Origin of the sequence: Rhodococcus sp. KBW08 (genome assembly GCF_003852455.1) — a bacterium.
Classification (GTDB): domain Bacteria; phylum Actinomycetota; class Actinomycetes; order Mycobacteriales; family Mycobacteriaceae; genus Rhodococcus_F; species Rhodococcus_F baikonurensis.
On record NZ_QAJJ01000025.1, the window covers coordinates 1 to 113,350 of the forward strand.

Consider the following 113,350-nt stretch of genomic DNA (forward strand, 5'->3'; position numbering starts at 1 on the left):
AGGTGTGGGGAACCGATCCCGATACGTGGATGGCGTCGCCGTATGCGCCGATGGGCGTAGCGAGGCCGGTCGAGGGTGGGTACATCCTCAACGGCCGCTGGTCGTTCTCCTCGGGTACCGATCACTGTGACTGGATCATGATCGGCGCGATGGTCGGTGACGAATCCGGTAAGCCGTTGATGCCGCCGAAGCACCTGCACGTACTGCTGCCGCGCTCCGATTACGACATCGACCAGGACAGCTGGAATGTCGTGGGCCTGCGCGGAACCGGGTCGAAGGACCTGATCGTCAAGGACGCATTCCTGCCCACCTACCGCACGATCGACGCCGGAAAGGTGTACGACGGGACGGCGTGGAAGGAAGCGGGCCGTACGGAGACGCTGTACAAGTTCCCGTTCTCGTGCATTTTCCCGCTGGGAATCACCTCGTCGTTGATCGGTATCGCGGAGGGTGCGTTGGCGTGCAACATGGCTGCGCAGCGTGAGCGGGTGACGGTCAGTGGTGTTCCGATCAAGGAAGATCCGTACGTGCTGTTCGCGATCGGTGAGGCTGCGGCCGAGATCGCTGCTTCTCGGGCTGCGATCTTGGAGACGGTGGATCGTTTCTGGGACATGACGGAGAAGGGGCAGGAAGTTTCGTTCGAGCTGCGTGCGGTCGGTCGGCGTACGCAGACTGCTGCGGCGTGGCGGGCGGTGCGGGCGGTGGACGAGATCTTTGCTCGTTCCGGTGGTGGCGCGTTGCAGTTGAACACGCCGATGCAGCGGTTCTGGCGTGATGCGCATGCCGGTTTGGCGCATGCGATCCACGTACCCGGTTCCATCTTCCACGCGTCGACGCTCTCGCAGCTCGGTGGCGAACCGCAGGGCATCCACCGCTCGATGATCTAGTCCCACAATCACTCTCGAAGCAAGGACGGTTAGGCATGACTGAAATTCGGGGCCTGGGGTATCTCAGGATCCAAACGCAGGACGTGGCTCGCTGGCGCGAGCTCGTGGTCGACGGACTCGGCCTCGCGGTCGGTAGTGGCCCGGAAGCCGACGGCCTCTACTTGCGCCTGGACGAGCGTCGTGCGCGACTGATCGTCCTGCCCGGCGAGACGGACAAGGCCCTCGCAGTGGGCTGGGAAGTGCGAGATCAGTTCGCGCTCCAGCGTGTTCGTGAAGCAGTGGAGAAGGCCGGAGTCGAGGTCGAGGTCCTCTCCGAGGTCGACGCAAGCTACCGCGATGCCGAGCAGGTCATCGCATTCGACGATCCCAACGGCAACCGCGTCGAGGTCTTCTTCGGGCCGGTGCTTGACCACAGCCCGCTGGTCACCCCGCACGGCGGCCGTTTCGTCACCGGCGATCAGGGCCTCGGCCATGTGGTGCTTCCGGTTACGCGTTTCGACGAGGCGTACACCTTCTACACCGAGGTGCTCGGATTCCTCCCGCGCGGTTCCATCCGTCTCGGCGGAATCGATGCGCCGCCGCCGGCTCGCCGCGTTCGCTTCATGGGTGTCAACCAGCGCCACCACAGCCTGGCGCTGTGCCCGGCGCCGCCGGTGGACGAGCCCGGTCTCGTGCACCTGATGATGGAAGCAGAGACTCTCGACGCCGTCGGTCAGGCTCTCGATCGTGTTGCCAAGCTCGGCTTCTCGATCTCCTCGACGTTGGGTCGCCACACGAACGACAAGATGGTGTCGTTCTACGTGCGTGCACCGGGTGGCTGGGATCTCGAGTTCGGTTGCGAAGGCATGCTTGTCGACGAAACCTTCTACACCGCTGAGGAAATCACGGCGGACAGCTACTGGGGCCACGACTGGTCCGACAGTGAACCGCTGGCCGCGTTCACTCCCAAGAGCTAGTTCTGACGCAACGAAAAAGCTCGGTCCCGNNCGGGACCGAGCTTTTTCGTGTGCTCGATCAGGAAGCTGCTGCTGCCAAACCGGTTTCGAGGTCGGCGAGGATGTCGTCGATTCCTTCGATACCGACCGCGAGGCGGACGAGCCCCGGGGTGACGCCCGAAGCGAGTTGCTCCTCGGGGGTGAGCTGCGAGTGCGTCGTCGAGGCGGGGTGGATGACGAGTGAGCGAACGTCGCCGATGTTGGCGACGTGGCTGTGCAGCGTCAGTGCGTTGACGAACTTCTTGCCTGCGTCGACTCCGCCGGCGAGCTCGAACGCGACAATGGCGCCGGTTCCCTTGGGCGCCAGCTGCTTTCCGCGCTCGTGCCAGGGTGAGGATTCCAGTCCGGCGTACGCGACCGACGTGACTTCGGCGCGGCCCTCGAGGAACTTCGCGACCTTCTGGGCGTTGGACACGTGGCGCTCGATGCGCAGGCTCAAGGTCTCGATGCCCTGCGAGATGAGGAAGGCGTTGAACGGTGCGATGGCCGAGCCGAGATCGCGCAGAAGCTGAACGCGCGCCTTGAGGGCGTAGGCGGGTGCACCGAGATCGGCGAAGGTGACGCCGTGGTAGCTGGGGTCCGGGGTGGTGAAGTTGGTGTGGCGTCCCTGGGTCCAGTCGAAGGTGCCACCGTCGACGATGACGCCGGCGATCGCGGTGCCGTGTCCGCCAAGGTATTTGGTGGCGGAGTGGACGACGATGTCAGCGCCGTGCTTCAGCGGCTGAATGAGGTAAGGAGTTGCCACCGTGTTGTCCACGATCAGGGGGATGCCGTGCTCATGGGCGACTGCGCTGATGCCGGGGATGTCGAACACGTCGTTCTTGGGGTTGGAGATGGTCTCGCCGTAGAACGCCTTGGTGTTCGGACGGATTGCCTCACGCCAGTGATCGAGGTTGTCCGGGTCTTCGACGAAGTCGACGGTGATACCCAGCTTGGGCAGCGTGTAGTGGAAGAGGTTGTACGTGCCGCCGTACAGGCGAGGACTGGAGACGATGTGGTCACCGGCTTCGGCGATGTTGAGGATCGCGAAGGTCTCGGCGGCCTGGCCGGACGCAACCAGCAGAGCCGCGACTCCGCCTTCGAGTGCGGCGATCCGCTGCTCGACGGCGTCCTGAGTCGGGTTCATGATGCGGGTGTAGATGTTGCCCGGCTCGGCGAGGCCGAAGAGTGCTGCCGCATGGTCGGTGTTGTCGAAGACGTAGCTGGTGGTCTGGTAGATCGGAAGTGCCCGAGCGTTGGTGGCGCTGTCCGGGCCCTGTCCGGCGTGGACCTGCTTGGTTTCGAACGACCAATCGGCGGTCGGATCGGTGTCGACGGGGGTGTTCTCGCTCATGAATTCATACTCCGTGGTGAAGGTGGGTTGATGCGGGTCAGGCGGTTTCGACGACTGTATGCACTGGGACGGGATTGCGGGTGAGATCGAGTACGGGGCAGTGGGCGTCGACCGTCTCCTGCAGCTCCAGGTAGCGTTCGCGGGTTTCCGGGCCGGTCAGGGTCACGACCACGCGTACCTCGGAGAATCCCGGACGGACGGCGTCGTCGAAGCCGAAGAATCCACGAACGTCGAGGTCACCTTCGGCTCTGGCCGAGATGTCGTCGAGAGCGATACCGAGCTTGTCGGCCCAGACGCGGTAGGTGACGACCTGGCACGACAGAAGCGAAGCAAGGTAGTACTCGACAGGATTGGCTGCGGTGTTCTCGCCGCCGAGGGCCGGCGGCTCGTCGACCTCGACGCTGTACTTACCGAGAGAAATGGTGCTGGCAACGGCGTCGTGCGCCTGGGCGGAAGCCTTGAAGACGACGTGCGCTTTGCTCGCGTCCTTGTCGATGGCGTCGGCGTTGGCTGCTACGACGGAACTCAGGTGTGAGATGGAAGCGGTGGTCATGACAGAAATGTCCCCTGATCTGGGTGTACATACGAGTATCGACGTGAGCGGCGCTCACGTCGTAGGTCCGATCAGTAGATCGGACACCCGGATGTACAGACATGCGCAAAGTCGACATGGCGCCGCCGCGTCAGCAGCGTGCCCGTCTCGTATGCGCCGATTCCCGTCACAGGAGAGACTGTAACCGGTTCATACCCTTTCCGACCAGACGTATAGGAAATCTGTCTCGGATCGTGGTCGCTCATGCGGGCGGCAGTCCGCTCCATCGGGGTGTCCGACGACTGGCAAAGGCGTCGAGCCCTTCGGCGATGTCCGGGGAGCGCAACACTGCATCCTTGGCGTCGTCGGTGACCTCCCATCCGACGGCGTCGGCGTCGGCGTCGGCGTAGAGCGCGTCGATCGCCTTCAGGCTCAAGCTCACAGAGGTGGGGGAGGACTCGCAGATCTCCGCTGCCATCACCAGTGCCTCGTCGAGTGCTTTGCCCTCGGCAGTGACTGCATTGACGACGCCGAGGTCCTTGGCCCGTTCGGGATCCAGTGTGCGGCCGGTGATCAAGAGTTCGCGGGCGACGTTGATCGGAAGCGCGCGAGGCGCCCGAAAGAGTGCACCGGACGTCGCAACCAGGCCGCGTTTGGTTTCGGGAAGGCCGAATTGTGCTGTGGCGGAGGCGACGATCAGATCGCAGGCCAATGCGATTTCGAAACCGCCACCCAGCGCGTATCCCTCGACTGCAGCGATCAGGGGCTTGTTCCGCCGGCGCCGAATGACGCCGTACTCGCCGCCGCGGGGCATGCGAAGATCGGCCCGCTCTCGGATATCGGTTCCGGCGCAAAAGATGCTGGGGGTTCCGGTGATGATGCCGACCCACAGATCGGGGTCGTCGTCGAGAAGGTTCAGCGCGGCTTCGATTCCCTCGGCAGTTTCACGATTGATCGCATTGCGACGTTCTTCGCGTTCGATTCTGACGATGAGAACGCGGTCGTGGCGGTCTGTGGAAACAGTCGACATAATTGGACTGTAGTCCATCAAACGAAGGGGTGGTGCTTCAACTGGCGAGACCGACATTGGACACATTCCGGACTGTGGCGAAGACTGTGTCCTGAGGCGGAGAAAGGCAGGTCGACGTGATTTCCAAACGAGAACAGAACAAGCGCGATACCAACGACAGGTTGCTCTCGGCTGCTCGAATTCTGTTCTCGGCGCAGGGTTTCGCCAGCACGACCGTCGACGACATCGCCGAGCGAGCCGAGGTGTCGCGAGCCACCTTCTTCAATTACTTCCAGGGCAAGGACTCGGTTCTCGAGGCGCTGCACAGTGATCACCTCGATCAGCTTGCGGCACTGGTGGATCAGCTCATGGAATCGCCGATGCCGACCTCTGATCGGATCTCCAGGATTTTTCAGGACTTTGCGCAACAGGCGATCATGCATCCGCGCTATCTGCGCATGGTGACTGCAGAACTGGAGCGCGACTTCGCCTCCTCCGGAGCGGGGGCGGCCCACGATCATCGGTTCCACGTGGAACTCCTGCGGATCGTCACTGCCGGTATCGAAGCCGGCGAAGTGAGATCGGACTACCCGCCGCTGTTTCTCGCGCAGATGATCGGTGGTACCTACGGGGCGTTGGTCCGCTTCTGGCGGCAAGACGCCGATTACGACGTGGTCGGCGAATTCGATCGCGGAGCCAGGTACGTCGCGGAAGGCATCGCTGCCCGCTGAGCCGACTCAGGGTGTGGGCACGACCAGGGGCAGCATCTGCTGGACGCTCTCCGAAAGATAGTTCGCAGCAGTCTGATCACCGGACAGATGGCGGAGCAGACTCTGCTGGAACAGGCCGTCGAAGATCGCGTACATCGCCGGCGAGGTGACCGATGCTTCGACGTCGAGAAGCTCGGCGTAGCGAGACACGATGCGCCAGATCATGTTTTCGAGACTCTCGTCGATCGCGGCCACGTCCGTTCGGAACGACTCCTCGAACATCGACTGCGCGCGCAGGTCGTACCAGAGGCGGTGCATCGTCGGTTCTTCGATCATGGTCTCCGCGAGCAGTGCGCCGAAACCGGCTTTCAGTTCCTCAGGCGTCTGAGCGGTGGCGACGATGCCGTCGTAGCGGGTGACGCAGCGCGCCTTGTAGTGGCGCACGCAGTGGGTGATCAGGTCGACTTTGTCGCTGAAGTAGTAGTGCAGAACGCCGTGTGAGAACTCCGAATTCTGGGCGATTTCGCGCAGGCTCGTGCGCGCGTAGCCCAGTTCGGCCAGCGTTTGCAGTGCCGCCTCGGCCAGTTGATCGCGTCGCTCGGAGAACTTGTCGACCTGGCGACGTGACACCTTGTCGGCGTTGGACCGCTTCTCCGAAGAGGCAGGAACCGCCTTTTTTCCTGCCCCACTTGGCTTCTCGACTGTCGTGGTCACGATGGCACGTCCTGTTCCCTGCGGTTTCCACAGCGGCACGATCGCCGCGTTCGACCCAGTGTAACCCCTGGTCTTTGACGAGCGTGTAACGAAATCTTGACAGTCGTCAAGATTTCTCTTGACACTCGTCCAAAGTTGAATACTCTGTGACTCACACCACTTGGCAGCGTCGCTGTGAACGGTGGCATCGCGAGAGTCGTTTCAGTCATGGAGGCAGTCGAAAATGAGTGTGTTTGATCTCGAGGGACGAAAAGCACTGGTCACAGGTGGTGCCAAGGGGCTCGGAGCCGGTATGGCTGAGGCGTTGGCAAAGGCGGGAGCGTCAGTGATGATCGGCGACGTTCTCGAAGACGAGGGCCGCGCCACCGCGGAGGCTGTCGGTTCCGGCGGAGTGAAGACCGGCTTCGTGAAGCTGGACGTCACCGACGACGCGAACTGGGCAGAGGCGGTTGCTGCCACCGCGGAGACTCTCGGTGGCTTCGACATCCTCGTCAACAACGCCGGCATCGAGATTTCCTCGCTGGTGGTCGACCTCGATCCAGGCGACATTCGGCGCATGTGTGAGGTCAACATCCTCGGAACGGCGCTCGGAACCAAACACGGACTGCGTAGCATGCGTCCGGGCGGAGTAGCCGGCACCGGCGGTTCCGTCATCAATATCTCCTCGGTCGCCGCAACCATTCCCTTTCCCGGCATCAGCGGGTACTCCGCGACAAAGTCCGCGGTCGATCGCTTCACCAGGGTTGCCGCCGCAGAGTCGGGCAAGCTCGGCTACGGAGTCCGCGTCAACTGCATCTACCCGGGCCTCGTAGCCACCGAGATGGGGCTCGGACTCGCGGCGGACATGGAGAAGCTCGGCCTCTGGCCCAGTGCCGAAGCAGCAGTCGGTGACGTCATCGGTCTCACCCCGCTCGGCCGTCTCGGTGAAGTGAACGACATGGCGGACGCCGTGGTGTTCTTGTCTTCCGACGCCGCACGATTCATCACCGGTATCGGCCTCCCGGTCGACGGTGGAATGGGCATGTAACTCGCCCCCGATTCGTAACTATCCCCTTCTCTCGTCTTCGAAAGGTTCCACGAACATGTCCGAAAAGAAGCCAGTCATCGTCTACGGCGTCTCTGGGTACACCGGTCGCCTGGTGTGTGAATACCTGCGCGAGTTCAACATCCCGTTCATCGCTGCCGGCCGAGACGCCGCTCGCATTCAAGAGGTACTCGACAAGATCCCCGGTTTGGACACCGTCGATCACGAGGTCGTCGAGGTCGAGCACACTGTCGAGGCGCTCACCGAATTGTTCACCGGTGCACAGGTTGTCAGCAACATGGTCGGGCCGTTCATCAAGCTTGGCGGCACCGTCGTGGAGGCCGCGTTGAATGCCGGTTGCCACTACATGGACACCACTGGTGAGCAGGACTGGGTACTCGACGTCCAGGAGAAGTTCAGCGACAAGTACCAGGAGAAGGGCCTGCTTCTCTCGCCCGGCATCGCGCAGATGTACACCACCGGTGAGATCGCGGCCAACATCGCACTGGAAACGCCGGGCCTCGATACGCTCGACATTCTGGTGCTGTGGAAGGGATTCCCCACTTACGCCTCCACTCAGACGATCTTCACCATCCTCAAGGCGAACTGGTACTACCTCGAGCAGAACAAGTACGTGCAGTGGGCGCCCGGTCAGACTTTCGACGTCGTCGTTCCCGGCCAGCACGAAACCGCGCTGGCATTGCCGTGGGGCGGAACGTGTCACCCGGTGTGGTTCAAGAACGATCCGCGAGTTTCCAATGTCAAGGCTGCGGGCGGTGTCTTCGACCGCACCGTGATGGAAGGTGTTGTCGCGACACAGAAGATCGTGGAGGAGCAGATCAAGACCCTGCCTGCCGACGAGCAGGAAGCCGCCCTGGCCGAGATCGCCGGTTCGGTGCAGGCTGGGATGCCGCCTCGTGAGAATCCGCGTATCAACACCTCATTGGACTCCGTCTACGCGTCGGGCCCGCTCGGTCGCTCGCACGTCGTGATCCACGGCAACTGCAACTACAAGCAGACGGGCCTACTGCATGCATATGCAGCACATTCGCTGCTTCAGCAGGCGCCCAAGCGGACCGGGCTTGCCTCGGCGTGCCAGGCGTTCGGCCATCGCGAACTGCTCGGCGCGCTACGTAGTTTCGGGCTGGCGCTGGAACCGGAAGTAACCATCAACGCCTAGCTCGTCATCCTCGTCATCATGTTCACGGCTCCCGGCGTGCATCGCGCCGGGAGCCCCGCCCTGGAGGCTCCCCATGCGTTTGACCGACTATCTCGACAAGGGAGCCTCTCTGGGTTCCACCGCACCGTGTTTGACGATGGGGGAGCGCACTCTCTCCTACGGCGAGGTGCAACAGTTCAGCCGACGCTTCGCAGCGTCGCTCGCGGCTTCGGGCATCGGGCCGGGCGAGAAGGTCGCGATTCTGTCCGGCAATGACCCGATCTCGTTCTCCTGCGTGTTCGGTATCAGCAGGGCCGGCGCGGTCTGGTGCCCGATCAACCCTCGTAACGAAGCCGCGGAAAATCGGGATCTGTTGGATCTGTTCGACTGTCGTGCGCTGTTCTTCCAGAAGTCGTACGCGTCGCTGGTCGACCAGATCAAGGACGCGCTTCCCCAGTTGGTGACGCTCGTCTGCGTCGACGGCGAATGGGAATCGGCTCAGTCTCTCGAAAGCTGGCTCGGGGAACAAGAACTCGATGTCGTTGCACCCGACGACGTCACTATGCTGGTCGGCACCGGTGGTACGACGGGTCGGCCGAAGGGCGTGATGCTGACCGGGCACAACATCGAGACGATGACGGCCATCACCTTGATGAGCTATCCGTTCGAGGGACGACCGGTGTATCTGGCGTTGGCGCCGTTGACTCACGCCGCCGGTGTTCTGTGCTTCCCGATCATGGCCCTCGGCGGCGAAGTGGTGATCATGCCGAAGCCCGATCTCGGGTACTTCCTCGCGCACGTTCAGAAGCACAAGGTGACTCACACCTTCCTGCCGCCGACGCTCATCTACATGTTGCTCGAGCACGAGAGTCTTGCGGCCACGGATCTCAGCTCGTTGCAGTGCTTCTGGTACGGCGCGGCACCGATCTCCCCGACCAGGCTCGAGGAGGCGATCGACAAGATCGGCCCCGTCATGGCTCAGCTGTTCGGGCAAAGTGAAGCCCCCATGATGATCTCGACGATGTCACCGAAGGAACACTTCGGCCCGGACGGCACTGTCGCAACGTCGCGACTTTCCTCGGCCGGTCGACCGTCGCCGTTGGTGACCGTGGGGATCATGGACGACAAAGGCGCACTGCTCGACCGCGGGGAGCGTGGTGAGGTGGTGATCCGCAGTTCGTTGGTGATGGCGGGCTATTACAAGAACCCCGACGCGACCGCGGAAGCGTCGGCTCACGGCTGGCATCACACCGGCGACATCGGATACCTGGACGAGGACAATTTCCTGTTCATCGTCGATCGTGCAAAAGACATGATCATCACGGGCGGTTTCAACGTCTACTCGGTCGAGGTGGAGCAGGCGCTCATGGCGTATCCGGGGATCCAGGACTGCGGAGTGATCGGGTTGCCGGACGACAAGTGGGGCGAACGTGTTGTGGCAGTGGTGCAGCCACACCTCGGCGCCGCTATCGACGGCGCCGAGGTGATGGCTTTCGTGAAAGCTCGCATCGGAAGTGTGAAGACTCCGAAGCAAGTCATCGTCTGGGACGATCTACCTCGCTCCAAGGTCGGTAAAGTTCTCAAGAACGAGATCAAGAGTGAGCTGACTGGCTGAATGCCCCCGGAAAGCCTATGTTTCACCGCGCGGAGTGCCTGTCGAAACCGACAGGCACTCCGCCTTCTTGTCACCCCGGCCGGTCGATTGCTCACGAATCGAGTACCGATCATCGGGAATCGTGTCTGTGAAGTTCGAATCGCGACCCGCATCGTCTCTGTGTCAGCCATCACAATGATGTGTTCGAATGAGTACGAGGTGAATCATGCGTCACGAAAGAACAGTCACCGAGCAACTTCCCCTTCCGGCCAGGACCGTCCGGAAGGTCATGCTCCGCTTCATGCCGGTCATCGGATTGGCATACATCGTCCTGTATCTCGACCGATTGAACATCGGCGTTGCAGCATTGACGATGAACAAAGAACTCGGAATATCGGCCTCGATGTTCGGGTTTGCGGCCGGAATCTATTTCTGGAGTTACACGATCTGCGAACCCCCGAGCAACTACATCCTCACAAAGGTCGGTGCGCGGCGCTGGATCACACGAATCATGATCACGTGGGGCGTGGTCACCATCGGAACCGCGTTCGTTCAGGGTGCCAGCGGATTGGTGGCAGCACGATTCCTGTTGGGTATTGCCGAAGCCGGCTTTTCGCCCGGCATGCTGTTCTTCGTCTCGAAGTGGTTCCCGAATCGGGATCGAGGCAAAGCAATGGCGTGGATCGTGACCTTCATCTGTATCTCCGGCCTGGGTACTCCGATCACCACGCACCTGATGGCTATCGACGGCTTTCTCGGGCTTTCCGGATGGCGATGGGTATTCATTCTCACCGGCGTCCCCGCCGTGGTCATGGCGTTTGTGATCTACAAGGTTCTGCGGGACAAGCCTTCCGAGGCGGAGTTCCTCTCCGAGGAAGAACGCGGTTGGCTCACCGATACGCTCGAGTCGGAGGCGCAAGAGCGCGAAGCGGTCGTCGGTAAGCACAGCTTCCTCCAGGGACTCGTGCACCCACGAGTGCTGGTGTTGATCGCCGTGTTCATTTGTTTCACCTTCAGCCTCAACGGTTTCCAGATTTGGATGCCGCAGATTTACGCGCAATTCGGGATGAGCACCAATCAGATCGGATGGGTTGCCGCACTACCTGCACTGATTGCGATCGGACCGATGATCTGGTGGACGCGCCATTCGGACCGCGCCGGAGAGCGCCCCGTGCACTTCGCCATCGCCGCATCGGTCGCAGCACTCGGTTTTGCTATTGCTGCGCTGTTCTTCACCACACCTGTTGTCGCCATCTTCGGATTCTGCATCGCCGGGATCGGTCTCTACAGTTCGATGAGCATCTTCATCACCATGCCTTCGAGCTTCCTTACCGGCGCTGCCTTGGCGGCAGGTTTCGGTGTCATCAACGGAATGGGTAACCTCGGAGGCTATTTCGGTCCACAGGTCACCGGCTGGATCAAGGACGCGACCAACAGTTTCACACCGGCAATCGGGGTGTACTCCGCGGTGCTGGCGACGGCAGCATTGATCGTGCTGCTGCTCAAGGTGATCACCAGAAAGGCCGACAAGGCCAACGCCCAACTGACTCTGGATTACCGGGCGGAGCGCGACGCCGGAACCTTGGTTGCACCTGAGCAGGTTTGAGCCGAGTCTCGGCCCGGAAGATTCCCGATCAACGGGAATTCTTCATTCTTCAGGCGAGCATGCGCAGGACATCATCACTTATCAGGATCACAGTCGTCGACCGTAGTTTCGTCGGCAACGAACAAACGAGGACTTCGTGAGTAGATACTTCGGGCCTTTGCGCCAATTGGGTTTTGTGGTCAACGACATCGACAGCGCGCTGAAGCATTGGATCGACGTTGTCGGCGTAGGCCCCTTCTTCTTCGTGGAGGACCAACCGTTGAACGACTTCGTCTTCCGTGGCAAGTCGAGTGCGCCTCGATTCAGTGTGGCGCTCGCGCACAGCGGAAGCGCGCAGATCGAGCTGATTCAACAACACAACGATGAGCCGTCGGCATTTCGCGAGTTCGCAGATCGCGGGCTCGAAGGACTTCAACATGTTGCCTACTGGACAGCGGATTTCGATCGATATATGGAGGAATCCAAGAACCGAGGGCTCGTCGAATTGCAGAGTGGTAGGTCCGGTAGTGGCGCTCCGGACGAGCGATTCGTGTACTACGAGGACGGCCCGTATCCGGGAACAGTCATCGAAATCTCGGAGGTCAGTGGAAGGAAGGGTGATCTGTTTCGCGCAGTCGAGGCTGCATCGAAGGAGTGGGACGGGTCGAATCCCATTCGCGACATGAGGAAGGTGCTGTAGTCGTGAGTAGGAAGGTAGCGATCGTCACTGGTGGCGCATCGGGGATTGGCCTGGCAACGTGCAAACGATTCGCCGACTTGGGTTGGAATGTCATCTCTGCCGACCTGTCGCATACATCCGGAGACACTGCGCCAGAACCAGATACACGGACAGTCGGCGTTCGAGTGGATGTCACCGATGAGGGGGATATCCGACGGCTTCGCGACGTCGCCGAGAAGCTGTTCGGTCGTGTCGACACGGTTGTGACCTCGGCGGGAACCGCGGACAACGCGCCGATCCGGCACACCACACCCGATCGATTCAGGCGAACCCTCGAGCTGAACCTCGTTTCCACGTTTGCGGTGGTCAGGGAGTTCGTGGATCTGCTCGCCGGAGATGGCGGCGGATCGGTGGTGACAATTGCCTCGGTTTCCGGCCTACGCGGCAGCGTAGACCGCGCTGCGTATTCCGCCTCGAAAGGTGGCGTGGTCGCGTTGACCACACAACTCGCGATCGAGCTCGCCGGCGAGGGGATCCGAGTCAACTGCGTCGCGCCCGGATCGACCCTGACCCCGCTCGCCAGTCGGGCCCAGAGCCCTGAAATGCAGAGCGCCATCTTGCAGTCGATCCCGTTGAGCCGTTACGCGGAGCCGGCTGAGATTGCCGAAGTCGTGACCTTTGTCGCTGGTCCCGGCGCCGGTTTCGTGACGGGTCAGACGTGGACGGTCGACGGAGGTCAGTCGATGACAGCCGGTTGGAATCTTGCGAAGGAGCGACATGACTCTTGACACAACGTCCAATACAACGGAGAAACCGGTGATCATCGGAGTGCACGTCAACGAGAACACCATGCGCGCACCCAACCCCCACATTCCGTGGACGCCCAGCGAAATAGCCGACACCGCCCGCGCTTGTGAGGATGCGGGGGCGTCGTTGATGCATTTTCACGGTCGAGCCGTGGACGGCGGCGTGGATCACTCGGCGGCGACCTACGGAGAGATCGTCGAGCGGGTTCGGGCGGTATCGAATCTGCTGCTTGCGCCGTCGATGGCCAATGTTCCCGGCTACACGATAGATGAGCGGCTGTCGAATCTTGCCCCGAACCAAAGTGATCCGAAACGACGTTCCGACTTCTTGGTCGTCGATATGGGTTGTGCGGCGATGGACTTGATCGATGCGACGACAGGCTTGTTCGCAACCGATTCCAGGGTCTTCGTCAACGACACTCGAACACAGATCGAGTTACTTTCGCGCGCTGGTGAATTGGGAATGACGCCATACCAGACGTCATTCAACGTGAGTTGGACGCGCGCGATCTTCGCCCACGCAAGGGTGCGGAATCCGTCGTCACCATTGGTGATCGCTTTCATTCTCGGTGGTGACGAGTTTCCGGCTGCACATCCGGCGACAGCGGCAGGGCTACGTGCGCAACTGGACCTCCTGCCGGCTGATCTTCCAGTGGAGTGGATCGTCTCGGCCTACCGAGGCAATGTTCTTGCAGCAGCTGAAGAGTCGATCAAGCGCGGGGGCCACGTTGCAATCGGAGCCGGTGACTACCACTACGAAGAACTGGGATATCCCTCCACACCTGATCTGGTCACCGAAGTTGTTTCGATCGCTCGGCGGTACGGGCGTGAACCCGCAAGTCCTGATCAGGCACGTCGAATTCTAGGGGTGGATGGCCATGCGAGTAGTTGAAACCGAAGGTGCCGAACCTACTTTGGTTCATTCCTCTAACGGAAAGAGAGTGTGGATCATGGATTCGATTGCGTTTGCTTCTTCGGCTCAGGCCGGTGATGTGATCGTGACCGGATCACACGGAGGGACGAGTGCTGGAGAGTACGCCGTCGGGTTCGGGGTTCGTGTTGTGGTGTGCAATGACGCCGGCATAGGGAAGAACAAGGCCGGAATCGCAGGCTTGGCTGCGATCGATGCCCAGAAGATCGTCGGCATTGCAGTCGGACACGAGAGTTCGCGTATCGGAGATGGCAACGACGTGTGGGAGTGCGGCATCGTGACGTATGCCAATCCGACTGCGGTCGCAGCGGGTGTGCGTGTGGGCAGCCGCGTTTCCGAAGAAGTGCTGGCACTGATAGAGAGGAGCGTCGACTGATGTTTCGGAACATTGTCGGTGTGGAGAACGGTAGACAGATTGTCGTCATGGACAGTATGTCGCAGATCGAACGGTCGGACCGCGACCGCATCGTCGTTGCGGCATCCAACGGCGGTCAAGAGTCAGGGCGGATGGCGATTGGGACGGGCTGTGCGTTGGCTGTGCTGAACGATGCCGGAATCGGCAAGGATAACGCAGGGATCATCGGAATCGTCCGCATGGGAGATGCGGGACTTGCCGGCGTAGCGGTCAGTCACGACTCTGCCGAAATCAGCAATGGAATGGATATGTGGCACAACGGAACTGTCTCCTACGTCAACGAACCCGCGGCGTCGGCTGGGATACGGGTCGGTGACAATGTTCGCACGTGTGTGAGTGCGTTCGCGGTTTGCTTCCCTGTCGGTCCAATGTCGGCGTCCGAGAGTTCGTCATGATCGGCCATGTGGTCAATCGGCCCGAGGATGTAGTCCGCGAAGCGCTCGAAGGACTTCAGATCCTGCACCCGGAAATGCTCTCCTACCACCGAGATCCGTCGTTTGTGACTCGCGCGGTTGTCGCCCGAGACAAAGTTGTGTTGGTCTCGGGTGGCGGGGCCGGGCATGAGCCGCTACACGCGGAGTTCGTCGGATCCGGCATGTTGGACGCCGCAGTTCCTGGGTCGGTCTTCGCCAGTCCCACAGCCTTTCAGATCCGCGCTGCGGTCAATGCTGTCGAGACCGGACGGGGTGCCCTTCTCATCGTGAAGAACTACACCGGAGACAAACTGAATTTCTCGATCGCGGCCGAGTTACTCGGAACTGAGCGGCAAGTGGAGATCGTGATGGTCGACGACGATCTCGCGACGACGACTGCAGACGAGGGTGGACCTGGACGTCGTGGTACCGCTGCGGTAATTGCCGTGGAGAAGATTTGTGGGGCGGCCGCGGAACGGCACTGGGCGCTTTCCGAGATCGCTGACTTGGGGCGCCGGGTGGTGGCGGCGTCGGCGACGTTGGGTGCAGCTTTCCGCTCGTGCACGGCTCCCGGACAGGATCGTCCGTCCTTCGAACTGGCGCCGGGGGAGATGGAGTTCGGCATCGGAATCCATGGCGAGCGTGGACGTGAGACGCGTCCGACGGTTCCTGCAGCCGAACTCGTGGCGCAGTTGTCGGAGCCGATCCTCGATGCTGTCGGGGTGGAGCGCGGGGACGGTGTGATAGCGATAGTGAATGGGCTAGGGGCAACCCATGGACTCGAATTATCGATTGCCACTGCAGAATTGAAGTCTTTCCTCGGGGATGCCGGTATCGGTTTGGATCGGGTGATTGCAGGTTCTTTCGTCACTGCATTGGATATGCACGGGCTCTCTATCACCCTTCTCCGTTCGACCGAGGAGTTTCTGGATCTCTGGGATGCAACGGTACGCACTCCCGCACTCGCTTGGTAACTCGAATATGCACTACTGAAAAGAGTTTCATGATGACAACGTTGAGCGTCGGGGACACTCGGGCGTGGATCGATCGATTTGCCGACGCTGCCGAAGATCAATTCGATTCCCTCACAGATTTGGACCGGCTTGTCGGAGACGGCGATTTCGGAATGAATCTGCGGACGGGCCTGCGAAGTGCGGTGCAACGACTTCGTTCCGACCCGCCGACCAGTCCTGGTGAAGTGTTCGCCCGTACGTCGGATGCGTTTCTCGGCATCGGTGGGACAAGCGGACCACTTCTCGGTCTGTGGTTCGGCCGGATCGGAGCAGTCTCTGGAGTTGAAGTGACCGCAACAGACTTGGCTTCTGCCCTAGGTACGGCGACAGCTGCGGTGCAGCGTCTCGGCAATGCCCAGGTGGGTCACAAGACCATGGTCGACGCCATGGTCCCCGCAACCAGCGCATTGACCGAGGCGGCAGTCAGCGGGGCAACCTTGTCTGCTGCCTTGAGCTCTGCGGCCACGGCTGCGAGGCTCGGCGCCGAATCGACTCGCGCGATGCTCGCCCGCCGCGGACGCGCGACCTACGTGGGAGAACACGCCAGGGGCGTCGAGGACCCCGGGGCATCGGCGATTGCCATGTTCTTCGCCGCATCCAGCTACAAGAGCGTTCCGGCATGAGCGATCTGCGAGACAAGGTCATCGTCACAGTTGCCCCGACGGGTGGCTTCCTCACTGTTGCCGACAATCCGTTCATTCCGACTCAGCCTGAGCAGATTGCGGCGGATGTGGCACGCTGCCACAGCGCTGGAGCCAGCGTGGCAGCACTTCATGCTCGACGACCGGACGATCAAGCGACCTGTGATGCCGCAATCTATCGGCGGATGAATACGCTTGTCCGCCAAAGCTGCGACATCGTGATCAACAACTCGACCGGCGGCGGAGTCAACGGTGACATGGTGAGTGTTCGCAGTGACGGAACGCGCGTCGTGGACTGGGACGCGAGGCTGCAGGGCCTGCATGGCGGAGCAGACACATGCACGCTCGATGCCATCACGGCCTATGTGACATCACCGGTCGGTGAGGTACTGATGGACACGCCGCCCAGTCGTGCCGCCGAACTGGCAGCGTCAATGCGCGAACTAGGAATCAAACCTGAATGGGAGGCCTTCAGCCCGTCACATCTGCTCCAGGAGATACGTACGTTGACCGAAGAGCAGCCTGGCCCGCACCTCGTCAATCTTGTACTGGGACTTGATCGAACTTTTCAGAATGCGATGCCGTACTCCCCGCAGATCTTGCAGCAGATGGTGGAACACCTACCGGAGAAATCGGTCTTCTCCGTGAGCATCAGCGGGCCAGATCAACTGCGTGGTCTGACTCATGCACTCGTGCTCGGTGGGCACGTGCGTGTGGGAATCGAAGACTATCCGTTTCTCGCGAATGGGGAGCCGGCCGAGAACGTTCGTTTGGTGGAGAACATCGTCGACATCGTCCAGCGACTCGGAATGCAGCCTGCAACACCTGGGGAGGCAAGGGCAATCCTTGGTTTGGAGGGTTCGGATGAGTAGAACACCGACGAGTAGAACACTTCGCTCGCAGGATTGGTTCGGAGGCAATGATCTCAATGCATTCATCCACCGCTCGTGGATGAAGAACCAGGGTATCCCTGATCGGATGTTCGACGGCCGACCGGTTATCGGTATCTGCAACACGTATTCCGAGCTCACGCCGTGCAACGCTCACTTCAGAGATCTGGCCGAGCAGGTGCGACTGGGTGTCATCGAAGCGGGCGGATTTCCAGTTGAGTTTCCGGTGATGTCATTGGGTGAGACGATCATCCGCCCCACCACGATGCTCTATCGGAACCTCGTCAGCATGGACGTGGAGGAGTCGATTCGAGCCAATCCGATCGACGGCGTCGTACTGCTCTGCGGCTGCGACAAAACCACCCCGGCGCTGGTAATGGGCGCAGCCAGTTGTGACCTTCCCACCATTGTCGTATCCGGTGGGCCCATGTTGAACGGCCGCCATCAAGGTAAAACTGTCGGATCTGGAACCTCGGTGTTCGAGATGAGTGAAGCAGTGCGAGCGGGGTGCATGAGCGAATGTGAGTTCAGAGCAGCGGAATCGGCGATGTCTCGATCGCCTGGTCACTGCAACACTATGGGCACCGCGTCGACGATGGCTTCGATTGTCGAGACTTTGGGCCTCACGCTGCCCGGTAATGCTGCGATCCCGGCAGTGGATTCACGGCGGCGTGTACTTGCACGCGACAGCGGCGTGAGAATCGTGGAGATGGTTGTCGAGAACCTGACGATGTCTTCGGTCGTCGACCGAAATTCATTCGAGAATGCGATCAAGGTGAACACGGCGATCGGTGGGTCCACCAACGCTGTGGTGCATCTGCTTGCCATCGCCGGAAGACTGGAAATTCCTCTCGAGCTCAGCGATTTCGGCGAGCAGAGTCGTGACGTTCCTCTGCTGGTCAACCTCATGCCCTCGGGCACCTACTTGATGGAAGATTTCTTCTACGCCGGCGGGCTGCCTGCGGTGATCGCCGAGCTCGGAGACATCCTCCATCTGACCGCCGCCACAGTTACCGGAAAGACGCTCGGTGAAAACAACTCCGGTGAAGCAATCTGGGACCGCGACGTAATTCGTAGCACGACGGCACCATTGCTGGAGCAAGCCGGCATAGCGGTGCTGACTGGCAACCTCGCGCCGAACGGTGCAGTGATCAAGCCATCTGCGGCGTCGCCGGACTTGCTCAACCACGTGGGTCGTGCCGTCGTGTTTCACGGAATGGATGACTTCACGGCGCGCGTCGACTCGCCGGATCTAGACATCGAGGCCGGGGACGTCATCGTCCTCACCGGTGCGGGGCCGAAGGGGTTTCCGGGGATGCCAGAGGTAGGTAATCTACCGCTTCCGCGGAAGTTGCTCGAGCAGGGTGTGCGAGACATGGTGAGGATCTCCGATGCGCGAATGAGTGGAACCGCCTTCGGCACAGTCGTTTTGCACGTTGCACCCGAGGCGGAAGCAGGTGGACCGCTGGGTGCGGTCAAGGATGGTGATTTGATCGAATTGGATGTCGCTCGTGGGGTTTTGCGTGTACTCGTCGACGACGACGAGCTGGCCAGGCGTCTCGAGGCGTTGCCGCCGCGCTTACAAAAGTGCACGAGTGGGTATCAACGACTGTTCGTAGATCATGTGATGCAGGCTGACCGAGGGGTCGATTTCGATTTCCTGGTAGGCAAGCGTGGAACGGAGGTACACGGTGACAATCACTGAGCGCGTGAGCCGAGTCGTGGTCGTGACCGGTGCAGGGTCAGGACTCGGCCGCGCAATGGCCATCGGTCTACTCGACGCCGGACACCATGTTGTACTGGCCGGTCGAAACAGAGCGAGTTTGGATGCGACGGGGGCGAGTCACGAGCGCTCAGTGGTAATTCCCGCTGATGTGTCTTCGCCCGATTCGGTTCACCGGTTGTTCGCGTCTGTGTCTGAGCGTTTCGGCAGACTCGATGTGCTTGTCAACAACGCAGGGACATTCGGGCCATCGGGGAGTGTGGACGAGATCGATCCTGAAGCCTGGAACGCGACGGTCGCAGCCAATCTCACCGGTGTATTCCTTTGTGCGCGTGAAGCGATTCGGATCATGAAAACGCAGGATCCGAGAGGAGGCCGGATCATCAACAACGGTTCGCTCTCTGCTCACACACCACGGCCCGACAGCGCCGCCTACACGGCGAGCAAACACGGTGTGTCAGGCTTGACGAAGTCGATCTCTCTCGACGGCCGAGAGTTCGACATCTGCTGCAGCCAAATCGACATCGGTAATGCGGCAACTGATATGACAGCCGGAATCGGCCACTCCGCCAGACAATCCGACGGCACCACCAAGCCGGAGCCGACGTTCGATCCACGTCATGTGGCGGACACCGTTGTACAACTGATCGATCTACCACTCGACGTGAATGTCCCGACTCTGACGATCATGGCCAACCGTATGCCGTACGTCGGGCGTGGTTGACGGCGTCAACGTCGTTGTAGGACAGGGCGGACGACGGACTGGGCGCTCGAGAGATCGCGTGAGATGGCGATTGCCGTCGTCCGCACCGCCGCGTCGATACGGGTCAGATTGATTCGGCCGGCCATGCCGGAAATGGAGATAGCGCCGAGGACGTCTTCGTCGGGGCCGAATATTGGTGCTGCGGCGCCGACGATCCGGGGAAATGCTTCCTGGCGGTCGAAGGCGACACCACGCTTGCGAACACGGTCCAGCTCTCGGCGGAAGAGTTCGGGATCGGTGATGGTGTTCTCGGTGTGTGCCTCGAGTAGAGTGGGCATCGCGAAGTCCGAAGAGTCTGTGAAGGCCAATACTGCTTTGCCGGAACAACTTGCGTGTGCAGGCCATCGACCGCCGATCTGTTGAGGAAGGCGTGGTCCGTCGTCTCCGCGGAAGACATCCAGGTAAACCACGTCGAAACCGTCCAACACCGCGAGGCCCACATTGTGTCCGGTTGCTTCACGCAGTGCCGAGAGGTGTCGGCGCGCTGCTTCGCGGAGGTTTCGCTGCCGTGGAACGGATTCACCGATCTCAAACAAGAGCAGGCCGAGGCGGTAGTTGGTTCCTTGCCGTTCGAGCAACCCGACTCGGACGAGATCGTCGACCATTCGGTACACCGTTGTTTTCGCCATGCCGGTTCGGCGAACCAGCGCTGCTGCGCTGAGAACGCCTGAGCTGTCACGAAAAGTCTTCAGGATCTCGGTGGAACGACCAATTGCCGAAATCTCGCCGTCGGCCCGATGAATGGGACTCACCGAACTATTCTGTCTGCCTGATGCGCGATTGTCGAGGGGCAATCGCGCATCAGATCACGCAGGTCTTCCGGCGACGGGATCACCGGATACCGTCACGACTCGCACACCACGTCCTCTTCCGGCAGTGTGCCGTCGAGCAGGTACGAGTTGACGGCGGCGTTTGCGCAAGCATTCGCGTAACCGGGGAACACCGCATGAGTACGGCCTGGAACTGTCACGAGCCGTGAGCCTTTCATCGCTTCATGCATGCCGAGTCCTTCGTCGTACGTCGTGCGGGTGTCACCGGTTGCCTGAATCTGCAATGTCGGAACGTTGTTGTCGATGTCGATCCGCGTCGGGGCCTCACTGCGCCAGAATGCACACGGCATGATCGTGTTGTGAGTGCCGGCAAAGATCGGCTGATCAGTGCGGTGCTCCTCCAACTTGTCGCGGTACCACTGGGGATCGCTCGGCATCGACACGTCTCCGCAGACAATGGCGATTGTTCCGGCATAGTCAGGGCCGGTTCCCAACTCGGTCTGGAACCACGCCTGCATCAGTCCCGTCAGCTGGGGATGGATGTTCTCGACGGTCTTGCCGGCGGCGAGATCGCGCAACTGAACCAATACCTGTGCGAATGCCTCGCTCTCCATCTCGGTGTCGCCGGTTCCGTTGACGTACATCAGGAATGGAAGGACGTGATCATCGACGACGTAGTCACCGATACGAATCGGAGTGGTGGCAGCGTCCGAGATCAGCTTCTCGATGAGGGCTCGAACCTCGGCGGGCGTCGATCCGAGTGCATAGGTGGAGTTGTGTTCTGCTGCCCACCGCGAGAAACCGTCGATAGCCTTCTCGTTGGCCGGGCCCATGTCCTGGAACATTTCGTATCCGTATTTCTTCGGGTCCGGTGCACTGTCGAGAACCACACGGTCGATCCGGTCGGGGAACATTTGAGCATAGGTTGCACCCAGATATGTGCCGTACGACCACCCGAAGTACGACGCTTTCTCCTGGTCGAGGGCATCGCGAATCACGTCGAGATCGCGGGCGATGTTCTGAGTATTGATGTGCGGCAGATAGTCCGGGTACTTGTCCCAGCATTTGTCGGCGGCCTCGCGTGCGAGCGCAACACTTTCGTTCCATCCCTCATCCGTGGTACCGGGTGAACGCATCCATGTCATCTGCTCGACGCCGCAGTCGATCGGCGTGCTCTTGCCGAGTCCTCGGGTGTCCATACCGATGACGTCGTATGCCGCTGCGACTTCCGGTGTCATGCCCGCGTTCAGAATCTCGGGCAAGCCCAGACCTCGGCCGCCCGGGCCGCCGGGGTTGGTGAGCAGGATCCCGCGTCGCTGCGCGGGGTCGGTGGAGGCGACCCGCGAGATCGCCACTTCGATCGTCTTGCCGTCAGCGGCGGAATAGTCCAAAGGTACTGTGACCATGGCGCAGTCACTTGCCGTGGATGTCGCGGTATCGGCGGCGCACGGCCCCCATTCGACAGTCTGATCGTAGAACGCGCTGAGATCGGGTTGTGGAGCTGTCTGCGGGGCAGCAGGTTCCGAGCACGCCGCCAATGCGGGCACAGCGAGTGCGGCCGCAGCGACGGTGGAAGCCAGCCATTTTCGTGGTCGAGGCATGCGTGATCTGGGCATGATGGATCCAGTCATTGTCGTGTCCTTGCGTCGAGCCCTCTTCGGGCAGCATTGATCGCCCCACTTCTGATGTGGGGATTCGGTGTCGGGGTTCAGGGTCGGGATTGGCGGGCGGCGAACTCCGCAGCCACAGCCTTCGCGAATCTTTCCTGGGTGACGGTTCGTCGATCCGCTTGGTGTTCGCGCAGTACCGCTACCAGTCGAGTTGGGGAAGCGTTCTCCGGTGCAGCTTGTTCGGGTAGCACGCTCTCGGTGAAGTCGCAGAACTGAATGGCAAGGGCCGCAATTGTATCCGCGTCCGCCGGTGCGTCGGCGAGGGCATACATGCGGGCTATCAGTTCGATGGCCTGCTCGCGGTTCGGCTCAGCCAATACCCGGCGATGTGCGGACAGGAGTGAATCGCAGACCTCGGGATCACCCCCGGAGACCGTGAGTGCGAGGATCAGAAGTTCGCGCTCGTTGTCGATCCACGCTGTCGGCGCACCGGCAACGACATACTGTGCGAGCACTTCCGAAAACGCATCGGGTAGTTCAGGGTCGGCGTTGCGGCGCAGCGACTCGATGTGAGCACGCTGAACAGCGATCTGTTCGGCCTTTGTTGCCAAGTCCTTGTCGAGGGCATCGAGTGCGGACCGGGTGTCGTGAGCGTCGCCGTCGAGGAGCTCGGCGATCTTGGCGACAGGAATCCCCAGATCGCGCAGGCGGCGGATGCGGCTCAGTCGTGCCAGGTCCACCGCGCGGTACATGCGGTAGCCGTTCGGTTGGCGTTGTGGTTCTTCGAGAAGGCCGTTCGAGTGGTAGTAGCGCACGGATCTGACGGTGGTGCCGGCCAATTTGGCCAGCTCGCCGATGGTCATCATCGCCTTGCCCTCCCGTGATCGAATCGGATTCCGTCTGTGGAAACCATTCTCCAACCCTGACGCGGCGTCAGGGTCAAGGTGCGACCGGGGAACGTGACCGTTGACACATTAAGGATGAAACCTTAACGTGGGTACCGTCCGTTACGACATTGTCGATTCCGAGGAAGTGCCCTGATGGCTACCCTTTTTCCTGCGGCAACAATCTTTCCGATTCCCACCGATCCGCTTGCTGCCTACGGTCCACTCGTTGCTCGCCGGAATCCTGAGTCGGTAGTTACGGCGCCGTACGAACACTTTGCAGTCAAGGCGGTCGCGCCGACGATCGGAGCGGAAATCTCCGGTATACGACTCGGTGGGGGCCTGTCCGATGCCGTGATTGCGGAGCTCCGCCGAGCTCTCCTCGAATGGAAAGTCCTCTTCTTTCGGAATCAGGACCTCGACCGAGCGGAACATCGAGCATTTGCCGAGCGTTGGGGCGATCTGGAACAGCATCCGTTCTTCAAGTACACGCAGCCCGGGCAGACGGACGTCGATGTCACGACGCTGGCCAAGGATGGGATGGTCGGCGGCGTCGAGAACAACTGGCACAACGACGTGACGTGGCACGAGTTTCCATCGTTTGCTGCCGTGCTTCGTGCAGTCGAGGTGCCAGAGGTGGGTGGTGACACATTGTGGGCTGACACCGCTGCTGCCTACGATCTGCTTCCGGAAGACGTCAAGAGGCGAATCGATCCTCTTGTTGCTGAACATGATTGGATCAATTCTTTCGGGAGGTCGATGCCGGCCGATGCCGTCGAGATGCTGCGTCCGAAGTTCCCCGCGGTGCACCATCCGGTGGTTCGGGTCATTCCGGAAAGCGGCAGGCGGGTGTTGTTCGTCAACATGACCTTCACGCAGAAAATCTTGGGGGTATCCGAAGAGGAGTCGAACGAGCTTCTCGCGATGCTCTACCGGCACGTCAACCGTCCGGAGTTTCAGGTCCGTCTCAAGTGGGAGCCGAATACCGTTGCCTTCTGGGACAACCGAACGTGCCAGCACTATGCAGCCAGCGACTACTTCCCGGCGAGACGTGTGATGGACCGAATCTCGATTGTGGGAGATCGACCAGTGGGCATTGTGGGTTGATTCGGCACTCACTGCTTCGGTTGCCTACTACAAGTCGTAGTTATGTACCTCACATAGCTTTTCGACGCCTTGTCGATATGATTTCGACAAGGCGTCGATAAAAGTCGGCGTGACTCGCATCGACGACTTTGGAGCTTCCCGAATGTTCCTCGCCCTGCGTGAACTGTGGTTTGCGCGAAATCGATTCCTCTTGATGGGTGCCGTGGTTGCCCTCATCGCGATCCTGATGGTGATCCTGTCCGGGCTCTCGTCCGGCCTGGTCAACGATGGTGTGTCCGCGTTGCAGCGGACACCGATCCAGGCATTCGCCTTCGCTCCGGACACGAAGGCAGACTCTGCCTTTTCACGGTCGGTCGTCACCGAAGAGCAGGCGCAGGCATGGCGCGCGCAACCGGATGTCCAAGACGCCGAACTGTTCGGAAACATGATCGTCAATGCAAAAACTCGCAGTGGCACTCCCGTCGATCTCACTCTTTTCGGCATCGAACCGGGCTCGTTCCTCGAACCCGCCCCTGCCGAGGGGAGGGCTTTGCTCGCTGACACCGACATCATCGTCAGCTCCACCTTCCGTGACGACGGTGTCTCGATCGGTGACACCGTCGTACTCGACCGACTCGGCACCGAGCTGACAGTGGTCGGATTCACCGAAGACAAACGCACTTTCGGACACGTCGACGTCGCCTACCTGCCCTTGCATACCTGGCAGGAGGTACACGCCGGCGCCAAGATCGGCGAAACTGTCAACGCCAGTGCGTATTCCGAGGCAAGTGTTGTGGCAATCCGAGGCAAGGGCGATGCGTTGCCGGACCTCGCATCGGGAGATGCGGCGGCGGGAACGTCTGCCAAGACGCTCGAGGACTCTTTCGACTCGTCACCGGGTTTCTCCGCGGAAATGATGACGATGTCGATGATCAAGGCGTTTCTGTACGCGATCTCCGCGCTGGTTGTCGGCGCATTCTTCAGTATCTGGACTGTTCAGCGCGGTCGTGAACTCGCTGTGTTGCGTGCGATGGGTGCTTCCACCGGTTTCCTGCTCCGCGACGGACTGGCGCAGGCATTGGTGGTGCTGCTCGGCTCCATCGGTGTTGGCGTCGTACTCGGGTTGGGCCTCGGCTCTGGACTCGAAGGTGGAGGAATGCCGTTCGCTCTCGAGTCCGGTCCGATCGTCAACGGCGCGGCGCTCTTGGCGGTACTCGGGCTGATGGGCGCAGCCGTTGCCATCGTCCGCATCACCCGTGTCAACCCGCTCACCGCGTTGGGAGAAAACCGATGACCACAGTCGAAAAGACCACTACCGGATTGACATTGGACGCGGTCTGTCTTCGATTCGGTGACGGTGACTCCACGGTGCTCGCCCTCGACGACGTGAATCTCGACGTCCGGCGTGGGGAACTCGTCGCGATCGTCGGGCCGTCAGGCGCTGGTAAGTCGAGCTTGCTCGCTGTCGCAGGCGGCCTCGCGCGTACCTCGAGTGGGTCGGTCGTCATAGACGGCGCCGACGTCACGGCCATGCCGGCCCGTGCCCTGGCCGAACTCCGGCGAGACAAGATCGGATTCGTCTTTCAATCCGGAAACCTTGTTCCGGCGTTGACGGCGCGTGATCAGCTTCGGCTGGTTGCCAAGATTACGGGGCGGCCCGGACGCGACGCCGATGAACTGCTCGACTCGGTCGGTATGAGTCACCGTGCCGATCGCCGGCCCGGGCAGCTCTCCGGAGGCGAACGTCAACGTGTGGGTATCGCTCGGGCACTGATGAGTAATCCCTCGCTCCTGCTCGTAGACGAGCCGACGGCTGCTCTCGACCGCAAGCGCAGCCACGAAGTGGTTGAACTGCTCTCGCGCGAAACTCATGAAGCAGGCGTCGCTACGATCATGGTGACCCACGATCACGACGTGCTCGGGCACTGCGACCGCATCCTCGAAATGGTTGACGGTCGATTGCGTCAGAGCGAGTAAGCCCGCAAGGGGACTGGAGGAGATTCGGTGCCGAGGATCGATGCCCCCACTGTGGCCGAGCATCGCGCTGCTCAGCGCCGTTCTCTCCTCGACGCTGCACACGCTCTTCTGTCCGAGACCCCGGACCGGCCGCCGGGGCTCGGTGAGGTTGCAGCGAAGGCCGGGCTCGCCAGGTCGAGTGCCTACCACTATTTCCGGTCCCGAGAGGATCTCCTCAGCGCTGTCGTCGAAGACATGTTCCCGCGCTGGAACGACAAGATCGTCGAGGCGATGGCAGGCGCCGACGATCCGGTATGGGCGTACGTCGAAGCAAATCTGCAATTGGTTGCCGACGGGGAGCATGCGATAGTCGGAGCGCTGGCGACGCTGACCCCGCAAACGTTTCGAGATTCGCGGATCATGGAAATGCACGACAGTCTTGTGCTTCCACTGGTCGAGGCACTCCGTCTCCGCGGTGTGTCGGACCCCAAGCTCACCGCGAAGTTGATCAACTCGCTCGTGCATACGGGTACAGAACTGATCGAATCCGGTTGCAGCATGGACGAAGTCAGGTCCGCCGTGCGCGAGGTCCTCGCGTGACGAGCAGGTTCAAGCCGTGATCAGATCCATCCGGAGATACTCGGTGATGCGGAGCATCCTCGGGGGTTGGGACACGTCTGAGGAAAGTGCTTGAAATGCTTCGTCTTTCGCGACGAGGCGCGGGGCGCCGAGGCTCACCTCCGTCTCGTCGACCGACAGTCGAGCGCTCCCCGCTTTCAAGACGTTCTGCACCCAGTCCGAGCCTGATCCGTACACCAGGATGAAGACGTAGCCGCCGTCGACCGGATAGGCGTCGAGAGGCGTCTGATAGGTCGTCCCGGATGTGCGTCCGACGTGTGTCAGTACCGGCCACTTCCCGCTCGAGATCGCTCGCGGGTTGAACACTCGCTTGTTGACGTGTCCCCACCATCTCGGCATCGGCATCGTGATCTCCTTTCGCGAGCGCCTTACGAGCGTAAGGCTGACTTACACCTGTAAGGGTGACTTACATCTGTAAGGTTGTCAACGTATTCGTTCCTCGGAGGGAGTCTGTGTGGCACGGCAACCGCGACAGTCGCTGAACAGAACTCGCGTGATCGAGGGTGCAATCCGCGTTGCCGACGCAGGCGGTGTCGAGGCCGTCACGATGCGACGAGTGGCTCAGGAATTGGGCATCGAAGCAATGTCGCTCTACCACCACGTGCCCAACAAAGATGCGATTCTCGACGGCGTCGTCGATGCGGTCTTCGAGACGATCGATCTACCCGACAGCGAGTGTGCGGATTGGCGAGATGCAATCCGTGGACGCGCCTTCTCCGCTCGCGCAGTCCTGTCGCAGCACCGTTGGGCTCTCGGTCTGCTGGATTCGCGACGCAACCCTGGCTCGGCGACTTTGCGTCATCTCGACGCTGTGCTGGGAGTTCTCCGGAAGGCGGGGTTCACGCTGCCGATGGCCGCCCATGGAGCCTCGCTGATCGACAGCTACATCGGCGGATATGTTCTCCAGGAGGCAAATCTACCGATCAGCGCCCCCGGCGACGTCGAAGAAGTTGCGAGTGGCATCCTCGAGCACCTTCCGGCTGAAGAGTTGCCCTTCCTTCACGAGATGATCGTCGATCACGGTCTGAGTCCGGCTTACGACCACACGAGTGAGTTCGCCTACGGTCTCGATCTCATTCTCGATGCGCTGGAGGCGCGTCGGAGATCGGCGACACCCGTCCTCGAATAGCGATCATTCGTGTTCAGTTGCTCACTCGTACTGGGGTGACGCAAGGTGTGCGCACGCGGATGAGCTGCGGTGTCCCTATTGACAGGTGGCTGTATATACAGGAATATACATTCATCAAAAGTGACCCAGGGCACATTGCATGGATCATGTGATGCACACCGGTCGTGATGGCCGAGTCCTTCGATCGATGGAGTTCTGATGACTGAACGTCTTCCTGCGGAAGACCGGACGGAAGACGACAATGTCGTGCTCGACGGGAAAGGGTTGTCGGTTCACCGGGTGAACGAAATTGCGCGAGAGCCGGCCGTGATTCGACCTGCCGCCGCGGCGCTCGAGCTCACACGGCGGTCATGGGAGACCGCGGTTCGGGTTTCCTCCCGTCAAGCGGTGTACGGGCGCACGACGGGGGTAGGCGGGAATCGTGAAACGGCCGTCTCCGACGGTGTGCAGCAGGATCTGAGGCTTCTGAGAAGTCACGCGACGGGATCGGGCCCCAGGCTCCCGGACCGGGTGGTGCGCGCCGCGATCGTCATCCGCACCAATCAAATTCTCAACGGTGGCTCAGGCATGCATCCCGACATCATCGACGGTCTGGTCGCTGCTGTTGCATCGCAGAACCTGCCGACAGTGCACGCACGCGGTGCGATCGGAACGGGTGACCTGAGTGCGTTCTCCGAAATCGCCATGGGGCTGATCGGTGAGAGCCCGCTTCGCGACGGACGCACCGGAGTCAGTTGGATTCCGCACCACGGTGATGCACTTCCGTTCATTTCCACCAATGCGATGACGGTGGCGATCGCCGGCGACACCAGTATCGACGTCGCGCGGTGGCTTCAGCACTGCTTGGTCGTCAGTGTTCTTTCCGTGCTTGCGTCGCGGAGTTCGGTCGAACCGTTTGCTGCACAAGTACAGTCGGCAAGAATGCACTTCGGTCAAGCGGAGGTCGCCGAGCGGGTTCGCGATCTGCTGGCCCCACACGACATCACACCCGTGAGAGTTCAGGACTCGTTCGGGTTTCGCGCCCTACCGCAAATCTTGGGTGCCACCTGGCAAGCGGTGCATCGACTGCAGAACACGCTGAGTATCGAGATGAATTCGTCTTCCGAGAATCCGCTGGTGTCGGTCGAAGACGACATGGTGATCCACAACGGAAATTTCCATGCGATGCCAATCGCTCTTGCAGTTGACGAGGCGAAGTTGGCGGTCGCCAGTGCTGCCCTGCTCTCGCAATGCCGGCTCGCCAACCTCTCCGACCCTGCAGTCACCGGCCTCCGTGCGTTCCTCGCAGACGGTCCTGAGGGCAGCAGTGGAACCATGCTTCTCGAATACACGACTTCTGCTGCCATTGCCGAGATCCGCTCGTCGGCGGCACCGGGGTCGTTGGGCCACACGGTAATTTCGCGCGGAACCGAGGATCACGCAAGTTTTGCATCCCAAGCTGCAACCCAATTGGCGGACATTCTTGCCCAGTCTCGATTGGTGCTGGCGTGCGAACTGATCTCGGCAGTTCGCGCACTCTCACAACAACAGCGTGAGCTGGATCCGGCGACCGAGCTTGGTGCATACCTCGCGCGTGCGCGTTTGGTGCTGGATGCGAGGACCGAAGACCGGCCACTCAGTGCAGATCTGAGTGCTGCCGTGAACTTTCTTTCTCAACCGCTCGACCAGTAAGCAGGTGGACCGAATCACAAGTAGGTGTGTGCTCGAACGGAACTCGACCATTTCTCCTGGGTGCGTCCGGACTCAGGTCGACACGAAAGTAGTTCGTAGATGATCAAATTCGACAAGGTCACCAAGGCGTATCCAGACGGAACCATTGCCGTCGATGCTCTCGATCTGGAGTGCCCGACGGGAAAGATCACCGCCTTGGTGGGTCCTTCCGGCTGCGGCAAGACGACCTCACTCCGCATGATCAACAGGCTGATCGAACCGACGTCAGGCACGATTTCGCTCGACGGTGAGTCCGCAGCGGGAATGGATCCGGCTCTCCTGCGTCGACGCATCGGGTACGTGATCCAGCACGCGGGTCTCTTTCCCCATCGCACCATCGTCGACAACATTGCGACGATGCCTCGATTGCTCGGCGCGAGTAAAAAGGAATCTCGTGCTCGCGCTATGGAACTGCTCGAAACTGTTGGTCTGACGAGCAACTTCGCCGACCGCTATCCGTGGCAGCTCTCCGGAGGACAGCAGCAACGAGTCGGTGTCGCGCGAGCGTTGGCCGCGGATCCGTCATTCATGCTGATGGACGAACCGTTCAGCGCCGTTGATCCGGTCGTTCGCGGCCAGCTGCAAGACGAGTTTCTCCGCCTGCAGAAGGAAATCGGAAAGACGATCATCATCGTCACTCACGACATCGACGAAGCGCTGAAACTCGGGGATCAAGTGGTGGTACTGCGTACCGGCGGCATTCTTGCGCAGGCGGCGACGCCTCTCGAATTGCTGACTCAACCTGCTGACGAATTCGTTGCCGACTTCGTCGGGCGTGACCGTGGGTACCGATCGTTGGGGTTCACCACATTGGACGGCGAGTTACCGACAGTGTCAGAACCCGTTGCGCATCTGGGCGATTCCGCTGCGGCGGCCCGCGCACTCACCGGCGATACGTGGCTGTTGGTAGTGGATCCCGCGAACAAGCCGCTCGGATGGGTGAAGCCGGACGCGCTCACGGATTGTATCCGCCCGTACGACTTGAATCTCAGTGGAACACTTGCTGATTCCACAGGGACGATGCGCGCTCTGCTGGATGCGGCGCTGTCAGCGCCGAGCAAGCGTGGCGTCGTCGTGGACGACGCCGGACGCCTGGTGGGAACCGTCACCGCGCACGCTGCGGTGGAAGCCATCGAGGCCGCCGATCTGGCTGACGCGGGGAGGGCGCTCCGATGAACTTCGAATGGCTCGGACGTCAGTCCGACCGGATCATGGACCTGGTGGGATGGCATGTTCTGCTGTCGTTGATTCCCTTGGTGATCGGCTTGGTGGTCGCGTTGCCGATCGGCTGGGTCGCCTATCGCAGTCGTCGGTTGCATCCCTACGTGGTGGGCACGGCCGGATTGCTCTACACGATCCCTTCGCTCGCGCTGTTCGTGCTCCTGCCTCCGATTCTGGGTACCAAGATTCTGGACCCGATGAACATCATCGTGGCGCTCACCGTGTACACGGTTGCTCTGCTCGTGCGGGTAGTGGCCGATGCGCTCGATTCGGTTCCGCCGGAGACAGTTCTGGCAGCGACGGCGATGGGTTACCGGCCGTATCAGACGCTGTTGAAAGTGCAGTTGCCAGTGGGAGTTCCGGTGATCTGTGCGGGTTTGCGCGTCGCAGTCGTCTCGAATGTCAGTCTTGTCTCACTCGGCGCACTCCTGGGTATTCCGCAGATAGGTTCGTTGTTCACCCAGGGATTTCAGTTGCGTTTCTACACTCCCATCATCGCAGGTATCGCTCTGTGTCTGGTGCTGGCGTTGATTCTTGATCTCCTCATCATGTTGGCGAATCGGCTGTTGACGCCGTGGACCCCGAAAGTGACCACATCATGATCAACTACCTACTCGACGGATCCCACTGGACCGGGCCGGACGGTATCCCCACCCTTCTCGTTCAGCACTTGATGTACACCTTCGCCGCGCTGGCGGTGGCTGCGGTTATCGCGATCCCGCTCGGTCTCTACATCGGACACACGGGCCGAGGCTCCGTTGTTGTTGCTGGACTGGCCAACTCGCTACGAGCGCTGCCGACCATCGGTCTGCTGATCCTACTGGTTCTCATTATCGCGCCGTCATTCCCGAACAAACTCGCGTATCTGATCCCCAGCCTCATCGTCCTGGTGCTTCTCGCGATCCCTCCCATTCTCACCAACACGTATGCCGGAGTTCGAGCGGTCGATCAGGCTGCAGTCGACGCCGCGCGGGGGATGGGATTTCGGTCGATGCGGATCTTGACCGAGGTCGAGATTCCATGTGCCCTGCCACTCATGTTGTCCGGCATCAGAAGTGCCGTTCTTCAGATCGTCTCCACTGCGACTGTGGCCGCCTACATTTCGTTGGGCGGGCTCGGCCGGTTGCTGATCGACGGAAAAGCTCAGAGCGATTACGGCCAGATGGCGGCCGGAGCCGTACTGGTATCGCTGATTGCGCTGGTTTTCGATCTCGGAATCGGCGCACTGACTGCGCGGGTCGTTTCGCCTGGCATCACCAGGCGCGATCGGAAGAAGAAGTCAGAGAAGCCTGCCGCCACCGAACAACGCACTGCTGTGCCCGAGCCCGCACCGATCTGAGGACATTCGAAATGAAGAAGGTATTGATCGCCGCGTTGGTCGGTGTGACAGCGGTTGCATTGTCCGGCTGCGGAATCGGCAAGGACCCCTTGGCCACGGACGGCGGTGGTAGCGCTGAGGGCGCCATCGTGATCGGTTCCGCCGATTTTCCCGAGAGCCAACTGATTGCGACCATTTACGCCGAAGCGCTTCGTGCCAACGGTATCGACGTCACCGAGAAGTTGAACATCGGTAGCCGAGAACTCTATGTACCGGCATTGCGCGATGGTTCCATCGATCTGATCCCCGAGTATTCCGGCGCCTTGTTGCAATATCTGGACAGCAAGACAACGGCGACGGCTTCAGCTGAAGTATCCGCCGAAATCGATGCGAAATTGCCCAAGGGGCTGGTAGCTCTCGAGCCGTCGCCCGCTGAGGACAAGGATGTACTTGCCGTCAAACAGGAGACGGCAGAAAAGTATTCGCTCGAGACCGTCGAGGATCTGGTGCAGTACGCCGACGAGTTGACGCTCGGCGGACCGCCGGAATGGAAGACGCGCGAAAACGGTGTTGCCGGCTTGAAGACCAAGTACGGCCTCACGTTCCGGGAGTTCCTGGCACTCGATGCAGGTGGCCCCCTCACGCTCAATGCGCTCCTGAGCGGGCAGATACAGGTAGCCGATGTCTTCAGTACCGATCCCGCGATGCGCTCGGAGAACTTGGTTGCGCTCGAGGATACGAAGCATCTCTTCCTCGCCGAGAACATCACGCCGATCATCAACGAGTTGAAGGCTCGCGATGACGTCCGATCCGTGCTCGCGGGGGTTTCGGCGGCACTGACCACTGAAGACCTCATCGAGATGAACCAGCGCGTTGCCGATCTCGATGACATGAGCGACATCGCTCAGGACTGGTTGGAGAAGAATTCCCTGGTGCCATGACCGAAGGCCGGGTGGCGTTCTTGTCGTCGGTCGAACAGACGATATCGACACGCCGCCGCCCGGGGTAATGTCGCGAAGTCAGGCATGCCTCGACCTCGCGGGGAGCCGTTCCCACCAAGGATGCCGACATGCCGAGAAGCCGACCGCGCACACCAGTTGACCGAGTTCGGTACGGCGCAGCCACTACAACCACGGTTGTAGTGGCCGGCGTCTGTCTGTCGTTGTTTCTCGGTGGCTGTGCCTCTGACAGTCTCAACAGGACAGACGCAACGTCGTCAACGGAGTCTGCGTCGAGCACTGTTGTTTCGAGTAGTCCTGGGAAGGCATCGGCCGTGACAGAGGCAAGTTCAGAGAGATTCGGCTCGCTCGCGCTCGGTATGACACAGGCAGAAGCATTGTCGTCGTTGGGGAATCAGGCCGGAACGCCCACGCAGTTTCCGAGTTGCGCTGTCGTTCCGTTCACGACGTCTGGTGGCACTGGGCGGGCACTTCTCACCAGCGCCGGCGTCACCGTCATCGAATCATCGCCGGGAACGCTGACCGACCGCGGCGTCGGTGACGGCTCCACCGTGGCTCAGATCGAATCGGCCTACGGCAACGATCATTCGACAATGACGATTCAGACCGAGTCAGGCGAATCGATCTTCGTCACCACCGGAGATCCGCGGCAAGTCGGTAATGGCAACCCAGGAGGGTTGATCGGCTTTTCGATTCACGACGGCACGGTCGGGCCTCCCGTGATCGGTGGAGTCCCCGGCTTCGAGTACTGCTCGGGCAACTCGTCGACTTCGACTTCACAATTGCCGACGACATCCACATCCGAGGGGTGCGGAACGATCACCTACCCCGTGACAGGCGTTGTCGCCTCCATCGACAATCTGCAAGGTGGCGTCACTTGTGAGGTGGCAATGGGCATTGCCGAAAGGTACCTGAACGACACGTCGCTCAGTCATGCCGGAAATACCTGGTCAGCGGAGTTCGACGGCTGGCTGTGCAGCGTCTTGACTGCAACCGCCAGCGAGCTCGAAGGGCATAGTTTGGAGTGTGCTGACAGATCTCGCGGCATCAGCTTTCAGGCCGTTCCGTAGATCTGCTCAGTGTTGCTGAATGTACTCGGGGCTAGCGCCGAACCGGCACGTGCTTGGTGACAATCCGATGGATCAGGCGAGCAGCGGTCCGTGCAGTGCGATTGTCGACGTCGAGGCTCGGGTTCAGTTCGGCGACATCGAGAACCGCGAGCTTTCCGCTGGACGTGACTCGATCACATACGTATTGGATGGTTTCCAGGCTGACACCGTAGGCCGCGGGTGCGCTGACGCCCGGCGCCACGGCGGCAGGAAGTACGTCGAGGTCGATGGTCAGGTAGACCAGATCGACGTCGTCGAGGAAGTCTGCGAGGAACTGATCCACGACGCCTCGATCGATCACTCCGCATTCTTCGTCGAGCAGATAGCGAACGCCGAGACGGTGGGCCGTGTCGAACAGAGCAGTGGTGTTGCTGGGCTGGCTGATTCCGATCACGCTGTACTGATGCGAGGTACCGGCCGCGGCTTCGTCCTCGGCGATCTGACGAAAGGGCGTGCCGGAGCTGGGGATCGGATCGCCACGTAGATCGAAGTGCGCGTCCAAGTTGAGGATTCCGAGTTTGGCTCCGGCGGTCCGCAACTCTGAGCCCGCGACGCCGAGGTATGTACCGTAGGCGATTTCGTGTCCTCCCCCGAGAACCACGGGGAAGTGTCCCGAATCGAGCGCAGCGCTGACTGCGTTCCCGAGTGCGGCTTGACCGGCCTCGAGTTCTTCACCCGACACGGCAACGGTTCCCGCGTCCTGAATCTGCAGTGGTTCGGCCAGCGCCATGGAAGCCAACCCGGCTCGCAATGCGTCCGGGCCGTCCGCGGCACCGCGACGGCCCTTGTTGCGACGGACTCCTTCGTCGCTGGAGAATCCGATCAGAACACAGTCACCGGGTGCGGTCTCGGCTGAATACGGTTGCACGGCATGATGCCACCGCAGATGCTCGGCAGAGGTACCGTCGGAGCGTCCGGTCCACGGCTTGGGTTCGATGTCGACTGCGATCTGATGTGCCACGACGGCCTCCCGGTGAGTGTATTTCAGTAGCTTGTGGCGAGTGCGCCGTTTTTCCAGACCTCGCGCACCAGAGGCACGCCCGGGCGGTAGGCGAGGTGGAGGTACGACGGTGCATCGAGCGCGATGGCGTCGGCACGTGTTCCGAGAGAAAGGGTTCCGACGTCGGTACGTTGAAGCGCGCGGGCGCCACCGGCAGTGGCTGCCCAGACCGCCTCAGCGGGCGTCATGTGCATGTCTCGCACCGCAATTGCGATGCAGAACGGAAGGCTGGTGGTGTAGCAGGTGCCGGGGTTGCAGTCGGCGCCCAGAGCTACGGTGACTCCGGCGTCCAGAAGTGCGCGGGCGTCGGGGTACTTGTTGCGGGTGGAGAAGTCGGCGCCGGGCAACAGTGTTGCGACGGTGGAACTCTGAGCCAGAGCGTCGATGTCCTCGGCGGTGACGTAGGTGACGTGATCGACGGACGCGGCACCCATCTCGACGGCGAGCTGGACTCCTGGCCCTTCGCCGAGTTGGTTTCCGTGGACGCGGGGGATCAGTCCGGCGGCGACGCCTGCGCTCAGGACTGCATGTGCCTGTTCGCGGTTGAATGCTCCTCGCTCGCAGAAGACATCGATCCACTTCGCGTGTGGCGCACAGGCAGGGATCATCTCGTCGCACGCCATGGCGACGTAATCATCGGCGCGGCCAGCATATTCGGGTGGTGGAACGTGGGCAGCCAGCAGTGTGACCTCGTCGGTGAACTGCCCGGCGATCAGCGCGCTGCGTAATTCGCTCTCGGTGTTCTGCCCGTACCCGGTCTTGCATTCGACGGTTGTGCTGCCCGAACGCAGGGATTCGTCGAGTAGGCGCCGAACATTGGCCTGCAATTGCTCGTCGGTGGCCGAGCGCGTCGCTTCGATGGTGTTGCGAATGCCGCCGGCGGCGTACTTTTCGCCTGCCATCCGAGCTGCGAATTCCTCGGCCCGCTCGCCACCGAACACCAGGTGTGAGTGACTCTCCACGAAGCCGGGAAGCAGGGCCCGACCGCCGATATCCTGACCGATATCGGCAGCCGGGGCGTCGGCGGAATCGCCGACCCAAGCAACAACGCCGTCGTCGAAGACGATTGCCGCGTCGTGTCGTACGCCGAGCTTGCCCTCACCCAGAGTCGGGTCATTGGTGACGAGGGTTCCGATGTTGGTCAGAACTGTGGTTCGAGAACCATTCGTGGTCAATGTAATTCCTAACTCAGGGTGAGGTGGTGGAGCTGTTTCAGTTCTCGGTCATCGGGATACGGACGCCGCGCGTGGCTGCCGTGTCGATGGCGTGGTCGTATCCTGCATCCGCATGCCGGATGACGCCCATACCGGGGTCGTTGGTGAGAACTGCTTCGAGCTTCTTGGCTGCGAGTTCGGTGCCGTCGGCAATGCACACCTGACCCGCGTGGATGGAGCGTCCCATACCGACGCCGCCACCCTGGTGAAGTGAAACCCACGAAGCGCCGGATGCGGTGTTGACCAGGGCGTTGAGCAGCGGCCAGTCGGCAATGGCGTCGGACCCGTCGATCATCGATTCGGTTTCGCGGTACGGCGAGGCGACCGATCCCGAGTCGAGGTGATCGCGGCCGATGGCGATCGGTGCGGACAGTTCGCCCGAGGCGACCATCTCGTTGAACTTGAGGCCGGCGAGGTGACGCTCGCCGTATCCGAGCCAGCAGATGCGGGCCGGAAGGCCTTCGAAGGCAACCTTTTCGCCTGCCATGGTGATCCAGCGGCGCAGGTGCTCGTTCTCGGGGAAGAGTTCGAGGATGGCCTTGTCGGTGGCCTCGATGTCCTTGGGGTCACCGGAGAGCGCTGCCCAGCGGAAGGGGCCGAGTCCTTCTTCGAAGAGCGGGCGGATGTAGGCCGGAACGAATCCGGGGAAGTCGAAAGCGCGGTCGTAGCCGGCCTTGCGGGCTTCGTCACGGATGGAGTTGCCGTAGTCGAACACCTCGGCGCCGGCGTCCATGAATCCGACCATGGCCTTGACGTGCGCGGCCATCGCGTTGCGGGAATCTTCGGTGAACTTCTGCGGATCCTTCTCCGACATGATCTTCATGTCGGGGAAGTCGATACCGATCGGCAGGTAGGCGAGGGGATCGTGCGCCGAGGTCTGGTCGGTGACGATGTCGATGGGGGCCTTCATCTCCAGCAGCGCCGGGAAGATCTCTGCCGCATTGCCTTCGAGGCCGATGGAGAGCGGCTTCTTGGCGTCACGTGCCGCTGTCGCCAGTTCGAGCGCGTGCTCGATGCTGTCGGCCTTGGTGTCGAGGTACTTGTGGGCGATACGACGGTCGATGCGGGTGATGTCGCAGTCGACACAGATCGCGACACCGTCGTTCATCGTGACAGCGAGAGGCTGAGCGCCGCCCATGCCGCCGAGACCTGCAGTGAGGGTGATCGTTCCGGCGAGTGAGCCGTTGTAGCGCTTCTTCGCGATGGCGCCGAAGGTCTCATAGGTGCCCTGCAGGATTCCCTGGGTGCCGATGTAAATCCAGGAGCCTGCGGTCATCTGGCCGTACATGGTCAGACCGAGGTCTTCGAGACGGCGGAACTCCTCCCAGTTGGCCCAGTCACCGACGAGGTTGGAGTTGGCGATCAGGACTCGGGGTGCCCACTCGTTGGTGCGGAAGACACCGACCGGCTTGCCGGACTGGACCAGCATGGTCTCGTCGTTCTTCAGCGTCTTCAGCGTGGCGACCATGGCGTCGAATGCCGCCCAACTACGTGCTGCGCGACCGGTTCCGCCGTAGACGACGAGGCTGTCCGGGTGCTCGGCAACATCGGGGTCGAGGTTGTTCATGAGCATGCGCAGGGCGCCCTCCTGCTGCCAACCGAGCGTCGTGAGCTCGGGGCCGCGGGGAGCACGGACGGGGCGCGGCTCGTGGCCGGGGGTGCTGATTTCCATTGTGTTCTCCTAGCTTGCTGAAGTTCGAAAGATGTTGGGGGATCAGACGCGAGAGTCGGTCATCGCTGTGTGATCGGGGTAGATCATCGACGCAGGCGGATTACTGGTGCGCTTGGCGAGCGGGTAATAGATCAGGCCGGTGAAGACGATGCCGACGAGCCACGAGATGTCGGCGCCGCCGAGCATGTCCGTGACGGGGCCGGTGTACATCTTCTGGGCGAGGAACGGGATCTGGGCGAGAACACCGGCGGCGTAGCAGGCCAGGGCAGTGAAGTTCCAGGCTCCGTACCGACCGTTGACGTCGTAGAGCGCCGGAATGTCGATGCGCTCCTTGGAGATCAAGTAGTAGTCGATCAGATTGATCGCACTCCACGGCGTGAACACCATCAGCAATACCAGGACGAAGTTCTTGAAGTTGTCCAGGAAGTCGGCGCTGGCGGCGATCGCGATCAACACCGAGACGGCGGTGAAACCGAGGATGTAGAGGGTGCGCGCGGTGCTGGAGATTCGCGACTGGCCGTTGAAGGCTGTGACGGTGGTCAGGATCGACATGAATCCGCCGTACGCGTTGAGCACGTTCACCGTCAGCTTGCCGACCAGGATGACGAAGTAGATCAGGAAGGCGATGGCAGCGGGTCCGGCGAGATCTCCCATGAAGCCGACCTGGTTACCCAGGAACGCGTCGCCGGCGCAGGCCGCGACGAGAGCGCCGAAGGTCATGGACCACTGTGATCCGATGACGCTACCGAGGAACGTCGACCAGAACGTGGTGCTCTCGGAGGTGCTGCGCGGCAGGTAACGCGAGTAATCGGCGACGTACGGGCCGAAGGTGAGCTGCCAACCGGCACCCAGCGAGATCGCGAGCAGGAAGGTGACGATGTCGAAGCCCTTGATGCCGACGTATGAGGCGACGTCGTACTCGAGGAACAGTCGAACGGCCAGGTAGGAGAATCCGACGATGCCCACGACGGTGGCGATTCTGCCGACGATGTGGATCAGCTTGTAGCCGGTGACCGCGACGAATGCGGTGAGGAGACCGAAGACGACGATGCCGACGGTGGGGCTGTCGATGTGCAGGATCTTGTTGACGGCTTGGCCGGCCAACACAGTGCCCGTGGCAGCGAAGCCGAGGTACATCAGGATGACCAGAACAAGCGGGACGACGGCTCCCTTGACGCCGAACTGGGCGCGACTCGAGATCATCTGGGGGAGGCCCATGCGCGGACCCTGTGCGGAGTGAAGCGCCATGACAGCGCCACCGAAGATGTTGCCGATCAGAAGTCCGACGATCGCCCAGATGGCGTCCGCGCCGAATACGACGGCGAGAGCACCGTCGACGATTGCAGTGATCTGCATGTTGGCGCCGAACCAGAGAGTGAACTGGCTGCGCGGGGTGCCGTGTCGTTCTGCATCCGGGACGACGTCGATAGTGCGTCGCTCCGGAGTGAGGATGACCTCGGCCGGTCCATCGTGAGTCATAGGCCTGTCTTTCTGCTGCGAGCCCGTCGAGCGACGGAATCGACGTCGGGGTAATGCCCACCTTCTTCGTGCTTGGTGCTTTGCGCCTTGCGCTCTGTGCGCTGGGTCACTGTCACTGCGGATAAATGTATATGCCTGTATATACAGGCGTCAATACCCGGAACCAGTTTTCACGTAAATGCTGTGTAACACCCCTCGCGAATCAGAAACCCTTACCCGGGTTGAGGATTCCGAGCGGATCGAACGCGGCCTTGATCGATCGGTGCAGTTGCATGCTGTCCTCGCCGAGTTCGAGAGAGAGCCAGCGACGCTTCAGGACGCCGACGCCGTGCTCTCCGGTGAGAGTTCCGCCGAGTTCGAGGGCATGCCGGAAGACCTCGTCCGCGGCGGTCCACACGGCTTCGGGGACCGAGCCGTCTTCGGTGCGGTCGAATACGAACGTCGGGTGGACGTTGCCGTCACCCGCATGGGCGACCGTCATGATCTTCACCGAATGCTCGGCAGCGGCCCGGTCGATACTTTCGAGCATGTCGGGCAGTTTCGACCGTGGGACCCCGACGTCTTCCACGAGGCATTGCCCGAGACGTTCGGACGCCGGGTAGGCGAGCCTGCGGATCTCGAGTAGTTGTGCGGCTTCCGCTGCATCCTGCGAGACGGCGACAAAATCGGCGCCGGCCTGTTCGAAGTGTTTCTGCATCGCCGCCGCTGCTGCGTCGGCATCGACCCCGTCGGCCTGCGCGATCAGCATCGCGGCAGTATTGTCTTCCAACCCGATTCGTTTCCAGTCGTCGACTGCGCGAAGGGTTGCTCGATCGATCAGTTCGAGCAGGCTCGGCCCGATCCCGTCACGAACGACCGCGGCAACTGCGTCCGCCGCGGAGCGGAGAGAATCGAAACTGCCGACGACGGTGACCGGTGCTCTCTTGGGTTTGGGTTGGAGCTTGAGTGTGGCGCTCGTGACGACTCCGAGAGTTCCTTCCGAACCGACGAGAAGGCTCGTCAGGTCGTATCCCGCAACACCTTTGACGGTCCTTCGGCCCGTTCGCACGATCCGCCCGTCAGCGAGTACCACCTCGAGGCCCAAGACTGAATCGCGGGTGACGCCGTACTTCACGCATCGAAGTCCACCGGCGTTGGTGGCGATGTTCCCGCCGATCGTGGAGATCTCGAAACTGCTCGGATCCGGGGCGTACATCAGCCCGTACTCGTCTGCTGATCGACTGATGTCGGCGTTGATCACCCCGGCTTCCACGACAGCGAGCTGATCGTCCGGATTGACCTCGAGAATCGAGCGCATGCGAGTGGTCGAGATGACCAGGCAGCCCTCGACGGCTGTCCCGCCGCCCGCCAAACCGGTTCCCGCCCCGCGGGTTACCACCGGGACACGGTGAGCAGTAGCCCATTTCAGGGCCTCGGAAATGTCGGCCGCAGTTTCGGCGAGCATGACGGCTACCGGATGGCCGGGTTCGGCGAGATGGGCCTCGTCGCGACGGTACGAGTCCATTACCGCCGGGTCGGTGATCAGGCGACTCGAACCGATCGACCGAGCAAGTTCGTGGACGGACATTCTTTTCTCCAGTCGGTCAAAGGTTGTGTGCGAGAGCGTCCACAGCTGAGATCACGGCGTTTTCTGCGGCCCGCTCGCCGACGGTGACCCGCACCCCCTCGCGAGGGAACATCCGGACCGAGACACCCTGGGCGACGCAAGCCGCTTCGAGTGCAGAAGCTCTCTCGCCGAGAGGGATCCAGACGAAGTTGGCTCCGCTCGGGACGGACTCGACGCCGCGCAGAGCCAATTGCTCACGTAGGTGCGCGCGACCCTCGGTTACGGTTTCGACTATCGAATCGGTGTGCGCCGGATCGGTCAACGCTGCGCAGGCCGCGGCCTCGGCAACGGCGCTGAGCCCGAAGGGCGGTGCCGCGCTACGAAGATCCGCTGCGATCGCCGAGTCGGTGATGGCGTAGCCGGCCCGAAGGCCGGCCAATCCGTAAGCCTTGGAGAAGGTTCGGAATACGACGATGTTGGGAAAGGCTCGAAGCAGATCGACGCCGTCGACATCGCCGGTCGCGAACTCCCGGTAAGCCTCGTCCAGGAGGATGAGGACGTCACCCGGGATCGAGCGGGCGAACGAGACGAACTCCGCGGTCGAGAACTCGCTTCCGGTCGGATTGTTCGGGTTGCAGACGAGTACCGCGCGGGTCTGCGGAGTCACGGCTGCCGCCATTGCACTCAGATCGTGCCGATGTTCGGAATCGAGGGCGACAGGTACACCGCTCGCTCCGGCGATTCCGATCAGAATCGGGTACGCCTCGTAGCTGCGCCACGGGTAGACGACTTCGGTGCCCGGGCCCGTGTATGCGGTCAATACCTGCTGGAGCAGTGCCAGCGAACCGGCGCCGACCAATACCTGGTCGTCGCCCACGCCCAGACGGTCGCTCAACCGGGTGATCAGCGTGTCGCCGAACAGCGACGGATACAAGTGCGAGTGTGCGGCCGCGAGATTGACGGCCTCGAGAATTGCCGCCGAGGGTGCAACCGTCGACTCGTTGCTCGACGCCCGCCACCGAACCTGCTCCAGGCCGGCGGCTTTGGAGTATCGAGGGAGTGCTTCGATTTCAGGTCGAGGGCGCGGCCTCAGTGCTCCGGGTGCGGTCATGCCAGGGCACCGATCGCGTTCTCCGCGGCCGCAACGAGTGCGCCGGATGCCGCCAAGTCCACCGCCGCCTCGATCTCGGGGGACAGGAAGCGATCGGTACCAGGCCCCTGCACCTTCTCGCGTAGCGTCCGGAGAACCGCTCCGGTGGCGGGGGAGGGCTCGAGTGGGGACCGGAGATCGATTCCTCGTGCTGCAGTCAGTATCTCGATGGCGAGAACCCGGGTGAGACCGTCGATGGACCGGCGGAGCTTGCGGGCACCCGACCAGCCCATGGAGACGTGATCTTCCTGCATGGCCGAGGAAGGAATCGAATCGACGCTGGCGGGGCTCGCGAGTCGCTTGAGTTCGGACACGACGGCAGCTTGCGTGTACTGCGCGATCATCAGTCCGCTGTCGACTCCGGGGTCGTCGGCGAGGAAGGGAGTCAGGCCGTGATTGCGCGCAACGTCGAGGAAGCGGTCGGTGCGGCGTTCGCTGATACCCGCGACGTCCGCGGTCACGATGGCGAGGAAGTCCAAGACGTAGGCCACGGGAGCGCCGTGGAAGTTGCCGTTCGACCGAACCCGCCCGTCGAGGGTGACAACGGGATTGTCGACAGCACTGGCCAATTCGCGTCCGGCGACGAGGCGGGCATGATCGACGGTGTCACGTGCGCCGCCGGCGACCTGCGGAGCGCACCGCAGTGAGTACGCGTCCTGAACCCTGGTGCAGTCAGGGCCCGCATGGCTGGCGACGATCGGGGAGTCGGCCAGCAGACGCACCATGTTCGAGGCCGCCGCACCCTGTCCGGGGTGGGGGCGAAGTGCCTGAAGATCTGCGGCGAATACCTGATCGGTTCCGAGCAGGCCCTCCACGCTCATCGCGGCAGCAATGTCGGCCAGCTTGAGTAGATGATCGAGATCGGTGATCGCGAGGGCCAATTGGCCGAGCATCCCGTCGGTGCCGTTGATCAGTGCGAGGCCTTCCTTCTCGGCCAGAACCACCGGTTCGAGGCCATGGGCGGCCAATGCCGTTGCCGCATCGGTGAGTTCACCGTCGGCGGTGCGGACGGAACCTTCACCGATGATTGCCATCGCCACGTGCGCCAGTGGTGCCAGATCTCCCGAGCATCCGAGGCTGCCGTATTCGTGCACCACCGGAGTGATGCCTGCGGTAAGTAGGTCGGCGTACGCCTGCGCGACCACGGGGCGCACTCCGGTCCGTCCGGTGGCGAGCGTCGACAGGCGTAGCAGCATCAAGGCCCGGATCACTTCGCGTTCGACCTCCGGCCCCGAGCCCGCCGCATGCGAGCGGATCAGGCTGCGCTGCAACTGCGTCCGCAGATGCTCCGGGATGTGCCGGGTGGCAAGCGCGCCGAATCCCGTGGAAACTCCGTACACCGGCGTGGGGTCTGCGGCCAGGGCTTCGATGCGTGCACGACTTTCGGCGATCGCGGCGAGGGACTCGGCGGTCAATGCGACGCCGTAACCGTTTCGGGCGACGTCGACGACGTCGGCGATGGTGACAGCGCCGATTCCGACCTGGATGGTTCGGGTGGCTGTCTGGGTGGCAGGGGTGGCGTTCATGGGACTCCAATAGTGCGGCAGTGATTCAGTAAGTCTTGTATACGAGACTCTAGTCTTGAATATGAGACGAAAACAAGGCCCGGGAAGTACGCAGCGGAGAATTTTGTTACATGTCGGCGGTCGGGGTCTCCACCATTCGATCGCCGAGGTCGGCGGAGAACTCGGCGCTGACGGTGCGCACTCGGTCGGCGATCAGGGCGCTCTCCTCGGCCGATTTGGAGCCGGAGAGGAAGGTGACGCCGAGAGCTGCGACCGGACGACCGTCCCGTGTGATCACGGGGCTGGCGATGCAATTGATCCCGGATGTCGTCGCATTCTCTTCTACCGCATACCCGCTCTCGCGTGCTTCGGCGAGCAGGTTTCGCAGTTCGGCGAGCGTCGACGGTCCTGTTCCGGTCCGCGTCGGCCAGGTGTACCCCTCGTACAGCGCGCTGATCTGTTCCGCGTCCAGGCGGCTCAGAATTGCCCGCCCGACTGCGGTGAGGTGCGCCGGAAGGCGGGTCCCGATCTCGGTCACCAACCGCACGCCCGGCTTGAGCGGTTCACGTTTGTCGAGGTAGATGACGTCAGAACCTTGAAGTACCGCCAGGTGGGAGGTCTCGTCCGTCGACTGCGTGAGTGCCAGCATGAATCGTTGGCCCTCGCGGTGAAGTGGGCCGGATCGCATGTACGACGCACCGACTTCGAACGCCGAGACACCCAGAGTCCAGGCGCGTTGATCAGCCCAGTACGAGACGAACCGTCGATCCCGCATGACATTGAGCAGATGATGCGTCGTGCTCTTGGGTAGGTCGAGGGCGCTGGAGATGTCCGCGGTCGCCAGCGGCACACCCCGGCGAGCCAGCAGATCGAGCACGTCGAGCACACGCTCAGCGGATTTCACGCGGCTCGTGCTCATGGGTGTGTCCTTACAGGTAGGTCGGAGGAGGTAGCGGGGGACCCACATTGTCTCGGATACGAGACTGAATCGCCAAGCGCTCGGGGTGGCTCAGGGAGTCTGACTGCCGAGTTCCGCGGACAACCGGGCGCAGTGCGCCACCAAGACGCGACCGTGGCTGGCGCAGACCTCGTCCGTCAGACGGAATGTCGGGCCGACGACGCTGAGCGCCCCGGCTATCTGACCGACTGCGTTGTAGATCGGCGCGGCAACTCCGGTCGAGTGGTCCTCGATGGTGTCGTGCGCAATGGCGTATCCGCTCTCACCCACCTTGCCGCTCAACGCTGCGCCGACGGCGGTGCCGTTCAGGGGAACGCTCTGGCCGACCCACCCCATGTGGCGGATCGCGTGCGTGCCCTCGATCTGATCGAGATACAGCGCAGTGTCTTTCGGTCCTATCGTCGACAGGTAGGTCGACTCCCTCGTGGTTTCGGCGATGGCCTTCATCGCGGGCCGGGCTCTCGGCAACAGTTGATTGTCGCCGAGAGCGCGAGCTCCGATCTGCAGTAGCCGTGGGCCGACGCGATAGACGTTGTCCTCGCCGCGAACGACGAACTCGGTTTGTTCGAGGCTTCTGATCAGGCGAAGCGCGGTGCTGGTTGCCAGATCGGTTGCCTTGGCGGCGTCGCCGAGCGTCAACCCGCCGTGCTCGACGATCGCACCGAGAAGTTCGAACGTGCGATTCGCGCTGCGGGTCACGTCGCCGGGGGCCATGTCCTACTCCAAGTGCCGAGGGATGTCTGCGCTGAATCTATCGCGAGCCCGGCAGCACCTCACCGTGGTGCTCGTCCAGCAGGGGGCTGCGGCGAACTTCTGGACGTCGGCTCTCACCGAAGACGACAGGTTGTCGTACGTAGGAGATCTTTCCTGCTACCGGGTGCTCGAACGATTCGACGACTCCGCGGTACTCGGCCTGTGCGGAGGTGAGTGCCTGTTGGACGTCCCAGATCTCCGAGCCGGCGAGCCCTGCAGCGCCGAGAATGTCGACCACGTCCGCGACGGTCTTTCCGGCCGCCCAGTTTTCGATCTCCTTACGCAGTGCCGGCTCGTTCTCGGTCCGGACGGTATCGTCGGCAAATCGAGGATCTGCGATCAGGTCGACGCGATTCATCGTCTGCGCCAATTTCTCGAACCCGGATTGGCTCGCAACTGCGAGGACGAAGAGTCCGTCGTCGGCCCGGTAGGTGTCGAAAGGTGTGGACACCGGATGACGGTTACCGACGCGTGGGGGAGTGAGCCCGGTGGATTGCAGTTGGCTGTGTGCTGTCGGCAGCATGGCGAGCATGCTGTCGAACATCGCGACGTCCAGATGCTGTCCGAGCCCGGTCGCCCGTGCACTCAGCAGGGCAGTACTGATTCCCCAGGCGGCGAACAGCCCGGCGACCAGGTCTCCGAACGACTCACCCAACCGGGTCGGCCCGGATGCTTCCGAGCCGGTGATGCTCATGATCCCCGAAAGGGCTTGGACCACAAGATCGTAGGCTGCAGCTCCGGACATGGGTCCGTTCTGGCCGAAACCGGAGATCGACGCGTACACGATCCGCGGATTGCGAGCCCGCGCAGCCGCGTAGTCGATTCCCAGGCGCTTGGTGACGCCCGGGCGAAAGTTTTCGACGACGACGTCGGCGTTCTCGATGAGCGTCAGCAGCGCCTCACGGTCCTCGTCGTTCTTGAGGTTGAGTGCCACCGAACGCTTTCCGCGATTGAGCACGTTGAAGTAGATGCTCTCGCCGTCGCGGAACGGTCCGAGATGCCGAGAGTCTTCACCATGCTCGGATTCGATCTTGACGACGTCCGCGCCGGCGTCCGAAAGCAGTGCGGTGCAATAAGGTCCGGCGAGGACACGCGAGAGGTCGATGACCCGGATGCCGTCGAGTGGGGGAAGTGCAGTCATGTCCGCGCCTTTCAGAACTCGGTGGAACGCGGCGACGGAGCGTTGCCGGCAATGGTGAGCAATTGAATCTGCGAGGTGCCCTCGAAGATGCGGAGAATGCGGCAATCCCGGTACAGGCGTTCGATTTCCGATTCGCGCATGAATCCCGCGCCACCGTGGATCTGCACGGTTTGATCGACGATCGAGAAGCAGGCTTCAGTGGCGACGTACTTCGAAATCGATGCGGCGCGGCGGATGTCCTGGCCGGCGTCCTTGACGTCGGCGGCCCAGTCTGCGGTGACGCGTGATGCGACCAGTTGCGCGTCGCAGCCACCGAGGAGGAGCTGAATTGCCTGGAAGTCGAAGATTGGCGTGCCGAACTGCTTTCGCTCGGTGGCGTACTCACGTCCCAGTTCCCAAGCGCGCAAAGCGATGCCGTTCGCCATTGCCGCGACGTCGATGCGCGCTCGGTTCAGTGCGGTCAAGGCGATGTTGCCGCCGCGGCCTTCGGTGCCGATCACCGAGTCGAGCGGCAGGACGACGTCGTCGAGGTAGACGGTGTATGTCGGAGCCGAGCGAATTCCCATCTTGTCCTGCGGTTCCGAATAGCTGATTCCCGGTGTGCCTTTGGGGACGACGAAGGCGGTGATGCCGCGGAATCCTGCGCTCGGGTCAGTCTTGGCGAAGAGTACGACCAGGTCGGCTTCCTTCGCGTTGGAGATGTACGTCTTGGACCCGGAGAGATGCCAGCCGTCGTCCTCGCGTCGGGCGACGGTACGCATCGACGCGATGTCTGATCCGGCGTCGGGTTCGGTGAGTGCGAAGCCTGCCAGCAGTTCGCCTGAAGCCAACTGGGGCAACCAGCGATGCTTCTGCTCTTCGGAACCGCCGACGAGAATCGGCTCGAGGCCCAGGTAGTGCGCGGTGTAGATCGACGCCAGAGCGGCGTCGGTGCGTGCAACCTCCTCGATGGCGACCAGTTGGGTTCGTGTCGACAGACCCAGTCCGCCGAATTCCTCCGGCACGGAAATGCCCATGAGGTCCTGCTGTCCGAGGCGCTTGACCAGCTGCGCCGGGAACTCTTTGGACTCGTCGCGTGCGGCCGCACCGGGGTGAATCTCGGCGTTGGCGAAGGCTCGGACGGTGCTGCGGAACTCTGCGAGATCAACGTTGTCGATGTCGGGCGCGGTCTGGGTGGTCACGGGGGCTCCTTCGAAGCGAGGTGTTCACAAATTTCATCTAATGGAATCTAATTGCCACTAGTCGGCATGGACTGACTATGGCCGAGGGTGGCGAATTTGTCCAGGGCTGTAGCTGTTGTGTCGCGGCTCACGTTCTGCAATGATCAACTTGTCTAAGCCTGTATAGACAAGTTGATCGCGGATCGAATCCTCTACCAGTCGGAAGCAGCGTGGCTTTCGGCGGAAGGTGCTGACATGAGCCTCGTTTCAGTCGACACGACACCGGACTCCGAGAATGTGAGGAGGGTGTCCAGTACGTATTTCGAGGGCTTGTCTGCGGATCGATACGCTGCGCTTGCCGAAGACCGCAAGCTTGCGATCGTCGCCGCGCACATGGACCTTTCGCGTCGGCGAGGACATAATTCGTCGATCTCGCGACTCGCGCCGGCCGGGGAGTTGGGTGATGGCCCGGCGATTCAATACGTCGGCGACGACATGCCGCAGCTCGTCGAAGCGGTCCTGGCGACGCTCGCCCGTGCTCGCATGGAACCGGAATTCGTGGTGCACCCTGTGCTTGGCACAGTCGTGCAACCGGCGCACAGCATCGAAGGTGCCCGGTTTGGTGAGCGCACCGAATCATGGATCCACATCGGGCTACCTGCACATTGTTCGGACGAGCAGGCTCAGGTGATCGCGGAGGACGTCGACGGAATCCTCGACCGAATCGCGCATGCCTTCCGCGATTCCTTACCCCTGCGGGATCTCGTCGACGAGGCGCGCGAGCAACTGGACTCGGATGGCTACGCAGAAGAGGCTGACTTCCTCCGGTGGTGCAGCGCCGGAAACTTCAGCGTCGTCGGCGGTGCGAAGACAATCGACGGCGAGGAGACGAAGACTCTCGGCGTGCTCCCCGATCCAACCGGCTCCGCGGATTCGAAAGCGGCGCCCCTCTCGGTCGGGGTGGTGACTCTCGGGCGAGGGTTCGGTGGCTCCGCCTACGCCACCGAGATCGATGTGTCCGTCGGTGACCGTGCGTACCGGTTCATCGGGTCCTTGACCGCGACCGGCCTTGTCGCGGATGTTCGGCGAACCCCGCTCGTGCGCGGACGTGTCGCAGACATCTTCGATGCCTCCGGATCCACCGTCGATTCGTTTGTCGGACAATCGATGCTGGCAGTAATCCAGTCGATCCCGATCACAGTGCTGTTCGCAGTCGAGCCGGCCCGAATCGCGGACGCGCTGGACGAACTCACTTCCGTGGACGGCCGCACGTCGATCCATCTGTTCTTGCAACCGGTGGGGTGTTCTCCTGCGGCTGGGCGGGATCAAGAGTTGTCGGCGTTGCTCTTCGTTCCGCGCGAGAAGTTCAGTACGACGATCAGAACAACGGCCGAGTCGGTACTCGCCGACGCGCTCGGTGCCCGCAATATCGAATTCTCCAGTCGAGTCTCGGAATCTGCCCTGGCCGTCGTGCATTTCACGGCCACAGTCGGCAGCGGCGCGAATTTCGCATCGGCGCGACAAGCGCGGGAGATTCGGGACCTCGTCGTCGACGCGTGCTTGACGTGGGACGAGCGATTCGTTCTGGATGCTTCGCACTACGACGAGCGGCGCAGGCGTGCTCGGTTCGCCGAGCGAGTTCCGGTGGCATACAAGCAGGATTTCGACGCCGTCCGCGCTGCCGAGGACATGGCGGTCTTCGATGGCCTCGAACTCGGAGAGGTGAGCCCACGGTTGGCCCGATCTGTCGACGGACCCGGTACTCACCGACTCGGGCTGTACGTATCGGGTGACCCGCTCTCGCTGGGCGAGGTGCTGCCGGTATTGCAGAGCCTGGGTGTCGACGTGGTCGACGAGCGTCCGTACGAGCTCGTCCCGGTGGGGTCGGAACAGGCCTGGATCTACGAGTTCACGCTCGACTATCCGAATGCTCCTGTCGACGGCTTCGACGACTTTGCCGCGCGCTTCGCTGCGACATTTGCCGCGGTTCGACGCGGCGACGCCGAGCCGGACTCGTTCAACGAATTGGTCGCGATCGCGGGACTCGGTTGGAAACAGGTTGTGGTGCTGCGGGCATACGCGGAGTTCTTGCAGCAAGCAGGATTCCCGTACAGCAACAGTCGTGTCGCCGAGGTACTTGCCGATCATCCCGAGATCGCCGGCGGTCTGTGTGAATTGTTCGAGAGTCGTTTCGATCCTGACGCCGTCGACGGTGATCGGGGCGCACGCGCAGCAGTGGCGGTGGATACGGCCGTGGCACAAGTGCAAGGACTGGACGCCGATCGGATCTTGCGCGCGATGTCGGAACTGGTCTGTAACACGTTGCGTACCAACTACTTCGTCTACGGCACCGCATCGCTCGGCGCGCTCTCGCTGAAGTTCGATTCGGAGCAGCTGTCCGTATTGCCTTTCCCTCGTCCGAAGTTCGAGATATTCGTGTACTCACCCGATGTCGCAGGTGTGCACCTTCGCTTCGGTACGGTCGCTCGCGGCGGCCTGCGCTGGTCGGATCGGAAAGAGGACTTCCGCACCGAGGTACTGGGACTGGTGAAGGCGCAGGCAGTCAAGAACGCGGTCATCGTGCCTGTCGGCGCGAAGGGCGGATTTGTCGTCAAACGCCCGCCGGTTCCGGGTCTGGGTGCAGACGCAGACCGGGAAGCTGCATTGGCGGCCGGAATCGATTGCTACCGATCCTTCATTCGCGGGCTACTTGACCTGACCGACAACGTCGACAAGCAGAGCGGCGCCGTTGTCGCAGCGCGACGGGTCGTTCGCCACGACGGAGACGACACATATCTTGTTGTCGCCGCGGACAAGGGCACTGCAAAGTTCTCCGACATCGCGAACGAAGTTGCTGCGGAGTACGGATTCTGGCTCGGCGACGCCTTCGCCTCCGGCGGATCGGTCGGCTACGACCACAAAGCCATGGGTATCACGGCGAAGGGCGCCTGGGAAAGTGTCAAGCGGCACTTCCGGGAGCTCGGCGTCGATACCCAGCACGACGACTTCACCGCGGTGGGGATCGGAGACATGAGCGGTGACGTCTTCGGTAACGGAATGTTGTGCAGCAATCACATTCGCCTGATCGCGGCGTTCGATCATCGGCACGTGTTCGTCGACCCGAACCCGGCAGCGCAGAGCTCGTACGACGAGCGATCACGTCTCTTCACGCTCCCACGATCGTCGTGGGCCGACTACGACCCGACCTTGATCAGTGCCGGCGGCGGAGTGTGGGAGCGCTCGGCGAAGCGCGTTCCGATCAGTGACGAGATGCGACAGGCACTGGGCCTCGAGGACGACGTCACCGAACTGACGCCACCGCAACTGGTTCGGGCGATTCTGCGGTCCCCGGCAGATCTGTTGTGGAACGGCGGCATCGGAACGTACGTCAAGGCCTCCGCCGAGTCCGATCTCGAAGTCGGCGACAAGAGCAACGATGCCGTTCGGGTGAACGGCAACCAAGTGCGTGCGCGAGTGATCGGTGAAGGAGGCAACCTCGGCCTCACCCAGGCCGGACGGATCGAGTACGCACGCGGCGGCGGGCGGATCAACACCGACGCCCTCGACAATTCGGCCGGAGTCGATTGCTCAGATCACGAGGTGAACATCAAGATCCTTCTCGACTCCCTGATCAGTTCAGGCGTCGTCGCGGACTCACATCGCGTTGCGCTACTCGAATCGCTGACCGATCAGGTCGCAGAACTCGTTCTTGCAGACAACCGTTCACAGAACGAGCTGATGGGCACCACGCGCGCGGATGCGGGGGCGATGATCGGTGTGCACGGCAGAGTGATTTCGAGCCTCGAGGCTCGCGGAATCGTCGACCGCGTCATCGAAGGGTTTCCGACCAAGAAACAGTTCGCTGCGGCCGAGAAGACGGGAACGGGACTGACGTCGCCGGAACTCGCCACATTGATGGCCCACGTCAAACTCGATCTGAAATCCACTCTGTTGGCGGGAAGCTCGATCGACAACCAGATCTACCGCAAGGCGCTGCTGAACTACTTTCCGGAGGGCGTTCGAGATGCAGGGGGCGATGCCCTCGACCGGCACCCCCTGCGACGCGAGATCGTCGCGACGGTGCTGACGAACAACGTCATCGATCGGGGAGGCATCACCTATGTGTATCGCCTCGGTGAAGAGGTCGGTGCTGATCCGGAGGACGCAGTACGCGCCTTCACCGTGGTGTCCGAAGTGTTCGGTCTGTGGGAGTTGTGGCGCGACATCAGCGAAGCCTCGATCTCGACAGCCGTATCCGACGAGTTGATCCTGCTCACCAGACGACTGCTCGACCGCGCGTCACGGTGGATGCTGACGCGTCGGCCTCAACCGCTGGCCGTCGGGGCCGAGATCAGCCGGTTCGGTGATCGCATCGCCGAGGCATCGGCCGAACTCGATGGCTGGCTGGTAGGTGCAGATCAGCGGAACCTGGCTGCGCGAACTGTCGTCATCACGGACAAGGGCGCGCCGGAGAACCTGGTCAGGCGAGTGGAGATCCTGCTCGACCAGTTCGGGCTGCTGGACGTGGTGGAGATCGCGGACCTCGCCGATCGCACAATCGCGGAGACCGGCGAACTTTACTTCCGGCTGGGTGAACACGTTGGGCTCGTCCCGATGCTCAATCGAGTGTCGGCATTGAGCAAGGACGGAAAATGGAACGCGCTGGCCAGGTTGTCGTTGCGTGACGAGTTGTACTCGACGGTGCGGGCATTGACCCTCGACGTCCTGGCCGATGCGCAAGCAGGTGACTCGACAGCGGAAAAACTCTCCCGGTGGGAAGAGAGGAATGCGTCGAGAATCGAGAGGTCCACTCTCGCGCTCGCCGAGATCGAGGCATCCGGGCAGCACGATCTTGCTGCGCTTTCGGTTGCGACGAGCCAATTGCGGCGCATGGTGGGTTAGGTCCGGCGCGGACGCTCGCGGATGGATCGGAAAGGTGCACGAGGCGGATAGACTTCGGAGGCCGAACGGGAGAACCGACTCGGTGGTTTTCGAGGAACGGGTGGTGGCGATGGCGATTGCCGAAGTGGACGCAGAACTCGCCGTGCTGTTCAACGAGGCAGGCGGCGAGTCCGCCCCTGCCTACGAACGGGTCAAGAACCTCGTGGTCTCGCAGATCAACTCGGGTCGGTGGACCGAAGGCGATCAGCTGCCTTCGGAAAACCAACTGGTGAGTGCGCTGGGATTGTCACGTATGACGATCAATCGAGCGCTTCGTGAACTCACCAGCGACGGTCTGATCGTGCGGATGATGGGGGTCGGTACTTTTGTCGCCGCCACCAAGACCGCGTCCCCGCTGTTCGAGGTGAAGAACATCGCCGACGAGATTCAGCGCCGCGGCCACCGTCATCGAACCGAGGTCGTCTTCGTTCGTGAGGAAGAAACCGACCACGGGCAGACGTTTCTTCGTGAATCGGTGGGCAAACGGGTGTTCCATTCGCTGATGGTGCACTTCGAGGACGAAACTCCGATTCAGGTGGAAGACCGATTCGTGAATCCGAACGAGGCGCCCGACTATCTGCGCCAGGACTTCACCGCGATCACCCCCAACAACTACTTGAGTGACGTTGCGCCTCTGGTTCGCGGCGAGCATGTCGTGGAAGCGGTGTTGGGGAGCCCGGACGAATGCGAGCTGCTCCGCATCGATCGAGGGGAACCGTGCCTACTGATTCGCCGCCGCACCTGGTCTGCCAACGGGTTGGTCAGCGCGGCGCGCTTGATTCATCCGGGTTCACGCAATCGCTTGGAAGGAACCTTCGAGCGCTGATCGTTTCGAATGGCGAATCCTGAACACAGGCTCGTCCGATCGCACCATTTTCGGGTGCAACTTCGGTGCAATCGACCAGGACGTGACTGCGAGCACACTGAGATCATGGGTGGACGGCTATTGCTTCCGCAACCTCACTTCCCGACGAGTGAGACCTGAGCGGATCGCAGTAACGCCATCTACGCCACTGGCTTCCACGATCGAAGGAGTTCGACCTGTGACCGACTTGCCCAAGGACCTACTTGTCGCCCCGAAGTGGCAGGAACGCCTCGACGAACTGGCAGCCAAGCATTCGGTACCGGGCGCGCAGGTCGGTGTGATCGCGCTGGGCGAAGACGGCGCAGCGGATATCCGTGTCATCACCACCGGAGTGACGAGCCTGAACACACGAGTCGACGTCGATGCCGACACCCTGTTCCAGTTCGGATCCGCGAGCAAGATCTGGACGACGACGCTGATCATGCAGCTCGTCGACGAGGGCAAGCTGACGCTGGACACCTTGGTGGTGGAGGTGCTTCCGGAGTTCACGATCGCGGATCCTTCCAACACGAAGGAAATCACGATTCGCCAGTTGCTCACGCACACAAGCGGTATCGACGGAGACCTGTTCAACGACACTGGTGACGGCGACGACTGCGTCGAGAAGTACGTCGACGAACTCGCGACCGCGATCAGCGTCACCGAGCCCGGCGGACATCTGAGTTACAGCAACGCGGGTTTCGCCGTGGCCGGCCGTATCGTCGAGGTTCTTCGTGAGATGACGTGGGACGAGGCGTTGGTCGAATACCTCTGGAAGCCACTCGGATTGACGCACATCATCACCAAGGCCAAGGACGCCCCTCTGTTCCGCACCGCCGTCGGCCATGTGGCCAACCCGGATCGGACGTCGCCGGACAAGGTGGTTCCGACCAAGCAGTGGCTGCTTCCGCGCGGTATCGGTCCGGCCGGCATCATCACCGGATCCGTCAGCTCTCTGCTGACATTCGGTGCTGCACACATGCGAGACGGCCTGGCTCTGACGGGTGAGCGCATTCTGTCCGAAGAGTCCGCGCGCCTGATGCGCACTCCGCAATTCGACCTGACCGCGGTCTCGAGCGTCGATCAGGCCTGGGGTCTCGGCTGGATCCTGTCCGACTGGGGCGGTGTGACGTCCGCGCAGCATGGCGGTGCGACGATCGGTCAGATCACTCGTTTTCACACCTTCCCCGAGCTCGGTCTCGCCATGGCCGTAGTCACCAACTCGCGTGGCGGCGGTGCCCTGGCCCACGACATCGAGAAGGAGATCGCGCAGGAGCTCGATCTCGTTCTGCCGGAGCCGAAGTCCGAGCCGAATGCAGAAGACATCGACCTGTCGCACATTCTCGGAACCTATGAATCGACAACCGTTCGCATCGAACTCACGCGTGGCGACGACGGCGGATTCCAGGTGCAGAACTTCGCCAAGATCGAGATCGACGGCGAGCCGCCCGCCCCGCCCACCAAGGTCGTGCCTCTGTCCGCTTCCCGGTTCTCGATCAGTAACGAGAGCGCTTCGGGTGAGATGGCTCATCTCACGATCGATGGCGAGGAATATCTGTACATGACAAGGCTTTTCAAGAAGATTTCCGACTAGTCGCGGCGAGATGATTCTCTCCGCTGAATGAAATCTCGGGCAGGTCGAGGGCGATGAGGGCCCTCGACCTGCCCGCACTACTTTCCCGAGGAAAACTCATGTTGAAACCTCTCGCTCCTTTCCCGGACGTGAATCACCCAGCGGCACTGGATGCTTACGGCCTTGCACCGGTCATCGACGGCCACAACGATCTCGCATGGACAGCTCGCGAGACTGCCGACTACTCGGTGGAGAATCTCGAGAAGGATTCCATCTTCCAAACCGACATCGACAAACTCGGTCGCGGTGGCGTCGGTGCGCAGTTCTGGTCGGTTTACACCCCGTGTGACCGGACGGAGGCCGAGGCTGTTCAGTACACACTCGAACAGATCGACTTCGTGTACCGGTTGATCGAGCGGTACCCGGATACTTTCGAATTCGCGCGTACAGGTGACGACGTGCGTCGCATCTGGAGCGAGGGCAAGGTTGCGTCATTGTTAGGCGCAGAGGGCGGTCACAGCATCGGCAGTTCGCTCGGCGTCCTGAGAATGATGGCGCGCCTTGGTCTTCGGTACATGACTCTGACGCACAACGACAACACCGGGTGGGCGGACTCCGCGACGGACACCCGAGTGCACGGCGGGCTGACCGACTTCGGTCGCGAGATCGTGCGCGAAATGAACCGGCTCGGCGTGCTCGTCGACCTGTCGCACGTCTCGGTGGAAACGATGAGAGATGCCGTCGAGACGTCGTCGGCACCGGTGATCTTCAGCCATTCGTCCTGCTCTCAGCTGTGCGGTCACCCCCGCAATGTTCCCGACGACGTCATGCGGCTGCTCGCGGCAAACGGCGGGGTCATCATGATCGCCTTTGTGCCTATGTTCCTTTCTGCCGAGTACAACGAGTGGTTCAAAGGCGGGCGGGTCGGCCCACGGCCGGCGATGACGGTGGACCATCTGGCCGATCATGTCGAGCATGCCCGAGACGTCGCGGGCATCGACCACATCGGTTTGGGTAGTGACTACGATGGATTCGACGACTTTCCGGACGGTATGCAGGACGTATCCGGTTTCGCGGTGTTGATAGACCGTCTGGCGGAACGCGGTTGGCCTGCGGAGGACTTGGCAAAGCTGATGGGCAACAACGTGTTGCGTGTGCTCGACGAGACCAGTGTGGCCTCGATGTCGAGCCTTTCCTAGCCGTATCGACGCCCGAAAAGATGAGGATGAGAATGAAGAAGATTCGTACCGTTGCACTGAAGGTTCTTGCTTCGGTGTCCGTAGTTCTGGTTGTGCTGGTATCGATAGCGCTCGTATTCGATGTCGGCTCCGCCAAGGCGAGCGTTCCGACCGGGGAAACCGGCAACCAGTTCGTGTCCGTAGACGGAAAGAACATGAGCTACTCGATCCGCGGCAACGGCGATCAGACCATCGTTCTGCTGCCCGGATTCGGAACGTCTGCACCGATTCTCGACTTCACGCCGCTCGTCAACGAGCTGGCACCTGACTACCGCGTAGTCACGATCGAGCCCTTCGGATACGGGCACAGCGACGGAACGGACAAGAATCGCACGACGGCGAACATCGTCGAGGAGGTACACGAGGCTGTGCAGTCTCTGGGGATCGACCAATACATCCTCATGGGTCACTCGATCACCGGTGTCTATGCACTGGACTACACGGCGAAGTACCGCGACGAGGTCACCGCTTTCGTGGGAATCGACAGTAGTGTTCCGGGTCAGCCGAATATGGATACCAAATTCCCGATCGAAGCACTCCGAGTTGGAAGGCAATTGGGCTTGGCGGAATTGCTCTCCAAGTTCGTCGGCGGTGAAACCTCGGACGAGTACCTCGACGCCGCAGCAAAGGACGAGATGCGACAGTTGACTGCGAAGAACAACTTCAGCGACACCTATCTCAACGAGATGGATCATCTTTCCAGCAACTTCGCAGAAGCAATCGGCAGGACATTCCCGGCTGATCTTCCGATTCTGTTGTTCGCCGTGCAGAACTCAGAAGTCGAGGGCTGGACTGCGCTGCACGAAGGACAGGCAGCATCGGTCGATCATGGTGAATTGGTCTTGCTGGACGGAGATCACTACCTGCACCACACCAAGTCGAAGGAGATCGCCGAGAACGTCAACAGGTTCATGGGAGAACTGAACTAGCTTCGGTAGACGTTAGGTTGAACGCGGGGTCATCGGATTCGATGGCTCCGCTTCTTCCATTTTTGACGAAAGTTCGGAGGCATTGTGGCGCAGACCTTGTCACGCGAGGAACTGGCGAGTGAGCTGGACACGGCGTATTCGAAACTCGACGCGTTACTCGAGAGCGCCGCCGAGGCCGATGTTTTCGACGTCGTTGCCGTCGATGCGTGGACGGTGCACGACGTACTCGCTGTGCGTGTCTGGTGGGCAGAGGCCGTCGTAGAGTGGATAGGTGCCGGACTGCGAGACGAGACCCCGCAGACGCCGGCGGCGGGTTACAAGTGGACGCAAACACCCGCGCTGAATCAGTCGGTGGTCGAGGCGAGTGCAGGTACCTCGGTTCGAGAGCTTCGGGATCGTTTGCGCGCGGCTGTCGCAGCGCTGCGTCGATACGTGGAAACTCTCGACGAGGATCAACTGCTGTCGGTCGGGGTTTTCTCGTGGACCAGGACCTGGCCGGTGTCGAGGTGGATCGCAGTCAACACGATCACCCAATACGCGTCCTTGTCGAAAATGATTCGGCGAGTGCTGAAGTCGAACAATCAGCCCTGAAGTCGATGCATCCGCCATACGTCTGGTCCGTCGGGGAGCGAGGCCTGGCCGACGATCGTGAAACCGAACCGTTGGTACAGCGGTAGATTTCGTTCGGTTGACGTATCGAGCCAGCAATCCTGTTCAGTTCGATCCAACTCCGCCAAAGCATGTTTCAGTAGCGCAGAACCCAATCCGGTTCCGCGTGAGCGCGGCGTCGTACCGATCGTTGCCAACGACCATGCGTTGTCGGGGACGGGAAGCGCAGACAGTTGTTCGTCAGCCTGAAGAACGCGCTCGAACCGATCTCCGTGCAGTTCGACGATCTTCTCGACGGTCGCTTCATCTGGCTCTGGAGTGTCCGGCGGCAGGACTGCGATGACGCCGTTGCCGGAATCGTCGATGTAGGAACGCCCGAACGGTAGTGCCAGGTGTTCGAGGTAGATCCGTTGCAGAGCCGCGACGCGTTCCACGTGGGAGTCTTCGGCGACGCACCAGTTCGTCCAGGGGTAGTCGGCAAACGCCTCGCCGAGAACCTCGGCGGCACGGTCGAGGTCGTTGATGGACAGCGGTCGAACAGAATTCTGCATAGTGCCACTTCAGCACAGTCGATCCTGCCGTCGCCACTCGATTTCGGCGGTGTAGCAGGTGCGCGGGCCATGGTCACGTACTTGTGAGTTCATTCAAGAAAGTTGGACGCGGCTGTCGATCCTGCGTTCACTGGTAGTGATCGGGTAATCGCCCAGCTGTCAATTCCGGGCACGTGAGATCCGGGTATGGCGATTGTCCGCGAAGGGAACAGATATGAACAGGCTCGAAGGCAAGAAGGTAGTGATCACCGGCGCCGCCAGTGGAATCGGGCGTGCCGCAGCACAACTCATGGCGGCAGAAGGTGCCGCGGTGCTGGTTGCCGACCTCGATCCGGCGCGAGCAGAGGAAGCGGCGGTGGCGATTCGCGAGACCGGTGGCACTGCACTGGGTTTCGGCGTCGACGTCATGAACGAGGACTCCCTGGCCGCGATGATCGAAAAAGCGGTCGCCGAATTCGGCGGCATCAACGTCTTGTGCAATCACGTGGGCGGTAGCAATCCGCGCAAAGATCTCGACCTGCTCCGGATGGACCTGGACGAGTGGGATCGCGTGATGTCCCTCAACGTGCGCAGCACTGTCGTCGCTTCACGCCTTGCCATTCCGCACATGAACAGCGGCGGCGGAGGATCGATCGTCAACACGGCGTCGGTCGGTGGATTGATCGGAGACTCCCTGCAGTCGGCCTACGGGTCTGCCAAGGCGGCGGTCATCCGGTTGACTCAATACATTGCAGTTCAGTACGGAGCAAACGGTGTTCGATGCAACGCCGTAGCGCCGGGTGCGATCATGACACCCGCACTCGTGGACAACATCCCTGCTGACGTCATCGAAGGCATGAAGCAGGCCAACGCCCTGCCTTACCTCGGCGAACCCGAAGACATCGCACACGCCATGGTCTACCTGGCGTCGGACGAATCTCGCTACATGACGGGGCAGACCTTGGTGGTCGACGGCGGACTCACCAGCAAGAGTCCGCTCGCGACCGGCCGTTCGTCGATGCTGAGCTGAATCAGCTCCGCCAACCGCTGGGGCCGGCGCCCAGAACCTCGATGGATCCCTGACTGGCGTGTGAATGCTTGGTGCGGTGCGTCATTCGCCACCTTCCGTCGATCCGCGCCCATGAGTCGTGGTAGTCGCCGAGGGTGAAGAAGTTCAGGTGAGCCTTGCTCCCGGTGCCCACATGCATGTCGCTGACATAGGAGCGGCTGGTGGCAATATCACCGACCACCTCGACCAGCACGTTACCGATCAGATGTTGGGTGGGACCGCACTCGTCGAGGAACGAGCGGATGGACGCCACTACCTCGGCGGGTCCGCGCAGAGTTCCGGTGCCCAATTCTGCCGTAGCGTCCGGCGTCATGATCCGGTGGAGTTCATCCCACTCTCGCGCATCCATGGCTCGGGCGAACTCGAAGATGGAGCGGGTGATCTCGCGTTCGTCGAGAAGGGTGGTGATGTCGACGCTCATGCTGTGCGCCTTTCTTAACGTCGGGGGGTTAATAAAGGCGCACAGCAGATGTCAGCGGTTCAGCAGCTTGCGCATCGCTTCGGCAGCGCCCTTGACCATCTTGTCTCGGGGGAAGCCACTGCGCTTCTTGGCGCCTTCGTAGTTTCCTGCAGCAACCCAGATCGGGCCGTCGGCAAGGTGTTCGAGACCTTCGCGTGCAACATCTTCGGGCTCGGCGACGTTCATGCCCGGGATGTCGAAGTTCAATCCCGCGCGAATCATGGCCGGCGTGCGAGTGACACCGAGAATGAACTCGACGACGTGAACGCCGTACGGCTGGAGTTCGAGCCACAGGCTTTCGGCGAAGATGCGACCGAAAGCTTTCGAGGCCGCGTAGATGCTCTGGTGCTCGGAGCCCATGAATCCGGCCAGCGAACCGAGCAGCATGATGCCGCCTCGTCCGCGATCCTTCATCAAACCGCCGAAGTGGTGCGAGAGTTCGAGTTGCTTGTTGATGTTCAGCTCGATGACTCCGGCAAATCCGGTCAGATCACCGGTCACGAACTCGTGGCCGTAGCTGTTGGCGCCGGCGTTGAAGATGAGCAGGCCGACCTCGACGTCGTCGGTGACCGCCTTGATCTGATCGAGCGCGTCGGGAACCAATAGATCCAGTGCGAGAGTGCGTACTTCGACGCCGTTGGCGCGTGCCTTGGCCGCGGTCTCCTCGAGCGGGCCCGGCTTGCGGGCGATGAGAACGAGGTTGATGCCGATCTTGCTGAGCTCGTCGGCGAACCCTGCGCCGACACCTTCGGAACCGCCGGCGATGACTGCCCACGGGCCGTAGTACTGGGGATCGATCATTACTACCTTCTTCGAAAGATGTTGGCTCGGCTAGTGAAACGGAGCGGGTACTGGTTCGCTGTCGTCGACGATCGGCTGAGGCACCGGCTCGTCGTTGAGAATCTCGAGCTCGCCCGCTGTTGCAGCGTTCACGATCGACGCGATCAAGGCGCCGCACTCCTTGCGGGGAGCACCGGGTCGTCCCTCACGTTGCCCGAATTCACGGTCGTCGGCGATTGCGAGGCACTGGGCGCGGGCCTGGTCACTCCACTGAACGGTGGTGTGTTCCCAACTGTTCTTCTGGACCAGGACCTGCGCCTTGCACTCAGCGCACTGAAGAGGCTGCATCTTCGTCTGCCTTCTTCGCAGCGAGGTTGTCTTCGACTTCCTTCTGCCAGGCGGCGACGGGTCGCGCGGTGTCGAGTTCGAATTCGAAGCGCTCGGTCATCTCGGGAGCGATGTCCGCGACGTCGACGTAGAACTGTTCGTACCAGCGACGGAGCTGGTAGACCGGGCCGTCTTCTTCGCACAGGAGCGGATTCTCGATGCGAGTCTTGTTCTTCCAGATCTCGACGTCCTGCTCGAAACCCTTGGCGATGAACGTGCCGAAGTTCGCGGCCATCGCGTCGGCGGCTTCGCCCTGGAAACGATCCGACTTCTTGACGATGATGCCGTACTGGAGCACGAACTTGTCCGCGCTGACCGGGTAGTGGCAGTTGATGAGCACGGACTCGACGTTGTAGTCCTCGTACTCGTAGGTCAGGTCGTCGACCATGAAGGAAGGACCGAAGTACGTCGCAACCGAGTTGCTTCCCACCATCTTCGGGGTGCCTGCCGCGTGGGGACGCATGTCCGAGCGAGCGACGCCGCGCATGTACTGCGTTGCGGCGTGGCCTTCGAAGACGTTCTTGAAGTACGTCGGGAACGAGTAGTGGACGTAGAAGAAGTGGGCCATGTCGACGATGTTGTCGACGATTTCACGGCAGTTCGTGTCGACGGTCGTGGTGTACCAGACCCAGTCGCTCCACTCGTCGCTGAGCGCGCCTTCGATGCGGGGGATGGCTACGTCGTCGGTCGGCGGGTTGCCCTCGGGGTCGTGCCAGACGAAGAGCATGCCGTCCTGGTCGAGCGTCTGCCATGCGCGCGTCTTGGCCAGCGGGGGAACGCGGCGTGCGTACGGAATCTTCTGGCACTTGCCGTTGCCGCCCCAGCGCCAATCGTGGAACGGACAGGCAATGGCGTCGCCCTTGATGGTGCCCTGGCTCAGGTCGCCACCCATGTGACGGCAGTACGCGTCGAGGATCTTGACGTTGCCTTCACTGTCGGCGAAGACGACGAGCTTGGTACCGAACGCCTCGATGGAGTGCGGCTGGCCGTCCTTGAAGGACTCCGTGAGCCCAATGCAGTGCCATCCACGTGCAAAGCGAGTAGGCGCGGTTCCAGCTTGGATCTCGCGAACTTCGTCGTTGTCGGACTGATTGATCGTCACGATGAGTCCCGTCCTTTCCAGGGTCAGTGTCGACGCCCGACGCTAGGGGAGCGTGAATTGCCTCTGGGGCCTCGTCTCACTGGCCGGGACCAGCGGAGAGCGCGAGGATCCGGCGGCTCGTCCCGGCCTTCGGGACTTCCGATCACCGGAACGCGCGACCGACATATCGTGGCGAGGCAGCCGTTATGTCTATCTGCCGATCCGCTCCCTCACGGTTCGGTGCGAGGAGTGTCTCCCATGGTCAACAAGGTTCTGAGTACCGTCCGTGATCTGCTTCCGAAGATCGCGGCCCGTGCTCAGAAGGTCGACGATTCGCGCAAGATCTCCGAACGGACCATCCGGGAACTGTCCGAAGCCGGTGTCTTCTCCATGCTTGCGCCGAAGAGATACGGAGGCGCCGAGAGCGACCCGGTCCACTTCTACGAAGTCATCAGGGCCATCTCCGCTGCCTGTGGCTCGACCGGTTGGGTCGCCTCGGTGGTGGGAGTGCACCCGTGGCACCTGGCGCTTTTCGACGACCGAGCGCAGGACGACGTGTGGGGAGAGGATCAGACGACGCTCATCTCGTCCGCCTACGCACCGGTCGGACGACTGACGGCGGTGGACGGTGGCTACGAACTGTCGGGCCAGTGGGGTTTCTCCTCCGGCTGTGACCACGCAAGTTGGGCATTGCTGGGAGCGATGGTGGTCGGCGTGGACGGCCGTCCCGTCGACTTCATGACGGTGCTGGTGCCGCGCACCGATTACGAGATCCGCGACGTCTGGGACGTCGTGGGAATGAGAGGCACCGCGAGCAACGAGATCGTGGTCAAGAACGCGTTCGTTCCCGAACACCGCCTGAAGCGCAATTACGAAACCGCGCAACTGAGTGGGCCTGGCCAAGCGGTCAATCCTGGTCCGCTGTACAAACTTCCGTTCGGGAGCATCTTCACCTCGACGGTCGCTGCTCCGTGTGTGGGCATCGTCGCCGGTTGTTACGAGGGGTACCTGGACGTGATGCGTGAGCGCGTCCGTCTGAGCCTGGGCGGCGGACGGTTCAGTGAGGACCAGTTCGCTCAGGTCGCCGTCGCACGTGCGTCGTCGGAGATCGACGCTGCGATTCTGCAGATGGATCGCAACATCCGGGAGATGTACGAACTTGCGGTCGCCGGTCAGGAGCTCCCACTCTCGATGAGGCTGCGTGCGCGTCGTGACCAGGTTCGCGCGACGGAACGCTCGGTGGAAGCGATCGACATGCTGTTCAAGACGGCAGGCGGCAACTCCCTCTCCCGCGGAAACCCGATCGAGCGTGCGTGGCGTGACGTTCATGCGGGCAGCGTTCACGTTGCCAACGAACCCGAGCGCGCGTTGGCGCTGTACGGCCGGGCGGCGTTCGGGCTGCCGGTGGAGGACAACCTGATCTGACGGGTTGGCGCGCCACCGGGTGGGGTATTTGCCTTTGGATGAGGGAAGTTCCGGCTCTGACCATCGGCTCGATCGTCGACATGGCAGGTGTCGCTCGCGCGAAAGTGATGCCCGCGGCTCGAACCGGTGTCTTCGAGGAAGTCGGTGCGGGAGTCTCACCGAGCTGGAACGTCTTCTGTAGCGACGATCGGATTGCCTTCACCGATTCCTTCTCGGTCGTCGGTGATCTCCGATTGCGTATCGACCGATCCGACCTCCGCGATCTCGGCGGGGGTGTGTCGTGGGCACCGGCGACGTTGCACGAGCAAGACGGTTCGACGGCCGCCGTGTGCACTCGTTCCGCGCTTGCCGCGGTCGTGGCGCGGCTTGCTGCCGACGGACTGGACGCTCGGGTGGGCCACGAGATCGAGTTCACTCTTTTCGGTGATGCGTGCGGCGGTGAGTGGTCGGCCTACGGTCTGGGCGCAGTCCTCGGTCGCGAAGACTTCCTCAAGGACCTCCTGCGCAATGCCGAACGCGCACAACTGCATATCGAGCAAGTCCATGCCGAGTACGGAGTAGATCAATTCGAGATGTCGATCGCTCCGAGTGCTCCTGTTCAGGCCGCTGATCTGGTGGTCTTGGCTCGGATACTGATCAGCCGTACGGCCAGAGCTCACGGCTGGACGGCCTCGTTCTCGCCGATCCCTGCTATTGGTGGTGCGGGGAACGGTGCGCACCAACATTTTTCGTTGACCGCAGATGGTAGGCCAATTTTCTCCGGTGGCAATCGGGAGCACGGAATGACGGATGCGGGAGCTTCCGCCTTGGGTGGAGTCCTCGCTCATCTGGCGGAATTCACCGTTGTCTTTGCGTCCTCTCCACTTTCGGGTATCAGGCTGCGGCCGGACAATTGGTCGGGCGCCTACGTCTGTTGGGGGCTCGAGAACCGGGAAGCAGCACTGAGGTTCTGCGCAGAGTCGCCGTCGAATCCACACGGCGCCAACGCCGAACTGAAACTCGTCGATCCGTCGGCCAATCCGTACCTGGCCACCGCTGCGATACTGGGTCTTTCGCATATCGGTATCGACAATTCCGCGCAATTGCCTCCGGAAATGGTGGTGAACCCGTCGACTCTCACAGAGGCGGAACGTGATGAGCGCGGGGTGACCCGAGTCCCCACCGACCTCGGCGCGCTCGTGCAGAATTTCAGCTGTTCCTCGTCGGCGAAGAAAATCTTCGGGGAATCGATCGTCGAAGCATTGGTGTCAGTGAAGGGAGCCGAGCGGGAGACGTTCTCCCAGATGGACGAGGCGACAATCGTCGAGCGGCTTCGGTACACCTGGAGTTGAAAGGGTTGACGGCCACGATCTCGAGTTCTATGTTTAAGTTGTTCCTTAATTAAGGAGTTGCTTACATGGATGGGCGAAGTGGCCGGCTCGATGCAGTGTTCAGCGCACTGGCCGACCCGACGAGGCGTGAAATGCTCTCTCGCCTGACGGATGGTTCGATGACCGTCGGTGAGCTGGCCGAGCCGTTCGAAATGAGTAGACCCGCCATCTCGCAGCATCTGAAGGTGCTCGAGCGAGCCGGTCTCATCGAACGAACCGCCACCGCGCAATGGCGCACATGCACCCTTCGCGCAGAGGGTCTCGACGACGCGAGCGCCTGGGTCGACGAGCACCGGCGCGGTTGGAACGAACGCTTCGATCTTCTCGACGAGCGTCTACGTGAGCTGAAACAACGTCGACCGAAGAAGGAGAAGGACAATGAGTGACCAGAATGCCGATGCCACTGCAGAATTCACCATCACCCGGATCTTCGATGCGCCGCGCGATCTCGTCTGGCAAGCGTGGACCGATCCCGACGAGGCGGCGCGTTGGTGGCACCCTGAGGGTGTCAGCAGCCCTCGGGAGCACGTCACGATCGATCCCAGAGTTGGCGGAACGTACCGCTACCTGATGATCAACGACGAGAATGGTGCCGAGTTCCCCACCGGCGGAACCTATCTCGAGGTCGACGAGCCGAAGAAACTAGTCTTCACCTGGGGAGATCCAGGAGATTCGGTGGATACTGCGCCGCGAATCACGGTCACGCTCGCAGATCGGGGCGACAAGACCGAGATGACATTCCATCTGGTCGGGGTCCCGGGTTTCAAGGGCGACGGCAACGTCTACGACGGGTGGGAATCCGCGTTCGACGTGCTGGACCAGGTGTACCGCGGCGAGTAGTCGGGAATCGGACACCGCCACCGGGGCACCGATGATTGAATGGAGTGAATACACCATTCAATCACCGACGTGGGAGAGCCTGATGGCACCAGAGGTTGCGGTAGTTCTCGAGGGTTATACCTACTTCGAATGCCCACGCTGGCACGAATACCGGGTTTGGGTGTCGGACTTCTATACCTACCAGGTGATTTCGGCCCGCGAGGACGGGACCGACATACGCGTGGAGGCGGAGGTTCCAGGGCAACCGTCGGGGCTGGGGTGGCTTCCGGACGGCAGATTGCTGGTGGTCTCCATGCGGGACCAGAAGATTCTGCGGCGAGAATCCGACGGCGAGTTGGTGGTGCACGCAGACTTGTCCGAGTACGTCAGTGCCAACGTCAACGACATGCTGGTCGATGCGCAGGGACGAGCGTACGTGGGCAACTTCGGGTTCGATCTGATGAACCTGGCTCCCGTCGAAACGGCAGATCTCCTCCGCGTCGACCCGGACGGATCGGTACACGTCGTGGCGCGAGATCTCCACTTCCCCAACGGTATGGCTCTGACGTCGACCGGAGATCTGCTCGTGGACGAAACGCTGGGAAATCGAATCAGTGCGTTTGCGGTCCAGGCCGACGGCTCCCTGAGCGAACGCCGTGATTGGGCGTCGTTCGGGCCGGTACCTGGTGGACCCGAGATGGAGACCACTCTCGCTCAGATCGTCGTTGCGCCCGACGGATGCTGCATCGACGGAGACGATTCGATGTGGGTGGCCGACGCCCTCGGAAGTCGTGTTCTTCATGTGAGCGCCGGCAAGATAATCGATGAAATTGCCTTCGGCAGCGGTGTCTTCGCGTGCGGGCTCGGCGGCTCCGACGGACGTACGCTGTTCGTCTGCGCCGCACCGGACTTCAACGAGCACGCTCGTAAGGTCGCCAACGAAGGAAGGCTGTTGTCGATTCGCCTGGAGCCGTTGGGCTGACATGGAATTGGTGACCTCGCTACCTGCCGACACTCCGCTGCGGCAGGTAGCTCAGCACGTCGAACGCATCGAGAAACTCGGTTTCGACACGGTGCACATCTCCGAGACCGTCCGCGATCCTTTTGCGGTGGCAGCACTCGCCGTCGAACACAGCACCACCCTCACCGTCCGGACGTCGATGGTTGTCGCATTTGCGCGCAGTCCCATGGTGACGGCTTTGGCTGCGTGGGATCTGGCGGACTTCTCCGGTGGACGATTCCAATTGGGGCTTGCGACGCAGGTGCGGGGGAACATCGTCGGACGGTATTCGATGCCGTGGACGGATCCTGTTGCGCAACTGCGTGATTACGTCGGCGCTGTGCGTGAGATATTTCGAGTGTTCCAAACGGGCGGCAAACTCGACTATGCCGGTTCGCACTACACTTTCAACAGGCTGCAACCCTATTTCAGCCCGGGGCAGATCGGTGTTCCTGCTCCGGAGATCTGGACCGGGGGAGTGAACTCTCGGATGTGCTCCCTCGCGGGCGACGTCGCCGATGGATTTGTGGCTCACCCCACCAGCTCGCATCCGAAGGTGCTCGCGGAGAGGATCATTCCATCATTGACGGGCGGTGGGAGGAAGCCGAGACTGATTGCCGTTCCGAAGACGATCACCGGCAAAGATCGGGCCGCGATCATCGCGCAGCGAGAAGCGGCGCGCAGCGAACTCGCCTTTCTCTACTCCACTCCGGCGTACCGAGTCGCGCTGGAGGTCCTCGGATTGTCCGAGGTCGGGGAGGAGCTGACAGTGATGGCGCGGGCAGGTGACTGGGCCCAGTTACCTGCCGTCCTCACCGACGATGTTCTCGACATCTTGGTCACACAATGCACTTATGCGGAACTCCCCGACGTGCTGAGTTCGAAGTACGCGGGCCTCTGCGACGGGATTGCACTGGCGGTGCCGACGGATCCTGCAGACGACGGTGCCTTCACGGCGATGTGTGAGGAGCTTCGAGCTGCAGCGTCTGCCGAATGACCTCCGTCGAGTGAGGTCTGCTCGATGTGATCTGCCTGGTCTCCGGGGGTTCAGTTGACATCTCACCTGTGACGGGTGATGCGCGAATTCCGTGTGGCAACCAGATTGGCTGCAGAGGGTTCCGCGTGAGGTCACGTCCGATGGCGTCGCGTGCTTGCGTGGGCGAGAAGACGAGAATCGGAGGAAAGTGCTCATGGGTGCTGAGACCAAGCCTGCAACGCCGTTCACGGTCGAGGTCAACCGCGCGGCAGTAGACGACTATCCGATGTCGGACCGAGCAGATTTCGGCGATGCCGACCGCGGATTCATCGCCGGGTGGGACAACGACCAGGTCTTCAACGACAACGGCGATTTGATCCACGACGGTCAACCGCTCGAATACATCGGCGATGACAAACAGGCTCCGGAGACGGTAAACCCGAGTCTGTGGAGGCAGTCGCAGTTGGTGAGGCGCTGTGGGCTCTACAAGGTGGTCGACGGTCTGTACCAGGTCAGGTTCGCAGTAAACCTCACCATCGTCGACGCTCCCGACGGACTCGTCATCATCGACACCACCACCAGTGCCGATCTCGCCAAGGCGGGCCTGGAGTTATTCCGTCGTGAACTGGGCAACAACAAGCCTGTCGTCGCGATCATCTACACCCACACGCATTTCGACCACTACGCCGGAGTCAAGGGTCTCGTCGACGAGGCAGACGTGGTTTCGGGCAAGATTCCGATCGTCGCGCCCGGAACCATCGAGTCGTTCAACAAGTTCGCGATCGGTGAAAACGTCATCACCGGCAATGCGATGTCGCGGCGCATGGGGTATACCTTCGGTTTGATTCTGCCGCAATGTGATTGCGGTCTGGTGACAGTTGGTCTGGGTTCGGGTGCCGACAACATGAACATTCACATGACCTACATCCCGCCCACCGACGGCATCACCAAGACCGGTGAGGTGCGCAACCTCGGTGGGTGGGACTTCGAGTTCCTGTACGCCCCGGACACCGAGGCGCCGGAGGAGATGCACATCTGGATTCCCGCCATCAAGGCACTCACCTGTGCCGAGAACGCCAATCACTCGATGCACAACATCCAGACGATCCGTGGTGCGCGCACGCGAGATGCACGAAATTTCGCGCGGTACCTGGATGAGACATTGGTGCGGTGGGGCGACGACGTGGAAGTGCACCACGGCCCGCACACGTGGCCGGTGTGGGGGAACGCCACGGTAGTGGAATTCCTTGAATCGCAACGAGACATGTACAAGTTCATCCACGACCAGGCGCTCCGATTCGCGAACCAGGGTTACACGCCGCTCGAAGCTGCAGAGGTCGTGCGACTTCCGGAAGCCATCGGCCAGAAGTGGTACAACCGTTACTACCACGGCGGACTACACCACAACGTGCGCGCGGTTTTCCACAAGGAACTCGGTTTCTGGGACGGCGATCCTGCGACGATCTTGCCGTTGTTGCCCGAGGATCACGCCAAGCGGCACGTCGACTTGATCGGGCGGGACAAGATACTTGCCGAGGGCCGCAACGTCTTCGACGCGGGTGACTATCGTTGGGCTGTACAACTTCTGCATCATCTGGTCTTCGCCGACCCGGCTGACGACGAGGCGAAGAATCTACAAGCCGATGCCTACGAACAACTCGGGTATCAGCAGGAAGTACCGCAGTATCGGTCGATCTTCCTCGCCACTGCGATGGAACTGCGGAACGGGGTGACCGGCGCCGGTCAGGTCAATACCGACAGCACCGACACGATTCTGGCGATGCCGATCGATCTGCTCTTCGACTACGCGGGAGTACATCTCGTTGCGGAAAAGGCCGATGACGTCGACATTTCCGTCAATTTCAGTTTTGCCGACACCAAGCAGGACTGGAACATGTGGGTGCGTCGAGCGGTGCTGAACGCCCGCTCCGGACGTGCTCCCGACGCACAACTGACTCTCACCGGCCCGAAGGCGCTACTTGCCGGAATTCTGCTCCAACCAGGCAAAGCGTCCGCCATTCTCGACAGCGGGAAGGTCACGCACGACGGCGATGTCTCGACTCTGTCGCGTTTCGCCGACATCATGGAAGTGTTCGACCCGAATTTCAACATCGCGACACCGTGAGAAGGAGAATGGGGCAACCGATTTCCATTCGGCTGCCCCATCATCTGCTGCTCTACGATCTAGTGCGTCACTTCGCCATGTCCTGGGCTGCTCGGTAGGAGAAGACCATGGCAGTACCGAGCGGAACTCCGGGGCCGGGGTAGAAACGCCCGCTCAATGAAGCACTCGTGTTGCCGGCGGCGTACAGACCGTCGATGGCGCTGCCGTCGGCGCGCAGGACACGGCCGTCGATGTCAGTGACCAATCCGCCCTTGGTGCCGAGGTCACTGAGGACGATGCGGGCTGCGTAGAACGGACCGTTCTCGACGGCCGTCAGTGCCGCATTCGCGCCGCCGTTGGGTGGGCAGAAGAACGCGTCGTACGGGTCTTCGCCGCGGTGGAACTCTTCGTCGACGCCCAGTTTTGCTGCATCGTTGAACTTTTCGACGGTGCTGCGCAGCGCGTCGGCCGGCAGTCCGGTCTTGGCGGCGAGTTCTTCGAGCGTATCGGCGGCGACCCACGTCCCGGCTTCGAGATGCTTGGCGGGTGCGGTATTCGGGATACAAATGGCGGGCAGCCCGCCACCCTCGCGTGAGTCGAAGATCATGAACGACGGTACGGCCGAGCCGTTGTCGTCGTGCGCATCCATCGCTCGCCCGAACTGGTCGTACGGAAGCGACTCGTTGAGGTAGCGCTCACCGGCGTTGTCGACGACAAGTCCGCCGCGAACGCCGACCATGAAGGCGGCGCTGCCGTCCGGCTGCTCGACGCCGGGGCAGAACCACGCCTGATCGAGCAAAGCGGTTGCGCCACCGACAGCGATACCGGCAGAGATCGCATCGCCGGTGTTGGCGCCGAAGGGACCCATACTCCAGATCGCCTTGCCGGGGGTGCCGGCCTGCTCACGCATCTCGGCGTTGCCCTCGATGCCGCCCGCTGCCATCAGGACACCGCGGTTCGCCTTGATTCGCTGGGTTTCGCCGCCGGTTTCGACCTCGGCCCCGACGACTCGTCCGTCCTCGACGATCAGGGACGTGAGAGTGGATTCGGTTCGAAGTTCTGCCTTGCCCGTGCTCTGGACTGCGGCCAGTAGTCGGCCGATCAGTGCGCGCCCACCGATCATCGGGCCGGGCGCATGGCCTTGACCGGCGCGGTCTTGGTCGAGTTCGGGACGCACCTTGCCGGCGAGTTCACCGATGTCCGTGGGATCGAGATCCAGTGGGTTGATGGAGCGTCCCGTGTCCATCCTGCCTTCGGCTTTGTAGTAGTCGGGGAACGCGCGGAACTCGAATTCGATGTGCGGGTTCTGCTCGAGTAGGGCGACGACATCGGGAGCGGTCTCGACATAGGCGTTCTGGCGCTCGGACTCGGAATCGCCGAGCAATGCGCGTAGATAGGTGCGTGCGTTCTCCGTCGAGTCGGGGAGTCCCGCACGTTCCTGTACCTGGGTTCCCGGCAGCCAGATGGATGCGCCCGAGTACGCGGAAGTTCCGCCGAAGCGATCGGTTTTCTCGAGGACGATCGTCGTCAATCCTCGAGCTGCCGCGGTGTATGCGCCGGTCAGCGCGCCGCCGCCGGAGCCGACTACCAACACGTCGCACTCGGTGGTCCAGTCCTGCATCATTGCGTCCTTACTCCAAGAGGGTGGGGTGTCCACGGAATACCGCACGGAGAGAGAAGGCCATGCCAGGTCCCACTGAGCGGGCAATATGCCGAGATGGGTGGTCGAGATGAGAGAATTGGCGAGGTCGTTCGCGACCGGGACACAGAATCGATGATGGGGGCGACGTTGCCGAGAATTGCCGAGGTCAGGGACGCTGCAGAGCCCAGTTCGGACGAGCAGCGGGCGCGCCATGTGCGGATGCTGGAAGCGGCCGCCGAATTGGGGACCGAGAAGGAACTCTCACGGGTACAGATGCACGAGGTCGCCAAGCGGGCGGGCGTGGCCATCGGCACTCTTTATCGCTATTTCCCCTCGAAGACGCACCTCTTCGTCGCTGTGATGGTCGAGCAGATCGATCAGATCGGTGCCAGCTTTGCCAGGCATCAGATTCAGTCGGACAATCCACAGGATGCGGTGTACGAGGTATTGGTTCGCGCCACTCGCGGGTTACTGCGTCGGCCGGCTCTCTCGACTGCGATGCTGCAGTCGTCCAGTACCGCCAACGTCGCGACGGTGCCGGACGTGGGCAAGATCGATCGCGGATTCCGGCAGATCATCCTCGATGCGGCTGGGATCGAGAACCCCACCGAAGAAGACAACACCGGGCTGCGTCTGCTGATGCAGCTGTGGTTCGGGGTCATCCAATCGTGCCTCAACGGTCGAATCTCCATCCCCGATGCGGAGTATGACATCCGCAAGGGATGCGACCTGCTCCTGGTGAATCTCTCACGACACTGACGTGACCTCGCCCCTCCTCGGGGTGGGTTCGTCATGTCTTCAAAATTGAAATCAATTCTATTTTTGGATCGGCGCTGGTTCAGAGTTGATGCCAATCCGGACATTGCCCTGACATCATTAATAGAATAAATTACAGAAAATTAGACGGTGAGCCAGCTCACCGACCGAAAACTCCACGAAGGAGCGAACATCATGGGTCATGCAGTCATCGTCGAGGCCGCTCGGACACCGATCGGCCGTCGTCGCGGCGCCCTGGCGGGACTGCACCCCGCCGAAATTCTGGGAGCAGCGCAGCTCGGCGTTCTCGAACGGGCAGGCGTCGCACCGGAAGACATCGGACAGATCATCGGTGGCTGCGTCACCCAGGCGGGTGAGCAGTCCAACAACGTCACGCGGCAGGCGTGGTTGCACGCCGGATTGCCGTACAGCACAGCGGCAACCACTATCGACTGCGCCTGTGGATCTGCCCAGCAGGCAGTGCATTTGATCTCCGGCCTGATTTCCTCCAATCAGATCTCGGCCGGTATCGGCTGCGGCGTCGAGGCCATGAGCCGTGTGTTCCTGGGCCAGGCAAATGCGCCCGGAACGGGGAACCCGTACCCGGACGACTGGACCATCGACATGGGCGACCAGTTCACCTCCGCGCAGCGTATCGCCGAGAAGCGTGGCATCACGCGCGCCGACGTCGACGCCTTCGGTCTCGAGTCGCAGCGCCGCGCAGCCCAGGCCTGGGCGGAAGGCCGCTTCGACCGCGAGATCGTTCCTGTCAAGGCTCCGGTGGTGGACAAGGAAGGCGTGCCCACTGGTGAGATTGCCACTGTCACTCGCGACGGGGGACTGCGTGAGACGACGGCAGAAGCGCTCGCCGGGCTCGAGCCGGTTATCGAGGGCCACATCCATACCGCCGGAAACTCGTCGCAGATCAGTGATGGCGCCGCTGCGGTACTGCTGATGAGCGAAGAGCGCGCACAGGAACTGGGATTGAAGCCCCGCGCGCGGATCATCGCGTCCGGCATGATCGGATCCGACCCGTTCTACCACCTCGACGGTCCCATCGAATCCACCCAGATGGTGCTCGACAAGGCCAAAATGACCTTGGACGACATCGATCTCGTCGAAATCAACGAAGCATTTGCATCCGTCGTTCTCTCCTGGGCGCAGGTTCACGGCGCCGACCTGTCCAAGGTCAACGTCAACGGTGGTGCGATCGCGCTCGGGCATCCCGTCGGCTCGACGGGTGCTCGTCTGATCACCACTGCGCTGCACGAACTCGAGCGCTCGAACAAGTCGACGGCTCTGGTCACGATGTGCGCCGGTGGCGCTCTCTCGACCGCCACCATCATCGAACGCATCTGACCCGTACTGACACTGTCGAATTGACGAGGTAGACATGACTATTGGATTGAGTGAAGAAGATCGTGACCTCCGCGACTCCGTACGGGGCTGGGCGGCGCGTCACGCAACACCCACCGTCATCCGTGAAGCGGTCGAGGCGAAGGTCGAAACCCGCCCCCAACTCTGGAACGGGCTTGCCGAGCAGGGACTTCTCGGACTGCACGTAGCCGAGGAATTCGGCGGTGCCGGATACGGATTGGTCGAACTCGCTATCGTCGTCGAGGAACTGGGACGCTCGATGGTTCCCGGACCGTTCCTGCCGACGGTAGTGGTCAGCGCCGTACTCAGCGATGCCGGGGTGACCGGCAGGCTACCGGCGCTCGTGGACGGCAGTACTCTCGGAGCTGTTGCACTGCAGCCGGGTTCACTGAAGATCACACGCGACGGTGGTGTCGCCACTCTGAGTGGTACGTCCAGCCACATTCTCGGCGGTCATGTCGGCGACGTGTTCCTGCTCGCGACCGACAGCGGATTCGTGTTGCTCGAACGCGATCGTCTCGAGGTCACGGACTTGGCCAGCTACGACGTCGTGCGTCGTAACTCCGAGGTCACCGTCGACGGCTTGGTCCTCACCGATTCCGAGATCCTCACCATCGATGCCCAGCGTGTACTCGACATTGCCGCAACACTGTTCGCGGCCGAGGCATCAGGCTTGGCCGACTGGGCAGTCACGACCTCGGCCGACTACGCGAAGGTGCGTCAGCAGTTCGGTCGCGCGATCGGCCAGTTCCAGGGAGTCAAGCACAAGGCCGCCCGCATGCTCGCTCTTGCCGAGCAGGCGCGCGTCTGCGCTTGGGACGCTGCGCGTGCGCTGACCCCCGCCAATGGCGTCGGCGCGGAAGAGGCCTCTCTCGCAGCAGCAGTCGCCGGAGCCACGGCCCTGGAGGCAGGCTTTTCCGTCACGCGTGACTGCATCCAGGTGCTCGGCGGAATCGGTTACACGTGGGAGCATGACGCGCACCTGTACCTGCGCCGCGCGCAGTCCTTGCGAATTCTGCTGGGTTCCACGGCATCTTGGCGTCGTCGTGTTGCGGAGCTGACCATTGCCGGCACCCGTCGCGTGCTCAGCATCGAGTTGCCGCCCGAGGCCGAGGCGATCCGCGCCGACGTTCGCGCCGAGCTCGCTCCTGCACTCGAACTCGAAGGTGCCGCGCAGAAGACGTATCTCGCGGAAAAGGGCTACACCGCGCCGCACTTCACGGCTCCGTGGGGCAAGTCCGCCGACGCCGTCAGCCAGCTGGTCATCGCCGAAGAACTGCGCGCGGCGAAGATCAAGCCGCACGACATGATCATCGGCAACTGGGTCATCCCGACGCTCATCGCGCACGGCAACGAAGAGCAGCTTGCCAAGTTCGTCCCGCCGTCACTGCGCGGCGAGATCGTCTGGTGCCAGCTCTTCTCCGAGCCCGGCGCAGGTTCCGACCTCGCGGCTCTGAGCACCAAGGCCACCAAGGTCGACGGTGGCTGGAAGTTGCAGGGCCAGAAGGTATGGACGTCGATGGCACGCGACGCGCACTGGGGTATCTGCCTCGCGCGCACCGACGCTGACGCACCCAAGCACAAGGGCCTGTCCTACTTCCTCATCGACATCAAGAACAGTGGCCTCGACATTCGTCCGCTGCGCGAGATCACCGGTGAAGCACTGTTCAACGAAGTCTTCTTCGACGACGTGTTCGTTCCTGACGAGTGCCTGGTCGGCGGGCCGGGCGACGGCTGGAAGCTCGCTCGCACCACGCTGGCCAACGAGCGTGTCTCGTTGTCCAACGACTCGTCTCTCGGATCGGGTGGCGAGGCTCTTCTGAGCCTGGTCGACGGACTGCCCGGTGGCATCGACGACGAGCAGTTGACCGTTCTCGGAAAGGTGCTGTGCGACGCGCAATCCGGCGGTCTGCTCGGTCTGCGCACCACGCTGCGCTCGCTCACCGGCGCGCAGCCGGGCGCCGAGTCCTCGGTGGCAAAGTTGATCGGTGTCGAGCACATCCAGCAGGTCTGGGATGTGGCAATGGAGTGGGCCGGGCCGAGTTCACTTCTGGGCGAACAGCATCGGATGTCTGCAACCCAGATGTTCTTGAACTCGCAGTGCATGTCCATCGCGGGTGGTACAACCAATGTTCAGCTCAACATCATCGGTGAGCGAATCCTGGGTCTGCCTCGCGACCCCGAACCGGGAAAGTGACCTGCACATGAGCAATCGCACCTTCGTCATCGGCGTGGGCATGACCAAGTTCGAGAAGATCGAGACCCGCGACTGGGAATACCCGGACATGGTGACCGAAGCCGTCTCGAATGCCCTGACCGATGCCGGGATCGGCTACGACCAGATCCAGCGCGCTGCAGTCGGTTACGTGTTCAATGCGTCGACAGCAGGACAGCGAGCTCTCTACGAGACCGGTCTGACCGGCATTCCGATCTTCAACGTCAACAACAACTGCGCCACCGGCTCGACGGCACTGATGACGGCGCGCGAATGGGTCCAGGTCGGGCAAGCCGAGTGTGCTTTGGCCGTCGGCTTCGAGAAGATGACCAAAACTGCACTGACCGGCACCGGTGAGATGCCCAAGGTCACGACTTTGGACTCGCAGCTGAAGATCATGGTCGAGGACTACGGCTTCGCGCGCTCACCCATGACTGCGCAGCTGTTCGGCAATGCTGCCGTCGAACACATGAAGAAGTACGGCACGACGGTCGAACAGATTGCAGCCGTGGCGGTCAAGAACCACAAGCACTCGGTCAACAACCCGTATGCGCAGTTCCGTGACGAGTACACCCTCGAACAGGTACTCGGTGACAAGATGATTCACGATCCACTGACACGTTCGCAGTGCTCGCCGACTTCGGACGGCGCCGGAGCCGCGATCGTCGTGAGTGAGAAGTTCGTCCGTGAGCACGGACTCGAGGGCCGAGCGATCGAGATCGTCGCTCAGGCCATGACCACCGACACCGAGGCAGCATTTGCCGAGAGGTCGATGATCGACGTTGTCGGCGCGCCGATGACGGCGGCGGCCGCCGAGCAGGTCTTTGCCGAAGCCGGCATCAGCATCGAAGACGTCGACGTCATCGAACTGCACGACTGCTTCGCGATCAACGAGATCATCACCTACGAGGGCCTGGGGATGTGCGCTGTCGGAGAGGGCGGAAAGCTCGTCGAATCCGGCGCGACCACGTACGGCGGCCAGTGGGTCGTCAACCCGTCGGGTGGTTTGATCTCGAAGGGACACCCGCTGGGCGCGACGGGGCTGGCCCAGTGCGCCGAACTCACGTGGCAGCTTCGCGGGACCGCGGACGCTCGCCAGGTCGAGGGCGCACGAATCGGATTGCAGCACAACCTCGGACTGGGCGGCGCGTGCGTCGTGACCGTCTACCGAGCCGGAACTTTGGAGAACTGATGGCTATCGATCTCGATGTGGCGTTGTCCGCCGAACCGACAGTGCGCGAAGCGTCGTGGACCGACCGCGACGTCATGCTCTACCAGTTGGGACTCGGAGCAGGAGCGAATGCTCTGGATCCCGCAGAACTCACCTGGGTGTACGAAAAGGGTCTGAAGGTACTCCCGACGTTTGCAATGGTTGCAGGCCAGGGAGTTTCGGCGGGTGTATTGCCCGCACCGTCGATGAGTATGCCGGGAATCGACATCGACCTGCGCAAGATTCTGCACGGTGGGCAGTCGCTGACACTTCACGCGCCGATCCCGTCGACGGGTGCTGCTCGTATTTCCTCTCGGGTCGCCGACGTCTGGGACAAGGGAAAGGCAGCTGTGATCGTTCTCGAGACCGCGGCGCACGACCTTGACGGGAACCCGTTGTGGACCACCGGAATGCAGATCTGGGCGCGCGGCGAAGGTGGCTTCGGCGGGAGTGCCGGTCCCGAAGTTGTTGCCGGGGTGCCCGATCAGGCGCCCGACAAGGTGCTGACGTCGAGTACGAGTCCCTCGCAGGCGCTGGTGTACCGACTCAGTGGAGACATGAACCCGCTGCACGCCGATCCCGCCTTCGCGAAGATGGCGGGCTTCGACGCTCCGATTCTGCACGGCCTGGCGTCGTACGGCATCGTCTGCAAGGCAGTGGTGGACGGAATCCTCGACGGAGATCCGACGAGGGTGAAGAACTACTCGGTGCGGTTTGCCGGTTCGCTGTTCCCAGGCGAATCCATCACCACCTCGGTATGGCAGGACGGCAACACGTTGACGTTGGCGGCGACCTGCCCCGAGCGCGAGAACTCCCCGGTTCTCACACACGCAACAATGGAGATCAACTGATGGACCTCGGTACACACCCCACGGCAGCCACACACCCGGGCGGCACGATTCTGACTTCGCCGCCGCAAGACGCCCCGGTCGACCGGGCCACGGCAGCAGCCCGACGCGTTGTCGACGCGATGCTGCGGACCGACCGCGAAAACGCCAACCTGGACCGGGTTGCGGAGGAGCTCAACAGCATTGCCGAGCACCTCGAGCAGCACTCACCCGAGGTGGCTGAGCGTTTGATCGACATGTGGAACGGTGAGGGCGTGACTCGTCACGATCCGGTGACCGGCCCCGAGAATGCCATTGCGCCGCCGCTCGTTCTGGAAGGGCTCGCTGACGGGTCGGTGCAGGGAGTGGTCACGTTGACGCTGCCGTACCAGGGCCCTCCCGGCCATGTACACGGCGGTGTTTCGGCGCTGCTGCTCGATCACGTTCTCGGCGTCGCGAACGCCTGGGGCGGAACTTCCGGCATGACAGCACAATTGAGCACTCGGTACCATCGCCCGACTCCGCTGTTCGAGCCCCTCACGATCAGCGGCAAATTCCTTTCCAAGGACGGCCGCAAGATTCACACCGTCGGTGAGATCAAGACTGCGGACGGCGAATTGTGTGTGTCGGTAGAGGGCCTGTTCATCGACAAGACCGTGCCGCGCCCCAGGTAGGGGTTCTGACGAAGGAGGGCCCAGTGGGCAAGCTCGACGGACGTGTAGCAGTGGTCACCGGTGCCGGTATGGGCATCGGGCGCGGAGTGGCGGGCGCGTTCGCGCGTGAAGGCGCGTCGGTGTTGGTTGCCGAGATCGACGAGGCAGCGGGCCTCGAAACCACCCAGTGGTTGCGGGACGAATGGGGCGCGGAGGCTGAGTTCATCCGTACCGATGTCACCGACAAAGCTCAGGTTGTCGCCATGGTTGACCGGGCCGTCGAGCGGTTCGGGCGCCTCGACATCCTGGTCAACAATGCTTGGCGAACTTTCGGTTTCGCTCGGCTCGAGAAGATGACCGACGAGCAATTGCGCGGCGGTTTCGACATGGCGGTGATGGCCGCTTTCTGGGCCATGCAGGCCGCGTTGCCGGAACTCGAGCGTCACGGCACCGGCCGCGTGATCAACATGTGCAGCCTCAACGGGGTGAATGCTCACATGTACTCGGTGCAGTACAACGCGGCCAAGGAAGCATTGCGAACGCTGACTCGCACTGCTGCCCGCGAGTGGGCCCCCAAGCATGTGAATTGCAACGTCATCTGTCCCGGTGCGCAGAGTGCGGCGTACAAGCGTGTCGCCGAAGCCAATCCGGAGAACGTGGCAGTGATGGCCGCACAGAACCCGATGGGGCGGATCGGCGATCCCCTCGACGACATCGGCCCCGTTGCGGCCTTCCTGGCGAGTGACGACAGCCGCTACGTCACCGGCAACACCCTCTTCGTCGACGGCGGCGGGCACATCAACGGTGTGCAGTGGGCGCCGACCGTCGACTGATCGGCAGTTGTTCGGCTCGAGATTCCGGTGTCTATTTGGCCGTGAAGCCGGCGTCGACCGGCAACGCGATACCTGTGACGTATCGAGCCTGATCCGAAACCAACCAGGCTATCGCGTTGCTGACGTCGGCAGCCTCGATCAGCCCGACGTTCAAGAGGTTGCCCACGTCGGCTCCGCTCGATGTGGGGGAGTCCGCAAACAGTTTCGCGACGGCGTCGTTGACGACCATCGGTGTATTCGCGCCCGTCGGGTGCACGGAGTTGACACGAATATTGTGGGGAGCAAGCCAGTGCGACCACGTGCGACCAAGCCCCACGATGGCATGTTTACTCGCGCAGTAGCCGTCGGACCCGCCGGTGCCGTCACCTCCGCGACCGACAAGTCCCAGTGTCGATCCGGTCAGGACTATTGCGCCGCCTGTCCCTTGCTCGATCATCGGGGGCGCTGCGGCCTGGACGGTATTCCAGACACCGAAGAGATTGACCTCCATCTGGTCGCGGAAGGCGCGAGCATCGTCGACGTCCGGAGACATCATGCCGATACCGGCGTTGGCCAGGACGATGTCGAGGCTGCCCAACTCCGCAATTCCTTCGGATACTGCAGCTTCTAGCGCAGGTAAATCGCGAACGTCGACTTCTCGCGCGACGACATGTCTCCCGAGGGCCTCGACCATTGCCGTTGTCTGCCTCAAATCGTCGTCGGTTCCCATCGGGTAGGCCACCGATTCGATCTGACGGCAGATGTCGAGCGCAATGATGTTCGCGCCCTCCTGCGCCAGTCGCACGGCGTGGCTTCGGCCCTGACCTCGGGCGGCTCCGGTGATCAGTGCGGTTTTGCCTTCCAACTGTCCGGGCATGGGTGCTCCGTCCGTCGAGATACATGATTACTCGGTCATGAGTAATGACTCGAGCGGAAGGCGAAACTCGTCGCCGGCGACGTAGTCTGAGTTCAGATACAGCGGGAACTCGCTTCGGAAGAGAAGGGGCTCGGTATGTCCGATTGGGAGAAGAAGTTCGAAGCTGAAGCCAAGGGCCTCCTGGCCGAGGCTGAAGAAGAGCTGACCGTCCTCGAAGGTGTCGACACCATCGATCCGTTTGCCGAAGACGATCCGTCAGCGGGAGATGACGACACCACGTCGACGTCAGATTGACCCCGGCGACACGTCGACGCACCTCGGCACCTCAGAACGGTGGCGGGTCGTCTCCGTAATCGATGGGTTCTCGATGGGCTCGCGGTGATTTCCGCCGCTCACATTGAATGTGCTCCTGTGCTCTTTTCTGAATCTGTCGGCGCCGGCGATTCCGTTCACTCTGGATACGCGCAGCCTTGTTCTCCGCCTGGGTCCGTCGATTTCGACCGCCCTGCGGCGTTACCGGTTCGGCCGACCCCGCCGCCAACCCTGCGGGTCGCGTTCGGTAGCGATGCCCGGTCGGTGACGTCAGCGACAAGGTCCGATCCCCGTTCGACGCGAACCGCCACCGGTCGGAATGCTTGAGGCGATGATGATTGCGGCAGAACGCACTCATATTCGATTCGACTGTTTTACCGCCGCGTTCGGGATCGCCATGATGGAACGGTTCATTGTGGTCCAGATCGGAATTCCAGGCCGGTACATCACAATGCAGCCACTGGCAGCTGCCCGCGATGACCCGCAACCAGGTATCGAGAACTGAACCAGGCCGGTAGACGTACGCCGAACCGGGCACCGATTCGGTGGCGGTATCAGCGGGTACTCGGACGTTTCGAATTACGGCGTCTTGGGCGATGTCGCGAGCATGCTCAGCGCTGATCACCCCGTACCCGTCGAGGTGAGCGGGCTCGCCGCCTCCGCGCAGAGTGGAATCAGTCATCACGACGTGAACCATGGGCCGACGAACGACAACACCACCGCTACGATCCTGCGGGCAATCAGCTCGGCCACAGTTGCACGGCAAGAACGGTGATCCGTTGGTCAACTCGAAGAGCGCGTCGGCTCGTCGCTGCTCGTATGTTCGAGAGTCGTTTCGGCATACCGACATTGCCAACTCGCGTAGTCGGCCGTCGAATGCCCGAGCCTGCTCTGCCGGAACGCTTCCCAAGATCTTTGCCATCCCGTCCTCGGCAGCGCTGACCCCGACAAACCGATCGGTGAGCGCACGACGTCGGCGTTCTCGCATACCTTCTGGGTCCACCATCGCCACGATCCGATCGATCGCCGCTGTAAGTCGTCTGCCCGTCAGGCCCGTTCCGCCGGCTACCGGTGGGGCGAGAACTTGTTCGAGCAGTTGTCGTTCCACCTCGTCGATCAGCTCGTCTTTCACGTTCGCGGTCGCGGAATCGATCAAACCGACTCGGTACAGATCCAACTCGCCACGCGCCATCGCTGCTCGAGTGCGGTGCAGCCGAGTCTTCAACGAGAACCCCAACCCGATCAGCTTGCCTGCAGCCGCGCGGCCCATCGTCAGTGACGCACCGACTTCCGATTCAGCCAACTCGTGTGCGGTCGACGACCACGCACCACTGGCGGCATGCTCTGAGCTTCGCCGCGAAAAGACCTCGGCAATCACAGCGAGCTTGCGTTCGACCAGCATCGCCTCACATGCGTGCAGATCTGTCATGAGATCAACCAGCGCACAATCAGTTTCGGTACCGGTCAGCTGTGCCGAGATACCGAAAAGCTCTGTCGCGGGGTTGAACATGCATTCATCATATTCGAATGCATGTTCGAATGCAGCTGAATCTTCAAATCAGTCGGAATAGTCCGAATCGTGAACCTCAACGCATTTCAAGGGTTTGGCGTAGTGCTGTCAGCGGATCCGAGGCATCTCGACGCCCACGCGGGCCAGGCCCTTCGGGGTTGACGAAGCGGCCCTCGTCCGAGCGGGTCCACTCTCGTACGGCCCATCGCTCCTTGATCGCCCAACGACCGTCGCGTCGCTCCATGTGGTCGATGAATCGCGCACCGCTGGTGAAGTTGACCATCCCGATGCCTTCGGGACCGCCCCAATGTGTGGACATCGAATACGCCTCGCTGATCGCCTGGTCGCCGTGTAGTTCGACCAGGTGGTTGCCGATGTGATGCATCGTGCCGCCGATCGCCGAGAGTTTCGGTGTGACCCAGGCGATGTACTCGTCTATGTTGCCGTCGAAACCGGTGTGGTGGTCGATCGCGTCCGGATGGTAGGCGCTGCGGACGAGATCGAAGTCGAGGCGGTCGATGCCGCGACAGTACGTCAGAACTACCTCACGGATTGCCTGCTTGTCGATGAGATCTTGCAGTGCCCGGTCCATGTCACGCCTCCTTGATGCTGCTAATCCAGTCGAGTAGTTCTGGTAGTTCTTCGGCTGCGCAGTCGAATACGGCAGGTCGAAAGACGACGACGGACGCGCCGCGGTCGAACCAGTCCCGGGCTTTGTCTGCCGTTGCCGAGAGGTCGACGGACCCGTTGTCGCGTCGAATCGGTGCTGCAGATACTTGCACACGTGCGGTATCCAGGTCACGGTCGTGGGCCTCGAAAGTGTTGCGCAGCAATGTGACACTGTCGGAGAACGTTCCCAGATCGGTCGGGTTCACGGTCCAACCGTCGGCGACGCGTGCGATGCGGTCGAAGTTCCGCTGACTTGGTCCGAACCCGAAGAGCACTGGTACTCGGGGCTGGATCGGCAGTGGGAGGCTGTGGTAGTTCTCGAAGGCGAAGTCGCGTCCCTTGAAGTTGGCCGGGGCATTGGTCCACAGTTCGCGACACGCTGCGACAGTCTCCTCCATGCGCCCGAATCGCGCATCGAAAGGCATGTTGGTGGCAGTGTATTCGGCTTCTTGCCAACCGACGCCGAAGCCCATCACAGTTCGACCTTCGGACAGTGAGTCGAGTGTGGCAACCTGTTTGGCGAGCAGAGCCGCCGGACGAACAGTGGCGATCAGAACCGACACCCCGAGGCGAGCACGTTCCGTCACTGCCGCGATCGAGGACAGCAATGAAATCTGTTCGTACCAAGGGTGATCCAAGGGGAACAAGAAGTTGTGTTCGACTACCCGCCGAGCGTGTGCGTCGGCATTGAACCCGAGGTGATCGCCGGTGCAGATCAGATCGACTCCGGCACGGTCAGCGCGCGCGGCGAAGTCCAGAACCGGGCGAATCTTGCCGTCGAACAGCGCTTCGAGGCCCAGAACGTTGACGCCGATTTCCACAGTCGTTCCTCTACAGCGCACGCTTGGCATGAGCGGACATGTCGCCCATGTTGTCCATACAGAAGAGTCTCGAGCTGAACTGCCACGATCCGTCGACGCAGCTGAAACGATCGAAGTAACGCCCCGACAGGATGGGTTGCAGGGCAAGTGTTTCAGTGCCTTGTATGACCGTGATGTACGAGAGCGCCGACGCCGATTCGCCGTCGACTGCGATCCGCGTGTTTGTCAGCAGGTGCTTGGTTCGTGGAATCGGAGGATCGCCGTACATGCGAATGAAGCCACTGCAGGCTGCGAACACGGCATCGGCGTCGGATGAAATGAGCGTGGTGGCAATCCCGTCCGGCCCGCACTGCCCGTAGTCGGACCGGGCGAACAATGCGGCGACTTCACGCAATCTGCCCTGATCGATCAGATGCGTGTACTCGCAGAGCAGGTCACGGATCGCCGACTCGGCGACGATCCGTGACAGCTCCGCGGTCATACGGTGATCTCGCGCCGAACCATCTTGCCGGTTGCGTTGCGAGGCAACAGATCATTGGTGATGCGCCACTTCGACGGCACCTTGAAGTAGGACAGGCGCTCGGCGGCGTAGTCGCGCAACTCGGCCTCCGTGGTGTCCGCTCCGGGACGCAGGACAACCACGGCAGAGACTTCCTGGCCGAGGTCGGGGTGCGGCATGCCGATGACAGCACACTCGATCACGTCGGGGTGTTCGTCGAGCGTCTGCTCGATCTCGGTGGGGTAGACGTTCTCGCCGCCACGCAGGATCAGGTCGGAACGACGGCCCGTGAGACGGAGACGACCGTTCTCGATGACGCCGAAATCGCCGGTGCGGAGCCAGCGTCCAGGTGCAATTGCAGACTCGGTCGCCTCGTCGTTCTCCCAGTATCCGAGCATGACGAACGGGCTGCGCACGCACACTTCACCTTCGATGCCGTCCGGCAGCCACTCGCCGAACGGATCGCGAATCTCCATCGAGACGGTGATGATCGGACGTCCGAGAGTGCCTGGGAACTCTTCGAGTTCGGCGCCGACGGCGACTGCGATGGCGGTGCTGCATTCGGTGAGACCGTAGCTGTCGACCAGAGCATTGCGTGCGAACGGCACCTGCTCCTTGAGTCGTTCCTTGAAAGCGGGTGACGACGGCGCCGACGCCAGCGAGAATGCAGTCAGCGAGGAGACGTCGTACTTGGCGATGTTGCCGTGTTCGAGCAGACGCGACGCCATCGTCGGCACCGCACCCCAGTTGGTGACGCGCTCGCGTTCGACCAATCCGAGAACCTTGTCGACGTCGAAGCCGCCCTCGGTCAGGATGACGGCACTGCCCGTCGCGAGACGGGGGACCACCAGATTGTGCAGGCTGGCGATGTGGAAGAGCGGGGAGGTGAGTAGATAACGCAGTGGGCTCGGCTTGGAAGCGTCGTACTCACGGCCGGTGAATGCTGCGCCGATCGCGTCGCTGTACTTGTGGTAGTCGACGACGGCCATCACGTTGCGGTGCGAGTGGAGTGCGCCCTTGGGGCGGCCGCTGGTACCACTGGTGAACAGGATGACGGCGGGATCGTCCTCGTCGATGTCGGTGCTCGGCACCTCGGAGCCTGCATATTCCGCGATGAGCGCGGGCAGATCCTCCTCCATGGTGAGGACCGTGATGTCTGCCGGCAGTTCGGGGAGGGCGGCGCCGCGCTTGGCGTCCACGACCAGAACCTTCGGACGTGAGAGCTCGATCCCGTGGGTGACCTCGCGCGGAACCCACCAACCGTTGAGACCGACAGCGATCGCGCCGAGCGCCTGCGTCGCGAAGAACGTCATGACCCATTCGGGAGTGTTGGCAGCGAGGATGCCCACACGGTCGCCCTTGCGGACGCCGTACTTGTCCCGCAGAGCAGTTGCCAGCGCGGCGACGGAATCGGCGTGCTCGGTGAACGAGATTCGACGATCGCTGGTGACGAGATAGTCGCCGTCGCCCCAGGCGCGAGACGCCGAGATGAGTTCACCGATGGCGTGACCACGGTTCTTCATCACGGGCATGACGGTGCCGAGAACCTCTTCTTCGACGATCTCGAATGGCCCACCTGGACCGGTGAGGCGTGAGACCGCCTGGTCCAGAAGCAACTGCGGATCTGCGGGGGCAGTCATGGAATGGCCTTTCGTATTGTGGCGCTTTTCACGTCACAAAATCTCACGAGAAAATCATATCTGTGGCGGCGGTTACCACTGAGCGAGACTGAGACGGTTCCGGCTTTGAGGCGTCGATACGTTCGAGTCGTATCGCAGTTGGAGTAATCGACATTCCGATATCGACTAGGACACAGGACACGATGACGAACACCGCCACCGAAGCATCTTCGAATGCAGCTCTTGCAGCTCCTCAGCGCGAGGACGTCGCGCAGATGTTGATCGACCGTCTCGGTGATCAGCACCTGGGTCTGCGGACGCGGACGCAGGACTGGAGCTGGGACGAAGTGGTGCGCGAGAGCGCAGCGCGTGGCTCGCTTGCGAAATCGCTTCGCGCGCCTGGACCGTTTCACATCGGAGTCCTTCTCGAGAACGATCCCGAGTTCCTGTTCTGGCTCGGCGGCGCGGCCCTGACCGGAGCCACGATCGTCGGCATCAATCCGACCAGGCGTGGAGCCGAGCTCGAGGCCGAGGTCCGGTACGTCGACTGCCAGCTGATCGTCACCGACAAAGCGGGCTACGAGAAGTTGTCCGGCCTTGACCTCGGACTGACCGAAGACCGTTTCGTGCTCGTCGACGACGCGTCCTACCCGGACAAGATTGCAACGCATCACGTCGAATCGCCTCAGATCGACCTCGGCGTCGACGCGTCGACCCTGTTCCTGCTTCTCTTCACCTCGGGTACCACCGGAATGTCCAAGGCAGTGCGGTGCAGCCAGGGGCGTCTGACACGGTTGGCCTACGCGAACTGCGCCAAGTACGACATCGACCGCGACGATGTCTGCTATTGCTGCATGCCGCTCTTCCACGGCAACGCGCTGATGGCCCTGTGGGCGCCAGCCCTTTCACAAGGAGCCACCGTCTGCCTCGTCCGCAAGTTCACCGCTTCGGGCTTCATGCCGGACGTTCGGTTCTACGGCGCAACCTATTTCACCTACGTCGGTAAGGCCTTGGGGTATCTCATGGCGACGGCAGAACAACCGGACGACATCGAGAACACCCTCACACACGGATTCGGGACCGAGGCCTCACCGGGGGACAAGGCAGAATTCATCCGCCGTTTCGGTGCACAACTTTTCGAGGGATACGGCTCGAGTGAAGGTGCCGGTTCGGTGGTGCTCGATCCGAACCAACCGGCCGGAGCGCTGGGCCGACCCGCGAACGAGAACATCGTCATCGTCGATCCCGACACCCGCGAAGAGCGCCCCCGCGCGATCCTCGACGAGCACGGTCACGTGCTCAACCCCGACGAATCGATCGGCGAGATGGTCGACAAGGCCGGATCGAAGAAGTTCGAGGGGTACTACAAGAACGAAGACGCCATCGCGGAGAAGATTCGCCACGGTTGGTATTGGACAGGCGATCTCGGCTACGTCGACGAGGCCGGCTTCATCTACTTCGCCGGACGCAAGGGTGACTGGATCCGGGTCGACGGTGAGAACACCTCGGCGCTGATGATCGAGCACATCCTGCGTCGTCATCCCAAGGTGATTGCCACGGGTGTCTTCGCGGTGCCGGATCCGCGTTCGGGTGATCAGGTGATGGCTGCGATCGAGGTTGCCGATCTCGCCGATTTCGATCCGGTCGAGTTCGCTGACTACCTTGCCGCGCAGGCGGATTTGGGTACCAAGGCGGCGCCACGATTTGTTCGCGTTTCGACCGACCTGCCCGTCACGGGCTCCAACAAGGTTCTCAAACGTGAGCTTCAGGCCGATCGCTGGCGTACCGACGAGCCGGTGTTCCACTGGGTGGGCCGCGGCACTCCCGAATACACGTTGATGACCGAAACTGACGTGGTGAATCTGGAGAAGGAGTTCGAGACACACGGCCGTTCGCGGTTCCTGTGAGTGGAGTTGCGCTGGTCACCGGCGCTTCCCGGGGGATCGGCCGAGAGTGCGCGCTTGCATTCGCGCGCGCCGGATTCGACGTAGCAATCACTGCTCGCACCGTTCGTGAAGGAGAGGGGCGGGCAGCCCCGCGAACCAGGCAAGGCGAGCAAGTGATTCCGGTGCCCGGCAGCCTGGAGACGACGGTTGCCGAGATCGAGTCCTTCGGTGTGCGCGCATTGGCCGTTCCGATGAACCTGCTCGATCTGACATCCGTCCGCGGCGCCGGTGAACGGGTGCTGGCAGAGTGGGGACATGTCGACGTGCTGGTGAACAACGCCTACGCGCAGACGGTCGGGAACATGGACCGGGTGCTCGACATCGAGATCGACGACGCTCAGGCGATGGTGATCGGAAATTATCTGCACCAACTCGCTCTGGTTCAGGTGATACTCCCGTCGATGATCAAGCGGGGCAACGGCGTAGTGGTCAACCTGGCATCGGGTTCGGCGACCATGGATCCGCCTGCGCCGCCCGGCGAGGGTGGTTGGGGTTTGTCGTACGCCGCGTCGAAGGCGTCGTTCGGACGTATCGCCGGAGCGATCAACTCCGAGTATCGAAACGCCGGAATCAAAGCGTTCAACCTGAGTCCGGGATTTGTCATCACGGAATCAGGTAAAGCCCGCGGTGGCGCGGAAGCAATAGTGGAAGCCGGATTTGCGGCCACACCGGCATCCGTACCCGCTGCAGCGGCGGTGTGGCTTGCAACAGATCCCGATGCGGACCGGTTTGTCGGTCGCGTCGTGGACGGTCCGAAATTGATGGCGACACTGGAGGAAACGGTATGAAGCTCGGCGTGGTCGTTCCGGTCGAACTGGGTCGAAGCGGAGACCCTGATTGGATTCTGCAATTCGCCCGTGCGGCTGAATCGCTGGGTTTCGACGAGATCTCGGCAGTGGAGCACTCGGTGGTCATCGCCGACACCGAGAGTGAATACCCCTATTCTCCGACCGGCAAATCGCATCTTCCCGATGACTGCGACATCCCGGATCCGCTTGAACTGCTCTCGTTCGTGGCGGGTGCGACAACCACGTTGGGCTTGTCCACTGGAGTTCTGGTGCTGCCAAATCACAATCCGGTAGTGCTCGCCAAGCGATTGGCGACGCTCGATCGCCTTTCGGGTGGGCGATTGCGCATCTGCCTCGGTCTGGGGTGGATGAAGGAAGAGATCGAAGCGTGCGGCGGTGACTTCGAGCGCCGCGGCAAGGTAGCCGATGAGGCCATCGCGGTGATGCGTGCACTCTGGGTGGGCAAGGAAGCAGTCGATTTCGACGGCGATTACTTCTCGTTCAAGGGTGCGTACAGCTGGCCGAAACCTCATCGCGAGTCCGGAGTTCCGCTCTACATCGGTGGACACAGTCTTGCTGCTGCTCGGCGTGCCGGCCGGTTGGGTGATGGTTTCCAGCCGCTGGGACTCGCCGGTGAAGATCTCGACAAGGCCATTGCAGCGATGAAAGCTGCTGCGGTGAAGGCAGATCGAGATTCTGCCGACGTCTCTCTGGTACTCGGTGCGAGCCTGCCCAGGCTCGACGAAGCGAAACTCGAGTGGGCACGCGGGTTGGGAGCCGATCGAATCGTGTTGTCCGCGAGCCGTCGTGGCACGTCGCTGGAACTGATCATCGACGAAATGGCCGAATGCTCGAAGCGGCTGGGGCTCGTAGCGTAATTCGCCCCGTCTGATCAGGGATGGGCCAGCCCGTTCAGGAGCATCGCGCCGACGCAGGCTGCGTTGTCGGCCGGGCTGTCGGCTCGGCGGGTGAAGCACCGCAATAGGAGGGTGTTGGTTATTCCCGCGGCGATGTCCATCGGAGCACTGATGGTCGACAAGACTCCGTTGTCCTGGCCCCGCTGCACAATCGGCGCGATGATCGAGGGAATGTTGAGTTTCTCTTTGAGTGACAGCAGGCTCTCGGGCTCGCCGTAGGTGTCGTGGGCAACGGCAACCAACAGTGCATCCATGAACTCTGTTTCGTCAGAGGCTAGTTGAGCGCAGCGGAGTAGAAAGTTCTCGATGATCGCGACGTCGCCGAGACCGATCAGGATGTCGTCGGCAACGGTTTCTCGCAGTGAGTCCACTCGGCTCTGAAGGGCTGCCACCAGGATGTGGGGCTTGGTGGGAAACAGTTTGTTCGCAGCGGCGCGGGGGACTGCCGCAGTGTCGGCGATGTCGTTGATCTGCGTCATGAAGTATCCGCGTTTGCCGAATTCGCTACGGGCGGCGGCGAGAAACGCCGCTCGCGGATCACGCGGCAGCGGACGCGTCTCAGCGGGCTGGTCGATGGGACTGACAACGTCATCGAGGTGTTGGTGAAGGCCAGACGTGTCGACGACGGCACCCAATATCGCGAGCAGCGCGTCGGACATGATGTCGGGTGAGACGGAGCGGGAATCGATGCGGCTACGAATGCGGAAGCCGTCGATCACCGCATTGACCGTGACAGCGAAGGTCTTGGTGGTGAACGGCCTTCGGAGTGTTGCGTCGGTTTTCTCGAAGAGGGCCTCGTAGGCCGCGGACACGAGCTCGTCGCGTCGACGATATTCGTTTCCCAGAGCGGTGGAGGTTCGCCGGTGTGAGCCCGCAAAAATGTGTGAGAGAAGACTTCTTGCAGTCGACGCGTCGTTGACGATTGCGTCGAATGCCTCTTTGACGAGAGTGGTGACCGTCGGACGAAGCGCGTCGTCGTTTGCTACCAACTGTGCGCGCACGGTCTGCTTCACTTTGTCGGCGCTGTGCAAGGTCGATTCGGTGAGGCTGGTGATCACGGCCTCGATGAATTCGGATTTGGTTCGGAACTTGCGAAAGAACGTGGCCTGCGATGCACCGGCTTGGTTGACGACCTGTTCGCTCCGAAGTCCGCGTTCGAGAATGTCTCGAGGGGGCTCGACGAGCGTCGTCACGCCTGCATCGACGAATTGCATGGTGGACGCGTCGCGGTCAGTCATCGTCGGTCCTTCGCTCGTTCGACAGGCTCTCCCCGCGCATTACGGGCAAACAAGACTCTACCGAGGTCAAGGCCTGCTCGAGTGGTGTTCTGAGAGTGTTCACTCTCGCTCGAGAGTTATCCCAGTCAACAAACGGAGTGACCCCGCGACCACGCTCCGTTTCCATGGGAGTTCGACCGCGCTGAAAGCCTGGAAGTAAGGGACACCACCGATGAAGACTGCCGACTCACCCAGCCTCAGTAGGCGTGAAGTACAGGTGCTGTTGACCTGGATTCGCTGCGACTCGAAAGCCGAAGTCTCCCGTGAGTTGTACATCGCGGAGGGAACGGTGAATACGCACCTCGCCCGTATTCGAGGGAAGTACGACGGAGTTGGCCGGACAGCCCCGACGAAGATGGCACTGCTTGCACGCGCCCTTCAGGACGGGCTGATCGGTATCGACGAACTCTGATCGAAGCGCGAGCGATCGGGTGCGTCGATCCTGAAAGTCAGTCGAGGGCGGTGGCGTCGGTTGTCGGTGTCTTGGTGCCGGGAGTCGCTTCGATGTCGAGAACGACCTGGCTGTCGGTGGCTTCTTCGGGGAAGACGTACCGACGCATGGCCCACCAGCGGAAGGCCGTGGCCAGCAGGGTTCCGATGATCGATCCGCTGATGAAGTCCGCGAAGTTCTCCATGAAGAGGGAGACGTTGGGCTGGCGCAGGTGGAACACGTAGCTGGAGATCCACAGCGGAACCTGGTTGATGGCCAAACCGATACCCGCGACGATGAAGAACAGCGCGGCCTCGTGATGGCGCTGTCTACCACCACGCTGAGCAAACGACCATTCGCGGTTGAGCACGTAGGACAGAACCGTCGCGATGAGGACTGCGAGGATGTTGGCCGTCACCGGGTGCTGAGGCAGGACCGTCCACTTGATACCGAAGAACAGAACCGTGGTGACGATGAAGGCGATGCCGCCGACCACCAGGAACTTGAGCATTTCTGCGTGCGGCAGGACGCGCACGAGGACCCGCTCAGGAAGCCTATTGACCATCTTTCCGACAAACGCCATTGTTCGAGGCTAACCCTGAATACGGCCGACGGCACAAATCGTCCACCCACGTGTCGGCAAGATCATCAGAATCCGTACCCGAGAATTGCGGGCTTCTGCGCGTTGAAAGCGAAGTCGAAATTCCGGATCTCCTGCGGATCGGACGCGTGGAGCCGGTGCGCCGCCGCGAAGGACTTGGCCTGGTGCTCGCCCAGGTACAAGCTGCTCAGAACATCAGAGGGCATCGTGATCGCAGGCTCCGCGTCAGTGACCGTACAGGTGGCCTTGCCGCCCTTGACCTGAAGCGCGAAAGTTCCGCCGGCCTTCAGGAACGGATCGTCGACCTTGATGACTGTGTCCAGGTCAGCAGCATATTCACGAGCCTCGAGAGCCGCGGGCACGTTCATGATGCGCAGCCACAGTCGATCGGAGCGCGTCGTCGTCCGGGCAAGGCGGTAGTCCGTGAGCATCAGCCGGAGTGGATCGGCAGGATGCTGGCGTGTCTCGATCCGGGTAACGAGGTCGAGGCCGCAGATCGTTCGCCACAGCGCCGCGTGCGCATCTTCGGTGATCGTCACGAACTCGTCGATCCGGGCGATGCTGTCGCGGCCCTCGCTCGTGTGCCGGTAAGCGATGTATCCGTCCGCGTGTGTCAGAAAGAACAGTCCGGAGGCGCCGTCACGATCCTCGGACGGGTCGGCGAACATATGGTCCCAGAGCGGTTGCGGACGCACTTGAGCGCCGGGTGTCTGCAGCCGCCAGCGGTCGTAGATCTCGGGTAGAAGCGTCGAGGCAGCTTTGATGTCGACGATGGACACGCCACCGTTGTCGGGCACCTCGGGGCGAAATCGCGCGAAGCGGCGATCGAGGGTGATGCCCTCGCTGAAGGTGGCGGGGCCGTATCCGAAGCGGTTGTAGATGCCGGCTTCGCTGGCCGTCAGGGCGGCAAGTGGTGCTCCGGTCGACTCGATGTGGGCGTGAAGTGCAGTGAACATCGAGCGTAGGACGCCACGACGACGGTGAGTCGGGGCGACGGATACCCAGGTGATTCCGCGCGTGGGGAGTTGGCGGCCGCCGGGCACGGTGAATTCCATGTCGATTTCGATGGCCACGCCGACGGGTAAGTCACCGTCGACGGCGAGGATGATGTCCTCGGGCTTGTAGAGCGCCTTCGTCAGTTCGCTGACCGCGGGAGACGGGTGAAAACCGAACCCCACCGAGTCGAGTAGTTGGAGAGCCGGCCAGTCACTCTCGGTAGCGGTGCGGATGGTGATCTTGTTTTCGGGGCTCACGTATATCGACTCTGGCATAGATTGCGTGAAGACGCACATGAATATCGGGGCTGACGTTTCCTCACCGGCTCCCAGGGGTACCGCCCGACGGACCAGTCCTGCGGCACGGAGAAAACCGATACGGAGAAACACTGTGGCGATCACCGACATCAAGGAATATGCCCATCTGACCGAGGAAGACGTCGAGGCGCTCGGGCGCGAGCTGGATGCCATTCGGCTCGACATCGAGGAGAAGCGCGGCGCGCACGATGCTCGATACATCCAGCGAACGATCGCGTTTCAACGCTCTCTGATGGTGGCCGGCCGCATCGTCTTGTTCGCCAGCAAGAAGAAGCCTGCCTGGATTCTGGGGACTGCGCTCCTGGGTGCCGGCAAGATCATCGAGAACATGGAACTCGGCCACAACATCATCCACGGCCAGTGGGACTGGATGAACGATCCCGAGATTCACTCGAGCAACTGGGAGTGGGACAACACCTGCCCGTCCTCGGGATGGAAGCACTCGCACAACTTCACTCATCACAAGTTCACCAACATCGTCGGCCTCGACAACGACGTGGGTTACGGAATCATGCGCGTCACCCGTGATCAGAAGTGGCACGCCGACTATCTTTTTCAACCGATCACGAATTTCGTTCTCGCGACACTGTTCGAGTGGGGCGTGGCACTGCATCACCTGGAAACGGACAAACTCCGCAAGGGTGAGGTGAAGTGGTCCGAGAAATCGGAGATGGCCAAAGACGTCGGAAAGAAGATCGCGCGGCAGGTGACGAAGGATTACATCCTGTTCCCCGCTCTGACCGGTCCGGCGTGGAAGACCACGTTGACGGCCAACGTCGTTGCAAATCTCATCCGCAACTATTGGAGTTACGCCGTCATCTTCTGCGGGCACTTCCCAGACGGTGCCGAGAAGTTCACGCTCGAGGAATTCGAGAACGAATCGCGCGCTCAGTGGTATCTGCGACAGATGCTGGGGTCAGCCAACTTTCACGCCGGTCCGGTGATGGCATTCATGAGCGGCAACCTCTGCTACCAGATCGAGCACCACTGCTTCCCCGACTTGCCGAGCAACCGGTACTCGGAAATCGCTGTGCCGCTGCGCGACCTGTGCGACAAGTACGATCTCCCGTACACCACCGGCCCGTTGTGGAAGCAGTACGGATTGACGCTGCGGACAATCTGGAAGTTGTCTCTGCCCAACAGGTTTCTCTCCGCGTCTCAGGACGATGCTCCGGAGACGCATTCGGAGTTGAAGTTCCGCATCCGCGGCGGAATCAAGGAAGTCTTCGGTGTCGATCCGCAGACCGGTAAGCGGCGCGGCCTGCGAACTGCGATCGCGATGGTCTCGAGCTGAACGGTTACCGCTTGTGCGCCATTGAACGAACTACGAGATCGCCGGTCGACTGGATCGCCTGGACCAGCACGATCAAGATCACGACTGCGACGAACAGCACCGGGGTGTTGAATCGTTGGTAGCCGTACTTGATCGCGAAGTCGCCGAGACCACCGGCGCCGATGGCGCCTGCCATGGCCGAGAAACCGATCAGCATCACCGCCGTCAGGGTTGCTCCGGCTACCAAGCCCGGAACCGATTCGGGCAGTAGTACTTTGACGACGATGTCCTTGTCGGTAGCGCCCATGGACCGTGCGGCCTCGACGCGTCCGGAATCGACTTCACGCAGAGCGTTCTCGACGACGCGCGCGAAGAATGGCACCGAGCCGATGGTCAGCGGCACGATAGCTGCCGTGGCACCGAGCGCTGTCCCGACGATCGCCCTCGTCGCCGGGATGAGCAGAACCAACAAGATGACGAACGGCAGCGAACGGCCGATGTTCACCACGGTGCCCAGTACCGAATTGAGGACGCGGTTGGGACGGATTCCGTCGGGCGCGCTCGCGTGCAAGAGAACGCCGAGGGCGATACCGATGATCACAGTGAGCACGAACGAGACGCCGACCATGTAGAGCGTGTCGAGTAGGGCGTCCCACGCTTCGCCGAGGGAATCCTGCCAGGACGTCTTGTTCATGAGAACGTCACCTTCACTCCGCGCTGCGAAAGATGTTCTTCGACAGCCTTTCTTGTCTCTTCGTCGCTGACGAGTCCCGTGTGCGAGGCGAACTCCACGCGAAGACGGCCGACCTGATGGGCTCCGATGTCCTCGATCCCGCCCGAGATCACGGTGACGTCGACGTCGAGATCCCGTGAGAGTTGGGAAATCACTGGCGAGGTCGACAGTGAATCGACAAAGGTGAGGAGCGCCGGAATTCCGGTCCGGGATGTTCGCACCGTTCCGGTCGGCAGCAGTGCTTCACCGAGAGGCGAGTCCGGGTCCGCGACCAGTTCGGTGAGAGTTCCCTCGTCGACGATGCGGCCCTGATCGATCAGAGCAGCGCGATGGCAGATCCGTCGAACCACGTTGAGCTCGTGGGTGATCAGAACAATGGTGACACCGAGTCGTCGATTGAGGTCGGCGAGCAGGTCGAGGATCGAGTCGGTCGTGTCCGAGTCGAGGGCGCTCGTGGCCTCGTCGCACAGGAGGACATCGGGTGAAGCCGCCAAGGCTCTCGCGATGCCGACGCGTTGTTTCTGGCCACCGGACAGTTGCGAAGGGAACGCGTCGCGTCGGTCTTCCAGACCGACCAGCTCGATCAGTTCGTCGACGCGGGCACGTCGATCTGCCCGCGAATACCCCGCCACTTCGAGAGGAAACGCGATGTTGGCGGCGACGGAGCGGGAATGCAGCAGATTGAAATGCTGGAACACGACACCGATCCGCTTGCGTGCATCGCGCAACTGCGCCGGGCTCAGCGCAGTCAGATCGGTGTCGCCCAGCAGAATCCGGCCGCTGGTGGGGCGTTCGAGCAGGTTGAGGCATCGGAGCAGAGTGGACTTGCCGGCGCCGCTCTTGCCGATGATGCCGAAGATTTCGCCGTCTTCGATTTTCAGGGACACGGAATCGAGTGCATGCAGAACTTTCGTGCCGCTGCGGTATTCCTTGGAGACCGATTCGATCGAGAAGACCATGACGGGTCTCGATCAGGTGGCGCTGGCCGGAATGACCGAGCCCTGGTAGGTCTGCTCGATGAATGTCGCGACGTCGGTGGACGTCAATGCCTCAGCCAACTTCTGCACTCGCGCATCGTTTTCGAGGGAGGTACGAACCGTCAGGACGTTGGCGTACGGGTTGCCTTCGGCCTTCTCGAGCACCAGTGCGTCCTTGGCCGGATTGAGGCCGCCTTCGATTGCGTAGTTGCCGTTGATGATTGCGAGATCGACGTTTCCGTCATCGAGCGTGCGCGGAAGCTGCGGAGGATCGACCTGGGTGAACGTGAGCCCCTTGGGGTTGTCGATGATGTTCTTCTCGCTGATCTGGGTGATGTCGGTGCCGGGGGCACCCAACTGCTGATCGAGCTTGATCAATCCGGCCTGCTGCAACAGGTACAGCCCACGGGCGAAGTTCGTCACGTTGTTGGACAAAGCGACCGTTGCGCCCTGGCGTAGGTCGGCCACGTTGGTGACCTTCTTGGAATATGCACCGAGGGGCTCGACGTGGACCTTCGCCACGGCGACCAGGTCGTCGACACCCTTCTCCTTCGACCACGATTCCTGGTACGGCACGTGCTGGAAGAAGTTGGCGTCGGTGTCTCCGGCTTCGAGCACCTCGTTGGCGTCGAGATCGCCGGTGATCTCGCTGACCTCGATCTTGGTGTCGCCGAGCAGGCCCTTTTCTTCGACGAACTTCAGGATCTCGGCATGCGGAACAGAAGAAGCGACGATGCGAAGGGGTGCGTTCTCGTCGGAGGAGTTGTCGCTCGAGCACGCTGCGACGGTTCCGACTGCGACGGCGGCCACTGCGAAGGCAGCGAGGAATCTTCTGGTGCGCGAGCGTGACATGTGAATCTCCAAGACATAGCCGAACGCCACGCCGAGATGGCGTGACAGTTCGTGAACGCTAGCCCGGTAATCCTCCTGTGAGGAGATACAGAATCACCGCGATTTTTTCGTCTACCTATTGTCCGAGGAGGATGACCGGAACGTCCTCCGCGAAATCGACCACCAATTCGCGACGCGAGAACAGCCAGGTGCCGTCGACCTTTTCGAAGCTGTCCTGATAACGGATCTCGATCCGGTTGTCCCGGTGGCCCTCGCCCCGCGGATAGATGTGGTGGGCGGAGCAGTAGGTCTCACCGTGCGCGGTGGTGGGGCTGTCGAGGTCGAGGATCTGCTGCTCGACGATGTGCCGGGTCGAGTGCAGATGTGAGACGGCATCGACCACTGAACTGCTGACAACGGAGTTCCCACGTATCTCCGTCGGTGCATCCGTTCCGTTCAATGCCGGCGGCAAGACGAATGCCACGTCGTCAGTGAAGAGAGCCGCAAGTGCGGTGGTGTTTCGGCGGTCGACGGCCTGTGCGTACCTGGCGGCCAAGTCGGTGAGAGCGACGCGATCCGATGAGTCCATGCGCATATCTCACCTTATGTGACGCCGCTCATGTTTCGGCTTCCCGCTCAACGAGACATTCACAGCGCCCACCTGGGCATCTGGTTAGCGTCCAGGCCAAGAGTTGCCAGCCATGAATGCCATAGGAGAAACAGCGATGGATCTGAGGGAATCGCCCGAGCAGCAGGAGCTCCGCAAGGAGTTGCGCGCGTATTTCGCGGCGCTGCTGCCGGAAGAGAAGCGTCGCGCGGCCGGCGAGCAAGGTGTGGGCGGCGAGTACTTCCGCGAGATCGTGAAGTTGCTGGGTAAGGACGGCTGGCTCGGCATCGGCTGGCCCAAGGAATTCGGTGGCCAGGGACGCTCCATCGAAGAGCAGTTCGTGTTCTTCGACGAGGTTCAGCGCGCGGGTCTGCCGTTCCCCTTCGTGACGGTCAATACCGTCGGACCGACGTTGATGAAGTACGGCACCGAAGAGCAGAAGGAACGATTCCTGCCCGGCATTCTGGCCGGCGACATCGTTTTCGCCATCGGATACACCGAGCCCGAGGCCGGAACGGACTTGGCTTCGCTCAAGACCCGTGCGGTCCTCGACGATGACGAGTGGATCGTCGACGGCAACAAGATCTTCACCAGTGGCGCCAACACCGCCGACTACGTGTGGCTGGCGTGCCGCACCGACGCGGATGCCCCCAAGCACAAGGGCATCTCGATCCTGATCGTCCCCACCGAGGACGCAGGCTTCGAGTGGTCACCGATCAACACCGTCGGCGGCTTGATGGTGACGTCCACGTACTACTCCGGCATTCGTGTTCCGTCGAAGGACGTCGTCGGCGAGGTCAACGGCGGCTGGCAGCTCATCACGGCTCAGCTCAATCACGAGCGAATCGGCTTGGCAGCGATCGGTGGGCGTACTTACGGTCTGTGGAACCTGGTCCTGGACTGGGCCAAGGAAAACGGCGCCATCGACATCCCATGGGTGCAGCAGGACTTCGCTCGTACACACGCCAAGCTCGAGGCCATGCGACTGCTGAACTGGAAGATGACGGCAGCCGTCGCGCAGGACACGCTCTCCGGAGCCGACGCCGGTGCCACCAAGACGTACGGCACCGAAACTCACGTCGACGTCTATCGCACCCTCCTCGGAATTCTCGGCTCCGCCGGACGCATTCGCCCGGAGTCCCCAGGTGCGCTGCTTGCCGGTCAGATCGAACAGATCTCGCGTCAGGGTGTCGTGAACACCTTCGGTGGCGGCGTCAACGAAGTTCTGCGTGACATGGTCGGCACCATCGGCTTGGGACTCGTTCGCGAAAAGAGGGTCAAGTGAGCGACATTTCGGCGCAACTAGACGCCTTTGTCGGCCAGACTCTGGTCCCCACCACCTGGGGGCCCGACGAGGTCAACATCCCCATGATCAGGCATTGGGCCGAGACCATGGGCGATACCAACCCCGTCTACCTCGACGACGAAGCTGCCCGCGCCACCGGACGTGACGGCGTCGTCGCTCCCGCTCAGATGCTCCAGGTCTGGATCATGCGGACGTTCACCGACAAGATGGCGGGCAACGACCCGTCGCAGGTGTGGACCGATCTGATCGCCACTCTCGACGCAGCCGGTTACAGCTCCGTTGTGGCAACCGATTCCGATCAGGAGTTCTTCGCCGAACTGCGGCCAGGAGATCGCGTGAACTACACCGAGGTCATCGAGTCGATTTCGCCGGAGAAGAAGACCGGACTCGGTGTCGGACACTTTGTCACGACGCTCAAGACCTACCGCAACGGTGACGGCGAGGTGGTCGGCACCCAGCGGTGGCGGACGCTGCGGTTCAAGCCTCAGGAAGCTGCTGCACCGGAGGCGCCGCGCGCTCTGCGTCCGCGTCCGGCTCTCAACGCGGACAACGCTTTCTGGTTCGAAGCCGCCAAGGAGCACCGTCTGGTGATCCAGCGCTGCACGTCCTGCAAGACGCTGCGTCATCCCACCGGCCCGATGTGCGGGGAGTGCCAGTCACTCGAGTGGGACACGATCGACGCGTCGGGGCGCGGCACGGTGTACAGCTTCGTGGTCAATCATCATCCCAAGATCGACGCGTTCGACTACCCGCTCGTCGTTGCGGTAATCGAACTCGAAGAGGGAACACGATTGATCGCCAACATGGTGGGTATCGCGCCCGAAGATGTCGTGGTCGACATGCCCGTGGAACTTGACTGGATCGACGCCGACCCGGATCTGACGCTTCCCGCGTTCCGGCCGGCCGTACGCGAGGAGCACTGATGGACTTCAATTTCAGCGAAGAGCAGGAAGCAATTCGCGCACTGGCCGACGAGGTCTTCACCAGCAAGGCAACGATCGAGCGCACCAAGGAGATCGAACTCTCGGCCGAGCGCGTCGACCGTGAACTGTGGCGTGAACTCGCGAGCACCGGGCTGCTCGGCATCGCACTGCCGGAGGAGTTCGGCGGCGGCGGCCTCGGATTGTCGGAGCTGTACGCACTGCTCGAACAGCAGGGACGTCACGTTGCGGCCGTGCCGATCTGGGAGACGACCCTTGCAGCATCGGCTGTCAATGAATTCGGCTCCGATTCCCTTCGCGCCGAGATCCTTCCGAGTGTTGCCGACGGCAGTCGATTCCTGACCATCGGTCTCGAAGAGTTCGGTCCGTACACGGGCGGCGACCCACTGACCACGGCTGAGCAGGACGCCGACGGCAACTGGACCGTGACGGGTGAGAAGGCCGTAGTGCCGATGACTCACGTCGCGAACCTTGCTCTCGTTTCGGCAACCGCTTCCACCGGTACGGCACTGCTGCTGGTGGATCTGAATGCCGAAGGAGTGACGCTCGAACAGACGCAGTCCACCAACTGGGAGATCTGTGCCAACGTCACCTTCGCCGGTGCGCCGGCGCAGCTCATCGGCGCGGCCGACGGTACGACGGTTCCGTGGCTGATCGACCGAGTTCAGCTGGCGTTGGCAGCAATCCAATGGGGTGTCGGATCGGGCGCAGTCGCGCAGGCCGTCACGTACCTGAACGGCCGAAAGCAGTTCGGCCGTCCGCTCGCGACCTTCCAGGCCGTCAATCATCAACTCGCTGACTGCTACATCGATCTCGAAGCGATGCGCGTGACTTTGTGGCAGGCGGCCTGGCGCATCTCCGAGGGCCTGGATCTCGGCACCTCGGTACTGGTCGCCAAGTGGTGGGCAACCGACGGCGGACAGCGCGTCGTGCATCGCACCACGCATGTCCACGGCGGCATGGGGGTCGACACCGACTATCCGGTTCACCGTCATCTGCTGTGGGGCAAGCAGATTGCTGCCACCCTCGGCGGTTCCAGCTCCGACCTCGCGCGTCTGGGTGCGCAGCTCGCATCCGGTGTGGAGGTGCTCGCATGACCGTTCTTGCCGGTCGCAGTTACGCGGACATCATGGTCGGAGAGGCACTGCCCGAGTTGGCGATCCCGCTGACCCGTACGTTGATCGTCGCCACCGCGATCGCCACCCGCGATTTCCAGGACGTGCACCACGATCCGAGCCTGGCTCAGGAGCGCGGCTCCAAGGATGTCTTCATGAACATCCTCACGAGTAACGGTCTCGTCGGCCGGTACGTCACCGACTGGGCCGGATCTGCATCGACCTTGCGCCGCATCGCCATTCGTCTCGGGGCGCCCAACTACCCGGGCGACACCATGACGATGACCGGTGAAGTCGTCTCCAAGGAAGACGGAGTGGTCGTGGTCAAGGTGCAGGGCGCGAACAGCCTGGGGAATCACGCATCCGGCACCGTCGCAGTCGCTTTCAAGGAAGAGGGGAGGCCTTGATGGCGATCAGCCCGCTCTCGGGTGCCGCTGCCATCGTCGGCATCGGATCCACCGAGTTCTCGAAGAACTCCGGCCGCACCGAACTGCAGTTGGCGTGTGAGGCCATCATCGCGGCGCTCGCTGACGCCGGTATCGATCCCTCCGAGGTCGACGGTCTGTCCACCTACACGTCGGAGACGAACGGCGAAGCGATCGTGGCTCGCAACTGCGGCCTCGGTGAGCTGAAGTTCTTCTCGCGTATTCACTACGGTGGCGGCGCTGCGTGTGCCACGGTGCAACAGGCTGCTATGGCAGTTGCGACGGGTGTTGCCGACGTCGTGGTCTGCTACCGAGCCTTCAACGAGCGTTCCGGTGTGCGATACGGCCTGGGGCAGCACGATCGACCCATGGACAGCACGGCGGACCGAGCGGCATATGCGTGGATGACTCCTCAGGGATTGTCGACTCCCGCTCAGTGGGTCGCCATGTTCGCCCGTCGATACATGCACCAGTACGGTGCGACGAGTGAGGACTTCGGACGAGTTGCAGTGGTGGCGCGCAAGCACGCCGCCAACAACCCGGCTGCGTGGTTCTACCAGCGCCCGATCACGCTCGAAGATCATCAGAACTCACGCTGGATCGCCGAGCCGCTGCACCTGCTCGACTGCTGCCAGGAAACCGACGGCGGCCAGGCGCTGGTCATCGTCTCTGCCGAGCGCGCAAAGGATCTGGCCAACAAGCCCGTCGTCATCAAGGGCGCCGCTCAGGGCAGTAGCAAGGATCAGCACATGATGACCAGCTACTACCGCCCCGACATCTCCGGTATCCCCGAGATGGGCCTGGTTGCTCGTCAGCTGTACGGCCAGAGCGGCCTGAGCCCCGATGACATCAACGCAGCGATCCTGTACGACCACTTCACCCCGTTGGTGCTTCCGCAGCTCGAAGAACTGGGCTTCTGCAAGCCCGGTGAGGCCAAGGACTTCATCCGTGAAGGCAACCTGGAGATCGGCGGACGCCTGCCGTCCAACACGCACGGTGGTCAGGTGGGCGAGGCATACCTGCACGGCGTCAACGGAATTGCCGAAGGTGTGCGTCTGGTCCGAGGCACATCGACCAATCAACCGGCGGGCGTCGAAAACGTGCTGGTCACAGCCGGAACGGCAGTACCCACCAGCGGTCTCGTTCTCGGCGCTGTTTGAGAGAGGAAATGACAGTGACAACTTCGGAAGCTGCGAAGACCGCCGGCGATTGGCGCGGAGCCGATCTCGGTACCCGTACCGTGTCGTACACCGAGCGCGATGCGATCTTGTACGCACTTGCCGTGGGCGCCAAGGCAACCGAACTGGACCTCGTCTTCGAGGATCAGCTTCGGGTACTGCCGACTTTTGCGCTGACGCTGGCGCAGTGGGCTCCCGACGCTCTGGGCTCGGCGGGCGCCTTCGACACCTCGACGGCACTGCACGGCTCGCAGGAACTGAAAGTGCTTGCCCCGCTGCCGCGTAGCGGTGACGTGACCTTGAAGGCTTCGGTCGGCGAGGTGTGGGACAAGGGTGCAGCAGCGGTGTTCGAGGTGAAGGTCGAGTGCGAATACTTCGTCGCAACCTGGTCACTGTTCGCTCCCGGTGCCGGTGGATTCGGCGGAGAACGTGGACCCTCACGTCCGGCGGAGCCGACTGGCGAGCCCTCGCTCACCGGTGTGCTGACCACCGCGGAGAACCAGACGGCGATGTACCGGCTGCTGGGCGACAAACACCACATCCACATCGATCCCGAGGCTGCGGCGCGGATCAACCAGCCGCGTCCGATCATGCACGGGTTGTGCACGCTGGCCGCCAGCACACTCGAGCTTGCTCGGGTCGCCGGAGTGCATCCGGCTGATCTCGTCAGCCTCGAGGGCCGATTCGCTGCGGCAATCCATCCGGGTGAAGCGCCGTCCATCGTTGCGTGGGGAACTCCCGACGACCTTGCGTTCCAGGTCGTCAAGGGTGATCAGGTGGCGATTTCCGGTGCACGAGTGAGCTTCTCCACTCACTAGGCCCTCCATACTCAACTGCGGGGTGCTTGACCCCCTCGTCGCGCCCCGCAGTTGTTCGCACGAAAAAGCAGCCCCTGAGCACATTCGCTCAGGGGCTGCTTTGCGAGTGATTCAGTCCTGATGGGTCGCCATGTAGCGAGCCGGGTATTCGCCGCCGCCGTGAACGGCGATGTCGGCGCCGTTCACGTACGAGGAGAGTGGGCTCGCCAGGAACAGGCAGGAGTTGGCTATATCGGCCGGTACGGCCATACGCTCCATCGGAATGGTCTTGGTGACCGCAGCGCCGCCGTCGGCACCGTAGACCTCGGCGGCAGCCTCCGTACGGATCAGGCCGGTGGTGATGTGGTTGATCCGGACCTTGGGCGCCCATTCGAGGGCCAACGCCTTGGTCAGAACGAGGAGGCCCGCCTTGGCCGCGCTGTACGCCGCGGTTCCGGGCTGCGGGTCGATTGCCGAGACGCTGCCGATGTTGATGATGGCGCCGCCGTCGTCCTGCGTCTGCATGACTGAGTTGGCAGCCTGGGCAACGTTGAAGGGAGCCAACAAGTTCAGTGCCACGATCTTCTCGACGAAGCGGGGCGACACCGTCGCAGCATCGGCGTCAGGGGAGCCACCGGCGTTGTTGACCAGGACGTCCAGACGGCCGAAGCGCTCGACGGCATCCTGGACGAGGGCTGCGGCGTCGGCGGGATCGCGGACGTCCGTGGCGCGAAAGGCGGCGCTACGACCGTCGGCGGTGGGTAGAGACTCGGGCTCGTTACGGCCACAGACCAGCACGTTCGCGCCCGCGGCGAGGAAGGTTTCGGCGATCACGTAGCCGATGCCTTTGGTGCCACCGGTGACGATCACCGAGCGTCCGCTGAAATCGACAGGGTTGGGCAGTGTCACGGTGGAGCCTTCCTGGTGCGGTGCCGAGCTGAATTGCCGCCCAAGGTGATTGACGCGACATGGTCGCACACCTTAGGGTCAAGCAAGTGCTTGGTTGTTTTGTAGGTCGAGTGTAGACGACAAACGGCGGCAGTCACCAGAATCGGCCGGTCCCTCTCGCAAAAGGGCACCGTACGTCGAAGGACATTGGAGTAGTCAGATGGGCAAACTCGAAGGCAAAGTCGCACTCATCACGGGTGCGGGGCAGGGAATCGGGCAGGGGATTGCCCTGGCGTTGGCCAAAGAGGGCGCAGTGATCGCCGTTGCCGGCCGTACCGAATCCAAGTTGCACACTACGTGCGGACTACTCGCTGACATCGGCGCGCGCGGTGAGGCGGTGGTCTGCGACGTCAGCAAGAAGGACGACATCACCGCGGCCGTGGACCGTACCGTCGAACTGTTCGGCGGAATCGACATCCTGGTCAACAACGCCAACGACTGCAAGCCAGGCCCGCTCTTGAGCGTGCTCGACGAAGACTTCGAGCGTTCCTTCGCGACGGGCCCACTCGCCACCCTGCGCATGATGCAGGCGTCGTACCCGCACATGAACAGTCGTGGTGGTGGCGTCATCATCAACATGGTCACCTCGGCGGCCGTGCGCTGGGATGCCAGCAACTACGGCGCTTACGGTTCCATCAAGGAAGGCATGCGCTCGTTGACCCGCGCCGCGGCCTGCGAGTGGGGCAAGGACAACATTCGAGTTCTCAACGTCGCCCCGCACGCCAAGACTCCCGCGTTGCAGTGGTGGATGGACAAGAATCCGGAAGAGGCGGCGGCATTTGTCGCGGGTATTCCGCTGGGACGAGTCGGGGATCCCGAGACCGACATCGGGCGTGCCGTCGTCTTCCTCGTCAGTGAAGACGCCGGTTACCTCACGGGTGCCACGATCCCACTCGACGGCGGCCAGTCACGCTGGGGCTGACCGCCATCTACCCGATCAGGTCATCACGGCGCCGCCGTCGACGGCAATCGTCTGCCCGGTGACGTTGCGAGCCTTGTTGCTGAGCAAGAACGCGACCATCTCGGCGATGTCTCCGGGTGTCTGAGCTCGACCCATCGGAACCATCTGGGCGACAAAAGAATCGAAGACGTCGGAATCGGAGACATCTGCGAGCGAGGGATCGCGTCGACGCAGTTCCTTGATGGTCCGCAACCACATGTCGGTGAGGATCAGTCCGGGCATGACGGTGTTCGAACGGAGTCCTCGGGTCGCGCCGATCCGGGCGACACTGTGACTCATCTCGATCACCGCGGCCTTCGACGGTCCGTAGTGCGCGAGCATGTCACCGCCCAAGCGGGCGCCGATCGACGCGATGTTGACGATCGCTGCGGGACCCTCGGTTCTACTCACGAATTCTCGGCACATCAGGAAGCTGCCCTTGGTGTTCACCGCAAAGGTGTTGTCCCACTGGTCTTCGGTGATTTCGAGAAACGGAGTGAAGACGCCGATGCCGGCACAGTTGACGAGTGCTGCCGGACTGCCGATCGACGCAGCCACGTCGAACGCGTTCTTCACGTCGCCTTCACGTCGAACGTCGCATCGTGCCGTGTGAACCTCTACGCCAAGGCTTTCCAGGCGTGCTGCGGTGTCGGCGAGCGCCGCCTCTTCGATGTCGAGGAGAAGCAGGGTGCCGAAGTCCTCGGCAAGGCGCTCGGCAATGGCGGCACCCAACCCGGCTGCTGCGCCGGTGACGATCGCTACCGGCGCGCTCACGGCCGATGCGTTTCGAGCAGTGGTGCAAGCAGTTCGGCCGCGCGCGCTGCCGTGATGACTTCGCTCGGGTCCACCTTGGTCACCACTTTCGAGGCAGAATCTTCGTAGACGTGCTCACCGATGAGTCGACCCTGCTCGTCATATGGCCAGACGAATGCCAAGGTCCGACGTACGAGGTACCAACCGTCGGGGTCGATGTCCGACGACTGTTCGAGGACGGTGGGCGTGGATCCACCCGATTCGTGCACAGCGCCGAACACCCCGTCTCCGAGGATCGAACCGGGGACGAACTGACTGAAGAGGGTCTCGCCGGAGAACCCACTGTCGGATACGGCGAAGTCGGACTTGCCGGTCCACATGACAAGGGTGTCCGTCTCGGCGAGCGACTGGTAGAAGGTGGTGACGGCGTCCATGCCGTCCAGAACAATCGACTGCCCGTCTTCGAACAACCGATAAACGGGTTCTTCGACGGTCATGTCGGGTGAGAGGATTTCCTTGTAACGACCGGAGACCTCGAGCAACGCGTGGCGTCGGTAGTTGCGGAGGATCTTCTGGTGCCGTGGATTGTCGATGGTTTCCAATTGCTTTTCGACGCCATCCATCATGTGGACGAATTCGTGCTCGTACTTGCTCATCACATCTCCTGGTTGTCGCAGATTCGGCGGGCTGTCCGGATCTGCGACAACTGTGACCCGGCGAGGCATTCGCTGTACATGTAGAACTTCGTTCGAAAATTGCCAGTTTGCTTAACGCCGCTGTTCAGATACCGTGATGGTCATCACTTCGTGGGTCTACAGCGGCCGTAAACAACCGAATGGACGGTAATGAAAAAGGCGCGAAGAGGTGAGGATCTGAACCTGCGGTTGGTGTCCTCGTTGCTCGTCGTCGTGGCGGAAGGGCACTTCGGACGAGCGGCAGACCGGTTGTTCGTCACGGCGCCTGCTCTCAGTCAGCAGATTCGTCGACTCGAGGAGCAGGTGGGAGTCGAGTTGGTCGATCGCAGTTCGCACCCGGTGGTGCTCACCGCCGCGGGTGAGGTGTTCGTCGCGGATGCGCGGCCCGCGCTCGAGTTCGCCGTTCGCGCGATGAACGGGCTCGATGCACTCGAGCGTCGGCGGGCCAGGCGGTTGCGGATCGGATTCATCAACGGGGCTGCCGGAAGTTTGGGGCGTGCGGTGATCGATTCGTTGCATGCGGAGGTGGAGCTGGTCCAATTGGATTGGTCCCAACAGGTTTCCGCGGTGGCGAGCGCGACCGTCGATGCCGCCTTCGTGCGGCCGCCACTGCCGGTGCTCGACGGTGTGGTGCTCGAACGGATAGGCGTCGAACCGCGGGTGGCGGCGTTGCCTCGAGGACACCGACTGGCGGGTCGTACGAGCATCGAGATTTCTGAAATAGATGGGATGGTGCAGGTTTCGAGTGACGGTGCACCACTCGAATGGGTGAAATGGTGGTCGGTGGACCCGCGCCCGAGTGGTGTACCCGTCCGGTACGGTCCCTCGGTCCGCACGATGGACGAAGCGCTCGAGGTCGTCGCCAACGGTCGAGCGGTGGTCATAACGGCAGCAACCATTGCCGAGTACTACACCCGCTCGGATGTCAGTTTCGTGCGAATCTCCGACATCGAGCAGTGTTCGATCGATCTGTGTACCCGTGAGGGGGACACTGGTCCGGCGGTGATCGAGCTACGCAAAGCCGTAGCCGCCCTGGGCCTCGGCAGGACGACGAGCGAGTGACCGAAAGGTGGAGTGATCAGCGAAACCGTTCGCGATACTGGTTCGGGCTGCACTGCCACCGGGATCGGAACCTACGCGCTGCGTGGCCGGGATCGTGCCATCCGACGGCGCGGGCAGCCCCGGAAATGCTGAGTTCTGTTGTGCGCAAGAGAGATGCGAGATGTTCGACGCGCAATGTCTGCAGATAGGACATCGGACTGGAACCGGTGTCGGCAACGAACACGCGGCTCAATTGTGAAGGCGAGAGGGCGACCTCCGCGGCCAGCGAACCCAGAGTCCAGGGATGATCGAGGTTATTGTTCATCAACTCCACAGCCAGTTCGACCGTTGCACGGTAGCTGCGTTCTTCACGGCTATTCACCGTGGCGGAGACGAGAGGCTCGAGCACGGAGAACGCTGCGAACAGCAGGGCATACTGCTCGAAAATTCCGATCCCGAGATCTCGGGATCGGCCCGTGCCTGCTGCGAGTTCGTCGAAGAGTTCGGCCAGTTGCGCGGTGCGGTCGTCGGCATCGAGGATGAGAACGGGGCGAGGCGCGCGCGACTGCGGAGAAAACGCGGCACCCCAGCCCGGAACTCTCGTGATCCAGGACAACTCGTCGACGAACAGCGTCGGATCCAGGAAAACATTGGTGGTCAGCAGGCAATTCGATTCGAGGCTGTGGCGTGTGCCGGGAGTGAGGATCAACACGTGACCCGAACGAATATCCGTCACATCGTCTGCGCTGCGCTGGACTGCTCGGCCATCTCGTACGAGAGCCAATTCCACCACGTCGTGGCTGTGTACTTCCACGTCGTGGTCGAGGCGAAGATGCTCGGCGCGCACTCGGCGACGGGAACGCTCCGTGGTGTTCGTCGGCGTGACGCCCACGTTTCCCTCCTCCCTTGCAGTTCACGGCTTCGTCGATAGGAACTCCACATCGTCGACTGTCAGTTCGTCCAGTTCCTGAGGCGTCAGGTTCCGGCCTTCGGCGACCGCCGCGTGCATACGGGCGAAGACGTCGTCGGCCACCTCGTCGGCGTCGGCTTTGCGTTTCCAGTATCCAACGATATGCGAGTTCATCGGGGAGTAGCCGATGTCCAGGCGGAGGAGGTGACGGACTCCGCGGAGCGAGCCTGCCTCTCCCGCGGCCCAGACGTAGTCAGGCTGATGTGCCGACAACGCTTGACGGAGCTCTTCGATCATCGTCTCTTCGTCGGACCCGTGGATCCACCGAGCGCGACCGTCGGCGGCCGCTTCCAACGGAATCTCATTCTCCGGGCTGTCGGTGATCAGGAGCGTGATCGCTTCCTGATCGGTCGTGAGAGACTCCAAGATCGTCATGATCGCGGGGAGCGCGGACACGTCACCGAGCAGCAGCAGGGAACGGGCCAGCTCCGGGAGTGGTTGGTTCCCTGCAGCATTGGTCAGTCCGACAACGTCGCCGGGAACGGCGTTCGTGACCCACCTGCCTGCCGGCCCGTCGCTGTGGACGACGAAATCGATGTCGACCTCACACAGTTCCCGGCGGTGTGCGCGGATCGTGTACGTCCGCACTATCGGCTTGGGTGCGTCGTCGGGGTACTCGAAACCGTGTACCCCGACGGTCGGAATCGTCAGTTCTCGGGCGGCTGCGGAATGGTCGGCGTCATCGGGCAGAAAGATCTTCACCTTCGGAGCGATGCCGACGCAGTCGTAGTCGCGGAGTTCGCCGAACGTCACTCGAACGAAATGAGGCCCTATCTCCCTTTTCCTTGTGACGACAGCGCGATGGGTGGTGAATCGGGGGCGGATGGCCGTTTGCGTGTCCTGCATGTGGTGCTCCTTGGAAGCAATCGAAGTTAGGTATACCTATCTTCAAGCGAGACCGGTCTCGATGGTGAGGATGCAATGCGCATCTACCGGGATGCAATACGCATTGTTGCCGCATTCGTTTTAGTCAGTTAGACTAAAACCATGAAAACGACGCGCACTGCACTCGAAACGGTCGAGACGGCAAAGGTTTCGGCTGATGTGTTCGGGGGAGTCTCCAGTGATCTCGACTCCCGCCGCGCTGCAAAGCGTCGTTTTCATCGGCTCGCCTCTGCCATCCATCCGGACCGGGCGAAGCCCGAAGATCGGGTGCGGTACTCGGCGGCAACATCTCGGTTGAACGAGCTCTACCGGAGTTGGTCGGCAGAGTTCGAGTCCGCAGATTCTCGTCCCGTATATGTAGGCGAGCGGGGAGAGTATTCGTTGGGTGGACTGGTAGCCCGCGGCTCGGTCGCCAACCTGTACCGGTCCGATGCCGGTGTCGTACTCAAGATTCCGCGAAACCCTCGGGCGAACTCGATGATCGAGGCCGAACGGAATGTGTTGACGGACATCGAGAATTCGTGCGAAGCCGGTTGGGCAGCGCCGTACTTCCCGCGGTTGATCGACCGAATCACTCATGTGGACGCCGGCGCGCGACGCCAGATCGACGTGCTGGACGATCTGACCGAAGGTTTCGTGAGTCTCGCCGACGTCCGTGAGGCGTATCCAGGTGGCCTCGATCCACGGGACTGGGCGTGGATGCACCGACGGCTACTTCGTGCTCTGGCAGCAGCGCATGCGACTGGTTGGGTGCACACCGCGATTACCGCGGAGAACGTGCTGATCGAGCCTGATCGGCACGGGGTGGTGCTGGTCGGCTGGTCCTTTGCCACCCGTACGGGCAGCCGCCCGGTGGCGACGATCGGTTCCGATCGTGATTCGTACCCACCGGAACTCGGCGAAGGAGCGTCTCCGGCCTGGGACGTGTACATGGCTCATCATTTGATGCTCCGAATGCTGGGCGAGCAGACCCACGAACGGATGAAGGCGTTTGCCGACGGCTGCATGCAGGACAACCCGAGATTGCGTCCCGACGCGGTCGACCTACTTGGCGAGTTCGACGAACTCCTCGATCTTCTCTATGGCCAGCGGACATTTCGTCCGTTCGCCGTTCCATCCACGAAAGGACAGTGATTGTCATGGGCTACGGATACTGGGACGACAACACCTATTTGGCGGGCAAGACTTTTCGTGCCGCACGCGGTGTCGACGATTTCGGTTACACCGATTCGCTTCGGTCGCGTCCGCGAAGCAGTTGGAAAGCGGACCCGACCCTCGACCCCTTCGGCGTCGACAAGCGTGAATGCCGAGACTCGGACGGGCACCCCGATTCTCTCCCGATAGCAGTGCTTTTCGATGTCACCGGCTCGATGGGCGCTGTTCCTCGAATCATGCAGGACAAGCTCGGAAAGCTGCACGGGCTGCTGCAACGCAAGGGATATGCGGATGATCCGCAGATTCTGTTCGGTGGTATCGGCGACGCCGATTCCGATCAGGTGCCACTACAAGTCGGCCAGTTCGAGTCGGGTAACGCGATGGACGAGCAGCTTCGGACGATCTTCCTCGAGGGCAACGGTGGTGGTCAGAAGTCGGAAAGCTATGAATTGGCCGCATATTTCATGGCACGTCACACCAGTACGGATGCCTGGGAGAAGCGCGGAAGGAAAGGCTACCTCTTCATCATCGGCGACGAGCTGAACAAGCCGCGGCTCTCGGCTCGTCACATCCGTTCGGTGATCGGGGACAAGGTACGTCAGGACGTGTCGGTGCCGTCGATCTACCGTGAACTCGAAGAAAGATGGAACGTCTACTTCGTTCTGCCGGATCAGTCGTCGTACTTCAACGATCCGGAAATCGCGGATCACTGGAAGACGTTGCTCGGTGAACGCTTCGTCAAACTCGACGATCCCGCCGCGGTGTGCGAACTGATCGCGCTGACGGTCGGAATCGGCGAGGACCGCATCGACCTGCGTGACGGACTGGCGGATCTCCGCGACATCGGTTCAAGAGCTGAAGCCGAGACTGTCGGCAAGGCTCTCGCCCTGATTCCAGGGCGCAGCACCGCGACGGTGGCCGGGTTGCCCCGCGATCTCGGAACGAGCACTGACGATGTCGATTTCGCTTGAGAGGAGAACATGATGGAGCCGTTCGAAGACCGCGACATCGTCGTCGTAGACCTCGGGTTCGGAGATGCAGGGAAGGGAGCAACCGTCGATTGGCTGTGCTCCGATCAAGCCGACCTGGATGTGGCCGCAGTGGTCCGCTTCAACGGTGGGGCACAGGCAGCGCACAACGTAACGGTCGGCGAGCGGCACCACACGTTTTCGCAGTTCGGTTCGGGCACGCTGTCCGGCGTCCCGACGTTTCTCTCGAGATTCGTGTTGGTCGAGCCCATCGCGCTCGCCCGGGAGGCGCGTGCTCTGGAAGCGCTCGGAGTTCGAAACCCGTTCGATCTGATACGGATCGACGCGCGCGCATTGTTGACGACACCGATTCACGTGGCCGCCAACAGGGCCCGCGAGGATGCTCGCGGCGGTAACCGACACGGCTCGTGTGGAAAGGGGATCGGTGAGACTGCGGCGTATGCGCTCGAAGTTGCGAATGCGCCTACGGTGGGGGACTGCCTTCGGCCGGACTCCTTGCGTCGTAAGTTGTCGGCGTTGGCCACATTCCACGATCCGATGATCGCGGAGAGTCGCCACGGTTTTCCGCCGATCGACGACATGGTCGACATGTATACGGAATTCGCTGCGGTCGTGGACATCACCGGTCCGGATGCTTTGGGTGCGATCGGTGCTGATGGCCGATTGGTGTTCGAGGGGGCACAAGGTGTCCTTCTCGACGAGTGGCGGGGCTTTCACCCACACACCACATGGTCGACGGTCGAGCCGTCGAATGCGCGAGCAATGATCGACCAGTTGGGCCGGGGCAGTTACATACTCGGTGTCACCCGCACCTACATGACACGGCACGGAGCTGGGCCCTTCCCGACCGAGGATCCAGCGCTGGCGAAGGTCTTGCCCGAGGAGCACAACGGCACCGGCGAGTATCAAGGTGAGTTTCGGATCGGGCACCTCGACGAGTTGTTGTTGCGCTACGCAATCGAGGTCAGCGGTGGCGTCGACGGATTGGCGCTGACGCACCTCGATGCGATGGATCGTGGCCTGACGGCAGGCATCCCGATCCACGGGGTGCAGGAATACGAGGGGTGGCGATCCCTCCCGGTCGGACAGTGGAAGGATCTCGATCACCAACAGGCACTGACAGATGCCTTGCAGGCCGTAGCGGTTGTGCCGAAGGGTATTCCGACTGACAGGGAGGGCTTCGCCGGTTACCTGGGTCAGGAAATGGGAGTTCCGGTGGTTCTGGCTGCCGACGGCCCTGACCGGGCCGATCGTCGTGAGTGGAGCCCTGTGCCTGCATGATGGATGGTGTGGACCAGTCTCTCGTCTCGATCGACGTCATCGCTCTGCGGTTCGGTAACCCGGAGCCGGGGCAACTGCGATTTGCCGTCACACCGCGGCAAGCAGAGCCGTACACCGGGCAGTTGGCGCTGCCCGGTGTACTGCTGGGCGCCGGTGAGCGATTGCAGGACGCCGCCAGGCGAGCCGTGACCACCAAGCTCGAAATTCCCGAAGAGAAGATCCTGGCCGGTGGACAACTGACCGTGTTCGACGAGCCCAATCGCGACCCTCGTGGTCCGACGCTCTCGGTGACCATGTGGGCAGTGATCTCGTCTGACGAGGTGCCGGGTTCAGCCGAATGGGTGAGCTGGGACAACCCGGGGGACCTTGCGTTCGACCACAATCGGATAGTCGCCGATACTCGCCCCATCCTTGCGGACACCCTCTTGTGGCGAGATCAGGCATTCACACGAGCGCTGCTGGGACCGTCGTTTCCGGCGTCGTACGCCTTGGCCGTGGCGGAGGAGCTTTCCGGTGTGC

110 protein-coding genes (1 of these 110 cut by a window edge) are annotated in these 113,350 nt (G+C 61.9%); 67 read left to right on the top strand and 43 right to left on the bottom strand.

What is annotated here, in order from left to right; translation table 11 throughout:
* Together DBV08_RS28150 and bphC are read left to right on the top strand one after the other, a co-directional pair.
* Window positions 1-887: acyl-CoA dehydrogenase family protein (locus DBV08_RS28150; RefSeq protein WP_124569589.1), on the top strand; the 887-nt coding region annotated here is incomplete at its 5' end.
* A 35-nt stretch (window positions 888-922) separates the two neighbouring features.
* On the top strand, window positions 923-1,843 hold the full coding sequence (gene bphC, locus DBV08_RS28155; RefSeq protein ID WP_095968411.1) for a biphenyl-2,3-diol 1,2-dioxygenase: 921 nt from the start codon (window positions 923-925) through the stop codon (window positions 1,841-1,843).
* Between the two features lie 58 nt (window positions 1,844-1,901).
* Here bphC and DBV08_RS28160 read toward each other — a convergent pair whose 3' ends face one another.
* The 3 genes from DBV08_RS28160 to DBV08_RS28170 form a co-directional block, all read right to left on the bottom strand.
* Entirely contained in the window at window positions 1,902-3,215 is a 1,314-nt protein-coding gene (locus tag DBV08_RS28160; RefSeq protein WP_124569590.1) for a bifunctional o-acetylhomoserine/o-acetylserine sulfhydrylase, read from the bottom strand.
* 37 nt (window positions 3,216-3,252) lie between these two features.
* Complete coding sequence (locus DBV08_RS28165; protein WP_007732784.1) at window positions 3,253-3,768, bottom strand: OsmC family protein; 516 nt, start codon at window positions 3,766-3,768, stop codon at window positions 3,253-3,255.
* 241 nt (window positions 3,769-4,009) lie between these two features.
* Window positions 4,010-4,777: an enoyl-CoA hydratase-related protein gene (locus tag DBV08_RS28170; RefSeq protein WP_185564958.1), complete on the bottom strand. Its 768-nt coding sequence runs from the start codon at window positions 4,775-4,777 to the stop codon at window positions 4,010-4,012.
* A gap of 116 nt (window positions 4,778-4,893) precedes the next feature.
* Between DBV08_RS28170 and DBV08_RS28175 the strand changes: the two genes are divergently transcribed.
* Window positions 4,894-5,487: a TetR/AcrR family transcriptional regulator gene (locus tag DBV08_RS28175; protein WP_003940428.1), complete on the top strand. Its 594-nt coding sequence runs from the start codon at window positions 4,894-4,896 to the stop codon at window positions 5,485-5,487.
* Between the two features lie 6 nt (window positions 5,488-5,493).
* Here the strand turns inward: DBV08_RS28175 and DBV08_RS28180 are convergent, their stop codons facing one another.
* Complete coding sequence (locus DBV08_RS28180; RefSeq protein ID WP_095968842.1) at window positions 5,494-6,096, bottom strand: TetR/AcrR family transcriptional regulator; 603 nt, start codon at window positions 6,094-6,096, stop codon at window positions 5,494-5,496.
* Between the two features lie 307 nt (window positions 6,097-6,403).
* Here DBV08_RS28180 and DBV08_RS28185 point away from each other — a divergent pair, with 307 nt between their 5' ends.
* From DBV08_RS28185 to DBV08_RS28250, 14 genes are all read left to right on the top strand, one after another.
* Window positions 6,404-7,207, top strand: coding sequence for an SDR family NAD(P)-dependent oxidoreductase (locus DBV08_RS28185; protein WP_095968414.1), 804 nt, complete (start codon window positions 6,404-6,406; stop codon window positions 7,205-7,207).
* Between the two features lie 55 nt (window positions 7,208-7,262).
* The gene (locus tag DBV08_RS28190) at window positions 7,263-8,384 is read left to right on the top strand and encodes a DUF5938 domain-containing protein (protein ID WP_003940189.1); all 1,122 of its coding nucleotides are present in this window, start codon (window positions 7,263-7,265) and stop codon (window positions 8,382-8,384) included.
* Between the two features lie 73 nt (window positions 8,385-8,457).
* Window positions 8,458-9,978 (top strand): AMP-binding protein, encoded by a 1,521-nt coding sequence (locus DBV08_RS28195; RefSeq protein WP_124569592.1) that lies wholly within the window; start codon window positions 8,458-8,460, stop codon window positions 9,976-9,978.
* A 205-nt stretch (window positions 9,979-10,183) separates the two neighbouring features.
* Entirely contained in the window at window positions 10,184-11,563 is a 1,380-nt protein-coding gene (locus tag DBV08_RS28200) for an MFS transporter (protein ID WP_019745369.1), read from the top strand.
* A gap of 136 nt (window positions 11,564-11,699) precedes the next feature.
* On the top strand, window positions 11,700-12,242 hold the full coding sequence (locus DBV08_RS28205; RefSeq protein ID WP_166809077.1) for a VOC family protein: 543 nt from the start codon (window positions 11,700-11,702) through the stop codon (window positions 12,240-12,242).
* Window positions 12,243-12,244: 2 nt separating this feature from the next.
* Complete coding sequence (locus DBV08_RS28210) at window positions 12,245-13,009, top strand: SDR family NAD(P)-dependent oxidoreductase (RefSeq protein WP_095968418.1); 765 nt, start codon at window positions 12,245-12,247, stop codon at window positions 13,007-13,009.
* Window positions 12,999-13,919, top strand: coding sequence for a 3-keto-5-aminohexanoate cleavage protein (locus DBV08_RS28215; RefSeq protein WP_095968419.1), 921 nt, complete (start codon window positions 12,999-13,001; stop codon window positions 13,917-13,919). Before DBV08_RS28210 ends, DBV08_RS28215 begins: the two co-directional genes overlap by 11 nt.
* A gap of 58 nt (window positions 13,920-13,977) precedes the next feature.
* Window positions 13,978-14,334, top strand: a complete 357-nt coding sequence (locus DBV08_RS28220; protein ID WP_007732768.1) for a hypothetical protein — start codon at window positions 13,978-13,980, stop codon at window positions 14,332-14,334.
* Window positions 14,334-14,768 carry a hypothetical protein gene (locus DBV08_RS28225; RefSeq protein ID WP_124569593.1) on the top strand — a complete coding sequence of 145 codons (435 nt, stop codon included), beginning with the start codon at window positions 14,334-14,336 and terminating at the stop codon, window positions 14,766-14,768. The genes DBV08_RS28220 and DBV08_RS28225 overlap by 1 nt, the downstream gene beginning before the upstream one ends.
* Window positions 14,765-15,760, top strand: coding sequence for a dihydroxyacetone kinase subunit DhaK (locus tag DBV08_RS33080; RefSeq protein WP_124569594.1), 996 nt, complete (start codon window positions 14,765-14,767; stop codon window positions 15,758-15,760). Before DBV08_RS28225 ends, DBV08_RS33080 begins: the two co-directional genes overlap by 4 nt.
* A 32-nt stretch (window positions 15,761-15,792) precedes the next feature.
* On the top strand, window positions 15,793-16,422 hold the full coding sequence (gene dhaL, locus DBV08_RS33085) for a dihydroxyacetone kinase subunit DhaL (protein WP_029256296.1): 630 nt from the start codon (window positions 15,793-15,795) through the stop codon (window positions 16,420-16,422).
* Window positions 16,419-17,312, top strand: coding sequence for a 3-keto-5-aminohexanoate cleavage protein (locus DBV08_RS28240; RefSeq protein ID WP_020909189.1), 894 nt, complete (start codon window positions 16,419-16,421; stop codon window positions 17,310-17,312). The genes dhaL and DBV08_RS28240 overlap by 4 nt, the downstream gene beginning before the upstream one ends.
* Window positions 17,305-19,035 (top strand): IlvD/Edd family dehydratase, encoded by a 1,731-nt coding sequence (locus DBV08_RS28245; RefSeq protein ID WP_124569595.1) that lies wholly within the window; start codon window positions 17,305-17,307, stop codon window positions 19,033-19,035. Before DBV08_RS28240 ends, DBV08_RS28245 begins: the two co-directional genes overlap by 8 nt.
* Window positions 19,022-19,777, top strand: coding sequence for an SDR family oxidoreductase (locus DBV08_RS28250; RefSeq protein ID WP_095968425.1), 756 nt, complete (start codon window positions 19,022-19,024; stop codon window positions 19,775-19,777). Before DBV08_RS28245 ends, DBV08_RS28250 begins: the two co-directional genes overlap by 14 nt.
* A 5-nt stretch (window positions 19,778-19,782) precedes the next feature.
* Here DBV08_RS28250 and DBV08_RS28255 read toward each other — a convergent pair whose 3' ends face one another.
* From DBV08_RS28255 to DBV08_RS28265, 3 genes are all read right to left on the bottom strand, one after another.
* Window positions 19,783-20,568: an IclR family transcriptional regulator gene (locus tag DBV08_RS28255; protein ID WP_095968426.1), complete on the bottom strand. Its 786-nt coding sequence runs from the start codon at window positions 20,566-20,568 to the stop codon at window positions 19,783-19,785.
* Window positions 20,569-20,660: 92 nt separating this feature from the next.
* On the bottom strand, window positions 20,661-22,217 hold the full coding sequence (locus DBV08_RS28260; protein ID WP_124569596.1) for an alpha/beta fold hydrolase: 1,557 nt from the start codon (window positions 22,215-22,217) through the stop codon (window positions 20,661-20,663).
* Window positions 22,218-22,294: 77 nt separating this feature from the next.
* Window positions 22,295-23,062 (bottom strand): MerR family transcriptional regulator, encoded by a 768-nt coding sequence (locus DBV08_RS28265; RefSeq protein WP_095968428.1) that lies wholly within the window; start codon window positions 23,060-23,062, stop codon window positions 22,295-22,297.
* Between the two features lie 174 nt (window positions 23,063-23,236).
* On the opposite strand from DBV08_RS28265, the gene DBV08_RS28270 reads away from it, so the two are divergent.
* From DBV08_RS28270 to DBV08_RS28285, 4 genes are all read left to right on the top strand, one after another.
* A complete protein-coding gene (locus DBV08_RS28270; RefSeq protein WP_124569597.1) occupies window positions 23,237-24,187 on the top strand; it encodes a TauD/TfdA family dioxygenase in 951 nt (316 codons plus the stop codon).
* A 142-nt stretch (window positions 24,188-24,329) separates the two neighbouring features.
* A complete protein-coding gene (locus DBV08_RS28275) occupies window positions 24,330-25,460 on the top strand; it encodes an ABC transporter permease (protein ID WP_124569658.1) in 1,131 nt (376 codons plus the stop codon).
* Window positions 25,457-26,143, top strand: coding sequence for an ABC transporter ATP-binding protein (locus tag DBV08_RS28280; RefSeq protein ID WP_124569598.1), 687 nt, complete (start codon window positions 25,457-25,459; stop codon window positions 26,141-26,143). Before DBV08_RS28275 ends, DBV08_RS28280 begins: the two co-directional genes overlap by 4 nt.
* Window positions 26,144-26,170: 27 nt before the next feature.
* Window positions 26,171-26,722, top strand: a complete 552-nt coding sequence (locus DBV08_RS28285; RefSeq protein WP_124569599.1) for a TetR/AcrR family transcriptional regulator — start codon at window positions 26,171-26,173, stop codon at window positions 26,720-26,722.
* Window positions 26,723-26,731: 9 nt separating this feature from the next.
* Here DBV08_RS28285 and DBV08_RS28290 read toward each other — a convergent pair whose 3' ends face one another.
* Window positions 26,732-27,106: a nitroreductase family deazaflavin-dependent oxidoreductase gene (locus DBV08_RS28290; RefSeq protein ID WP_124569600.1), complete on the bottom strand. Its 375-nt coding sequence runs from the start codon at window positions 27,104-27,106 to the stop codon at window positions 26,732-26,734.
* Between the two features lie 109 nt (window positions 27,107-27,215).
* Between DBV08_RS28290 and DBV08_RS28295 the strand changes: the two genes are divergently transcribed.
* From DBV08_RS28295 to DBV08_RS28330, 7 genes are all read left to right on the top strand, one after another.
* Window positions 27,216-27,890 carry a TetR/AcrR family transcriptional regulator gene (locus tag DBV08_RS28295; RefSeq protein ID WP_124569601.1) on the top strand — a complete coding sequence of 225 codons (675 nt, stop codon included), beginning with the start codon at window positions 27,216-27,218 and terminating at the stop codon, window positions 27,888-27,890.
* Between the two features lie 198 nt (window positions 27,891-28,088).
* Window positions 28,089-29,561, top strand: coding sequence for an aromatic amino acid ammonia-lyase (locus tag DBV08_RS28300; RefSeq protein WP_124569602.1), 1,473 nt, complete (start codon window positions 28,089-28,091; stop codon window positions 29,559-29,561).
* A 99-nt stretch (window positions 29,562-29,660) separates the two neighbouring features.
* Entirely contained in the window at window positions 29,661-30,776 is a 1,116-nt protein-coding gene (locus tag DBV08_RS28305) for an ABC transporter ATP-binding protein (protein ID WP_124569603.1), read from the top strand.
* Window positions 30,773-31,423 carry an ABC transporter permease gene (locus DBV08_RS28310; RefSeq protein WP_003940005.1) on the top strand — a complete coding sequence of 217 codons (651 nt, stop codon included), beginning with the start codon at window positions 30,773-30,775 and terminating at the stop codon, window positions 31,421-31,423. The genes DBV08_RS28305 and DBV08_RS28310 overlap by 4 nt, the downstream gene beginning before the upstream one ends.
* Window positions 31,420-32,160, top strand: a complete 741-nt coding sequence (locus DBV08_RS28315) for an ABC transporter permease (protein WP_124569604.1) — start codon at window positions 31,420-31,422, stop codon at window positions 32,158-32,160. Before DBV08_RS28310 ends, DBV08_RS28315 begins: the two co-directional genes overlap by 4 nt.
* 11 nt (window positions 32,161-32,171) lie before the next feature.
* Window positions 32,172-33,080, top strand: a complete 909-nt coding sequence (locus DBV08_RS28320) for an ABC transporter substrate-binding protein (protein WP_124569605.1) — start codon at window positions 32,172-32,174, stop codon at window positions 33,078-33,080.
* A 332-nt stretch (window positions 33,081-33,412) separates the two neighbouring features.
* Entirely contained in the window at window positions 33,413-34,168 is a 756-nt protein-coding gene (locus tag DBV08_RS28330; RefSeq protein WP_124569606.1) for a hypothetical protein, read from the top strand.
* Between the two features lie 31 nt (window positions 34,169-34,199).
* Here DBV08_RS28330 and hutG read toward each other — a convergent pair whose 3' ends face one another.
* From hutG to DBV08_RS28385, 11 genes are all read right to left on the bottom strand, one after another.
* Complete coding sequence (gene hutG / locus DBV08_RS28335; protein WP_124569607.1) at window positions 34,200-35,168, bottom strand: formimidoylglutamase; 969 nt, start codon at window positions 35,166-35,168, stop codon at window positions 34,200-34,202.
* A gap of 23 nt (window positions 35,169-35,191) precedes the next feature.
* Window positions 35,192-36,382 (bottom strand): imidazolonepropionase, encoded by a 1,191-nt coding sequence (gene hutI, locus DBV08_RS28340; RefSeq protein WP_029256288.1) that lies wholly within the window; start codon window positions 36,380-36,382, stop codon window positions 35,192-35,194.
* A gap of 37 nt (window positions 36,383-36,419) precedes the next feature.
* A complete protein-coding gene (gene hutU / locus DBV08_RS28345) occupies window positions 36,420-38,093 on the bottom strand; it encodes a urocanate hydratase (RefSeq protein ID WP_019745352.1) in 1,674 nt (557 codons plus the stop codon).
* Between the two features lie 42 nt (window positions 38,094-38,135).
* Window positions 38,136-39,572 carry a cytosine permease gene (locus DBV08_RS28350; RefSeq protein ID WP_069145581.1) on the bottom strand — a complete coding sequence of 479 codons (1,437 nt, stop codon included), beginning with the start codon at window positions 39,570-39,572 and terminating at the stop codon, window positions 38,136-38,138.
* Window positions 39,573-39,774: 202 nt separating this feature from the next.
* Window positions 39,775-41,139, bottom strand: coding sequence for an FAD-binding oxidoreductase (locus DBV08_RS28355; RefSeq protein ID WP_124569608.1), 1,365 nt, complete (start codon window positions 41,137-41,139; stop codon window positions 39,775-39,777).
* A gap of 16 nt (window positions 41,140-41,155) precedes the next feature.
* Window positions 41,156-42,229 carry a histidinol-phosphate transaminase gene (locus DBV08_RS28360; protein ID WP_124569609.1) on the bottom strand — a complete coding sequence of 358 codons (1,074 nt, stop codon included), beginning with the start codon at window positions 42,227-42,229 and terminating at the stop codon, window positions 41,156-41,158.
* Window positions 42,226-43,794 carry a histidine ammonia-lyase gene (gene hutH / locus DBV08_RS28365; protein ID WP_095968443.1) on the bottom strand — a complete coding sequence of 523 codons (1,569 nt, stop codon included), beginning with the start codon at window positions 43,792-43,794 and terminating at the stop codon, window positions 42,226-42,228. Before hutH ends, DBV08_RS28360 begins: the two co-directional genes overlap by 4 nt.
* Window positions 43,795-43,900: 106 nt before the next feature.
* The gene (locus tag DBV08_RS28370; protein ID WP_095968444.1) at window positions 43,901-44,692 is read right to left on the bottom strand and encodes an IclR family transcriptional regulator; all 792 of its coding nucleotides are present in this window, start codon (window positions 44,690-44,692) and stop codon (window positions 43,901-43,903) included.
* Between the two features lie 90 nt (window positions 44,693-44,782).
* Window positions 44,783-45,445 (bottom strand): IclR family transcriptional regulator, encoded by a 663-nt coding sequence (locus DBV08_RS28375; RefSeq protein ID WP_124569610.1) that lies wholly within the window; start codon window positions 45,443-45,445, stop codon window positions 44,783-44,785.
* 37 nt (window positions 45,446-45,482) lie between these two features.
* Window positions 45,483-46,625, bottom strand: a complete 1,143-nt coding sequence (locus DBV08_RS28380) for a CaiB/BaiF CoA-transferase family protein (RefSeq protein WP_124569611.1) — start codon at window positions 46,623-46,625, stop codon at window positions 45,483-45,485.
* A gap of 11 nt (window positions 46,626-46,636) precedes the next feature.
* Entirely contained in the window at window positions 46,637-47,806 is a 1,170-nt protein-coding gene (locus DBV08_RS28385) for an acyl-CoA dehydrogenase family protein (RefSeq protein WP_124569612.1), read from the bottom strand.
* Between the two features lie 234 nt (window positions 47,807-48,040).
* On the opposite strand from DBV08_RS28385, the gene DBV08_RS28390 reads away from it, so the two are divergent.
* From DBV08_RS28390 to DBV08_RS28415, 6 genes are all read left to right on the top strand, one after another.
* Window positions 48,041-52,687: an NAD-glutamate dehydrogenase gene (locus tag DBV08_RS28390; RefSeq protein ID WP_260395799.1), complete on the top strand. Its 4,647-nt coding sequence runs from the start codon at window positions 48,041-48,043 to the stop codon at window positions 52,685-52,687.
* A gap of 109 nt (window positions 52,688-52,796) precedes the next feature.
* On the top strand, window positions 52,797-53,552 hold the full coding sequence (hutC, locus tag DBV08_RS28395; protein WP_024487384.1) for a histidine utilization repressor: 756 nt from the start codon (window positions 52,797-52,799) through the stop codon (window positions 53,550-53,552).
* A 217-nt stretch (window positions 53,553-53,769) separates the two neighbouring features.
* The gene (locus DBV08_RS28400; RefSeq protein WP_124569615.1) at window positions 53,770-55,164 is read left to right on the top strand and encodes a serine hydrolase; all 1,395 of its coding nucleotides are present in this window, start codon (window positions 53,770-53,772) and stop codon (window positions 55,162-55,164) included.
* Window positions 55,165-55,262: 98 nt separating this feature from the next.
* Window positions 55,263-56,342 (top strand): dipeptidase, encoded by a 1,080-nt coding sequence (locus DBV08_RS28405; protein WP_124569616.1) that lies wholly within the window; start codon window positions 55,263-55,265, stop codon window positions 56,340-56,342.
* 32 nt (window positions 56,343-56,374) lie between these two features.
* Window positions 56,375-57,310, top strand: coding sequence for an alpha/beta fold hydrolase (locus tag DBV08_RS28410; RefSeq protein WP_124569617.1), 936 nt, complete (start codon window positions 56,375-56,377; stop codon window positions 57,308-57,310).
* Between the two features lie 84 nt (window positions 57,311-57,394).
* Window positions 57,395-57,901, top strand: a complete 507-nt coding sequence (locus tag DBV08_RS28415) for a ClbS/DfsB family four-helix bundle protein (protein WP_124569618.1) — start codon at window positions 57,395-57,397, stop codon at window positions 57,899-57,901.
* Here DBV08_RS28415 and DBV08_RS28420 read toward each other — a convergent pair.
* Window positions 57,892-58,470, bottom strand: coding sequence for an N-acetyltransferase (locus DBV08_RS28420; RefSeq protein ID WP_124569619.1), 579 nt, complete (start codon window positions 58,468-58,470; stop codon window positions 57,892-57,894). The genes DBV08_RS28415 and DBV08_RS28420 overlap by 10 nt on opposite strands.
* 214 nt (window positions 58,471-58,684) lie before the next feature.
* Between DBV08_RS28420 and DBV08_RS28425 the strand changes: the two genes are divergently transcribed.
* Window positions 58,685-59,479 carry an SDR family NAD(P)-dependent oxidoreductase gene (locus DBV08_RS28425; protein WP_095968455.1) on the top strand — a complete coding sequence of 265 codons (795 nt, stop codon included), beginning with the start codon at window positions 58,685-58,687 and terminating at the stop codon, window positions 59,477-59,479.
* Window position 59,480: 1 nt separating this feature from the next.
* Here DBV08_RS28425 and DBV08_RS28430 read toward each other — a convergent pair whose 3' ends face one another.
* From DBV08_RS28430 to DBV08_RS28445, 4 genes are read right to left on the bottom strand one after another with little or no spacing between them, the layout of a single operon-like run.
* Entirely contained in the window at window positions 59,481-59,939 is a 459-nt protein-coding gene (locus DBV08_RS28430) for a nuclear transport factor 2 family protein (protein WP_124569620.1), read from the bottom strand.
* A gap of 51 nt (window positions 59,940-59,990) precedes the next feature.
* Window positions 59,991-60,779, bottom strand: coding sequence for an SDR family oxidoreductase (locus DBV08_RS28435; RefSeq protein WP_020909164.1), 789 nt, complete (start codon window positions 60,777-60,779; stop codon window positions 59,991-59,993).
* Window positions 60,780-60,809: 30 nt separating this feature from the next.
* Window positions 60,810-61,106: a hypothetical protein gene (locus DBV08_RS28440; RefSeq protein ID WP_124569621.1), complete on the bottom strand. Its 297-nt coding sequence runs from the start codon at window positions 61,104-61,106 to the stop codon at window positions 60,810-60,812.
* Window positions 61,084-62,247 (bottom strand): Rieske 2Fe-2S domain-containing protein, encoded by a 1,164-nt coding sequence (locus DBV08_RS28445; protein WP_095968458.1) that lies wholly within the window; start codon window positions 62,245-62,247, stop codon window positions 61,084-61,086. Before DBV08_RS28445 ends, DBV08_RS28440 begins: the two co-directional genes overlap by 23 nt.
* Window positions 62,248-62,484: 237 nt before the next feature.
* Here DBV08_RS28445 and hsaA point away from each other — a divergent pair, with 237 nt between their 5' ends.
* The 7 genes from hsaA to DBV08_RS28480 all read left to right on the top strand — a co-directional run bounded on the left by hsaA (window position 62,485) and on the right by DBV08_RS28480 (window position 69,941).
* On the top strand, window positions 62,485-63,651 hold the full coding sequence (gene hsaA, locus DBV08_RS28450; protein WP_095968459.1) for a 3-hydroxy-9,10-secoandrosta-1,3,5(10)-triene-9,17-dione monooxygenase oxygenase subunit: 1,167 nt from the start codon (window positions 62,485-62,487) through the stop codon (window positions 63,649-63,651).
* Window positions 63,652-63,689: 38 nt separating this feature from the next.
* Complete coding sequence (locus DBV08_RS28455) at window positions 63,690-64,982, top strand: glutamine synthetase family protein (RefSeq protein WP_124569622.1); 1,293 nt, start codon at window positions 63,690-63,692, stop codon at window positions 64,980-64,982.
* 65 nt (window positions 64,983-65,047) lie between these two features.
* On the top strand, window positions 65,048-65,407 hold the full coding sequence (locus DBV08_RS28460) for a helix-turn-helix transcriptional regulator (RefSeq protein WP_095968461.1): 360 nt from the start codon (window positions 65,048-65,050) through the stop codon (window positions 65,405-65,407).
* Window positions 65,400-65,861: an SRPBCC domain-containing protein gene (locus DBV08_RS28465; RefSeq protein ID WP_124569623.1), complete on the top strand. Its 462-nt coding sequence runs from the start codon at window positions 65,400-65,402 to the stop codon at window positions 65,859-65,861. The genes DBV08_RS28460 and DBV08_RS28465 overlap by 8 nt, the downstream gene beginning before the upstream one ends.
* Before the next feature lie 82 nt (window positions 65,862-65,943).
* Window positions 65,944-66,822 carry an SMP-30/gluconolactonase/LRE family protein gene (locus DBV08_RS28470; RefSeq protein WP_124569624.1) on the top strand — a complete coding sequence of 293 codons (879 nt, stop codon included), beginning with the start codon at window positions 65,944-65,946 and terminating at the stop codon, window positions 66,820-66,822.
* 1 nt (window position 66,823) lies between these two features.
* Window positions 66,824-67,837, top strand: coding sequence for a TIGR03617 family F420-dependent LLM class oxidoreductase (locus DBV08_RS28475; protein ID WP_124569625.1), 1,014 nt, complete (start codon window positions 66,824-66,826; stop codon window positions 67,835-67,837).
* 193 nt (window positions 67,838-68,030) lie between these two features.
* Window positions 68,031-69,941: an alkyl/aryl-sulfatase gene (locus DBV08_RS28480; RefSeq protein WP_124569626.1), complete on the top strand. Its 1,911-nt coding sequence runs from the start codon at window positions 68,031-68,033 to the stop codon at window positions 69,939-69,941.
* A gap of 67 nt (window positions 69,942-70,008) precedes the next feature.
* On the opposite strand, the gene DBV08_RS28485 is transcribed toward DBV08_RS28480, so the two are convergent.
* Complete coding sequence (locus DBV08_RS28485; protein WP_185564961.1) at window positions 70,009-71,541, bottom strand: FAD-dependent oxidoreductase; 1,533 nt, start codon at window positions 71,539-71,541, stop codon at window positions 70,009-70,011.
* Between the two features lie 153 nt (window positions 71,542-71,694).
* Between DBV08_RS28485 and DBV08_RS28490 the strand changes: the two genes are divergently transcribed.
* The 7 genes from DBV08_RS28490 (at window position 71,695) to DBV08_RS28520 (ending at window position 79,433) form a co-directional block, all read left to right on the top strand.
* Window positions 71,695-72,321 carry a TetR family transcriptional regulator gene (locus DBV08_RS28490; RefSeq protein ID WP_124569659.1) on the top strand — a complete coding sequence of 209 codons (627 nt, stop codon included), beginning with the start codon at window positions 71,695-71,697 and terminating at the stop codon, window positions 72,319-72,321.
* 192 nt (window positions 72,322-72,513) lie between these two features.
* A complete protein-coding gene (locus tag DBV08_RS28495) occupies window positions 72,514-73,677 on the top strand; it encodes a steroid 3-ketoacyl-CoA thiolase (protein ID WP_124569660.1) in 1,164 nt (387 codons plus the stop codon).
* 34 nt (window positions 73,678-73,711) lie between these two features.
* Window positions 73,712-75,892, top strand: coding sequence for an acyl-CoA dehydrogenase (locus DBV08_RS28500; protein ID WP_124569628.1), 2,181 nt, complete (start codon window positions 73,712-73,714; stop codon window positions 75,890-75,892).
* Window positions 75,893-75,899: 7 nt separating this feature from the next.
* Complete coding sequence (locus DBV08_RS28505; RefSeq protein WP_124569629.1) at window positions 75,900-77,102, top strand: lipid-transfer protein; 1,203 nt, start codon at window positions 75,900-75,902, stop codon at window positions 77,100-77,102.
* Window positions 77,102-77,971 (top strand): MaoC/PaaZ C-terminal domain-containing protein, encoded by an 870-nt coding sequence (locus DBV08_RS28510; protein ID WP_124569630.1) that lies wholly within the window; start codon window positions 77,102-77,104, stop codon window positions 77,969-77,971. The genes DBV08_RS28505 and DBV08_RS28510 overlap by 1 nt, the downstream gene beginning before the upstream one ends.
* Window positions 77,971-78,621: a PaaI family thioesterase gene (locus tag DBV08_RS28515; RefSeq protein WP_095968470.1), complete on the top strand. Its 651-nt coding sequence runs from the start codon at window positions 77,971-77,973 to the stop codon at window positions 78,619-78,621. Before DBV08_RS28510 ends, DBV08_RS28515 begins: the two co-directional genes overlap by 1 nt.
* Window positions 78,622-78,644: 23 nt before the next feature.
* Window positions 78,645-79,433, top strand: coding sequence for an SDR family NAD(P)-dependent oxidoreductase (locus DBV08_RS28520; protein WP_124569631.1), 789 nt, complete (start codon window positions 78,645-78,647; stop codon window positions 79,431-79,433).
* A gap of 31 nt (window positions 79,434-79,464) precedes the next feature.
* On the opposite strand, the gene DBV08_RS28525 is transcribed toward DBV08_RS28520, so the two are convergent.
* On the bottom strand, window positions 79,465-80,289 hold the full coding sequence (locus tag DBV08_RS28525) for a mycofactocin-coupled SDR family oxidoreductase (protein WP_124569632.1): 825 nt from the start codon (window positions 80,287-80,289) through the stop codon (window positions 79,465-79,467).
* A gap of 135 nt (window positions 80,290-80,424) precedes the next feature.
* Here DBV08_RS28525 and DBV08_RS32460 point away from each other — a divergent pair, with 135 nt between their 5' ends.
* Entirely contained in the window at window positions 80,425-80,583 is a 159-nt protein-coding gene (locus DBV08_RS32460) for a hypothetical protein (RefSeq protein ID WP_185564963.1), read from the top strand.
* Window positions 80,584-80,614: 31 nt separating this feature from the next.
* Here DBV08_RS32460 and DBV08_RS28530 read toward each other — a convergent pair whose 3' ends face one another.
* From DBV08_RS28530 to DBV08_RS28550, 5 genes are all read right to left on the bottom strand, one after another.
* A complete protein-coding gene (locus tag DBV08_RS28530) occupies window positions 80,615-82,111 on the bottom strand; it encodes a DUF222 domain-containing protein (protein WP_124569633.1) in 1,497 nt (498 codons plus the stop codon).
* 76 nt (window positions 82,112-82,187) lie between these two features.
* Window positions 82,188-82,703: a nuclear transport factor 2 family protein gene (locus DBV08_RS28535; RefSeq protein WP_095968474.1), complete on the bottom strand. Its 516-nt coding sequence runs from the start codon at window positions 82,701-82,703 to the stop codon at window positions 82,188-82,190.
* Between the two features lies 1 nt (window position 82,704).
* Window positions 82,705-83,601: a TIGR03619 family F420-dependent LLM class oxidoreductase gene (locus DBV08_RS28540; protein ID WP_124569634.1), complete on the bottom strand. Its 897-nt coding sequence runs from the start codon at window positions 83,599-83,601 to the stop codon at window positions 82,705-82,707.
* A 10-nt stretch (window positions 83,602-83,611) separates the two neighbouring features.
* The gene (locus tag DBV08_RS28545) at window positions 83,612-84,082 is read right to left on the bottom strand and encodes a nuclear transport factor 2 family protein (protein WP_124569635.1); all 471 of its coding nucleotides are present in this window, start codon (window positions 84,080-84,082) and stop codon (window positions 83,612-83,614) included.
* Entirely contained in the window at window positions 84,079-85,740 is a 1,662-nt protein-coding gene (locus DBV08_RS28550; protein ID WP_124569636.1) for a class I adenylate-forming enzyme family protein, read from the bottom strand. The genes DBV08_RS28545 and DBV08_RS28550 overlap by 4 nt, the downstream gene beginning before the upstream one ends.
* 254 nt (window positions 85,741-85,994) lie before the next feature.
* Here DBV08_RS28550 and DBV08_RS28555 point away from each other — a divergent pair, with 254 nt between their 5' ends.
* From DBV08_RS28555 to DBV08_RS28565, 3 genes are read left to right on the top strand one after another with little or no spacing between them, the layout of a single operon-like run.
* Window positions 85,995-87,626, top strand: coding sequence for an AMP-binding protein (locus DBV08_RS28555; RefSeq protein WP_397488172.1), 1,632 nt, complete (start codon window positions 85,995-85,997; stop codon window positions 87,624-87,626).
* On the top strand, window positions 87,623-88,453 hold the full coding sequence (locus tag DBV08_RS28560) for an SDR family NAD(P)-dependent oxidoreductase (RefSeq protein ID WP_095968479.1): 831 nt from the start codon (window positions 87,623-87,625) through the stop codon (window positions 88,451-88,453). The genes DBV08_RS28555 and DBV08_RS28560 overlap by 4 nt, the downstream gene beginning before the upstream one ends.
* Window positions 88,450-89,331 (top strand): LLM class F420-dependent oxidoreductase, encoded by an 882-nt coding sequence (locus tag DBV08_RS28565; protein ID WP_095968480.1) that lies wholly within the window; start codon window positions 88,450-88,452, stop codon window positions 89,329-89,331. The genes DBV08_RS28560 and DBV08_RS28565 overlap by 4 nt, the downstream gene beginning before the upstream one ends.
* Before the next feature lie 14 nt (window positions 89,332-89,345).
* Here DBV08_RS28565 and DBV08_RS28570 read toward each other — a convergent pair whose 3' ends face one another.
* The gene (locus DBV08_RS28570; RefSeq protein ID WP_124569638.1) at window positions 89,346-90,608 is read right to left on the bottom strand and encodes a TetR/AcrR family transcriptional regulator; all 1,263 of its coding nucleotides are present in this window, start codon (window positions 90,606-90,608) and stop codon (window positions 89,346-89,348) included.
* Between the two features lie 211 nt (window positions 90,609-90,819).
* On the opposite strand from DBV08_RS28570, the gene DBV08_RS28575 reads away from it, so the two are divergent.
* A complete protein-coding gene (locus tag DBV08_RS28575) occupies window positions 90,820-91,059 on the top strand; it encodes a LuxR C-terminal-related transcriptional regulator (protein WP_095968482.1) in 240 nt (79 codons plus the stop codon).
* A 37-nt stretch (window positions 91,060-91,096) separates the two neighbouring features.
* Here the strand turns inward: DBV08_RS28575 and DBV08_RS28580 are convergent, their stop codons facing one another.
* Together DBV08_RS28580 and DBV08_RS28585 are read right to left on the bottom strand one after the other, a co-directional pair.
* Complete coding sequence (locus DBV08_RS28580; protein WP_095968483.1) at window positions 91,097-91,660, bottom strand: GtrA family protein; 564 nt, start codon at window positions 91,658-91,660, stop codon at window positions 91,097-91,099.
* A gap of 65 nt (window positions 91,661-91,725) precedes the next feature.
* Window positions 91,726-92,931, bottom strand: a complete 1,206-nt coding sequence (locus tag DBV08_RS28585) for an enhanced intracellular survival protein Eis (protein WP_397488160.1) — start codon at window positions 92,929-92,931, stop codon at window positions 91,726-91,728.
* A gap of 133 nt (window positions 92,932-93,064) precedes the next feature.
* Here DBV08_RS28585 and DBV08_RS28590 point away from each other — a divergent pair, with 133 nt between their 5' ends.
* Window positions 93,065-94,285: a fatty acid desaturase gene (locus tag DBV08_RS28590; RefSeq protein ID WP_095968485.1), complete on the top strand. Its 1,221-nt coding sequence runs from the start codon at window positions 93,065-93,067 to the stop codon at window positions 94,283-94,285.
* 4 nt (window positions 94,286-94,289) lie between these two features.
* Here the strand turns inward: DBV08_RS28590 and DBV08_RS28595 are convergent, their stop codons facing one another.
* The 4 genes from DBV08_RS28595 to DBV08_RS28610 form a co-directional block, all read right to left on the bottom strand.
* On the bottom strand, window positions 94,290-94,958 hold the full coding sequence (locus DBV08_RS28595; protein ID WP_124569640.1) for a methionine ABC transporter permease: 669 nt from the start codon (window positions 94,956-94,958) through the stop codon (window positions 94,290-94,292).
* Window positions 94,955-95,956 carry a methionine ABC transporter ATP-binding protein gene (locus DBV08_RS28600; protein ID WP_124569641.1) on the bottom strand — a complete coding sequence of 334 codons (1,002 nt, stop codon included), beginning with the start codon at window positions 95,954-95,956 and terminating at the stop codon, window positions 94,955-94,957. The genes DBV08_RS28595 and DBV08_RS28600 overlap by 4 nt, the downstream gene beginning before the upstream one ends.
* Window positions 95,957-95,968: 12 nt before the next feature.
* A complete protein-coding gene (locus tag DBV08_RS28605; RefSeq protein WP_042952942.1) occupies window positions 95,969-96,826 on the bottom strand; it encodes a MetQ/NlpA family ABC transporter substrate-binding protein in 858 nt (285 codons plus the stop codon).
* Between the two features lie 115 nt (window positions 96,827-96,941).
* Window positions 96,942-97,400, bottom strand: coding sequence for a nuclear transport factor 2 family protein (locus DBV08_RS28610; protein WP_124569642.1), 459 nt, complete (start codon window positions 97,398-97,400; stop codon window positions 96,942-96,944).
* Window positions 97,401-97,530: 130 nt separating this feature from the next.
* On the opposite strand from DBV08_RS28610, the gene DBV08_RS28615 reads away from it, so the two are divergent.
* Genes DBV08_RS28615 through DBV08_RS28640 form a run of 6 tightly spaced genes read left to right on the top strand, consistent with a single transcriptional unit; the run spans window position 97,531 to window position 103,195 of the window.
* Complete coding sequence (locus tag DBV08_RS28615) at window positions 97,531-98,697, top strand: acyl-CoA dehydrogenase family protein (protein WP_124569643.1); 1,167 nt, start codon at window positions 97,531-97,533, stop codon at window positions 98,695-98,697.
* A complete protein-coding gene (locus DBV08_RS28620) occupies window positions 98,694-99,641 on the top strand; it encodes a bifunctional MaoC family dehydratase N-terminal/OB-fold nucleic acid binding domain-containing protein (protein WP_095968489.1) in 948 nt (315 codons plus the stop codon). The genes DBV08_RS28615 and DBV08_RS28620 overlap by 4 nt, the downstream gene beginning before the upstream one ends.
* Window positions 99,641-100,756, top strand: a complete 1,116-nt coding sequence (locus DBV08_RS28625; RefSeq protein WP_124569644.1) for an acyl-CoA dehydrogenase family protein — start codon at window positions 99,641-99,643, stop codon at window positions 100,754-100,756. Before DBV08_RS28620 ends, DBV08_RS28625 begins: the two co-directional genes overlap by 1 nt.
* Entirely contained in the window at window positions 100,753-101,181 is a 429-nt protein-coding gene (locus DBV08_RS28630; RefSeq protein ID WP_095968491.1) for a MaoC family dehydratase, read from the top strand. The genes DBV08_RS28625 and DBV08_RS28630 overlap by 4 nt, the downstream gene beginning before the upstream one ends.
* A complete protein-coding gene (locus DBV08_RS28635; RefSeq protein WP_124569645.1) occupies window positions 101,181-102,359 on the top strand; it encodes a lipid-transfer protein in 1,179 nt (392 codons plus the stop codon). The genes DBV08_RS28630 and DBV08_RS28635 overlap by 1 nt, the downstream gene beginning before the upstream one ends.
* A 14-nt stretch (window positions 102,360-102,373) precedes the next feature.
* Complete coding sequence (locus DBV08_RS28640; RefSeq protein ID WP_124569646.1) at window positions 102,374-103,195, top strand: MaoC/PaaZ C-terminal domain-containing protein; 822 nt, start codon at window positions 102,374-102,376, stop codon at window positions 103,193-103,195.
* 111 nt (window positions 103,196-103,306) lie between these two features.
* On the opposite strand, the gene DBV08_RS28645 is transcribed toward DBV08_RS28640, so the two are convergent.
* Window positions 103,307-104,083 (bottom strand): SDR family oxidoreductase, encoded by a 777-nt coding sequence (locus tag DBV08_RS28645; RefSeq protein WP_124569647.1) that lies wholly within the window; start codon window positions 104,081-104,083, stop codon window positions 103,307-103,309.
* A 199-nt stretch (window positions 104,084-104,282) separates the two neighbouring features.
* Here DBV08_RS28645 and DBV08_RS28650 point away from each other — a divergent pair, with 199 nt between their 5' ends.
* The gene (locus tag DBV08_RS28650) at window positions 104,283-105,044 is read left to right on the top strand and encodes an SDR family NAD(P)-dependent oxidoreductase (RefSeq protein WP_020909130.1); all 762 of its coding nucleotides are present in this window, start codon (window positions 104,283-104,285) and stop codon (window positions 105,042-105,044) included.
* A gap of 15 nt (window positions 105,045-105,059) precedes the next feature.
* On the opposite strand, the gene DBV08_RS28655 is transcribed toward DBV08_RS28650, so the two are convergent.
* Window positions 105,060-105,836, bottom strand: a complete 777-nt coding sequence (locus tag DBV08_RS28655; RefSeq protein WP_124569648.1) for an SDR family NAD(P)-dependent oxidoreductase — start codon at window positions 105,834-105,836, stop codon at window positions 105,060-105,062.
* Window positions 105,833-106,471 carry a hypothetical protein gene (locus tag DBV08_RS28660; RefSeq protein WP_124569649.1) on the bottom strand — a complete coding sequence of 213 codons (639 nt, stop codon included), beginning with the start codon at window positions 106,469-106,471 and terminating at the stop codon, window positions 105,833-105,835. The genes DBV08_RS28655 and DBV08_RS28660 overlap by 4 nt, the downstream gene beginning before the upstream one ends.
* A gap of 189 nt (window positions 106,472-106,660) precedes the next feature.
* Here DBV08_RS28660 and DBV08_RS28665 point away from each other — a divergent pair, with 189 nt between their 5' ends.
* Window positions 106,661-107,572: a LysR family transcriptional regulator gene (locus DBV08_RS28665; protein WP_124569650.1), complete on the top strand. Its 912-nt coding sequence runs from the start codon at window positions 106,661-106,663 to the stop codon at window positions 107,570-107,572.
* 16 nt (window positions 107,573-107,588) lie between these two features.
* Here the strand turns inward: DBV08_RS28665 and DBV08_RS28670 are convergent, their stop codons facing one another.
* Both DBV08_RS28670 and DBV08_RS28675 read right to left on the bottom strand, forming a co-directional pair.
* Window positions 107,589-108,443, bottom strand: a complete 855-nt coding sequence (locus DBV08_RS28670; RefSeq protein WP_124569651.1) for an AraC family transcriptional regulator — start codon at window positions 108,441-108,443, stop codon at window positions 107,589-107,591.
* A gap of 21 nt (window positions 108,444-108,464) precedes the next feature.
* On the bottom strand, window positions 108,465-109,367 hold the full coding sequence (locus DBV08_RS28675; RefSeq protein WP_124569652.1) for a siderophore-interacting protein: 903 nt from the start codon (window positions 109,365-109,367) through the stop codon (window positions 108,465-108,467).
* A 141-nt stretch (window positions 109,368-109,508) separates the two neighbouring features.
* On the opposite strand from DBV08_RS28675, the gene DBV08_RS28680 reads away from it, so the two are divergent.
* The 4 genes in view from DBV08_RS28680 to DBV08_RS28695 are tightly spaced (at most 9 nt apart) and all read left to right on the top strand, a layout consistent with a single transcriptional unit that may run on beyond the window.
* Complete coding sequence (locus tag DBV08_RS28680; protein WP_124569653.1) at window positions 109,509-110,540, top strand: hypothetical protein; 1,032 nt, start codon at window positions 109,509-109,511, stop codon at window positions 110,538-110,540.
* Window positions 110,541-110,545: 5 nt separating this feature from the next.
* Window positions 110,546-111,532, top strand: a complete 987-nt coding sequence (locus DBV08_RS28685) for a hypothetical protein (RefSeq protein ID WP_124569654.1) — start codon at window positions 110,546-110,548, stop codon at window positions 111,530-111,532.
* Between the two features lie 9 nt (window positions 111,533-111,541).
* Complete coding sequence (locus DBV08_RS28690) at window positions 111,542-112,831, top strand: adenylosuccinate synthetase (protein WP_397488169.1); 1,290 nt, start codon at window positions 111,542-111,544, stop codon at window positions 112,829-112,831.
* Window positions 112,828-113,350, top strand: partial view of an NUDIX hydrolase gene (locus DBV08_RS28695; RefSeq protein ID WP_124569656.1) — the 5' portion only. It continues 128 nt past the right edge of the window; only the first 523 of its 651 coding nucleotides appear in the window; the start codon lies at window positions 112,828-112,830; its stop codon lies off the right edge, out of view. The genes DBV08_RS28690 and DBV08_RS28695 overlap by 4 nt, the downstream gene beginning before the upstream one ends.

What these genes read in the sequence shown, in the direction of transcription:
- DBV08_RS28555 (WP_397488172.1), top strand. Translation starts at nt 85,995, where the DNA reads ATGTTGATCGACCGTCTCGGTGATCAGCACCTGGGTCTGCGGACGCGG.
- DBV08_RS28490 (WP_124569659.1), top strand. Translation starts at nt 71,695, where the DNA reads ATGATGGGGGCGACGTTGCCGAGAATTGCCGAGGTCAGGGACGCTGCA.
- DBV08_RS28300 (WP_124569602.1), top strand. Translation starts at nt 28,089, where the DNA reads ATGACTGAACGTCTTCCTGCGGAAGACCGGACGGAAGACGACAATGTC.
- DBV08_RS28280 (WP_124569598.1), top strand. Translation starts at nt 25,457, where the DNA reads ATGACCACAGTCGAAAAGACCACTACCGGATTGACATTGGACGCGGTC.
- DBV08_RS28200 (WP_019745369.1), top strand. Translation starts at nt 10,184, where the DNA reads ATGCGTCACGAAAGAACAGTCACCGAGCAACTTCCCCTTCCGGCCAGG.
- DBV08_RS28510 (WP_124569630.1), top strand. Translation starts at nt 77,102, where the DNA reads ATGGCTATCGATCTCGATGTGGCGTTGTCCGCCGAACCGACAGTGCGC.
- DBV08_RS28190 (WP_003940189.1), top strand. Translation starts at nt 7,263, where the DNA reads ATGTCCGAAAAGAAGCCAGTCATCGTCTACGGCGTCTCTGGGTACACC.
- DBV08_RS28685 (WP_124569654.1), top strand. Translation starts at nt 110,546, where the DNA reads ATGGGCTACGGATACTGGGACGACAACACCTATTTGGCGGGCAAGACT.
- DBV08_RS28410 (WP_124569617.1), top strand. Translation starts at nt 56,375, where the DNA reads ATGAAGAAGATTCGTACCGTTGCACTGAAGGTTCTTGCTTCGGTGTCC.
- DBV08_RS28505 (WP_124569629.1), top strand. Translation starts at nt 75,900, where the DNA reads ATGAGCAATCGCACCTTCGTCATCGGCGTGGGCATGACCAAGTTCGAG.
- DBV08_RS28195 (WP_124569592.1), top strand. Translation starts at nt 8,458, where the DNA reads ATGCGTTTGACCGACTATCTCGACAAGGGAGCCTCTCTGGGTTCCACC.
- DBV08_RS28455 (WP_124569622.1), top strand. Translation starts at nt 63,690, where the DNA reads ATGAGGGAAGTTCCGGCTCTGACCATCGGCTCGATCGTCGACATGGCA.
- DBV08_RS28160 (WP_124569590.1), bottom strand. Translation starts at nt 3,215, where the DNA reads ATGAGCGAGAACACCCCCGTCGACACCGATCCGACCGCCGATTGGTCG.
- DBV08_RS28240 (WP_020909189.1), top strand. Translation starts at nt 16,419, where the DNA reads ATGAGCGATCTGCGAGACAAGGTCATCGTCACAGTTGCCCCGACGGGT.
- DBV08_RS28275 (WP_124569658.1), top strand. Translation starts at nt 24,330, where the DNA reads ATGTTCCTCGCCCTGCGTGAACTGTGGTTTGCGCGAAATCGATTCCTC.
- DBV08_RS28680 (WP_124569653.1), top strand. Translation starts at nt 109,509, where the DNA reads ATGAAAACGACGCGCACTGCACTCGAAACGGTCGAGACGGCAAAGGTT.
- DBV08_RS28315 (WP_124569604.1), top strand. Translation starts at nt 31,420, where the DNA reads ATGATCAACTACCTACTCGACGGATCCCACTGGACCGGGCCGGACGGT.
- DBV08_RS28265 (WP_095968428.1), bottom strand. Translation starts at nt 23,062, where the DNA reads ATGATGACCATCGGCGAGCTGGCCAAATTGGCCGGCACCACCGTCAGA.
- DBV08_RS28610 (WP_124569642.1), bottom strand. Translation starts at nt 97,400, where the DNA reads ATGCGCATGGACTCATCGGATCGCGTCGCTCTCACCGACTTGGCCGCC.
- DBV08_RS28545 (WP_124569635.1), bottom strand. Translation starts at nt 84,082, where the DNA reads ATGACCGCGGAGCTGTCACGGATCGTCGCCGAGTCGGCGATCCGTGAC.
- DBV08_RS28460 (WP_095968461.1), top strand. Translation starts at nt 65,048, where the DNA reads ATGGATGGGCGAAGTGGCCGGCTCGATGCAGTGTTCAGCGCACTGGCC.
- DBV08_RS28215 (WP_095968419.1), top strand. Translation starts at nt 12,999, where the DNA reads ATGACTCTTGACACAACGTCCAATACAACGGAGAAACCGGTGATCATC.
- DBV08_RS28310 (WP_003940005.1), top strand. Translation starts at nt 30,773, where the DNA reads ATGAACTTCGAATGGCTCGGACGTCAGTCCGACCGGATCATGGACCTG.
- DBV08_RS28500 (WP_124569628.1), top strand. Translation starts at nt 73,712, where the DNA reads ATGACTATTGGATTGAGTGAAGAAGATCGTGACCTCCGCGACTCCGTA.
- DBV08_RS28220 (WP_007732768.1), top strand. Translation starts at nt 13,978, where the DNA reads ATGGATTCGATTGCGTTTGCTTCTTCGGCTCAGGCCGGTGATGTGATC.
- DBV08_RS28600 (WP_124569641.1), bottom strand. Translation starts at nt 95,956, where the DNA reads ATGGTCTTCTCGATCGAATCGGTCTCCAAGGAATACCGCAGCGGCACG.
- DBV08_RS28550 (WP_124569636.1), bottom strand. Translation starts at nt 85,740, where the DNA reads ATGACTGCCCCCGCAGATCCGCAGTTGCTTCTGGACCAGGCGGTCTCA.
- DBV08_RS33080 (WP_124569594.1), top strand. Translation starts at nt 14,765, where the DNA reads ATGATCGGCCATGTGGTCAATCGGCCCGAGGATGTAGTCCGCGAAGCG.
- DBV08_RS28390 (WP_260395799.1), top strand. Translation starts at nt 48,041, where the DNA reads ATGAGCCTCGTTTCAGTCGACACGACACCGGACTCCGAGAATGTGAGG.
- DBV08_RS28615 (WP_124569643.1), top strand. Translation starts at nt 97,531, where the DNA reads ATGGATCTGAGGGAATCGCCCGAGCAGCAGGAGCTCCGCAAGGAGTTG.
- hsaA (WP_095968459.1), top strand. Translation starts at nt 62,485, where the DNA reads ATGGTCAACAAGGTTCTGAGTACCGTCCGTGATCTGCTTCCGAAGATC.
- DBV08_RS28430 (WP_124569620.1), bottom strand. Translation starts at nt 59,939, where the DNA reads ATGAGCGTCGACATCACCACCCTTCTCGACGAACGCGAGATCACCCGC.
- DBV08_RS28370 (WP_095968444.1), bottom strand. Translation starts at nt 44,692, where the DNA reads ATGAGCACGAGCCGCGTGAAATCCGCTGAGCGTGTGCTCGACGTGCTC.
- bphC (WP_095968411.1), top strand. Translation starts at nt 923, where the DNA reads ATGACTGAAATTCGGGGCCTGGGGTATCTCAGGATCCAAACGCAGGAC.
- DBV08_RS28565 (WP_095968480.1), top strand. Translation starts at nt 88,450, where the DNA reads ATGAAGCTCGGCGTGGTCGTTCCGGTCGAACTGGGTCGAAGCGGAGAC.
- DBV08_RS28635 (WP_124569645.1), top strand. Translation starts at nt 101,181, where the DNA reads ATGGCGATCAGCCCGCTCTCGGGTGCCGCTGCCATCGTCGGCATCGGA.
- DBV08_RS28535 (WP_095968474.1), bottom strand. Translation starts at nt 82,703, where the DNA reads ATGGACCGGGCACTGCAAGATCTCATCGACAAGCAGGCAATCCGTGAG.
- DBV08_RS28495 (WP_124569660.1), top strand. Translation starts at nt 72,514, where the DNA reads ATGGGTCATGCAGTCATCGTCGAGGCCGCTCGGACACCGATCGGCCGT.
- DBV08_RS28440 (WP_124569621.1), bottom strand. Translation starts at nt 61,106, where the DNA reads ATGCAGCCTCTTCAGTGCGCTGAGTGCAAGGCGCAGGTCCTGGTCCAG.
- DBV08_RS28690 (WP_397488169.1), top strand. Translation starts at nt 111,542, where the DNA reads ATGATGGAGCCGTTCGAAGACCGCGACATCGTCGTCGTAGACCTCGGG.
- DBV08_RS28225 (WP_124569593.1), top strand. Translation starts at nt 14,334, where the DNA reads ATGTTTCGGAACATTGTCGGTGTGGAGAACGGTAGACAGATTGTCGTC.
- DBV08_RS28290 (WP_124569600.1), bottom strand. Translation starts at nt 27,106, where the DNA reads ATGCCGATGCCGAGATGGTGGGGACACGTCAACAAGCGAGTGTTCAAC.
- DBV08_RS28245 (WP_124569595.1), top strand. Translation starts at nt 17,305, where the DNA reads ATGAGTAGAACACCGACGAGTAGAACACTTCGCTCGCAGGATTGGTTC.
- DBV08_RS28350 (WP_069145581.1), bottom strand. Translation starts at nt 39,572, where the DNA reads ATGACTCACGATGGACCGGCCGAGGTCATCCTCACTCCGGAGCGACGC.
- DBV08_RS28605 (WP_042952942.1), bottom strand. Translation starts at nt 96,826, where the DNA reads ATGTCACGCTCGCGCACCAGAAGATTCCTCGCTGCCTTCGCAGTGGCC.
- DBV08_RS28360 (WP_124569609.1), bottom strand. Translation starts at nt 42,229, where the DNA reads ATGACCGCACCCGGAGCACTGAGGCCGCGCCCTCGACCTGAAATCGAA.
- DBV08_RS28435 (WP_020909164.1), bottom strand. Translation starts at nt 60,779, where the DNA reads ATGATCGATCCCCAGTACTACGGCCCGTGGGCAGTCATCGCCGGCGGT.
- DBV08_RS28675 (WP_124569652.1), bottom strand. Translation starts at nt 109,367, where the DNA reads ATGCAGGACACGCAAACGGCCATCCGCCCCCGATTCACCACCCATCGC.
- DBV08_RS28380 (WP_124569611.1), bottom strand. Translation starts at nt 46,625, where the DNA reads ATGACTGCACTTCCCCCACTCGACGGCATCCGGGTCATCGACCTCTCG.
- DBV08_RS28580 (WP_095968483.1), bottom strand. Translation starts at nt 91,660, where the DNA reads ATGGCGTTTGTCGGAAAGATGGTCAATAGGCTTCCTGAGCGGGTCCTC.
- hutH (WP_095968443.1), bottom strand. Translation starts at nt 43,794, where the DNA reads ATGAACGCCACCCCTGCCACCCAGACAGCCACCCGAACCATCCAGGTC.
- DBV08_RS32460 (WP_185564963.1), top strand. Translation starts at nt 80,425, where the DNA reads ATGTCCGATTGGGAGAAGAAGTTCGAAGCTGAAGCCAAGGGCCTCCTG.
- DBV08_RS28425 (WP_095968455.1), top strand. Translation starts at nt 58,685, where the DNA reads ATGAACAGGCTCGAAGGCAAGAAGGTAGTGATCACCGGCGCCGCCAGT.
- DBV08_RS28420 (WP_124569619.1), bottom strand. Translation starts at nt 58,470, where the DNA reads ATGCAGAATTCTGTTCGACCGCTGTCCATCAACGACCTCGACCGTGCC.
- DBV08_RS28665 (WP_124569650.1), top strand. Translation starts at nt 106,661, where the DNA reads ATGAAAAAGGCGCGAAGAGGTGAGGATCTGAACCTGCGGTTGGTGTCC.
- DBV08_RS28530 (WP_124569633.1), bottom strand. Translation starts at nt 82,111, where the DNA reads ATGTTCAACCCCGCGACAGAGCTTTTCGGTATCTCGGCACAGCTGACC.
- hutU (WP_019745352.1), bottom strand. Translation starts at nt 38,093, where the DNA reads ATGGAAATCAGCACCCCCGGCCACGAGCCGCGCCCCGTCCGTGCTCCC.
- DBV08_RS28320 (WP_124569605.1), top strand. Translation starts at nt 32,172, where the DNA reads ATGAAGAAGGTATTGATCGCCGCGTTGGTCGGTGTGACAGCGGTTGCA.
- DBV08_RS28185 (WP_095968414.1), top strand. Translation starts at nt 6,404, where the DNA reads ATGAGTGTGTTTGATCTCGAGGGACGAAAAGCACTGGTCACAGGTGGT.
- DBV08_RS28475 (WP_124569625.1), top strand. Translation starts at nt 66,824, where the DNA reads ATGGAATTGGTGACCTCGCTACCTGCCGACACTCCGCTGCGGCAGGTA.
- DBV08_RS28570 (WP_124569638.1), bottom strand. Translation starts at nt 90,608, where the DNA reads ATGACTGACCGCGACGCGTCCACCATGCAATTCGTCGATGCAGGCGTG.
- DBV08_RS28270 (WP_124569597.1), top strand. Translation starts at nt 23,237, where the DNA reads ATGGCTACCCTTTTTCCTGCGGCAACAATCTTTCCGATTCCCACCGAT.
- DBV08_RS28630 (WP_095968491.1), top strand. Translation starts at nt 100,753, where the DNA reads ATGACCGTTCTTGCCGGTCGCAGTTACGCGGACATCATGGTCGGAGAG.
- DBV08_RS28575 (WP_095968482.1), top strand. Translation starts at nt 90,820, where the DNA reads ATGAAGACTGCCGACTCACCCAGCCTCAGTAGGCGTGAAGTACAGGTG.
- DBV08_RS28525 (WP_124569632.1), bottom strand. Translation starts at nt 80,289, where the DNA reads ATGCCCGGACAGTTGGAAGGCAAAACCGCACTGATCACCGGAGCCGCC.
- DBV08_RS28260 (WP_124569596.1), bottom strand. Translation starts at nt 22,217, where the DNA reads ATGACTGGATCCATCATGCCCAGATCACGCATGCCTCGACCACGAAAA.
- DBV08_RS28515 (WP_095968470.1), top strand. Translation starts at nt 77,971, where the DNA reads ATGGACCTCGGTACACACCCCACGGCAGCCACACACCCGGGCGGCACG.
- dhaL (WP_029256296.1), top strand. Translation starts at nt 15,793, where the DNA reads ATGACAACGTTGAGCGTCGGGGACACTCGGGCGTGGATCGATCGATTT.
- DBV08_RS28465 (WP_124569623.1), top strand. Translation starts at nt 65,400, where the DNA reads ATGAGTGACCAGAATGCCGATGCCACTGCAGAATTCACCATCACCCGG.
- DBV08_RS28470 (WP_124569624.1), top strand. Translation starts at nt 65,944, where the DNA reads ATGGCACCAGAGGTTGCGGTAGTTCTCGAGGGTTATACCTACTTCGAA.
- hutC (WP_024487384.1), top strand. Translation starts at nt 52,797, where the DNA reads ATGGCGATTGCCGAAGTGGACGCAGAACTCGCCGTGCTGTTCAACGAG.
- DBV08_RS28170 (WP_185564958.1), bottom strand. Translation starts at nt 4,777, where the DNA reads ATGTCGACTGTTTCCACAGACCGCCACGACCGCGTTCTCATCGTCAGA.
- DBV08_RS28375 (WP_124569610.1), bottom strand. Translation starts at nt 45,445, where the DNA reads ATGGCCCCCGGCGACGTGACCCGCAGCGCGAATCGCACGTTCGAACTT.
- DBV08_RS28480 (WP_124569626.1), top strand. Translation starts at nt 68,031, where the DNA reads ATGGGTGCTGAGACCAAGCCTGCAACGCCGTTCACGGTCGAGGTCAAC.
- DBV08_RS28660 (WP_124569649.1), bottom strand. Translation starts at nt 106,471, where the DNA reads ATGAGCAAGTACGAGCACGAATTCGTCCACATGATGGATGGCGTCGAA.
- DBV08_RS28165 (WP_007732784.1), bottom strand. Translation starts at nt 3,768, where the DNA reads ATGACCACCGCTTCCATCTCACACCTGAGTTCCGTCGTAGCAGCCAAC.
- DBV08_RS28405 (WP_124569616.1), top strand. Translation starts at nt 55,263, where the DNA reads ATGTTGAAACCTCTCGCTCCTTTCCCGGACGTGAATCACCCAGCGGCA.
- DBV08_RS28355 (WP_124569608.1), bottom strand. Translation starts at nt 41,139, where the DNA reads ATGTCCGTCCACGAACTTGCTCGGTCGATCGGTTCGAGTCGCCTGATC.
- DBV08_RS28595 (WP_124569640.1), bottom strand. Translation starts at nt 94,958, where the DNA reads ATGAACAAGACGTCCTGGCAGGATTCCCTCGGCGAAGCGTGGGACGCC.
- DBV08_RS28650 (WP_020909130.1), top strand. Translation starts at nt 104,283, where the DNA reads ATGGGCAAACTCGAAGGCAAAGTCGCACTCATCACGGGTGCGGGGCAG.
- DBV08_RS28485 (WP_185564961.1), bottom strand. Translation starts at nt 71,541, where the DNA reads ATGCAGGACTGGACCACCGAGTGCGACGTGTTGGTAGTCGGCTCCGGC.
- DBV08_RS28625 (WP_124569644.1), top strand. Translation starts at nt 99,641, where the DNA reads ATGGACTTCAATTTCAGCGAAGAGCAGGAAGCAATTCGCGCACTGGCC.
- DBV08_RS28305 (WP_124569603.1), top strand. Translation starts at nt 29,661, where the DNA reads ATGATCAAATTCGACAAGGTCACCAAGGCGTATCCAGACGGAACCATT.